This is a genomic window from Haloarcula amylolytica JCM 13557 (assembly GCF_000336615.1).
Taxonomy (GTDB): domain Archaea; phylum Halobacteriota; class Halobacteria; order Halobacteriales; family Haloarculaceae; genus Haloarcula; species Haloarcula amylolytica.
This window is the reverse complement of record NZ_AOLW01000006.1, coordinates 1-108,956: the sequence shown is the minus strand read 5'-3', so window position 1 is coordinate 108,956 and position 108,956 is coordinate 1. Positions and strand designations below refer to the sequence as shown.

122 protein-coding genes and 1 pseudogene (1 of these 123 running past the window's edge) are annotated in these 108,956 nt (G+C 65.6%); 60 read left to right on the top strand and 63 right to left on the bottom strand.

Going from position 1 to position 108,956, the window contains the following annotated elements; all coding sequences use genetic code 11:
* Positions 1-187: the 3' end of a MinD/ParA family ATP-binding protein gene (locus tag C442_RS00880; RefSeq protein WP_008307130.1), read on the top strand. 530 nt of this gene lie to the left of the window's left edge; the window shows 187 of its 717 coding nt (coding positions 531-717); its start codon lies off the left edge, out of view; the stop codon is at positions 185-187.
* On the opposite strand, the gene C442_RS00875 is transcribed toward C442_RS00880, so the two are convergent.
* Positions 166-1,026 carry a transcription initiation factor IIB gene (locus C442_RS00875; RefSeq protein WP_008307129.1) on the bottom strand — a complete coding sequence of 287 codons (861 nt, stop codon included), beginning with the start codon at positions 1,024-1,026 and terminating at the stop codon, positions 166-168. The genes C442_RS00880 and C442_RS00875 overlap by 22 nt on opposite strands.
* Positions 1,027-1,196: 170 nt before the next feature.
* Here C442_RS00875 and C442_RS00870 point away from each other — a divergent pair, with 170 nt between their 5' ends.
* Positions 1,197-1,691, top strand: a complete 495-nt coding sequence (locus C442_RS00870; RefSeq protein WP_008307127.1) for a DUF7858 family protein — start codon at positions 1,197-1,199, stop codon at positions 1,689-1,691.
* Between the two features lie 137 nt (positions 1,692-1,828).
* Positions 1,829-3,349, top strand: a complete 1,521-nt coding sequence (locus C442_RS00865; RefSeq protein ID WP_008307126.1) for a glutamate--cysteine ligase family protein — start codon at positions 1,829-1,831, stop codon at positions 3,347-3,349.
* 82 nt (positions 3,350-3,431) lie between these two features.
* Here the strand turns inward: C442_RS00865 and C442_RS00860 are convergent, their stop codons facing one another.
* Together C442_RS00860 and C442_RS00855 are read right to left on the bottom strand one after the other, a co-directional pair.
* Positions 3,432-4,016, bottom strand: coding sequence for an NADPH-dependent FMN reductase (locus C442_RS00860; protein ID WP_008307125.1), 585 nt, complete (start codon positions 4,014-4,016; stop codon positions 3,432-3,434).
* 262 nt (positions 4,017-4,278) lie between these two features.
* Positions 4,279-4,530, bottom strand: a complete 252-nt coding sequence (locus tag C442_RS00855) for a hypothetical protein (RefSeq protein WP_008307123.1) — start codon at positions 4,528-4,530, stop codon at positions 4,279-4,281.
* 97 nt (positions 4,531-4,627) lie between these two features.
* On the opposite strand from C442_RS00855, the gene C442_RS00850 reads away from it, so the two are divergent.
* Positions 4,628-5,191, top strand: coding sequence for a Rieske (2Fe-2S) protein (locus tag C442_RS00850; protein WP_008307122.1), 564 nt, complete (start codon positions 4,628-4,630; stop codon positions 5,189-5,191).
* 49 nt (positions 5,192-5,240) lie between these two features.
* On the opposite strand, the gene C442_RS00845 is transcribed toward C442_RS00850, so the two are convergent.
* The 3 genes from C442_RS00845 to lrp form a co-directional block, all read right to left on the bottom strand.
* On the bottom strand, positions 5,241-6,728 hold the full coding sequence (locus C442_RS00845) for an MATE family efflux transporter (protein WP_008307121.1): 1,488 nt from the start codon (positions 6,726-6,728) through the stop codon (positions 5,241-5,243).
* The gene (locus tag C442_RS00840) at positions 6,725-7,321 is read right to left on the bottom strand and encodes a TetR/AcrR family transcriptional regulator (protein WP_008307119.1); all 597 of its coding nucleotides are present in this window, start codon (positions 7,319-7,321) and stop codon (positions 6,725-6,727) included. Before C442_RS00840 ends, C442_RS00845 begins: the two co-directional genes overlap by 4 nt.
* 140 nt (positions 7,322-7,461) lie before the next feature.
* Entirely contained in the window at positions 7,462-7,920 is a 459-nt protein-coding gene (gene lrp, locus C442_RS00835) for an HTH-type transcriptional regulator Lrp (protein WP_005536716.1), read from the bottom strand.
* A gap of 126 nt (positions 7,921-8,046) precedes the next feature.
* Between lrp and glnA the strand changes: the two genes are divergently transcribed.
* A complete protein-coding gene (gene glnA / locus C442_RS00830; RefSeq protein WP_008307114.1) occupies positions 8,047-9,402 on the top strand; it encodes a type I glutamate--ammonia ligase in 1,356 nt (451 codons plus the stop codon).
* Positions 9,403-9,412: 10 nt separating this feature from the next.
* Here glnA and C442_RS00825 read toward each other — a convergent pair whose 3' ends face one another.
* The 3 genes from C442_RS00825 to C442_RS00815 form a co-directional block, all read right to left on the bottom strand.
* Positions 9,413-10,306 carry a phosphatase PAP2 family protein gene (locus tag C442_RS00825; RefSeq protein ID WP_008307113.1) on the bottom strand — a complete coding sequence of 298 codons (894 nt, stop codon included), beginning with the start codon at positions 10,304-10,306 and terminating at the stop codon, positions 9,413-9,415.
* Complete coding sequence (locus C442_RS00820) at positions 10,303-11,538, bottom strand: YihY/virulence factor BrkB family protein (protein WP_008307112.1); 1,236 nt, start codon at positions 11,536-11,538, stop codon at positions 10,303-10,305. The genes C442_RS00825 and C442_RS00820 overlap by 4 nt, the downstream gene beginning before the upstream one ends.
* A gap of 78 nt (positions 11,539-11,616) precedes the next feature.
* Positions 11,617-13,053: an MATE family efflux transporter gene (locus C442_RS00815; RefSeq protein WP_008307111.1), complete on the bottom strand. Its 1,437-nt coding sequence runs from the start codon at positions 13,051-13,053 to the stop codon at positions 11,617-11,619.
* Between the two features lie 371 nt (positions 13,054-13,424).
* Here C442_RS00815 and C442_RS00810 point away from each other — a divergent pair, with 371 nt between their 5' ends.
* Positions 13,425-13,841 carry a hypothetical protein gene (locus tag C442_RS00810; protein WP_008307110.1) on the top strand — a complete coding sequence of 139 codons (417 nt, stop codon included), beginning with the start codon at positions 13,425-13,427 and terminating at the stop codon, positions 13,839-13,841.
* Positions 13,842-13,874: 33 nt separating this feature from the next.
* On the opposite strand, the gene C442_RS00805 is transcribed toward C442_RS00810, so the two are convergent.
* A complete protein-coding gene (locus C442_RS00805; RefSeq protein ID WP_008307109.1) occupies positions 13,875-14,978 on the bottom strand; it encodes a tRNA (guanine(26)-N(2))-dimethyltransferase in 1,104 nt (367 codons plus the stop codon).
* Between the two features lie 350 nt (positions 14,979-15,328).
* Positions 15,329-17,011, bottom strand: a complete 1,683-nt coding sequence (locus C442_RS00800; protein ID WP_008307108.1) for a histidine kinase N-terminal 7TM domain-containing protein — start codon at positions 17,009-17,011, stop codon at positions 15,329-15,331.
* A gap of 133 nt (positions 17,012-17,144) precedes the next feature.
* Between C442_RS00800 and C442_RS00795 the strand changes: the two genes are divergently transcribed.
* A complete protein-coding gene (locus tag C442_RS00795; protein WP_008307107.1) occupies positions 17,145-17,498 on the top strand; it encodes a zinc finger SWIM domain-containing protein in 354 nt (117 codons plus the stop codon).
* Positions 17,499-17,708: 210 nt separating this feature from the next.
* On the opposite strand, the gene C442_RS00790 is transcribed toward C442_RS00795, so the two are convergent.
* The 3 genes from C442_RS00790 to hisH are packed head-to-tail and all read right to left on the bottom strand — an operon-like array spanning position 17,709 to position 19,957.
* Entirely contained in the window at positions 17,709-18,443 is a 735-nt protein-coding gene (locus C442_RS00790; RefSeq protein ID WP_008307106.1) for an acetoacetate decarboxylase family protein, read from the bottom strand.
* Positions 18,440-19,285 carry an SDR family oxidoreductase gene (locus C442_RS00785; protein ID WP_008307105.1) on the bottom strand — a complete coding sequence of 282 codons (846 nt, stop codon included), beginning with the start codon at positions 19,283-19,285 and terminating at the stop codon, positions 18,440-18,442. The genes C442_RS00790 and C442_RS00785 overlap by 4 nt, the downstream gene beginning before the upstream one ends.
* Before the next feature lie 24 nt (positions 19,286-19,309).
* On the bottom strand, positions 19,310-19,957 hold the full coding sequence (gene hisH, locus C442_RS00780; protein ID WP_008307104.1) for an imidazole glycerol phosphate synthase subunit HisH: 648 nt from the start codon (positions 19,955-19,957) through the stop codon (positions 19,310-19,312).
* Between the two features lie 171 nt (positions 19,958-20,128).
* Between hisH and C442_RS00775 the strand changes: the two genes are divergently transcribed.
* A complete protein-coding gene (locus C442_RS00775) occupies positions 20,129-20,494 on the top strand; it encodes a hypothetical protein (protein WP_008307103.1) in 366 nt (121 codons plus the stop codon).
* Between the two features lie 28 nt (positions 20,495-20,522).
* Here the strand turns inward: C442_RS00775 and C442_RS00770 are convergent, their stop codons facing one another.
* The 4 genes from C442_RS00770 to C442_RS00755 all read right to left on the bottom strand — a co-directional run bounded on the left by C442_RS00770 (position 20,523) and on the right by C442_RS00755 (position 22,624).
* Positions 20,523-21,110 (bottom strand): uracil-DNA glycosylase, encoded by a 588-nt coding sequence (locus tag C442_RS00770; RefSeq protein ID WP_008307102.1) that lies wholly within the window; start codon positions 21,108-21,110, stop codon positions 20,523-20,525.
* A 112-nt stretch (positions 21,111-21,222) separates the two neighbouring features.
* On the bottom strand, positions 21,223-21,666 hold the full coding sequence (locus tag C442_RS00765) for a RidA family protein (protein WP_008307101.1): 444 nt from the start codon (positions 21,664-21,666) through the stop codon (positions 21,223-21,225).
* Positions 21,667-21,890: 224 nt separating this feature from the next.
* Entirely contained in the window at positions 21,891-22,442 is a 552-nt protein-coding gene (locus tag C442_RS00760; RefSeq protein WP_008307100.1) for an endonuclease dU, read from the bottom strand.
* A complete protein-coding gene (locus C442_RS00755; protein WP_004515979.1) occupies positions 22,439-22,624 on the bottom strand; it encodes a DUF5786 family protein in 186 nt (61 codons plus the stop codon). The genes C442_RS00760 and C442_RS00755 overlap by 4 nt, the downstream gene beginning before the upstream one ends.
* A gap of 160 nt (positions 22,625-22,784) precedes the next feature.
* Here C442_RS00755 and C442_RS00750 point away from each other — a divergent pair, with 160 nt between their 5' ends.
* Positions 22,785-23,396: an MBL fold metallo-hydrolase gene (locus C442_RS00750; protein ID WP_008307099.1), complete on the top strand. Its 612-nt coding sequence runs from the start codon at positions 22,785-22,787 to the stop codon at positions 23,394-23,396.
* Positions 23,397-23,446: 50 nt separating this feature from the next.
* Positions 23,447-24,352 carry a hypothetical protein gene (locus tag C442_RS00745; RefSeq protein WP_008307098.1) on the top strand — a complete coding sequence of 302 codons (906 nt, stop codon included), beginning with the start codon at positions 23,447-23,449 and terminating at the stop codon, positions 24,350-24,352.
* A 50-nt stretch (positions 24,353-24,402) separates the two neighbouring features.
* On the opposite strand, the gene C442_RS20710 is transcribed toward C442_RS00745, so the two are convergent.
* On the bottom strand, positions 24,403-24,552 hold the full coding sequence (locus C442_RS20710; RefSeq protein WP_004960523.1) for a 50S ribosomal protein L40e: 150 nt from the start codon (positions 24,550-24,552) through the stop codon (positions 24,403-24,405).
* A gap of 141 nt (positions 24,553-24,693) precedes the next feature.
* Here C442_RS20710 and C442_RS00740 point away from each other — a divergent pair, with 141 nt between their 5' ends.
* A complete protein-coding gene (locus C442_RS00740; RefSeq protein WP_008307095.1) occupies positions 24,694-25,767 on the top strand; it encodes an enolase-like domain-containing protein in 1,074 nt (357 codons plus the stop codon).
* Between the two features lie 169 nt (positions 25,768-25,936).
* Here the strand turns inward: C442_RS00740 and C442_RS00735 are convergent, their stop codons facing one another.
* Entirely contained in the window at positions 25,937-26,452 is a 516-nt protein-coding gene (locus C442_RS00735) for a DUF367 family protein (protein ID WP_008307093.1), read from the bottom strand.
* A gap of 87 nt (positions 26,453-26,539) precedes the next feature.
* On the opposite strand from C442_RS00735, the gene C442_RS00730 reads away from it, so the two are divergent.
* Positions 26,540-28,219, top strand: coding sequence for a redoxin domain-containing protein (locus C442_RS00730; RefSeq protein WP_008307092.1), 1,680 nt, complete (start codon positions 26,540-26,542; stop codon positions 28,217-28,219).
* Positions 28,216-28,596: a nuclear transport factor 2 family protein gene (locus C442_RS00725; protein WP_008307091.1), complete on the top strand. Its 381-nt coding sequence runs from the start codon at positions 28,216-28,218 to the stop codon at positions 28,594-28,596. Before C442_RS00730 ends, C442_RS00725 begins: the two co-directional genes overlap by 4 nt.
* 27 nt (positions 28,597-28,623) lie before the next feature.
* On the opposite strand, the gene C442_RS00720 is transcribed toward C442_RS00725, so the two are convergent.
* From C442_RS00720 to C442_RS00710, 3 genes are all read right to left on the bottom strand, one after another.
* On the bottom strand, positions 28,624-29,334 hold the full coding sequence (locus tag C442_RS00720; protein ID WP_008307090.1) for a class I SAM-dependent methyltransferase: 711 nt from the start codon (positions 29,332-29,334) through the stop codon (positions 28,624-28,626).
* A gap of 111 nt (positions 29,335-29,445) precedes the next feature.
* Positions 29,446-30,828, bottom strand: coding sequence for a serine--tRNA ligase (gene serS / locus C442_RS00715; RefSeq protein ID WP_008307089.1), 1,383 nt, complete (start codon positions 30,826-30,828; stop codon positions 29,446-29,448).
* A gap of 84 nt (positions 30,829-30,912) precedes the next feature.
* Positions 30,913-31,356, bottom strand: coding sequence for a universal stress protein (locus C442_RS00710; RefSeq protein WP_008307088.1), 444 nt, complete (start codon positions 31,354-31,356; stop codon positions 30,913-30,915).
* A 107-nt stretch (positions 31,357-31,463) separates the two neighbouring features.
* On the opposite strand from C442_RS00710, the gene C442_RS00705 reads away from it, so the two are divergent.
* Together C442_RS00705 and C442_RS00700 are read left to right on the top strand one after the other, a co-directional pair.
* Positions 31,464-32,372 (top strand): MBL fold metallo-hydrolase, encoded by a 909-nt coding sequence (locus C442_RS00705; protein ID WP_008307087.1) that lies wholly within the window; start codon positions 31,464-31,466, stop codon positions 32,370-32,372.
* A 110-nt stretch (positions 32,373-32,482) separates the two neighbouring features.
* Complete coding sequence (locus C442_RS00700) at positions 32,483-34,387, top strand: cation:proton antiporter domain-containing protein (protein ID WP_008307086.1); 1,905 nt, start codon at positions 32,483-32,485, stop codon at positions 34,385-34,387.
* Here the strand turns inward: C442_RS00700 and C442_RS00695 are convergent.
* Together C442_RS00695 and C442_RS21980 are read right to left on the bottom strand one after the other, a co-directional pair.
* Entirely contained in the window at positions 34,384-34,836 is a 453-nt protein-coding gene (locus tag C442_RS00695; RefSeq protein WP_008307085.1) for a PaaI family thioesterase, read from the bottom strand. The two genes, C442_RS00700 and C442_RS00695, sit on opposite strands and share 4 nt — an antisense overlap.
* Positions 34,837-34,926: 90 nt before the next feature.
* The gene (locus C442_RS21980; protein ID WP_008307084.1) at positions 34,927-35,073 is read right to left on the bottom strand and encodes a hypothetical protein; all 147 of its coding nucleotides are present in this window, start codon (positions 35,071-35,073) and stop codon (positions 34,927-34,929) included.
* 259 nt (positions 35,074-35,332) lie between these two features.
* On the opposite strand from C442_RS21980, the gene C442_RS00690 reads away from it, so the two are divergent.
* Positions 35,333-35,800, top strand: coding sequence for an NUDIX hydrolase (locus C442_RS00690; protein ID WP_008307083.1), 468 nt, complete (start codon positions 35,333-35,335; stop codon positions 35,798-35,800).
* 131 nt (positions 35,801-35,931) lie between these two features.
* Here C442_RS00690 and C442_RS00685 read toward each other — a convergent pair whose 3' ends face one another.
* From C442_RS00685 to C442_RS00675, 3 genes are all read right to left on the bottom strand, one after another.
* Positions 35,932-37,065 carry a thiolase family protein gene (locus C442_RS00685; RefSeq protein ID WP_008307082.1) on the bottom strand — a complete coding sequence of 378 codons (1,134 nt, stop codon included), beginning with the start codon at positions 37,063-37,065 and terminating at the stop codon, positions 35,932-35,934.
* 109 nt (positions 37,066-37,174) lie between these two features.
* Positions 37,175-37,645, bottom strand: coding sequence for a pyridoxamine 5'-phosphate oxidase family protein (locus C442_RS00680; RefSeq protein ID WP_049942749.1), 471 nt, complete (start codon positions 37,643-37,645; stop codon positions 37,175-37,177).
* An 87-nt stretch (positions 37,646-37,732) separates the two neighbouring features.
* On the bottom strand, positions 37,733-39,313 hold the full coding sequence (locus C442_RS00675) for an HVO_2922 family protein (RefSeq protein WP_008307080.1): 1,581 nt from the start codon (positions 39,311-39,313) through the stop codon (positions 37,733-37,735).
* Positions 39,314-39,431: 118 nt separating this feature from the next.
* Here C442_RS00675 and C442_RS00670 point away from each other — a divergent pair, with 118 nt between their 5' ends.
* The 4 genes from C442_RS00670 to C442_RS00655 all read left to right on the top strand — a co-directional run bounded on the left by C442_RS00670 (position 39,432) and on the right by C442_RS00655 (position 42,420).
* The gene (locus C442_RS00670) at positions 39,432-40,781 is read left to right on the top strand and encodes an ATP-binding protein (protein WP_008307079.1); all 1,350 of its coding nucleotides are present in this window, start codon (positions 39,432-39,434) and stop codon (positions 40,779-40,781) included.
* A gap of 84 nt (positions 40,782-40,865) precedes the next feature.
* Positions 40,866-41,141: a hypothetical protein gene (locus C442_RS00665; protein WP_008307078.1), complete on the top strand. Its 276-nt coding sequence runs from the start codon at positions 40,866-40,868 to the stop codon at positions 41,139-41,141.
* A 44-nt stretch (positions 41,142-41,185) separates the two neighbouring features.
* A complete protein-coding gene (locus C442_RS00660) occupies positions 41,186-42,061 on the top strand; it encodes an MBL fold metallo-hydrolase (RefSeq protein ID WP_008307077.1) in 876 nt (291 codons plus the stop codon).
* A 62-nt stretch (positions 42,062-42,123) separates the two neighbouring features.
* Positions 42,124-42,420: a hypothetical protein gene (locus C442_RS00655; protein WP_008307076.1), complete on the top strand. Its 297-nt coding sequence runs from the start codon at positions 42,124-42,126 to the stop codon at positions 42,418-42,420.
* A 15-nt stretch (positions 42,421-42,435) separates the two neighbouring features.
* Here C442_RS00655 and C442_RS00650 read toward each other — a convergent pair whose 3' ends face one another.
* The 3 genes from C442_RS00650 to C442_RS00645 all read right to left on the bottom strand — a co-directional run bounded on the left by C442_RS00650 (position 42,436) and on the right by C442_RS00645 (position 44,644).
* The gene (locus C442_RS00650) at positions 42,436-43,386 is read right to left on the bottom strand and encodes a DUF5787 family protein (RefSeq protein WP_008307075.1); all 951 of its coding nucleotides are present in this window, start codon (positions 43,384-43,386) and stop codon (positions 42,436-42,438) included.
* A 42-nt stretch (positions 43,387-43,428) separates the two neighbouring features.
* Positions 43,429-43,605, bottom strand: coding sequence for a hypothetical protein (locus tag C442_RS21975; RefSeq protein ID WP_008307074.1), 177 nt, complete (start codon positions 43,603-43,605; stop codon positions 43,429-43,431).
* A 151-nt stretch (positions 43,606-43,756) separates the two neighbouring features.
* Positions 43,757-44,644, bottom strand: a complete 888-nt coding sequence (locus tag C442_RS00645) for a winged helix-turn-helix domain-containing protein (protein WP_008307072.1) — start codon at positions 44,642-44,644, stop codon at positions 43,757-43,759.
* A gap of 357 nt (positions 44,645-45,001) precedes the next feature.
* Here C442_RS00645 and C442_RS00640 point away from each other — a divergent pair, with 357 nt between their 5' ends.
* The 5 genes from C442_RS00640 to C442_RS00620 are packed head-to-tail and all read left to right on the top strand — an operon-like array spanning position 45,002 to position 47,928.
* Positions 45,002-46,231 carry a translation initiation factor IF-2 subunit gamma gene (locus C442_RS00640; protein ID WP_008307071.1) on the top strand — a complete coding sequence of 410 codons (1,230 nt, stop codon included), beginning with the start codon at positions 45,002-45,004 and terminating at the stop codon, positions 46,229-46,231.
* Positions 46,231-46,608, top strand: a complete 378-nt coding sequence (locus C442_RS00635; protein WP_008307069.1) for a DUF188 domain-containing protein — start codon at positions 46,231-46,233, stop codon at positions 46,606-46,608. Before C442_RS00640 ends, C442_RS00635 begins: the two co-directional genes overlap by 1 nt.
* Positions 46,609-46,611: 3 nt before the next feature.
* Positions 46,612-47,190: a DNA-directed RNA polymerase gene (locus tag C442_RS00630; protein ID WP_008307067.1), complete on the top strand. Its 579-nt coding sequence runs from the start codon at positions 46,612-46,614 to the stop codon at positions 47,188-47,190.
* A complete protein-coding gene (gene spt4 / locus C442_RS00625; protein ID WP_008307065.1) occupies positions 47,190-47,387 on the top strand; it encodes a transcription elongation factor subunit Spt4 in 198 nt (65 codons plus the stop codon). Before C442_RS00630 ends, spt4 begins: the two co-directional genes overlap by 1 nt.
* 1 nt (position 47,388) lies before the next feature.
* Positions 47,389-47,928, top strand: coding sequence for a GTP-dependent dephospho-CoA kinase family protein (locus tag C442_RS00620; RefSeq protein WP_008307064.1), 540 nt, complete (start codon positions 47,389-47,391; stop codon positions 47,926-47,928).
* Positions 47,929-47,956: 28 nt separating this feature from the next.
* On the opposite strand, the gene C442_RS21385 is transcribed toward C442_RS00620, so the two are convergent.
* Positions 47,957-48,112: a rubrerythrin-like domain-containing protein gene (locus tag C442_RS21385; protein WP_004960444.1), complete on the bottom strand. Its 156-nt coding sequence runs from the start codon at positions 48,110-48,112 to the stop codon at positions 47,957-47,959.
* Positions 48,113-48,201: 89 nt separating this feature from the next.
* Positions 48,202-49,233: an RNA methyltransferase gene (locus C442_RS00615; RefSeq protein WP_049942769.1), complete on the bottom strand. Its 1,032-nt coding sequence runs from the start codon at positions 49,231-49,233 to the stop codon at positions 48,202-48,204.
* 87 nt (positions 49,234-49,320) lie between these two features.
* On the opposite strand from C442_RS00615, the gene C442_RS00610 reads away from it, so the two are divergent.
* The gene (locus C442_RS00610) at positions 49,321-49,710 is read left to right on the top strand and encodes a DUF7473 family protein (RefSeq protein WP_008307062.1); all 390 of its coding nucleotides are present in this window, start codon (positions 49,321-49,323) and stop codon (positions 49,708-49,710) included.
* A gap of 115 nt (positions 49,711-49,825) precedes the next feature.
* Positions 49,826-50,095 carry a HalOD1 output domain-containing protein gene (locus tag C442_RS00605; protein WP_008307061.1) on the top strand — a complete coding sequence of 90 codons (270 nt, stop codon included), beginning with the start codon at positions 49,826-49,828 and terminating at the stop codon, positions 50,093-50,095.
* A gap of 302 nt (positions 50,096-50,397) precedes the next feature.
* Here the strand turns inward: C442_RS00605 and hisG are convergent, their stop codons facing one another.
* Positions 50,398-51,246: an ATP phosphoribosyltransferase gene (gene hisG / locus C442_RS00600; protein ID WP_008307054.1), complete on the bottom strand. Its 849-nt coding sequence runs from the start codon at positions 51,244-51,246 to the stop codon at positions 50,398-50,400.
* 66 nt (positions 51,247-51,312) lie between these two features.
* Positions 51,313-52,455: an MFS transporter gene (locus C442_RS00595; protein ID WP_049942768.1), complete on the bottom strand. Its 1,143-nt coding sequence runs from the start codon at positions 52,453-52,455 to the stop codon at positions 51,313-51,315.
* A gap of 214 nt (positions 52,456-52,669) precedes the next feature.
* Between C442_RS00595 and C442_RS00590 the strand changes: the two genes are divergently transcribed.
* From C442_RS00590 to C442_RS00575, 4 genes are all read left to right on the top strand, one after another.
* Positions 52,670-53,968 carry an amidohydrolase gene (locus tag C442_RS00590; protein ID WP_008307052.1) on the top strand — a complete coding sequence of 433 codons (1,299 nt, stop codon included), beginning with the start codon at positions 52,670-52,672 and terminating at the stop codon, positions 53,966-53,968.
* A gap of 139 nt (positions 53,969-54,107) precedes the next feature.
* On the top strand, positions 54,108-55,073 hold the full coding sequence (locus tag C442_RS00585) for a hypothetical protein (protein WP_008307051.1): 966 nt from the start codon (positions 54,108-54,110) through the stop codon (positions 55,071-55,073).
* A gap of 44 nt (positions 55,074-55,117) precedes the next feature.
* Complete coding sequence (locus C442_RS00580) at positions 55,118-56,395, top strand: adenosylhomocysteinase (protein WP_008307050.1); 1,278 nt, start codon at positions 55,118-55,120, stop codon at positions 56,393-56,395.
* Positions 56,396-56,755: 360 nt separating this feature from the next.
* Positions 56,756-57,211: an acyltransferase gene (locus tag C442_RS00575; protein ID WP_008307048.1), complete on the top strand. Its 456-nt coding sequence runs from the start codon at positions 56,756-56,758 to the stop codon at positions 57,209-57,211.
* Positions 57,212-57,505: 294 nt separating this feature from the next.
* Here the strand turns inward: C442_RS00575 and C442_RS00570 are convergent, their stop codons facing one another.
* Both C442_RS00570 and C442_RS21970 read right to left on the bottom strand, forming a co-directional pair.
* Entirely contained in the window at positions 57,506-59,026 is a 1,521-nt protein-coding gene (locus C442_RS00570) for an MATE family efflux transporter (RefSeq protein ID WP_008307042.1), read from the bottom strand.
* A 170-nt stretch (positions 59,027-59,196) separates the two neighbouring features.
* Positions 59,197-59,349 carry a hypothetical protein gene (locus C442_RS21970; protein ID WP_008307040.1) on the bottom strand — a complete coding sequence of 51 codons (153 nt, stop codon included), beginning with the start codon at positions 59,347-59,349 and terminating at the stop codon, positions 59,197-59,199.
* A 291-nt stretch (positions 59,350-59,640) separates the two neighbouring features.
* Between C442_RS21970 and priL the strand changes: the two genes are divergently transcribed.
* Entirely contained in the window at positions 59,641-60,717 is a 1,077-nt protein-coding gene (priL, locus tag C442_RS00565; RefSeq protein WP_008307039.1) for a DNA primase regulatory subunit PriL, read from the top strand.
* On the opposite strand, the gene C442_RS00560 is transcribed toward priL, so the two are convergent.
* Positions 60,714-60,923 carry a DUF7472 family protein gene (locus C442_RS00560; protein ID WP_008307037.1) on the bottom strand — a complete coding sequence of 70 codons (210 nt, stop codon included), beginning with the start codon at positions 60,921-60,923 and terminating at the stop codon, positions 60,714-60,716. The two genes, priL and C442_RS00560, sit on opposite strands and share 4 nt — an antisense overlap.
* A gap of 129 nt (positions 60,924-61,052) precedes the next feature.
* On the opposite strand from C442_RS00560, the gene C442_RS00555 reads away from it, so the two are divergent.
* Entirely contained in the window at positions 61,053-61,700 is a 648-nt protein-coding gene (locus C442_RS00555; RefSeq protein WP_008307035.1) for an SWIM zinc finger family protein, read from the top strand.
* Positions 61,701-61,718: 18 nt separating this feature from the next.
* On the opposite strand, the gene hjc is transcribed toward C442_RS00555, so the two are convergent.
* On the bottom strand, positions 61,719-62,237 hold the full coding sequence (gene hjc, locus C442_RS00550) for a Holliday junction resolvase Hjc (RefSeq protein ID WP_008307033.1): 519 nt from the start codon (positions 62,235-62,237) through the stop codon (positions 61,719-61,721).
* Positions 62,238-62,432: 195 nt separating this feature from the next.
* Between hjc and C442_RS00545 the strand changes: the two genes are divergently transcribed.
* Entirely contained in the window at positions 62,433-63,383 is a 951-nt protein-coding gene (locus tag C442_RS00545; protein ID WP_008307031.1) for a DUF4382 domain-containing protein, read from the top strand.
* Between the two features lie 13 nt (positions 63,384-63,396).
* Here C442_RS00545 and C442_RS00540 read toward each other — a convergent pair whose 3' ends face one another.
* The 4 genes from C442_RS00540 to nirK form a co-directional block, all read right to left on the bottom strand.
* Positions 63,397-64,008, bottom strand: coding sequence for a DUF7139 domain-containing protein (locus C442_RS00540; protein ID WP_008307029.1), 612 nt, complete (start codon positions 64,006-64,008; stop codon positions 63,397-63,399).
* A 36-nt stretch (positions 64,009-64,044) separates the two neighbouring features.
* The gene (locus C442_RS00535; protein WP_008307027.1) at positions 64,045-64,941 is read right to left on the bottom strand and encodes an alpha/beta fold hydrolase; all 897 of its coding nucleotides are present in this window, start codon (positions 64,939-64,941) and stop codon (positions 64,045-64,047) included.
* A 6-nt stretch (positions 64,942-64,947) separates the two neighbouring features.
* Positions 64,948-65,691, bottom strand: a complete 744-nt coding sequence (locus C442_RS00530; protein ID WP_004516027.1) for a DNA polymerase sliding clamp — start codon at positions 65,689-65,691, stop codon at positions 64,948-64,950.
* Positions 65,692-65,850: 159 nt separating this feature from the next.
* Positions 65,851-66,936 (bottom strand): copper-containing nitrite reductase, encoded by a 1,086-nt coding sequence (gene nirK / locus C442_RS00525; protein ID WP_008307023.1) that lies wholly within the window; start codon positions 66,934-66,936, stop codon positions 65,851-65,853.
* Between the two features lie 319 nt (positions 66,937-67,255).
* Between nirK and C442_RS00515 the strand changes: the two genes are divergently transcribed.
* Positions 67,256-68,047 (top strand): 23S rRNA (uridine(2552)-2'-O)-methyltransferase, encoded by a 792-nt coding sequence (locus C442_RS00515; RefSeq protein ID WP_008307020.1) that lies wholly within the window; start codon positions 67,256-67,258, stop codon positions 68,045-68,047.
* An 18-nt stretch (positions 68,048-68,065) separates the two neighbouring features.
* Here C442_RS00515 and C442_RS00510 read toward each other — a convergent pair whose 3' ends face one another.
* From C442_RS00510 to C442_RS00500, 3 genes are all read right to left on the bottom strand, one after another.
* Positions 68,066-68,764 (bottom strand): queuosine precursor transporter, encoded by a 699-nt coding sequence (locus C442_RS00510; protein ID WP_008307018.1) that lies wholly within the window; start codon positions 68,762-68,764, stop codon positions 68,066-68,068.
* On the bottom strand, positions 68,754-68,930 hold the full coding sequence (locus C442_RS00505; protein ID WP_008307016.1) for a ribbon-helix-helix domain-containing protein: 177 nt from the start codon (positions 68,928-68,930) through the stop codon (positions 68,754-68,756). The genes C442_RS00510 and C442_RS00505 overlap by 11 nt, the downstream gene beginning before the upstream one ends.
* Positions 68,931-69,233: 303 nt before the next feature.
* A complete protein-coding gene (locus tag C442_RS00500; RefSeq protein ID WP_008307015.1) occupies positions 69,234-71,426 on the bottom strand; it encodes a twin-arginine translocase subunit TatC in 2,193 nt (730 codons plus the stop codon).
* A 104-nt stretch (positions 71,427-71,530) separates the two neighbouring features.
* Between C442_RS00500 and C442_RS00495 the strand changes: the two genes are divergently transcribed.
* Together C442_RS00495 and C442_RS00490 are read left to right on the top strand one after the other, a co-directional pair.
* Positions 71,531-73,147: a twin-arginine translocase subunit TatC gene (locus C442_RS00495; RefSeq protein ID WP_008307013.1), complete on the top strand. Its 1,617-nt coding sequence runs from the start codon at positions 71,531-71,533 to the stop codon at positions 73,145-73,147.
* A 1-nt stretch (position 73,148) separates the two neighbouring features.
* Entirely contained in the window at positions 73,149-73,778 is a 630-nt protein-coding gene (locus C442_RS00490; RefSeq protein ID WP_008307011.1) for a histidine phosphatase family protein, read from the top strand.
* A gap of 605 nt (positions 73,779-74,383) precedes the next feature.
* Here C442_RS00490 and larE read toward each other — a convergent pair.
* A complete protein-coding gene (larE, locus tag C442_RS00480) occupies positions 74,384-75,265 on the bottom strand; it encodes an ATP-dependent sacrificial sulfur transferase LarE (protein WP_008307006.1) in 882 nt (293 codons plus the stop codon).
* Between the two features lie 142 nt (positions 75,266-75,407).
* On the opposite strand from larE, the gene C442_RS00475 reads away from it, so the two are divergent.
* Together C442_RS00475 and C442_RS00470 are read left to right on the top strand one after the other, a co-directional pair.
* Entirely contained in the window at positions 75,408-77,483 is a 2,076-nt protein-coding gene (locus tag C442_RS00475) for a helix-hairpin-helix domain-containing protein (protein WP_008307004.1), read from the top strand.
* A gap of 94 nt (positions 77,484-77,577) precedes the next feature.
* Positions 77,578-78,705 (top strand): ORC1-type DNA replication protein, encoded by a 1,128-nt coding sequence (locus tag C442_RS00470; RefSeq protein WP_008307001.1) that lies wholly within the window; start codon positions 77,578-77,580, stop codon positions 78,703-78,705.
* Positions 78,706-78,752: 47 nt separating this feature from the next.
* Here C442_RS00470 and C442_RS00465 read toward each other — a convergent pair whose 3' ends face one another.
* Positions 78,753-79,538, bottom strand: a complete 786-nt coding sequence (locus C442_RS00465) for a DUF7089 family protein (RefSeq protein ID WP_008306999.1) — start codon at positions 79,536-79,538, stop codon at positions 78,753-78,755.
* Entirely contained in the window at positions 79,539-79,634 is a 96-nt protein-coding gene (locus C442_RS23195; RefSeq protein ID WP_008306998.1) for a hypothetical protein, read from the bottom strand.
* 71 nt (positions 79,635-79,705) lie between these two features.
* Between C442_RS23195 and C442_RS00460 the strand changes: the two genes are divergently transcribed.
* Positions 79,706-80,092, top strand: coding sequence for a RidA family protein (locus C442_RS00460; protein ID WP_008306997.1), 387 nt, complete (start codon positions 79,706-79,708; stop codon positions 80,090-80,092).
* A gap of 41 nt (positions 80,093-80,133) precedes the next feature.
* Here C442_RS00460 and C442_RS00455 read toward each other — a convergent pair whose 3' ends face one another.
* Positions 80,134-81,603 carry an MATE family efflux transporter gene (locus C442_RS00455; RefSeq protein ID WP_008306996.1) on the bottom strand — a complete coding sequence of 490 codons (1,470 nt, stop codon included), beginning with the start codon at positions 81,601-81,603 and terminating at the stop codon, positions 80,134-80,136.
* 84 nt (positions 81,604-81,687) lie between these two features.
* Between C442_RS00455 and C442_RS00450 the strand changes: the two genes are divergently transcribed.
* Entirely contained in the window at positions 81,688-82,134 is a 447-nt protein-coding gene (locus C442_RS00450) for a hotdog family protein (RefSeq protein ID WP_008306995.1), read from the top strand.
* On the opposite strand, the gene C442_RS00445 is transcribed toward C442_RS00450, so the two are convergent.
* Entirely contained in the window at positions 82,124-82,369 is a 246-nt protein-coding gene (locus C442_RS00445) for a ferredoxin (protein ID WP_008306993.1), read from the bottom strand. The genes C442_RS00450 and C442_RS00445 overlap by 11 nt on opposite strands.
* Positions 82,370-82,484: 115 nt before the next feature.
* Between C442_RS00445 and C442_RS00440 the strand changes: the two genes are divergently transcribed.
* From C442_RS00440 to C442_RS00420, 5 genes are all read left to right on the top strand, one after another.
* Positions 82,485-84,887 carry an ATP-dependent DNA helicase gene (locus C442_RS00440; protein ID WP_008306991.1) on the top strand — a complete coding sequence of 801 codons (2,403 nt, stop codon included), beginning with the start codon at positions 82,485-82,487 and terminating at the stop codon, positions 84,885-84,887.
* Positions 84,887-85,414 (top strand): KEOPS complex subunit Cgi121, encoded by a 528-nt coding sequence (gene cgi121 / locus C442_RS00435; RefSeq protein WP_008306989.1) that lies wholly within the window; start codon positions 84,887-84,889, stop codon positions 85,412-85,414. The genes C442_RS00440 and cgi121 overlap by 1 nt, the downstream gene beginning before the upstream one ends.
* 37 nt (positions 85,415-85,451) lie before the next feature.
* Positions 85,452-85,739 carry a hypothetical protein gene (locus C442_RS00430; protein WP_008306984.1) on the top strand — a complete coding sequence of 96 codons (288 nt, stop codon included), beginning with the start codon at positions 85,452-85,454 and terminating at the stop codon, positions 85,737-85,739.
* Positions 85,736-87,040, top strand: coding sequence for an oxidoreductase (locus C442_RS00425; protein ID WP_008306982.1), 1,305 nt, complete (start codon positions 85,736-85,738; stop codon positions 87,038-87,040). The genes C442_RS00430 and C442_RS00425 overlap by 4 nt, the downstream gene beginning before the upstream one ends.
* A gap of 76 nt (positions 87,041-87,116) precedes the next feature.
* Positions 87,117-87,959: an alpha/beta fold hydrolase gene (locus C442_RS00420; protein ID WP_008306980.1), complete on the top strand. Its 843-nt coding sequence runs from the start codon at positions 87,117-87,119 to the stop codon at positions 87,957-87,959.
* A 1-nt stretch (position 87,960) separates the two neighbouring features.
* Here C442_RS00420 and C442_RS00415 read toward each other — a convergent pair whose 3' ends face one another.
* Positions 87,961-88,506: a MaoC family dehydratase gene (locus tag C442_RS00415; RefSeq protein WP_008306979.1), complete on the bottom strand. Its 546-nt coding sequence runs from the start codon at positions 88,504-88,506 to the stop codon at positions 87,961-87,963.
* 300 nt (positions 88,507-88,806) lie between these two features.
* Between C442_RS00415 and C442_RS00410 the strand changes: the two genes are divergently transcribed.
* From C442_RS00410 to C442_RS00390, 5 genes are read left to right on the top strand one after another with little or no spacing between them, the layout of a single operon-like run.
* Positions 88,807-89,109 carry an AbrB/MazE/SpoVT family DNA-binding domain-containing protein gene (locus C442_RS00410; RefSeq protein ID WP_008306977.1) on the top strand — a complete coding sequence of 101 codons (303 nt, stop codon included), beginning with the start codon at positions 88,807-88,809 and terminating at the stop codon, positions 89,107-89,109.
* 7 nt (positions 89,110-89,116) lie between these two features.
* Positions 89,117-89,674 carry a hypothetical protein gene (locus C442_RS00405; RefSeq protein WP_008306975.1) on the top strand — a complete coding sequence of 186 codons (558 nt, stop codon included), beginning with the start codon at positions 89,117-89,119 and terminating at the stop codon, positions 89,672-89,674.
* 45 nt (positions 89,675-89,719) lie between these two features.
* Positions 89,720-90,265: a poly(R)-hydroxyalkanoic acid synthase subunit PhaE gene (locus C442_RS00400; protein WP_049942747.1), complete on the top strand. Its 546-nt coding sequence runs from the start codon at positions 89,720-89,722 to the stop codon at positions 90,263-90,265.
* 3 nt (positions 90,266-90,268) lie between these two features.
* Positions 90,269-91,693, top strand: a complete 1,425-nt coding sequence (gene phaC / locus C442_RS00395; RefSeq protein ID WP_008306972.1) for a poly(3-hydroxyalkanoate) polymerase subunit PhaC — start codon at positions 90,269-90,271, stop codon at positions 91,691-91,693.
* Between the two features lie 40 nt (positions 91,694-91,733).
* A complete protein-coding gene (locus C442_RS00390) occupies positions 91,734-92,195 on the top strand; it encodes a TIGR00725 family protein (protein ID WP_008306971.1) in 462 nt (153 codons plus the stop codon).
* A 9-nt stretch (positions 92,196-92,204) separates the two neighbouring features.
* Here C442_RS00390 and C442_RS00385 read toward each other — a convergent pair whose 3' ends face one another.
* The 4 genes from C442_RS00385 to C442_RS00370 all read right to left on the bottom strand — a co-directional run bounded on the left by C442_RS00385 (position 92,205) and on the right by C442_RS00370 (position 96,657).
* The gene (locus tag C442_RS00385; RefSeq protein ID WP_008306970.1) at positions 92,205-92,429 is read right to left on the bottom strand and encodes a hypothetical protein; all 225 of its coding nucleotides are present in this window, start codon (positions 92,427-92,429) and stop codon (positions 92,205-92,207) included.
* Positions 92,430-92,715: 286 nt separating this feature from the next.
* On the bottom strand, positions 92,716-94,398 hold the full coding sequence (gene thsA / locus C442_RS00380) for a thermosome subunit alpha (protein WP_008306969.1): 1,683 nt from the start codon (positions 94,396-94,398) through the stop codon (positions 92,716-92,718).
* 146 nt (positions 94,399-94,544) lie between these two features.
* Positions 94,545-95,540 (bottom strand): ATP-binding protein, encoded by a 996-nt coding sequence (locus C442_RS00375; protein WP_008306968.1) that lies wholly within the window; start codon positions 95,538-95,540, stop codon positions 94,545-94,547.
* Positions 95,541-95,682: 142 nt separating this feature from the next.
* Positions 95,683-96,657: a DUF5784 family protein gene (locus C442_RS00370; RefSeq protein WP_008306967.1), complete on the bottom strand. Its 975-nt coding sequence runs from the start codon at positions 96,655-96,657 to the stop codon at positions 95,683-95,685.
* A gap of 154 nt (positions 96,658-96,811) precedes the next feature.
* Here C442_RS00370 and C442_RS21965 point away from each other — a divergent pair, with 154 nt between their 5' ends.
* Positions 96,812-96,985: a DUF5786 family protein gene (locus C442_RS21965; protein WP_004516474.1), complete on the top strand. Its 174-nt coding sequence runs from the start codon at positions 96,812-96,814 to the stop codon at positions 96,983-96,985.
* Here the strand turns inward: C442_RS21965 and C442_RS00365 are convergent.
* Genes C442_RS00365 through C442_RS00355 form a run of 3 tightly spaced genes read right to left on the bottom strand, consistent with a single transcriptional unit; the run spans position 96,972 to position 99,682 of the window.
* Positions 96,972-97,706: a DUF7530 family protein gene (locus C442_RS00365; RefSeq protein ID WP_008306953.1), complete on the bottom strand. Its 735-nt coding sequence runs from the start codon at positions 97,704-97,706 to the stop codon at positions 96,972-96,974. The two genes, C442_RS21965 and C442_RS00365, sit on opposite strands and share 14 nt — an antisense overlap.
* On the bottom strand, positions 97,703-98,641 hold the full coding sequence (locus C442_RS00360) for an NAD(P)H-binding protein (RefSeq protein WP_008306951.1): 939 nt from the start codon (positions 98,639-98,641) through the stop codon (positions 97,703-97,705). Before C442_RS00360 ends, C442_RS00365 begins: the two co-directional genes overlap by 4 nt.
* A 54-nt stretch (positions 98,642-98,695) precedes the next feature.
* Positions 98,696-99,682, bottom strand: coding sequence for an SDR family oxidoreductase (locus C442_RS00355; RefSeq protein ID WP_008306950.1), 987 nt, complete (start codon positions 99,680-99,682; stop codon positions 98,696-98,698).
* A 110-nt stretch (positions 99,683-99,792) separates the two neighbouring features.
* Here C442_RS00355 and C442_RS00350 point away from each other — a divergent pair, with 110 nt between their 5' ends.
* Positions 99,793-99,996: a DUF7561 family protein gene (locus tag C442_RS00350; RefSeq protein WP_008306949.1), complete on the top strand. Its 204-nt coding sequence runs from the start codon at positions 99,793-99,795 to the stop codon at positions 99,994-99,996.
* A 4-nt stretch (positions 99,997-100,000) separates the two neighbouring features.
* Here C442_RS00350 and C442_RS00345 read toward each other — a convergent pair whose 3' ends face one another.
* Positions 100,001-100,984: a CPBP family intramembrane glutamic endopeptidase gene (locus tag C442_RS00345; protein WP_008306948.1), complete on the bottom strand. Its 984-nt coding sequence runs from the start codon at positions 100,982-100,984 to the stop codon at positions 100,001-100,003.
* 101 nt (positions 100,985-101,085) lie between these two features.
* On the opposite strand from C442_RS00345, the gene C442_RS00340 reads away from it, so the two are divergent.
* Genes C442_RS00340 through C442_RS00330 form a run of 3 tightly spaced genes read left to right on the top strand, consistent with a single transcriptional unit; the run spans position 101,086 to position 102,051 of the window.
* Positions 101,086-101,430 (top strand): ArsR/SmtB family transcription factor, encoded by a 345-nt coding sequence (locus C442_RS00340; RefSeq protein WP_008306947.1) that lies wholly within the window; start codon positions 101,086-101,088, stop codon positions 101,428-101,430.
* 1 nt (position 101,431) lies between these two features.
* The gene (locus C442_RS00335) at positions 101,432-101,761 is read left to right on the top strand and encodes a hypothetical protein (protein WP_008306946.1); all 330 of its coding nucleotides are present in this window, start codon (positions 101,432-101,434) and stop codon (positions 101,759-101,761) included.
* Complete coding sequence (locus tag C442_RS00330; RefSeq protein WP_008306945.1) at positions 101,758-102,051, top strand: DUF7521 family protein; 294 nt, start codon at positions 101,758-101,760, stop codon at positions 102,049-102,051. Before C442_RS00335 ends, C442_RS00330 begins: the two co-directional genes overlap by 4 nt.
* A 56-nt stretch (positions 102,052-102,107) precedes the next feature.
* On the opposite strand, the gene C442_RS00325 is transcribed toward C442_RS00330, so the two are convergent.
* The gene (locus C442_RS00325; RefSeq protein ID WP_004516469.1) at positions 102,108-102,302 is read right to left on the bottom strand and encodes a cold-shock protein; all 195 of its coding nucleotides are present in this window, start codon (positions 102,300-102,302) and stop codon (positions 102,108-102,110) included.
* Between the two features lie 161 nt (positions 102,303-102,463).
* Between C442_RS00325 and C442_RS00320 the strand changes: the two genes are divergently transcribed.
* Positions 102,464-104,191 (top strand): ATP-dependent DNA helicase, encoded by a 1,728-nt coding sequence (locus tag C442_RS00320; protein WP_008306941.1) that lies wholly within the window; start codon positions 102,464-102,466, stop codon positions 104,189-104,191.
* Between the two features lie 178 nt (positions 104,192-104,369).
* Here the strand turns inward: C442_RS00320 and C442_RS00315 are convergent, their stop codons facing one another.
* Both C442_RS00315 and C442_RS00310 read right to left on the bottom strand, forming a co-directional pair.
* Entirely contained in the window at positions 104,370-105,470 is a 1,101-nt protein-coding gene (locus tag C442_RS00315; protein WP_008306939.1) for a class I SAM-dependent methyltransferase, read from the bottom strand.
* Positions 105,463-106,608 carry a 60S ribosomal export protein NMD3 gene (locus C442_RS00310; RefSeq protein WP_008306937.1) on the bottom strand — a complete coding sequence of 382 codons (1,146 nt, stop codon included), beginning with the start codon at positions 106,606-106,608 and terminating at the stop codon, positions 105,463-105,465. Before C442_RS00310 ends, C442_RS00315 begins: the two co-directional genes overlap by 8 nt.
* A 120-nt stretch (positions 106,609-106,728) precedes the next feature.
* Here C442_RS00310 and htpX point away from each other — a divergent pair, with 120 nt between their 5' ends.
* From htpX to C442_RS21780, 3 genes and pseudogenes are all read left to right on the top strand, one after another.
* The gene (gene htpX, locus C442_RS00305) at positions 106,729-107,607 is read left to right on the top strand and encodes a zinc metalloprotease HtpX (RefSeq protein WP_008306935.1); all 879 of its coding nucleotides are present in this window, start codon (positions 106,729-106,731) and stop codon (positions 107,605-107,607) included.
* Positions 107,608-108,142: 535 nt separating this feature from the next.
* Positions 108,143-108,760, top strand: a complete 618-nt coding sequence (pspAB, locus tag C442_RS00300; RefSeq protein WP_008306933.1) for a PspA-associated protein PspAB — start codon at positions 108,143-108,145, stop codon at positions 108,758-108,760.
* A 1-nt stretch (position 108,761) separates the two neighbouring features.
* Positions 108,762-108,956: pseudogene (locus tag C442_RS21780) on the top strand (hypothetical protein); the annotation flags it as partial.

Here is a 108,956-nt window from a genome sequence, read left to right as displayed (position 1 = left end):
TCCGAACCCCGCGACCGAGGCCGTCGCGGACCGGTTCGGTGCACCGACCGTCGCTGTCCCGGAGAGCGAGCCGCTGGCGACGGCGCAGGCGCACGGACAGCCGCTTCGAGAAACAGCGCCGGACACGCCGGCGCGGCGCTCGCTCGAATCGCTCGCTGACGCCGTCTACTCCTGTAGCTCGGTGTAGGTTCCCCGTAGCGTGACCGGCGTCACGTCCGCTGTCTCCGCCGCCTCGGCCTGCGTGAGCGCCACGTCCCGTTCCTGCGCCGCGGTGTAGAGACACGCCGCCGCGACGCCGGCCGGATTGCGGCCGCTGACCAGCCCACGGTCCTGTGCCTCGTCGACGAGCCGTTCCGCGCGCTGGCGGACCGCCGTCGGCAGGTCCAGTGTCGTCGCGAACCGAGGGACGTACTCGCGTGGGTCAATCGGACCGGTCGGCAGCCCGAGCTCCCTGTTCAGAGCGTCGTAGGCCGCGCGAAGCTCCGCCTGGGTCGCCTTGGCGACGGTACAGAGTTCATCGACGGTCCGGGCAACGCCTTCGGTTCGGCAGGTAGCGTAGACGGCCGCGGCCGCGAATCCTTCCAGCGTTCGCCCCTGCAGCAGGTCCTCGTTCTGTGCGGACTCGAACAGCACGCAGGCCCGGTCCCGAATCGCATCAGAGAGTGCCATCGAACTGATGATACGTCGGATCTCGGTGAAGGCGTACACCTTGTTTCGCTCGCGTTTCGAGCTGATCTGGGCGCGGTTGTGCTCGCGGCGGAGGCGGGCGAACTGCCGGCGCTTGCGCCCTTTTAGTCGCGTCGACCGGCCGATCTTCGTCGAGAGGCCGCGGTCGTGACGCGACCGCGTCAGCGGCGCGCCCGTGCGTGCCCGGTCAGTGTCATCGTCGTCGAACGACCGCCACTCCGGCCCGGGGTCGATGGCGTCCTCGCCGACGACCAGTCCACAGCTCCCACAGACCGATTCGACGCCCTGCTGTTTGACTGACCCGTTACACTCCGGACATTGCGTTACCGTCGCGCTCATATTCCCACCTACGGCTGGGTGTGGGGTTAAAAAACCGATGCAAAGGCGGGCTTCCGGGCGGTTTTCGATGCAACTGCCGACCGGTAACCGGTAGGTAGTTATCGGGATCGACGCCCGCGCCTATCGGGATACCGACAGCATTAAATTCCGGCACAAAGAACGAAATTTTAATGGCGCTGTCGGATATTGCTGCCGGTGTCGAGGTCACGACCCACCAGCGTGATCGCGGCGTCGCTGCCGTCGACGAGACGGACGCCCCGCTCCCGGAGCGATTGGCCCCGGTGGCCGACGACCTCCCGTGCTCGGCGGCGACAGCGGCGACCGTCGTCGAGGCCTACGCAGCCGGCAAGAGCGTCGGCGATGCGGGCCGCGCCGCCGGTGTTGCGCCTGTGATGGCCGCCAAGACGCTCCATCTCGTCGGTGAGCAAGTGTCACCGGTCGGCCCACAGGGCCGTGAGATAATCGCCGATTGGCTCGCCGGGGACCTCTCTCGCAGCGATGCCATCGCACTCGCTGACGTAACTGAACAGGAGTTTGCCCTGGCGGTGTACATCGAAACGCACGAGCCGTTGCCTGCGGCCCGCGATGCGGTAGAGGGGGCGCTTACGACCGAGGAGCGGGACCCGTTAGGGGAGACGATGAGCGACGTCGGCGAGCTGCTGTGAGGATGTGTGATCTGCTTTCTCGGCGAGGTCGGGAGTGAAAGTGTTACCAATCCGTTATGACGGTGTAGAAACCGTTTTCTCGCTCTTCGCGTACTGTCTGGGGCACGCTTAACACTCGTGACTGCAAACCCGGAGATATGTCGGCTTCGGAACTGGCAGACCGGGTGGCCGAGGTGCTTGCAGCGGACAGCGAGTCGTTCAACGAACAGGCCCGCGAGGAAGCCGAAGCGCTCAAATCCGCGGTCCGGAGCGGGACCTTCGACAACTCGGAGGCGATCGTCGGCATGGAACTGGAGCTGTATGCCGTCGATGAGCAGACCGACGCGCTCCAGCGGGTCCCGCGTCAGTTGCTCGAACTCATCGGGTTCGAAAAGGAACTCGGCCTGCACAACGCCGAGATGCAGACGAGTCCGCAGCCGCTGAACACCCACGGGCTGGCGGCCCAGCGCAACGAACTGAAGGCGTCGCTGATGCCGGCCCAGCAACGGGTGCGCAACGAAGGTATCCGCCTCGTCTCTGATGGCATGTGGACCGTTCCGCCCGCCGGCGAGACGGCCCGGGAGTACCTCTGTGACTGCGTCGAACAGAGCGGCGTCCGCATCGGGACGAACATGTCGGACTCCGTCCGCTATCATACGATGGCCAACACGGACTACCCCTCGGCGTTCGAGATCGATGCGCCACACGTCTCGCTACAGGCCGAGACGGTGATGCCGGAGTCGCTCATCACCTCGATTCAACCCCACTATCAGATTCCCCACGCCCCGGACCTGCCGGAGTATTTCACGTACGCGCTCCGCATCGCCGCGCCGCTACTGGCGCTTGGCGTCAACTCGCCGTTTTTCCCACCGGACCTCTACGACGACGCGCCCGACCCCGAAATCGTCGCCGGGGCGAACATGGAGAACCGCATCGGCGTCTTCGAGTCGGTACTCAATCCGCCCGACGGCGACTCGACGCCGCCGAAAGTCTGCTTCCCGCCGGATTTCGACTCCGTCGAGGAGGCCATCGACGATATCGTCGCCGACGACACCATCGTCCCGGTCGACCTGCAGGCCGGGACCCGCTTCGACGACGACTTCGTTCACTTCCGGCACAAGCACGGCTCGTACTGGCGGTGGGTCAGACCGGTGTTCGAGGGGGCCACGCGGTCGGCGGCCAACGCCCGCATCGAGTTCCGCCCGCTGGCCGCACAGCCGACCGTCGACGACGCAATCGGCTTTGCGGCCGTCTTCGCCGGCCTGATGGAGAGCCTGCCCCAGCTCGAACACCCTATCCGGTCGCTGGACTGGGAGACGGCGAAGCGGAACTTCTACACCGCTGCGCGGAACGGCCTGCGGGGGAAAATCGAGTGGATCACCGCCGACGGGGCGACGACGACCAGCACCGAGGAGATATACGGCGAACTGTTCGAACACGCACGCGAGGGCCTCGAACAGCGCGGCCTCTCGGCGGAGGAAGCCCACGGGTACATCCGGCCGTTACGCGAGCGCGTCGACCGCCGGCTCACGCCCGCGCGCTGGAAACACGACTACGTCCGCCGCCGCGTCGAGGAGAACGTCCCGCTGGCCGAAGCGATCTGGGGGATGCAGGCCACCTACATCCGGCATCAGGAGGAGACGCTGCTGGAGGGCAGTTTCGTCGACTGGTTCGAGTGAGTCATACTGTTGGCTGTACTCCCCTGACGAATATTGCCACCCCGAGCTGGCGACTGTCTTCACGAAGGGACAGTCAACAGTATCAGTCGCCGGTCGCCAGTTCCGACTGTTCTGTTTCTTCGCGTCGGTCCGCAACACCCGTGTACGCGACGACGTTTGAGCCCAGTTCCTCGACGCGCGCTGCGATGTCTTCGTCGGCGATGTGTCCGTCCTCGAAGGCGGCCCACGATTCGGGGATGGCAACGGCTTGCGGAAGCGGCCAGCCCTTCAACTCCAGTACAGAGGCGCGAAGATGCTGTAGCGTCGGCGTGGGGAACCCGCCGCCGGCCACTGCGAGGATACCGACGGTCGTCCCTTCGACGTCGTCAATACTGCAGTAGTCAAGCGCCGTCTTCAGCGGTGAGGCGATGGTGCCGTGATACACGGGAGTTCCGAGGACCAGGGCGTCGGCCTCGCGGACACGGGCGGCGAGTTCCGGACCCTCACCGGAGTCGGCCTCACCCGCGTCGGGGTCGAACAGCGGGAGGTCCCACTCCCGGAGGTCGATGTGCTCGATCGTTGCACCATCCCCCACTGCCGCGTCGAGAGCGCGCTGGACGGCGATTCTGGTTCCGCTGTCGTCGCGGAGGCTTCCGCTGATACCGATAACGTGTGGCGTGTCGTGCATCGTGTGCCTGTTCGTAGCCACCGCTAATTAGTAAGTACTCTGAGAAAAAAGTTTCAGTGCGTATTCTGACAGGAAGTCACGGGTCAGGCCGTAGTGACATCGTGAATCAGTCCCGACGGCTGATATCGATGAACATAGACCGAATTCTATCGGTCACACCGCTGCCGAGATTCACTGCTGAGGCCGATACGCACCTGTGATTTGACAGCAGTTCACCCGTGCTCCTGGGGGTGCCCTGCCCCACGTCCGTTGCTGCCCGCGACTACTCCTGGTCTTCGTCGCCGCCTTCTGTCTCGTCCACCTCGTCGCCGGTTTCGGAGGCCGCCGTCTCGTCTTCTGTCTCGTCCATCTCCTCGTGTTCGGCGAACTCGACTTCGGCCTCAAGTTCGATTTCGACGCCCTTGCCTTCCAGTTCGGCTTCGAACTCCGCCATGTCTTCGACTTCGGCTTCCAGTTCCGCTGTATCTACCGCTACCTCGACCTCCACTTCGACGGAAACGTCGTCTCGGTCCATACCGACCTTCCGAGGGGCTGACATAACTCAGTTTTGCAACCGGCACGTTGCGACCGACTTCGACATCGCTATGTGTGTCAATCGATGACCCATTGCTATGAGCGACCCCGTGGACGTGACCGTCGACACCGACGACGAGTCGGAATCGGTCCGTATCCACGACGACGGTGGCGAGGTCGAAGCCGGCGACGCAACCGTCCGATTCAGTTTTTCCGGCACTGGCGACGATGGGCAGGCGGTTGGCGGCGACGACGAGCAGTCGCCCGGCGGCAACGACGATCAGTCGCCTGACGACGGCAACGACGACCCGCGCCGCATCGCCGAACTCGACTCGGTGCCCACCGACAGTACGCTCGTGTTCGAGGCGCGCGACGGCCGGCGCGGCGTCAACTGCATCCTGCACCGCTCGGGTGACGCCGTCGCCGCCTGGCGAAACTCCTGTCCCCACCAGCCCGAAGTCCCGCTTGACCCGGGCCGTGGCGCGATTGTGCGGGGTGACCGTCTGGTGTGTCACAAGCACGGCGCGCAGTTCGAACGCGACGACGGCGTCTGCACGCACGGCCCCTGCGCCGGCGACGCCCTCGACAGTATCGAGGTCACGGTTCGGGACGGCGACGTGTACCTCACGGACGAACGCTTCGAGCGGGCCGAGCGGCGCTGACACGCGATTTTAGAACGCTTTTGCGGTTGTCTCTCAGTGACCAGTGCCATCAGTCGTCTGCAACGGCCGGTTCGCTGCCGGCCCGGGGGTCGGCCTCGCGCCACGTCCCGCGGAGGAACCAGGCCGCGGCGAGGCCGGCCGCGAGGACGTTCGAGACGGCGAAGGCCAGCCAGATGCCCTGTTCGGCCAGCGAGTACGCGAAGAGGTCGACAACCTGCGGGCCGAGCCACGCCGGCACCGTGACCGGGCGGGATGCGACCCAGGCGACCGGCAGGCGGATGATTCCCAGCATGGTAACCGCCAGCGCCGCTGCGGTGAGCGTCTTGCCGGCCCCGCGGAACCCGCCGGAGTAGGCCCGGACGACGCCGATGAAGCCGAAGGTCGGGGCGACCCACTGGAGGAACTCGGCCCCGATGCGGACGACCTCGGGGTCGTCGCTGAACACGCTGACGACGGCTGGTGCGGCGAATATCGTGACGATACCCAGCACAGAGAGGATGGCAAACGAGACTTTTGCGGCGAAGTGGTTGGCCGTCGCCGCGCGGTCCGGCCGCTCGGCCCCGAGGTTCTGGCCGGTCATCGTCTCGACACCCCGATCCATCGCGATAGCCGGCATGAACACCAGCGAGAACACGCGGATGCCGACGCCGAAGGCCGCGACAACGGTGACGGAGAACGTCCCGACGATGAACAGCATGGCGTTGACCGACACGGCGCGCCCGGTGCCTTCGATGGAGGCCGGGATGCCCAGTCTGAGCAGTTTCCGGAGGTACTCCAGGTCGGGGGCCATATCACTGAGGTGAATCCGCACGCCGCGCCTGCCCGACAGCAGGATACCGATGCCGACGACCAGCGCCACGGCACGCGAGAAGATGGTCGCGACGGCCGCGCCGACGACGCCCATCTCGGGGAACACCCACCAGCCGAAGATGAGGAACGGGTCGATGACGATGTTCAGCACGACAGTCCCGAACATCACGAGCATCGGCGTGATGGTGTCGCCGGCCCCGCGCATCAGCGAGATGAACACGAAGAAGCCGAACATCGCCGTCAGCCCGAGCGAGACGACCTGCAGGTAGCCCGTCGCGCCCGGCAGCACCTCGCTGGACGCGCCCAAAAGCGACAGGAAGTCCTCGACGAAGAAGTAGCCGGTCGCGCCGAGCAACACGGAGGCCAGCAGCGCGAACGTCACGGTCTGGGAGGCGGCGTACTCGGCCTCGCGGTGCTCCTCGGCCCCGGTGTGCTGGGCGACCAGCACGCTCCCGGCCACCGACAGCCCCATCCCGAGCGAGATGAGCAGGAAGATCATCGGGAAGGCAAAGGAGATGGCCGCAAGCGCCGTCGTGGAGTACTGGCCCAGCCAGAACGTATCCGCGAGGTTGTACGCCACCTGTAGCAGGTTCGTGATGACGATGGGGAAAGAAAGGAACAGCAGCGGCTTGCCGATGTCGCCGCTGGTCAGGTTCAGTTCCTCTTGCCCCTTGAACAGGTTCCCGAGCCGCGCACCCAGACGGCCCAGTTTCTGCCGGACGCTCACGCTGTGACCTCCTGCTGTCCGTCCAGGAGATGCGTCTCGACGTACTCGGCGAGCATCCGTCGGGTACACTCGACCGGGCGACCGGTCGTGACGCGCTCGGTCGCAGCCCCGGTCAGGACGGTGACGATGAACTGGGCGGTCTCCTCGGCGTCGAGGTCCGATTTGAACGTCCCGTCAGTGATACCGTCTTCGAGGATCACTTCGAGTTCGTCGACGAGGTAGTCGTCGAATTTGGTGAGTCGCTCGCGAAAGCCGGGTTCGTAGGGCGCGTGGGCACGGATTTCGAGAATCGCCGTCCCGAACTCCTCGCTCCCGTCGTCCGGTTTGTCCAGCACGGAATCGATGAGCGCCAGCAGGCGCTCGTGTGGGTTCTCGCCGTCGGGGTCTTCGATCCGGTCGACGAACCCGTCATAGAGGTATTCGAGGAACGCACAGAGGAGGTCGTGCTTGCTGTCGTAGTGGTAGTGGAGGGCAGCTTTGCTCTTGTCCGACTCGTCGGCGATGTCCTGCATCGTCAGATCCGCGTAGCCGTGCGTACACAGCGCACGGTAGGTCGCATCCATAATATCGTCGGCCGTGTCGCCGTCGTTCATTACGCGTAACTAACTGACTGGTCAGTCAAGAATGCGTCGGTACCATTTGAGGGTGGGGTCGCGTGCCATGCCACCCGGCGATCAGACTCGCGGGAGCTGTCGCTCTGAGAGCGTTCGGAACGATGGTAGAAGGACGGTCGCTACTCCTTCAGGTCGAGGTCGAACTGCTCGTGTTCGCTTGCGGCGTTGAGCACGACGGAGGTGTTCGACTCCCTGATGTCCGGGTCGGTGAGGAGTTCTTTGATCTGGGCGTTCATGCCGTCGGTGTCGGTGAACTTGCCGACCGCGATGACGTCGTAGTCGCCAGTGACCTCGTACACCGATATCATCTGCTTGTGCTCTTCGAGGTCCTCGGTGACTGCCGGGAGCGACGACCCTTCGACCTTGAGCTGGATGATGGCCGTCACGTCGTAGCCGAGCTTGTCGTAGTCGACTTTGGGGGTGTACCCGTTGATGATTCCCTCGTCCTCGAGATCGGAGAGGTGGTTTGAGACGGTCGTTACCGACACGTCGAGGTCTTCTCCGAGGCTTCGGAGGCTGGCGCGGCCATCCCCCAGAAGTGCATTCACTAGCTCACGGTCGAGATTTTCGTACGTCATTACATTGGTGGACGCCCCCCAGGGATTAGAATTTTACGAATGTCCAAATGTAAGCGAAAGCGTCGAAACCTTTGCGCAAATCAGCAGGGTTTTAGTAGTAGCACCGTTCCTATCGGGTGTCCAAAGATGACAAGCGAACTTTCAGAGGCGGCACAGGAGGTACTCGACGAGATCGAAGAGAAGAACGTCGACTTCCTCCGGCTCCAGTTTACCGACATCCTCGGCACCATCAAGAACGTCTCGATCACAGCCGATCAGGCGGAGAAAGCGTTCACAGAGGGGATCTACTTCGATGGCTCCTCGATCAACGGCTTCGTCCGGATTCAGGAGTCCGACATGCGTCTGGACCCGGACCCCTCGACGTTCTCGGTGCTTCCGTGGAGGGAAAACGTCGAAGGCGGTTCCAGTGCCCGCCTCATCTGTGACGTCATCGACACCTCGACCGGCGAGCCGTTCTCCGGCGACCCGCGCGGCGTCCTGAAGCGTGCGATCAAGCGCGCAAACGACATGGGCTATACGGTCAACGCCGCCCCCGAGCCCGAGTTCTTCCTGTTCGAGGAAGACGAAGAGGGCCGTGCGACGACCAAGACCAACGACGCCGGCGGCTACTTCGACCTCGCGCCAAAGGACCTCGCCTCCGACGTGCGCCGTGACATCATCTACGGCCTCGAAGACATGGGCTTCGACATCGAAGCCTCCCACCACGAGGTCGCCCAGGGCCAGCACGAGATCAACTTCACCTACGACGACGCGCTCTCGACGGCCGACAACGTCGCCACCTTCCGCTCCGTCGTTCGCGCCATCGCGGCCGAGCACGACCTGCACGCGACGTTCATGCCGAAGCCCATCCCGAAGATCAACGGCTCCGGGATGCACACGCACCTCTCGCTGTTCACCGAGGACGGCGAGAACGCGTTCCACGACGAGGACGACGAGTTCAACCTCTCCGAGACGGCAAAGAGCTTCACCGCCGGCATCCTCAAGCACGCGCCGGCTATCACGGCCGTCTCGAACCCGACGGTAAACTCCTATAAGCGTCTGGTCCCGGGCTACGAGGCACCTGTCTACGTCGCCTGGTCCGACCGTAACCGCTCGGCGCTCATCCGCAAGCCGGCCGCCCGAACGCCAGCTGCAAGCCGTATCGAGGCTCGCTTCCCCGACCCGTCGTGTAACCCGTACCTCGCCTTCGCCGCGCTCATCCACGCCGGGCTCGACGGCGTCGAGCAGGACCTCGATTGTGACGACCCTGTCCGCGAGAACATCTACGACTTCGACGAGGAGAAACGCGAGGAGTACGGCATCACCACGCTCCCGTCGAACCTCGGCGAAGCCGTCGAAGCGCTTGAAGACGACGAAGTGATTCAGGACGCTCTCGGCGAGCACGTCTACGAGAACTTCGTCGAGGCCAAGACCCAGGAGCACAAGGAGTATCTGGTCGACGTCTCCGACTGGGAACTCGACCGCTACCTCGAGAAGTTCTAACGGCTGCCACTCACACCTTTTTCGCGAGGCGCTCACCGGCCAGCGGCAGCGTCAGCAAGACGCCGGTCCCGACCGCCGCAAGCAGCGTGACGGCGACCGGCGACGGGTCTAGCCCGAACGTCACGCCGAGAAACGCTCCGACCGAGACAACGCCCAGCAACGCCGTGATGCCGACACCGTGCCGGCTCGGCTCCGGCATCGCATCACCCAGTAGCCACCAGACCACAGCGCCCGCGACGGCGACACCCAACGCCCCGGCCGAATTACGTGAGACACCAGTGACGAGTAACCCAGCCGTGGCGATGACGGCGGCGAAGCCGAACACCCGTTCGGGCGTTCTGAGCGCACCGAGGGCGAGTGCGAGGGCCGCACCGGCGATGGCAAAGCCCGCGAGGATATCGGCGAGGTAGTGGACGCCGAGCACCAGCCGGGAAAGCCCGATGAGGGCGATGATCGTCGCGGCGACGGCGGCCCGCTGCCGACGCGTGCCGACCCGGAGCGCCCACGCGATGCCGCCCCAGACGAGCAGCGAAAGGGTGGCGTGGCCGCTGGGGAAGCCGAACCCTTCGCCGGTCGCCATGGACTCGTAGACGCCCCGCAGCGCCGCCGGAAGCAGTTCGGCGTGCGTGGCCGTACCCGCTCCGGGCGGCCGCGGCAGCGCGAACACGCCTTTCAGTGAGACGACGAGCGCGACGGCGACAGCGAGCAGGGCGACCAGCATCGCCGTCCGGTCGCGAGTGAGGCCGCGACCGAGTTTCGGCGTCCACGGGCCGAGCCAGTACAGCAGGCCACAGGCCAGAAAGGTGAACCAGAAATCCCCGAGTTGGGTGATGAGGGCGAACAACACGACGACTGCGCCGGGCAGCGCTGACAGCACCTCGGTGACGCCGACAGCCCGTATCACTGTCGCCAGTCGCGCACGCGGTCGATGAGCCGTCCGGGCATGCCGGTGGCGGTAAGCGTCACACCGACTGTAATCATCACGGCGTAGAGGCCGAGCGTCGACAGCCAGATGACCAGCATCGCCAGGACGGCCCAGACGCCTTTCAGGTAGTAGAACGCGCCGAGAGTCATTATCGTGCCGTACAGCAAGACGATGTAGGGGCCCCACTGTCGGGCGTGGCCGCGGCGCATCCGGCGGCGGACGTACTGTTTGAGGTCCGACCGCACCTCGTCACGGTGGAGCGTCCGGCCCTCGATGTCCTCGCGGAACGACTCGAACTCCTCTCGGAGTTCCTTTAGCTCCTCGTCTGTCAGCGCATCAGTGTCTCGTCCGGTCGGCCCGGTTCCGGCTGGCGGGGGTGTGTCGGTCTCGTCAGCGTCCTCACTCATCGCTTTGCCGGACCGTCGGCGCGATACCTGTTGTAGTTGCCGGTCCGCGAGCGCCGCGTTGACCGCTGCGCCCACGAGTAGCACCTGTCCGGCGAAGTAGAACCACGTCACGAGCAGGAGGACCCCGCCGATGACGCCGTACACCTGGTAGGAGTCGGCCTGCGCCGCGTACACGTTGAACCCCGTCCCGAGCAGCGTCCACCCGGCACCGGCGAACACCGCGCCGGGGACGGCCTCCCGTATCGTCATCTCCTGGTCGGGGAACAGGTAGTACAGCGGGAGGAAGGCCACCGTCAGTACAGGGATGAGTGCGAGTCCGCCCAGCGCGACCTGGACGCCCAGCACCGTTCCGAGAGCGCCGATGACGCCGAGCCCGACCAGCGCCACGACGATGCCGCCCAGCGCGGCCAGCCCGTCGACGAGTTCGCCGACAATCGAATCGGGGCCATCGGTTCCGTAGACGCGGCTGAAGGCCGTATCCAGCCCGCGGAACACCTTGAGCGCGCTCCAGAGCGTGACGCCGACGCCGAGCACAGTCGCGCCCCCGCGGCCGGCCCCGCTGGTCAGCGCGTCTTCGAGCAGCGTCGATGCGGTCGGCGAGAGCACGTCCCCCGCAGCCGTCACGATTCGCTCGGCAAAGGCCCCCCCGCCCGCCAGCGTACCGACGACCAGCGTCAGCAACAACAGCGGCAGGAGCGAGACGAACATGTAGTAGGCGATGCCGGCCGCGAGAAAGGAGACCTCCTCCTCTTGGACAGTGCGGACGACATCCCGGGCGACGGAGACAGCGCGTGTGCGATCCACGCGAGCATGTCGGGGTGGAACCCCAAATATACTGTCGACTGGCTGACGACAGACCGTCGTTCAGGCCGTCGACACGCGTCAGTCGTCGAGCGCCGCGTCGGGCCGGTAGGACCGGCTCACGACCCGCCACGTCCCCGACCGGAAGCGATAGTAGGTCACTGCCGCGGGAACGGCCGTCTCGACCACCAGCGAGGCGTACAGCGCGAGTTCGTCGAGCGGCGTGACGTAGCCGAGATACGCCAGCGGGAGGGCGAACAGGTACATCCCCGCCAGTTGGGAGTAAAACGGCCAGCGCGTGTCGCCGCTGGCCCGGAGCGGCCCGGTCGAGCCGCCGTCGATGCCCCGGAACACGACGCTGGCACACGCGACGGCGACGAACACCGTCACCAGCGGGAGCACTGTGGGGTCCGAGACGAACAGGCGGGCGATGCCCCGCGAGAACGGGAGTAGCGTCGCTGCGACGACGATGTACACGCCGATACTCAGCCGGAGCACCGTCTGCGCCCAGACGGTCGCCTCGGCCTCGTCATCGTCGCCCAGGGCCTGTCCGACGAGGCTGCTCGACGCGAGGCTCAGCCCCCAGTTCGGCGTATCGAGCAGCGCCCGGACGCGGAGCGCCACGACGTAGGCCGACACGACGCCGGGCCCGAACAGGCCGACGATGAACAGCCGGGGGAACTGCGCCCCGGTCCGCGCGAGGTTGGCCCCAACCAGCGGCGTCCCGGTTTTCGCGAGGTCCCGCCCCAGTCCCCGGTCGAGGAACGGCCGCGACACCGGAACCTGGACCGGAAACGCGCCGATTATCGGGAGGCCGCCGCGAGCCAGCCCGACGGTGAACCCAGCCGTGACGAGCACGTTCGCAATGACCGTGCCCAGCGCCGCACCGACGACGCCGAGGCCGAACCCGAAGATGAAGACGGCGTTCAGCGCGATATTGACGACCGCGCCGCCGGCCCGCAACAGCATCGGCGTCCAGGCGTCGTCGGCTCCCACGAGCGTCCGACTGGCGATGAGGTTCAGTGCGGCGAAGGGGACTCCGAGGGCGACGACGCGCAGGTACTGGACCCCGTACCCGACGGCTTCGGACCCCGTTCCGACGAGGTCGACGAGCAGCCCGGGGACGACCCAGTACGCCGCCGTCAGCGGGAGTGTCAGCCCCAGCACGACGGCGGCGCTGGTCGTGACGGTGACCGCCAGTTCCTCGTCGGCATTGGCCCCGTAGCGCTGTGACACCATCCCGATTGTCCCCCCGGCGACGCCGCCGCCCAGCGCGAACACCAACTCCCAGAACGGCGCGGCGAAGCCGACGCCGGCGATGGCGGTCGGCCCGAGCGCCAGCCCGACCATCGCCACGTCGACCGTCGACTTCGACATCCGGGCGAGCCCGGTGACGATCCGGGGCCAGGACAGGTCCGTCGCTCGGCGGACCCGCTCGCGCTCGACGAGGCCGAACCGCGCGAGCAGGCCGCCGATGAATAGCAGGACGCCACGGACCGGGTTGTACGTGGAGGGCACGTGTTCGCCACTGCTTTGCGGTCGAGGCAAAAAGGGGTTTAGAATGTGGCCAGCGGGTGTAGTTGTTTCAGGAGACGTGACTGGTCCAGTCCAGAAATACCGGCCTGCTCGTTTCAGTCCCACAGAGACAGCACTGACAAACCGGCCGCGGGTGGGACTGAAAGGGGCGAGACGCTGGGCGTTCGAGAGGAAGCAAGCACTGGAGCGAATGAAATGAGCGAAGCGCGCAGCGAGTCGCAGGAGCCCAGCGTCTCGGGGCTTTCTGGCTCTTTGCGGCTGTCGCCAGTGAAACAATGCCGACTCTACCGCCACAGACTCGAACAGCTAGCCGCCCTCACAGGGTTTATACAGCGCCGCTGCAACGACCGGATATGGATACGGAAGCGGCCATCCGGCACGGGACGATGCAGGTGACCGTCCTGTTGCTCGTCGCGGCCGCACTGGCTATCGGTTTCGGCGTCGCCGGCGTCGGCGCGTCCCTGCCGATTGTCGTGGGCCTGCTGGTACTGACGGCTGTTCTATTCGCCGCCCGACCGGACGAGGACCGATTCGGTCCCGTCGCCGGTGTCGACATGGACGGCATCGTCAAGTCGCTGTGGCTCGCGCCGCTCATCACGGCCCTACCGCTGCTCGTCCGCCTGTCGGCCACACCCGGCGAGGTGCAGGCCATCGGCGGACTGCTCGGTCTCGCGGGGATGGCGAACTACTTCCTGCGCCCGGTGTATCTGCTGGGCTACGATCTCGTCTCCGCGGTTCGAGAGAGCGTTGGCCGGGCGAACGGTCGGTAGTACGAGTCGAGACGGAACTGAATTCCCGCCCTGCTACTCCGCCGTCGCCTCGCGGATTTCGACCACGTCGGCGTCCGTCTTGAACGTCGTGCCGCCGTAGTGCGTTCGGGAGGCCTCGTAGCCGGCATCGCGGAGTTTCTCGATGAACTCGTCCATGGCTTCCGCGCCGCGACCCCAGCGCTTGCAGAGGCGGTGCTGGTCGTAGTGGGTCGGCGTGTCGATCTCCTCGCTGAGCGTCGCCAGCAGTTCTCTCGCTTCGTCGGCGGTGCCCATCTCCTCGGTCACCTGTTCGGACACGGCGTCGGCGAACGCCGGGTCGCAGGTCCGGCCGAGCCAGATGGGGCCGGCCGTCTGGAGGTGCTCGTCACAGACCGGACAGGCCTCGGGCGGGTCGGCGATGAGGCCGTAGTCGTGGTCCCGCCAGAGGCAGTGCTGGCAGTGGTGGACGTAGCCCAGTTCGTCGATGCAGTCGTTGGCGACTTTCGCCCCGTGGTCGAACTCCAGGTAGGTCCGGGCGTAGTGTTTCGTCGCGTGGCTCAGGATGGGGCGGGCGGCGATGTCGTAGCGAGCGGCCGTCCGGACCATCGCCGACAGGAGGACGCGCATCCCCATCTCGGCGTGGAACTCGGTGTTGCGCGGGACCGCGCCGTAGGACCGGACGCCGCTCTCGAAGTGTGCGCCACACAGCGGCGCGGTGTCGGTGGCCGTCACACAGAGGAGGTGTTTGGTGCCCTGCACCGCCGCGTCGGCGAAGGGAATCGGCGTGCCGAAGGGGTCCACGTCGACCACGTCGAACGCCTCGGAGTGCATGAGCACGTTCGCGTCCGACCGCCGGACCGAGGCCGCGAGGTCGTTCCGTTCGAGGTTCTGCTCGCACAGCGCCGTCGCGTCGTCGTCGATGTCACACAGCGTCGTCTCCCAGTCGTTGGCCGCCGCGCGGACGCCCCGGATGCCGCTCGCGGCGGTGGCGTCCAGGTACGTCGACACGCGGGGGGTTCGCTCTCGGTAGGCCCGCAGCGCCGCCACGGTGATGTCGCGGTTCAGCTCCTGGACGGGGTTGAAGAACACGTCCGCGCCCTTCCCCGCATCAGGCTGTTCCGGCACCGTGACCGTCACCCGGCCCTCACTGACGCGCATACTCTCCGGTCCGTGCGTGCGCCGTTAAGTCGTTCGAACCTAGCTGTTGTATCTGTGGCTGAGTTGTCTCACACGAACGGCCAGAAAGCCCCCTCGCGGACGACTCGTCTGACTCCGTGCGCTCCTCGTCACTCCCGTCGGTCGTTCCTGCGGTGCTACAGCCGCCAGACTCGCCCTCCGTTCACGGGTCACTTCGTTCCCCGTTCACGCGATTCGAGGGCTCACTGTGTTCGCCCTCGCAGCGCTCGGCCCCTTTCAGTCCCACCCGTATCGGCTGTGTAATCGCACTGAGAATGCCGGCTGTGTAATCGCACTCAGCACGGTCAGCGGACCGTATCCCCGACTACCACTCACGCCGCTTCGGCGGTCGTCCGCTCTCGGGGCAGTCGAACGGTCACCGTCGTCCCGTCGCTCGTGTCGAAGTCGAGATCACCCTCCAGCGTCGTGGCCGTCCAGCGGACGAGCCAGAGACCGATGCCGCTGCCGTGGTTCAGGTCCGTCTCGCGGCCCCGCTCCAGCACGCCGAGTTCGTGTTCTGGAACGCCAGGGCCGTTGTCGCTGACGGTCAGTACGACATCGTCGCCATCGACCGCGGCGCTGACGGTGACGACGGGGTCCGGGACGTGCTGGAGGGCGTTCTCGACGAGGTTGGCGAGCAGAATCTCTAACAAGGCCGGCTGGGTTGTCAGTTGGAGAGAGCCGGGTATCTCGACCGCGACTGAACCGCTGTGTCCGTCGCGGGCAGACTCGACGACTCCGGTGGCGAGGTCGGCAAGTGCGACGGATTCCAGGCCCGCGTCGCCAGCACCCGCTTCGGCGAGCGTTCGAGCCTTCTCACCGGAATCGACGAGGCGACCGACCGACTGCTCGATGGTCGCGGCGTAGTCAGCCTGGTCGCCGTCGAGTTCTGCCGCCAGCAGTTCCGCCCGGGCCTGGATGACGACGCTCTCGTTGCGGACGTTGTGTCTGAGAAAGCGGTTGAGCACTTCGAGGCGGCGCTCGCGGCGGATCTCGTCGGTGATGTCCTGAAAGACGACCGTGTACCCCAGTTGTGTGCCCGCCTCGTCACGGAGCGCCGTCTGCCGGATTTTGAACTCGTGGCGTCGACCACCGGCCTCGATGGACGCCCGCGAACTCCCGCCGTCAGCTGTGATATCGTCGCCTACCAGGAAGCCGTTCAGTGGCTCTGTCAGACTCTCGCGCTTATCCGCGCCGAGCATCCGCTCGGCGGCGGGGTTGAGGTTCACGACCCGACCCTGTTCGTCGACGATGGCGACCGGCGTGGCGATGTCGTGGATGGCCGCCCGTTCGCCGGCCCGCCGGGTCGCCGGGTGGAACTCGAACATGTCGCTCCGGACGAACGCGTACAGGTCAAGGGCGACGTGGGGCAGGAACAGGAGCGTCGTCAGATTGATCGCCGGAACCGGCCCGATGCCGCCGGCCCACAGCAACACCGCGGCCCCGGGCGGTATCGGGCTCAGGCCCACCGCCAGCGCCTCGCGCCGGTACAGCGGGCCGTAGCTGACGACCGTATCGAACACCAGCAGGGTCCCGAAACTGACGAACAGCATCGCGACGATGATCGTGAGCAGTCCGGCCGGCAAGACGGCGTAGTCGGCCCCCGCGCTGCCGGCGGTCGGCACGACCCGGAATCCCTGCCAGACCACGGTATGCAGTGGGTTCGTGACGACGAGCGCCGTTCCGGCGAGCGGGAGCACCGCCACGGCCCGGTACCAGCCGCTCTTCAGAACGGTCGTCCGGCCGGTGTAGCCCAGCGCGAACGAGAGGAAACAGAAGCCGATCCAGATGATGCCAAGCCAGGACACCATCTCCAGGGCGAGACGCAGTGTCGGGTCGAACACCAGCAGCGCCGCGCCGTAGCTGAAACACCAGCCCGTCTGCGTGACGATGGTCGCCACGAACCACTGTGCGCCGGGCTTGCCCCAGTGTGTCCGGAGCTGGGCCAGCAGATACAGCGACCCGAATCCCGAGGCAAACGAGCCCAGTGCCAGCCACGGGAGGTCGAGGTTCATGCCGGAAGAAACCCGTATTCCGTGTTTATTCTTCCGGGCACAGTACAAGCACTGATAACTCCCTGCTGCGGCTGCGAGCCAGCCGGGACGTGGCTGCTGAAGCCGACGCCGTTTTGTCACCCCTTTCCGTAGCATGGATGTGACCGGAGTCGAGGAGTGGGTGGCCGACCTCGAAGCCGCCGGGGAGCTGACCCCCGACGCAGTGTCGGCTATCGTCGACGTCCACGATGACCGCGGCCACCAGGCTATCGAGGCTGTCGGCGAGAGCCGCGTCAAGCAGTACCGCGATTTCACTGTCGTCGTGGGCCACGACGACGAGTATATCGTCGAGGACGGCGGCTGTACCTGCGCCGACAGTGAGTACAACCTCGACGCTGAGGACCCCGACCAGCTCTGCTGGCACGCCATCGCCGTCCGCGTCGCCGAGGCTATCGACGCCGTCGACGAGCACGACATGTGGTACTCTGAGGTCCGGGAGTTCCTATAGTACCTTTTTACTTCGTCGCCCTTCCTCGCGGCGCGTAGCGCCGCTGCGGGAGGGCTCCTCGCAAAAATCTACGCTAAAAACGACCTTCTCGCTCCCGCTGGTCGCGAGAAGTGAAACCGCGCTCCGTCGGCGCGCGGTATGCTATGCGGTACGGCTTCCTCACCGCTCTGCTACTGCTACCGCACTGCTCCGCTCCTGCTACTGCCCCCGCTACCGCTCCACTGACCGCCCAGCGCCGTACGCAATCCGCCCCTCCAGCGAGAACCGAAGCACTGACCGGGAGCCGAGATCGAGCGAGCGGAGCGTGTTGGCTCGCTCGTGGTCGCCCAGGTCCACGTCGACGCGGTTGCTCAGCGGCGCGGCCCCCAGTTTCCCCTGGAACTCGATTGGCGTCCGTTCAAGCTGGCCCTCCCGGACCGCGTAGCTCTCGATGGATTCCCGGCGCTCCCAGGTCCGGGGCCAGTCGATGCCGACCGTCGCCACGCGGTCGCCGTCCTCGACGACCGTCGTCTCGCGGCGGGTCGCGTCGTCGTGGTGCGTGATGTCGGCGACCGTCTTCGGGTAGCCCCAGATCTCGTCGCCGAGGGCGCGCGCGGGTTCGGTCGTCACCGGGAGCGACCAGATGTAGCTGCCGGCCGCCCGAGTCAGCAGCGGGAGCAGCGGTGGCCGCCAGCCCACTGTAGTCGCTGGAATCATGGCGGCGAACTCGTCGTAGGGGGCCATCGCGTCGTCGCCGATGCGGTGGTACTCGACACAGAGGAGCACGACTGCGGCCCGGCGGGCCGTGGCCCGAACCGGCGTCAGTCCATCGGGTAGCAGCGACTCGGCAACCTCGTACCGCGCCGAAAGCACCGCACCGGCGACCGTCGCCTCGGTGACCAGCGGGAGCGTCACTTCGTGGCCGGTCGAGAGCCGAACTCTGTCGCCGTCGGTCAGCCGGGTCACAGCCACCGCCCCAGCAACGCACTTACTCGACCGAACCCGCGATGAATCGGGTCCTGCAGTCGCGCCGGCAGCCAGTGGGTCCAGCGGACGAACGTGGCGAACTTGCCGACGGGGTAGCGGGCCTTCGGTGGGTCGTCGGTCGCCGCGGCCAGCACCGTCGCGGCGACGGTCTCCGGCGTCGTCGCCAGCGGCCCACCGGTGAGCACCCAGCCGGTTTCGAGCGCGTCGTACGTCCGGTCGTAGGTCGGCGTCCGATCTTCGTCGTTCAGGCTTCCCAGCGCGCTGTCGGCGAAGCCGGTGTCTACCCACGCCGGTTCGACGAGCGAGACGTGGATATCGTCCTCGCCGGCGATCTCTATCCGGAGCGCGTCGGTCAGCGACTCGACGGCGGCCTTGCCGGCCGAATACGCGCCCAGGCCCGGCGACGCGGTGTGACCCAGCACGCTGGATACCGTGATGATGCGCCCGCCGTGTTCGCGCATCTCGGGGAGCACTGCCTGTGCGAGTCGGTGTGGGCCGTGGACCAGCACGTCGAACTGCTCGCGAACGTCGTCGCTGGCTATGTCTTCGACTGGCCCGGCGACTCCGTAACCGGCGTTGTTCACCAGACAGTCGAGTCGGCCTGTCTCCTCGATGACCTGGTCGACGACGGCTTCGATCTGTGCTTCGTCGGTCACGTCGAGTTCGAGACAGCGACAGCGCTCGCGGATGTCCGCAGGGAACTCCGCTCGAACGTCCGTCGCATACACTGTCCAGCCGTCGTCGACGAACGCCCGCGCCGTCGCCGCTCCGATACCCGACGCTGCACCAGTGAGCAGAACGACAGAATTACTTGTAGACATACGAACACATACCGAGTCCAGAACTCAGTGGTCGAGGCAGTAGTCGACGAAGTTCCGGAGGATGCGCAGCCCCGTCTCGCCCGATTTCTCCGGGTGGAACTGCGTGCCGAAGACGTTGCCGGCGTCGTTGGCGACGATGGAGGCGAAGTCGGCCCCGTAGTCAGTCGTCGCCACCGTCGCGTTCTCGTCGTCGGGGACGGCGTAGTAGGAGTGGACGAAGTAGGCGTGCTCGCCGTCGACGCCCTCGACGAGCGGATGGTCCCGCGTCACGTCGAGTTCGTTCCAGCCCATGTGTGGCACGGTCTGGTCGCGGCTGAACCGGACGTTCTTCCCGGGAATGAGGTCGAGCCCTTCGGCGTCGCCCTGGCCTTCGTGGTCGGCCTCTTCGCTCGTCGTCAGGAGCATCTGCATCCCGAGGCAGATCCCGAACAGGGGCTTGCCGGCCTCGGCCTGTTCGACCAGCGCCTCGCGGAACGGCCCGGCGTTGTCCATTCCTTCGGAGAACGCCCCGACGCCGGGCAGGACGATGCCGTCGGCCGCGTCGAACTCCGCAGGGTCCTCCGAAAGGGAGACCTCTGCGCCGGCGCGTTCGAGCCCGCGCGTGACGCTCCGGAGGTTCCCCAGTCCGTAATCGACGACGACCACGTCCGCGGTCGTCTGTCTGACACTCATACGGGACCGTAGGCGAACAGGGGCTAAGTGACTTCCTGTTCGAACAAGCCTTCGGCACGACCACTGTCTGGCGGGAGGTGTCGCTTACAGTCAGACACCCGGACCTGATAAGGATATCAACTATGAAAATAGGCCGGCCCAGTTTTATTCACCTACCGCATACGCCCGCTGATGGTTGATATTACAGACGTTCTGTACGTCGACGGTAACGTTCTCATCGCTGAGTTTCCCGAAGAGATGGAGATGACAGACGAGACGTTTGCGAAAGTCAATGAGCGGTTCGAGGAACTCGCCTCACAGCCGGCGGTCGATACGCATATCTCGAACCTCCAGATGGAGGCGTCACTGAACGACGACGTATTCACGCGAGCACAGGAGGCCGCTGAGGCGGGCAAGGAGTTCGGTATCACGGACTGGGTCATCGTCTCCGAGGGGATCAAGAAGATGGCGCTCAAGAGCCGGGTCGGCGAGATTTCTGGTGTCGACATTTCGCTGGTCGACACGAAGGCAGAGGCGATGGATATCGCAGCGAAGTAGCGGTTCCGGGCCGCACTACCCGACTATTTTAAAACTCGCCGAGTCGCGACTGTCCGCTCTGGGCGTCGGTGAACTCTGCGGCAGTCGTTATCGCGGCCTCAAACGTCTCCTGCTGGCTGGGGTCGTACAGCGTCGCCGCCGGGTGGACGGAGACGAGCACGCGGCGTGGCTGGCCGGCGATAGCCACGTCGAACACGTCGCCCGCTTCGCCGGTGACGGCGACGTCACACTCCAGCAGGTGCTCGGCCGGCACTTTCCCGAGCGTGACGACGACTTCGGGGTCGACGCGGTCGATTTCCGTCTCCAGATAGTCGCGGCAGTTCGCGAGTTCACCCGTTCGCGGGTCGCGGTTGTCCGGCGGGCGACAGCGCACACAGTTGGTGATGCGCACGTCGCCGCGGTCGAGGCCGGCCTCGCGCAGCGCCTCGTCGAGCACGTCGCCGCTCCGCCCAACGAACGGCTCGCCCTGTTCGTCCTCGTTCGCGCCGGGGGCCTCCCCGACGAACAGCAGGTCCGCGTCAGCCGGGCCGACGCCGTTGACGATTCGCGAGCGCGAGCGACAGAGCTCGTCACAGCGCTCACAGCCGACGACGTCGAGGCCGTCCATCTGCTCCATGCCCCGTCGTTTGCGCCGGGGGCTCTCAAACGCAGCGGTCCATCGCCACGCTTTCGGTCGGAATCCGGTTCCGCTGGCTTCAGCGACAACAACTGTCCAGATCTGGCAGCGATTACCGCTTTACACCCGTCGCTTCGATCTGTACCGCCGCGTCGTTCGGCAGGCGTGCCACGCCGACGACGGTCCGCGACGGTCGCTGCCCGTCGAAAAACGCCGCGTACGCTCGCTTGACCGCTGGTAGCTGGTCCATCTCCGCGAGGTACACCGTCGTCCGCATCAGGTCACGCGGTTCGAGACCGGATTCGGCAGCCATGGCACGAATCTGGTCGAGCGCGGCGAGCGTCTGTTCCTGAACGTCGCCGCTGCGAACCGTTTCCGCGTCGGGGAACTGGCCGTCGAAGAACACGAGTTGGCTGTCCTGCTGGCGCGTGCCGTACACGCTGTGCTCTGTCGGCTGGTCGCCCTCGGACCGGGTCACGCTACTGTTGATGTTCGTCTGTTCGCTCGTTTCTGCGGGCTCTACAGCATTCCTCGCCTGCGTTCTGCTTTCTGCCATTGTATCTCTACAAACACAGTGCCGGACAATCAGGCTATCTTTAGCTATTGCTAAATACAATCTACGATAGAATATTGCTACCGCGTTTGTCGTTCAAATCCTCATCTCTAACTTAGTAATAGCTAATAAGTCGTTGGGGTAGCTGAAGTAGGTGAATCCGGGCGGTCCATTGTTTCGATGGGCAATACGATACCGCATCCGGTCGGTCGCTCCCGCTGCGTGAGTCACTCCATCTCGACCAGTCCCCGCGCAGCCAGTCGGGCGACCCGGAGGGGTTCCGGACGGCCGCCCTCTGGTGTGAACGCGCGGACGACATCCGCGGCGGCGCTGTCGTCGAGGCCGACGCTCCGGACGTACACCGTCTCGTCGTTCACCGTCACCGGTCGGCGTTCCGGCTGGGCACGGTAGGTCGCCAGCCGGTCCTGCACGACATCGGGGTCGTCGAACGCCTCGCGGATGGCTCCCGCAAGCCCCGGGGAGGATTCGAAGGTGACCGAGACGACCGGCAGGTCGGTGTGGTCGTGAATCTGTTCGAGGTCAAGTATGTTGAACCACGCCGGCGCGATACCCGCCACCAACAGGTAACGAACGTCCTCGCGGTCCAGTCGGTCGACCATCGCACACACCGTCTCGGTCGCGTCGCTCCCGCCGACTGTGGCAGTACTGAAAACAAAGCCGTCGGCCACTCTGCTGGCGCGGACGACGGCGCCAGCGAACTGACTGGTTTCCGCCCGATACGACTCCGCGACGCCGAGGGCCCGTGCCCCTGATTTCACGTGTTCTGGTTGTCCTTGATGTCTTCCAGTCTATCGAGTAGTTCGTCGTTCGACGCGGTGAACTCGTACTCGATGTCGCCCTCGTGGGCGTTTTCTTCAGCATCGAGGCCGTCCTCGTCCTCGAAGTCTGTGTCGTACTCCTGATTGTCTTGTTCCGATTCGTCGTAGCTCCCGAACCCCATGGTACGTGTACAACTATGACGTTCTTAGTGAAAAATCACTCGGCGACACTATCGTGTTTGATACTCGATATTTTCTCGACACTGTGAGTCGAGATACCCAATTCCGGTCGGGTTGCCGGCGGACAGTACACTCAAGCGGGCCGCGCCACAGGCTTCGTGTATGGACGTTCACAACGTCACCGCCGAGGCCGAGACGTTCACCTGCAACGCCTATCTCGCGACCGGCGAGCAGACGACGCTGGTCGACGCCGGCGCGATGCGCGGCGTCGTCGACGTCATCCGCGAGCACGTCGATACGCTCGACGCCGTCGTCTTGACCCACCAGCACGGCGACCACGTCCAGCAGCTCGACGCCGTCCTCGACGCCTTCGACGTGCCGCTGTACGCCTACAGCTCCCACCCGCGTCGGGACCACGAACTCGCCGACGGCGACACGCTCACGGTCGGTGACGAGGACTGTGAGGTCGTCTACACGCCGGGCCACGCCGACGACCACGTCTCGCTCGTCTCCGAGTCGTCCCTGTTCTCCGGCGACGTGGTCGTCCACGACGACGGCGCGTTCGAGGGCGGCTCCTTCGGCCGCACTGACCGCCCCGGCCAGTCCCGCGAGCGCCTCATCGAGAGCATCGAGCGCATTCTCGACCGAATGCCGGCAGGCGTCGAACATATGTACTCTGGCCACGGGGGCGTCTTCCACGGCGACGTCCGCGAGGTCGTCGAGCGCGCCCTCGAACGAGCCCAGCGCCGCGAGCCGAAGTACCCCGACGAGTAACCCCTCGAAACCGGCGCAACGCTCTAGTGATAGGGCCGATATTCGACTCCATGAACCAGCGACTTCTGACGGGGGCGGCCCTGGCGCTCTCCGGCGTCGTACTGGCCGCTATGCAGGTGTTCCATGCGTTCCAGCAGACCCGGATTCCGGTGGCGGTCGCGGTCGATGCGCTCCCCTTTGCGGCGATGGGGCTGGCGATAGCGTACGCGGGCGTCTGGCTCGCTCGCGACACGGTGTTCGAGGGGGCCACGTCCCGAGTGGCCGCGTGGGCCGCCGGCGGGACCGTGGCGTTTGCCGCCATCGCGGCGCTCCTGTTGTTCAGCCAGCGCGTGACCTCCGGCTCACTCGCCCGAGCGTCGTACCTGACGGTGGACCTCGTCACCGTCGGCGCGCTGGCGGGCGTTCTGGTCGGGCTGTACGACGCCCGGAGCCGCAGTCGGCTCCGCGAACTGGCGGCCGAGCGCGACCGCATCGAGGCCTTCGCTGGCAAGGCGGCCGACGTGAACAACTACGGACGCGCCATCGCCAGCGCCCCCAGCGTCGACGGCGTCGCCGCCTTCGTCGTCGAGGCCTTCGGGACGATGACCGGCATGGAGGAGACGGCCGTCATCCGGCTCAGGGACGGCGATGCAGTGGCGCTCGCGAACACTATTCGAACCGTGCCGGTCGACGTCGTCGGCTCGCTCGCACAGGAAGTCCGGACACAGCAACAGGGTGAGGTCACCGTTCACGACCGGCCGTTTTCCACCGACGTCCCCGAGTCTGTCACCGATTGCGTATCGGCAGTGGTTCTGGACGATGAAGGCACGACGACGGTCGTCATATCGGTCACGACGGACGGGACGGCTGTCGGGGAAGAAGATCAAAAGCTGCTGGAGCTCATCGTCTCACACGCGTCGGTTCGCATGGCGACGCTCGACCGGCAATCAGCGGACAGAGAACCCACTGAGAAGTAGCTGATTGGCGACGAACCGCCACCGAATGCCGGCGGCAACTGACCCGAAAATCAGGCGCTGCGGGTCTCTTTCGCCTTCGGACGCAGGTTGCCGTAGCCGCACTTCCGGCACTGCTGTGCGCGCTGTGGGTTCCGAGCGTTACACCGCATGCAGATCTGCTTGTTGAGGAGTCGGTCGGACGCAGTCTCGAAGCTAGCCATGCGCGCTTCTTTCCGGTGCGCGCGTTTAAGCTTTGAGTTTCGGTCCGGGAAGAATTCCGTGAGGGCTTTCTGGCCGTTTGCGAATATCGCGACACTTCAGGCCGCCGCCGGCTTTAGATGCCCGAGCGGCGAAGCCGGAGTATGTACGATCAGGTCGCGGACCTGTCGGTCACCGTCGAGAGCTGTACGTTCGAGCGGCTGGAGCGGGCGACTTCCAGCGGGTTCGACCGAGTAACGACCGTTATCCGGCTCTCCGGTGCGGGCGAGACCGGCAGCGGCGAGGACGTGACGTACACGACTGAAGCCCACGACGCGCTGCAGGACAGCGATACGTTGCAAGGTGCGGACTCTCCGCTGGCCGGCGAGTACTCCGTCGACTCGTTTTCCGCGGTACTGGAAGCGGCCGACCTGTGGCCCGCCCCTCCCGACGAGGAGCGCTTTCGCCACTACCGCCGCTGGGGGTTCGAGAGTGCGGCGCTTGACCTGGCGCTGAAGCAGGCCGACACGGACCTCGGGACGGCGCTCGGCCGGCAGTACGACCCGGTGAACTTCGTCGTCTCGACGCGGCTCTCTGACCCGGACGACGACACACCACCGACGGCTGACAGACTGGCGATGCTGTGCGAACGTTACGGAGACCTGGCGTTCAAGCTCGACTCCACGCCGTCTTGGAGCGAGGCGCTCGTCGACGAACTGACGGACTACGACGTTCGCGTGCTGGACCTGAAAGGGCTGTACGAGGGGACTGATGTCGATGTCGAGGCCGACCCGGAGTTCTACCGCCGCGTCGTCACCGGCCTCCCGGACGCGCTGGTCGAGGACCCCGACCTGACCGAGACGACCCGACCGATTTTCGACGGGTGGGAAGCGCGCGTCACCTGGGACGTGCCCATCACCGGTGTCGAGAGCATCGAGGCGCTGCCGTTCGAACCGACGTGGCTCAACATGAAGCCGTCCCGCTGTGGCACTGTCGAGTCGGTGCTCGAAACCATCGACTACTGTGAGCAACACGGTATCGATCTGTACGGCGGCGGGCAGTTCGAACTCGGCGTCGGCCGCGACCACATCCAGGCGCTGGCGTCGCTGTGCTACCCCGACGGCCCGAACGACGTCGCGCCCGGCGGGTACAACGACCCCGACCCGGACGCGGACCTGCCGACGAGCCCGCTTACGCCACCCGACGCGCCGGCTGGAATCGGGGCCGGGTTCTGGTAAGTACCCTGAAAAATGAAGGCGAAGCTACATTATTGTCTGGATGCTAACTACTTTCATGCGGTGCCAAGCCTGCGGAGAACGCATCGAAGATGTACTGGAGGCACACGCACGGCGGGCCTGTCCACACTGTGATGCGCCGCTCCTCGAAAAGCCAGCAACGCCCAAATGACTACTCCTCGGCGAGGTAGTCGTCCTGCACGTCGATGACGTCGCTCGAATCCTCGCAGTTCGCGTACCGCTCCAGTGGTTCCTCGTTCAGTTCCAGAAACGTGTGGCCCCAAGAGAACGTCGAGAGAATCCGCTCGGCGTGGTCGTGCTCCCCGAGAATGGCGAGCGCACCCGCGAAGGCTTCGACCGTATTGAGCTGAAAGGCCGTGCCGTAGTTGACCGGATTGCCGGCGACGAGGAACGGGAGCGAGCGATGCACCCCTTCGAGGTCGAACGCCTCCCGTTCGGCGGTCTCCCAGGAACAGTCGAGTGCAACCAGACGGCTGTGGCGAGCGCCGTCGCCGGCGGTCGGTCGGTCCGCCGGAGACAGTGCCTGCTCGGCGAAGGGGTTGAGCACGATGCCGGGCGGCGTCGACCGCGTCGCGCGGTGGAGTTCGGCCTCGTCCAGCCGGGCCAGTTTCCGCGCGCTACATTTGTCGGGGTCGTCGTCACCCTCGTACCGGACGTGCAGTTCCACACAAGCGCTACTACGCTGGCGAATAAAAGCGACTCGTTCAGTGACACTGTGCAAACACTGTTATAGCCGGGCTTGGTTGTACAACGTGTGCTTTCAGAGGGGACGGCGGCACCACTGTTCGAACTACCGGCGCTCGTCGACGGCGACTGCCAGCGAGTCGGGCTGTCCGACTACCTCGGCGAGGATGTCGTCATTCTGGCCTTCTATCCGGCGGATTTCAACCCGGCCTGTGACGACACCGCCTGTGACCTGGACGAACTCGACCTCTTCACGATGCAGAAGGACGTGAGCATCCTGGGTATCAGCCCGGATTCGGTGTACAGCCACCGGGCCTTTGCCGACCGCTACGGCCTGAACATCCCGCTGCTGTCCGACACTGACCACGATGTCGCACGCGAGTACGGGCTCGATTTCGTGGACGACATCGGCCAGCAGCTCATCGAGCGCGCCGTCGTCGTCATCGACCACGACGGCGACGTGCAGTACGCCTGGAGTACCGACGACCTTCAGGAACTCCCCCGTGTCGGGGAGATCAAGGACGCCATCGCCGACACTGGCGGCGACGACACCGCGTTCGCCCGCTACCGCGTCGGCCACGCCCACTACACGGAGGGTCGGCGCGCGTTCACGTCGGCGATGGGGGCCTTCCGCGAGTCGGAGTGGATGGTCGCACAGGGCGACTTCCAGCAGGCCCGCGAGGAGTTCGAAGCCGCCGAGGACCACTTCGACACCGCTGTCCGGTTCGTCGACGACGAGTCCCTGAAACCGATCTACGAGGACGCAAAGACAAAGGCGAACTCGCTGTGGCAGGCCAGCGACTGGCTCACACAGGCCGCTCGCGCCTACTCTAGCGGGAACGGAGCCGAGGGCCAGCAACTCCGGGACGACGCCGAGGGGCCGCTGGAAACCGCCCGCGGCTACGAGGAACCGCCCGACCCCGACGGTCCGTGGCCGCCGGACCTGGAGACGCTGGAAAAGGAGGAGGACGACGACCGGCCGGCGTTCCTCACACAGGACGAGACAGCTGTGGACACCTCGCTCGACGTGGATATCGACGAGGAAGTCGAACGGACAGACAGCGAACTGTCGGAGACAGCATCGTCGGCTACCGAGTCGGCGCTGGATTCGATGCCATCACCCGAAGCCGCCGATGCGGCCGACGAAATGCGAGACGCAGCCGACGGACCGGCGGCAGAACCAGCCGAGGAGACGACACCAGCGGGGACAGCTGACCAGTCGACGAATCCGCCGCCTTCGACCGACGAATCGACTGCACCCGTAGACCAACCGTCAGCGCCGGAATCTGAGGCGACGTCGGCCGGCGGCGCGCCGCCGGAGTCAGTGTCGGTACCCGACGGAGAGGGTGATATCTCGGACGTCGATGACGCCGATATCGAGGAGATACAGGCCGAACTGGCCGCCAGTGAAGCCGACACCGAGCCGACGGACCCGCTGGAAGAGACTCCGACCACGATGGTTGAGGCGCCACCCGACACGGTCATCGATGGAAACAACGACTCCGCGGCACAGGACACGCCGGACGGCGAGCAGTCGACTGCCGGCCCGTCGCCGGACGCCGCCGCCTCCGAGACGGAGACCGACGACGCAGTCGAACTTGATCTGGCCGACCCGATGGCCGACGACGGCGACACGGGAGCAGCGGTCGACCCCGAGCCGGACGACGGTTCGGGCCCGGAAACAGACGGCGAGCCATCTGACACGGAGAGCGATAGAGACACCCCTGAGGAACCCGAATCAGGCCCGTGACGCGACCCGATCTCCGTCAGCGTACACGGGCCTATTACCACGCCATCGACGGCGACGACTACGACCAGTTGGCCTCGCTGCTCGCCCCGTCGTTCGTCCACGACCGCCCCGATCAGACTATCGAAGGCCGGGACCGGTTCGTACAGTTCATGCGTGAAGAGCGACCCCAGACAGACACCACGCACCCGCTGGACGGCCTCTACTGTCGCCAGAAAGACAGCGCGGGTGAGTCGACCGACGGCGACGACACGACGACAGCCGAGGTCGTCGCCCGCGGCCGCCTGCTCGATACGGACGGCGAGTGCATCGTCGGTTTCGTCGACGTGTTCACGTTTGCCGGGGACGATATCGAGCGCATCGAGACGTACACGCGCTGAGGCTCGACTGCTTTCGGATTTGCTGTGTCACTGTCCCGGCAGCGACAGCCGAACGCCGTACGCCGACCCGTCGGTTTCGGTCCCGACGAACGCGTCCACGGACCACGGCGTCTCGCTGACCGCGGTGCGGAACCTCGACGGTGTGAGCAGTAGCAAGTCCGTCCATGGGCCGGCCAGCCCGTCGTACTCGACGCGGAAGGTCCGGTAGGCGACACCGGGCTGGGTGCGGTGGGCCGCGCCAGTCTCCGGGTCCGCCCGGTCGAGCGCGTCCACGTCGGCGACGAGACGGCCACCGGGCCGTGTCACCGCCGCCAGTTCGCTGAGCGTCGTCCGGAGGTCGGCCAGCGAACTGCCGAGGCCGAGTTGCTTGCCCAGGGCGACGACGGTATCGAACCCATTGCCCGGCGGCCGCCGGAGGTCGCCGACCACTGCGTCCGTGACCCCGCGCTCGCGGGCGAGCGCGACGGCCCCCGGACTCCGGTCGACGGCCAGCACGTCGTGGCCACGCTCCTGCAGCGCGAGCGCGTGCCGGCCGACGCCACAGCCGGCGTCGAGGACCCGTCCCGTCACCGCCGAGAACAGGTCCCGCTCGATGGGATGCCAGTCCGATGGCTGCTCGAAGTAGCCCGCCAGATGCGCCTCGGTCAAATCGTCGTCGTCGCGGCGATAGCGGGGCCGCTCGGCGAGGTCGTCGCGGCGGAAGTCCAGTACCATCTGCCCGAAAGCGTCGTCCGGCATACCTCGACGGTGCTGACGGACGAATATAATGGTGTGTTGAAATATGGTGCCGTGTAACGCACCGCATACGGGAACGCGGAACGCTGGCCGAACACAGCGGACCGCGGCCGCCTACTCCTTTTCGCCGGCACCGACGGCGCTCTCGCCGATTTTCTCGGAGCCTTCGATGACTTCCTGGCCGCCCATGTACGGGCGAAGGGGTTCGGGAACGGTGATGGTGCCGTCGTCGTTCTGGTAGTACTCCATGATGGCGACGAGGACACGCGGGACTGCCAGACCAGAGCCATTCAGCGTGTGGAGGTAGTCGGCGGATTCGTGCCGTTCGGGACGGTAGCGAAGGCCGGCGCGGCGCGCCTGAAAGTCCTCGAAGTTCGACACCGAGGAGACTTCGAGCCAGCGGCCGCCGCGGTCGGGGCCGTCCGCCATGTCGTCGCCGGGGGCCCACACCTCGATGTCGTACTTCTTGGCCTGTGTAAAGCCCATGTCGCCGGTACACATGTCGAGCACGCGGTAGGGCAGTTCGAGGCGGTCGAGCACTTCTGCGGCCTCGTCCAGCAGGCTCTCCAGCCGGTCGTAGCTGTTCTCAGGCCGGACGAAGTTGACGAGTTCGACCTTGTGGAACTGGTGGACGCGGACGTAGCCCCGCGTTTCGGTCCCGTGTTCGCCGGCTTCGCGGCGGAAGTTCGGCGAGAACGCCTGGTGCTTGACCGGCAGGTCGTCGTCCAGCAGGATCTCGTCGCGGTACATATTGGTGACCGGCACCTCCGCCGTCGGCAGCAGCCAGAGGTCGTCACTGTCGTAGTCGTCGTCCTGTCTGGCCCCGACGCGGTAGGCGTCCTCGTCGAATTTCGGGAGCTGGCCGGTCCCTTCCATCGAATCGGAGTTGACGGGAATCGGCGGAAGCACGTCGACGTACTCCTGCTCGCGGTGGACATCGAGCATGAACTGGATGAGGGCGTGTTCCAGACGCGCGCCCTCGCCCTTGACGAACTGGTAGCCGCCGCCGGACACCTTCGCGCCGCGCTCGAAGTCGAGCAGGTCCAGGTCCTCGCCGAGGTCGTAGTGTGGAATAACCTCGTCGGGCAGGTCCCGGAGGTCGTCGAACCCCTCGCGGTAGCGCTCGACGTTATCGGCCTCGCCCTCGCCGGTCGGGACCGACTCGTGGGGGACGTTCGGCAGTTCCAGCAGGGCTTCTTCCAACCGGGACTCCAGTTCGTCGGCGCGCTCCTCGACCTCCTGCAGTTCGTCTTTGAGTTCCTGCGAGCGGTCGATGGCCTCCTGTGCCTCCTCGTCCTTGCCGTCCTGTTTGAGCTGGCCGATCTTGCTCGACACTTCGTTGCGTTCTTGCCGGAGGCCGTCGCCTTCGGCCTTCAGTTCCCGCCACTCTTCGTCGATTTCGAGGATTTCGTCGAGGTCCACGCCCGTGACGCCCTTCCGTTCGATAGCGTCACGGACCGTCTCGGGGTGCTCCCGGACGAACTGTCTCGATAACATGGACGACGGTTCTCGACGGCAGAAATTAGTCGTGTCGGTCCCGCGGTGGGGCTGGCCCGACTGTCGACTTGTGCGTCTCCTCCGTTACGTTTCGCCGCCGACCTTGACCGCCAGCACCGGCACCGGTGAGGCCCGAACCACCGACTCGGTGACGCTGCCGATGAGTTCCTTGGACGGCCCGGTCCGCCCCTCCGTCGCCATCACGACGACGTCGATGTCGTTGCGCTCGACGTAGTCTACGACTTCCTCGTGGGGGACGCCCTGCTCGACCGCCGTGGTCACCGTGTCGATGCCGGCGTCTTCGGCCTGCGCGCGAAGGTCGTCGACGGCCTGCTGGCCGGCGGCGGCGAGGCGGTCGAAGATGCTGCTGTCCTCGAAATCGGGAATCTGCTCGACTACCTGCTCGGTTTCGAGGACGTGCAGCGCGTGCAGACTCGCGTCGTGGCGCTGTGCGAGGTCGATGGCGTGTTCGGCCGCGGTTACGGACCCCTCGGAGCCGTCGGTCGGAACGAGTACGGCGTCGTACATACAGTGGTGTTTCTGATTCCGGGTAAATGGCTTTGCCCTTCTTGACTATTGGTTGTCAGGACAGCCGCAGCACAACGGTTTTGCCCCCGCCGGTCACGAGGAAGTGTATGGGAATCGGTGACGTTTACGAGGTGACGGTCGGGGACTGCACAGACGTCCACTACGTCGACACCGGGATGTACGACGTAGCCGAGTACGGCTCCGTCTACATCATCGACGCCGAGCGGCCGGCGCTGGTCGACACCGGCATCGGCGCGCGCCACGAGAACATCCTCTCGGCGATGGAGTCGGTCGGTATCGCGCCCGAGAACCTGGAGGTCATCGCGGCGACGCACGTCCATCTGGACCACGCCGGCGGGGCCGGCTACCTCGTCGAGGACTGTCCGAACGCGACGGTGTACGTCCACGAGTCCGGAAAGCGACACCTCGTCGACCCCCAGCGGCTCTGGGAGGGGACCAAACACGCCGTCGGCGACCAGATCGAGTACTACGGGAAGCCGATTCCAGTCCCCGAGGACCGCATCGAGACGCTGTCCGACGGCGACGTGATCGACCTGGGCGACCACTCGCTGGACGTCATGCACGCGCCGGGCCATGCCCCACACCAGGTCGTCTTCTACGACCCCGTCGTCGACGGTGTGTTCACCGCCGACGCCGCCGGTATCTACACGCCGTCGACCGACGAGATGCACGTCACGACGCCGCCGGTCAACTTCACGCTGGAGGGGGCCCTCGACGACGTGGCGATGTTACAGGACCTCGACCCCGAAATCCTCATGTTCGGCCACTACGGCCCGGCCGAGACCGGTGACAAACTGGAGACGTACGCCGAGATTCTGCCCGAGTGGGTCGCCGAAGTCGAGCGCAAGCGCGAGGAACTCGACGACGACGAGGCTGTCATCGATTACTTCCTCGAGCGGGCCGACACCGACCTCTGGGGCGAGCGGAAGGGTCGCGCCGAGATGCGCTTGAACGTCCGGGGCGTGCTCGTGGCCCTCGACAACCGCGAAGCATAGCCAGCGTCACATCGGCCGTGGACTGGGCTCCCGATAGAGTCCTCGTGTACCGCTGAGTGAGTGCGTTTATACGAGGGCGACGCGATAGGCCGGACAGATGGAGGCCAACTGTGGCTGGTAGTTCGGGGATACTGATTCCGCTCGTCGCCGGCATCATCGGACTTGGCGTCCTTGCACAGGTCCTCGCCGCGCGCCTGCGCGTCCCCAGTATCATCTTCTATTTACTGGTGGGAGTCATCATCGGCCAGCCCGGACTGAAAATCATCGGTGACGGTACCTTTGGCGGGGCGCTGTCCGCCATCGTCGGCTTAGCGGTCGCAATCATCGTCTTCGAGGGGGCCTACCACCTCCGGTTCGACCGCCTGCGGGAGGCCCCGGCCGCGACGTTCAGGCTTGTTACCGTCGGTGCGGCCATCGCACTGGTGGGCACCGCTATCGCCGTCAAGTTCGCGTTCAACTCTGCGGCCGTCTCCTGGAACCTCGCGTTCCTGATCGGTGCGCTGCTGGTCGCCACCGGGCCGACGGTCATCACGCCGATTCTCAACGTCGTTCCAGTTCGGGACCGCGTCGCTGCCGCACTGGAGACGGAGGGGATCGTCAACGACGTGACCGCGGCGATCATCGCCGTCGTCATCTTCGAGACGGTCAACCCTGCGGCGTCGAGCGAGGGGCTGTTGCGGGCGTTCGCACTTCGACTGGGGACGGGGCTGCTCGTCGGTCTCATCGTCGCCGGCATCGTGTACTACCTCCTCCAGTACGTCGACCTCTCGCCCGGTGACGCACCGCGGAACTCCCGACTGCTCGTGCTCGCCGGGGCGCTCATCGCCTACGCGGGCGCGAACACGATAGCGACCGAAGCCGGCGTCGCCGCCGCCGCAACGGCGGGGATGGCGCTCGGGAACGTCGACCACCCCTACGAGGAAGACATCGAGGAGTTCAAAGGCGACATCACGCTGCTGGTGCTGTCGTTCGTGTTCATCGCACTGGCGGCGCAACTGGAACTCGCCTCGCTCATCGATGTCGGGCTGGCGGGCATCATCGTCGTCCTCGCCGTCGCGCTAGTCATCCGCCCGCTGCTGGTGTTCGTCTCGGCCGTCGGCGACCGGTTTACGACCAACGAGAAACTGTTCGTCAGCTTCGTCGGCCCGCGCGGTATTATTCCGGCATCTGTCGCCACGCTGTTTGCCGTCGAACTGAACGCTGCAGCCGAAGAGGTCACCGGGGCACAGGCCGAACTACTGGGGACGCAGGCGGATATCCTGCTGGGCACTGTCTTCCTCGTCATCTTTGCGACCGCCCTGTTCGAGGGTGGACTGGCGCGATTCATCGCGGAAAAACTGGATGTGATACCAATGCGAGTCATCATCGTCGGCGGCGGACAGGTGGGCCGAGCGCTCGCCGCACGCCTCGAAGACCGGGGCGAGAACGTCGTCATCATCGAGCAGGACGAAGAGAGCGTCGAACGAGCCCGCAACGAAGGCTATGCCGTCGAAATCGGCGACGGCACCGACACCGACATGTTGCGGTCGGCCGGGGCTGAAAACGCCAAGACTGTCGTCGCGGCGACCGGCGACGACGACGCGAACCTGCTGGTGTCTCAGCTTGCGAGTTCGAAGTTCGGTGTCGAGCGCGTCATCGCCCGCGCGAACAACCCGGACAACGTCGAGGCCTTCGAGGACCTCGGCGTCCGGACCATCTCCTCGGCGATGGCGACGGCCTGGGCCATCGACAACCAGATCGAGCGCCCGGCCATCGCCCACTGGATGACCGATATCGGTCGCAGCGGGGACGTTCAGGAGGTCGAGGTCAAGAACCCGGACCTCATCGGCAAGCCGATCAGCGAGGTCGGACCGATGCTGCCCGACGCCTGTCTGGTCGCGCTCGTCAGTGGCGAACTCCACGATAACGCCGAAGTACCCACGGCCGACTACGTCCTCGAAGAAGGCGACATGGTGACGCTGCTGGGCCGTCGGGAGTCCGTCCGCGACGGGATGAAAATGGTCAGTGGCGACTAGTCGTCGGTAAGCCGTGTAACGTCTGACTCGTCGACGCCTTCTGTCCACGGCGACTCGCCGCGGTCGCCGTCCGTCTTGTACGTGCCGCGAGCGCTCGCGATGTGATGGCCATCGGTGTCGTACACTTCTGCGTCGACGACGGAGACGCTCCCGCCGCTCCGGATTACCTCCGCCTCAGTCCGCAAATCGGCGGTTGCGGGCGCGAGGTAATCGATCCGCATGTCGACCGTCGGCGAGACGGTGCCGGATTGCGAGACGACGGCCGCCCCGCCGACGGTGTCGACGAGCGAGTACGTGACGCCACCGTGTGCGATTATCGACTCGGGGTTCGAGGAATGACCGTCTTCCAACGGGAGTTCGCCTGCTGCATAGCCGTCATCGACGGCCGTGATTTCCATCCCTAGCTGCTTGACAAACGGGATGTCATTGAACATCGACTGAAGACTCATGGCTATCTCAACGGAAGCGAGTCTGATAAGTCTCCGAGAACGAACAACAACGGGTCAGGTGTGGTCGGTTCTGCAGAACACGGCTTCCTGTCAGTCGCCCGCGACCGCTCCGTCCACGCTCTCTTCGTCCTCCGTGGCTTCTTCGGGGAGTAGATGCTCCGGGCGGCGCAGGTAGCTCGGTTTCTGTGCGAACGCTTCGATTCGCTCCCACTCCTCGGGTGTGATGTGACCGTCCATACACAGTACTCCTGGTTGACACTACTTTAATCCTTTTAATATCACCTAAAATTAATATTTAGAGAGGATCATCTACTGCCGGAACTGCCACCATCACAGTGCGTATCCGCTACCGAGAATGACGGCGTCAGTGTACTGGGGTGCCCCGCTACCGGCGTACTGCGCCCGCTCACTCCTCCTCTCAGCCATCCGGTGTCCTAATATGATTTTAGGCAGATATGTGGATAGTACTATATGTCTGCTGTCGCTACCGCATAGTATGCAACCAGAGCAGGCGACGTACGTGAAGAAAGCCTGCGCCTACATCACCAGAAACGGATCGGAACTCCTGGTGTTCGACGGGCCGGGCCACGACGGGCTACAGATACCGAAGGGAACCGTCGAACCGGGCGAAAAACCGAGGGCCGCCGTCCAACGGGAAGCCGTCGAGGAGAGCGGTCTCGCCTCCTTCGAGCGCCTGCAACACATCGCCACCGACGTCTGGACGCGTCGCGAATCGCCCCCGAAGCGGTACGTCCGGTCGTTCTACCACCTTCCCGTCCACGAGTCCCGGGACCACTGGGTGCACACTGTCACCGGGACGGGTGAGGAGCGCGGCGCGGAGTTCGAATTCTCGTGGGTCGACCTCCCGACCGACGCCACTTTCGCGCTCGACCTCGACGACTACATCCACTCACTGACGAGTCCTGCTGAGGCGACGGCGGCCGGCGATATGGCTGCCGATTAGCGACTGTCTTTTCTCTCATATCGTTCGCGCGAGCGCCTCACCGTTCGCAAACAACGGACTCGAAAACGATGGAACGCACTCGAAAACGACGGCCCGCGGTAGAGTACTGAAACTGCGCCGACCGCGACTGCTCAGGGCAGTCGGAACTCGATTGCCGCACCCTGGCCGAAGCCGACACACTCCGTCGCCAGGCCAAGTTCGGCGTCGCGGCGGTTCATCTCGTGGACGAGCGTCACCGGAAGGCGCGCGCCGGAGGCCCCGAGCGGGTGGCCGATGGCGATTGCGCCGCCGTTGACGTTGTAGATGTCGTCGTCGAAGCCGAGTTCGCGCTGGCAGTACAGGCACTGGGAGGCGAAGGCCTCGTTGAGTTCCACGAGGTCGTAGTCGTCCGTCTCACGGTCGGTGCGCTCGGTGAGTTTCCGGACGGCGGGGACCGGACCGATACCCATCACGGTCGGGTCGACGCCGGCGACTTCGTGGGAACCGATCTCCGCCAGGATGTCGAGCCCGCGGTCCTCCGCGAACTCGCGTGACGTGACCATCAGTCCCGCCGCGCCGTCGGAAACCTGCGAGGCGTTGCCGGGCGTGACTGACCCGTCCGACTTGAACACTGTCGGTAGCTGGGACAGCTTTTCGAGCGTGGTGTCGGGACGGATACCCTCGTCCGCTTTGAACTGCCCGTCATCGGTGTCGATGGGGACGATCTCGTCGTCGAACCGACCCGACTCCGTCGCGTCGGCGGCGCGCTGATGGCTCCGGAGCGCGTACTCGTCCTGTTCCTGCCGACTGACCGCCATCTCGCTGGCGACTTTCTCGGCGGTCATTCCCATCTGAAGCTCGCCGATGTTGTAGTGCTCGGCCAGCCGCGGGTGGACGTTGTGGGTGTTCTCGTCCATCTGCACGCGAGACATCGACTCCACGCCGCCGGCGATGAGCACGTCGCGCTGGCCGGCCGCGATGGCGTCGGCGGCCCGCATCAGCGCTTCGGCGGAGGACGCACACCAGCGGTTGATCGTCGACGCGGGGACGCTCTCGCCGAGGTCCGACAACAACGCGATGACCCGAGCCATGTTGTTGCCCTGTTCCCCGCGCTGCTGGGCACACCCCCACAGCAGGTCGTCGACGTCGTCGGCCTCGACGCCAGTCGACGCGAGCAACTGGTTGATAAGCGGCACCGAGAGGTCTTCGCTCCGGACGCCGGCGAGTGCGCCGTCCTCCTTTCCCTGTGGCGTTCTGACTGCATCCACGATGACAGGTGTGGGCATGGACAACGGAACGTCTCGGCCTGTGTTAAAACCTGACAAACTCTACACAGTGGGGGAACCGTTGTCTCCGACCGGGCCACCCGCTTCCCGCAACAGTCGAACAGTGGGCTCACTCCTGTTCGAACCCCGGCGGCAGGCCGGCGTGTCTGAGCCCTTCCTTTTCGTCGATGCGGAACCGGTAGACTGTGATGTCGCCGTCCTCGATGGCGTCCTCGAACAGCTCCGGCCGCCACGCCGTATCGAGCACGTCCGCGAGTTCGTCCCACTCGGACTCGGGGACGGCTTCGATACCGCCCTGTAGCAGGACGCTCTCCCAGTGGAACATCGACTCGACCTTGTACACGAGCACGGCCGCGTTCGCTGCCGCCTCGGTCAACTGTTGTTTGCGACTCGCCGACCCACCGATGAAGGTGAAATACAGCGAGCGGTCACCGTCGTACCCGAACGACAGGGGAATCATGTACGGTCCGTTCTCGGTCGGCAGGCCCAGCACGCCGACCCGCTGGTTCGACAGAAACGCCGCGATGTTGCTGTCGTCCATGCGCGTGAGTCCGGCCGCTTCGAGGGCATCTATTGTCATATAGGTGTAACTTCGACCGAACCCTGTTTAATTAATTCGGCTATTCCTCGCTACGGGGAATTGCCCGCCGGGGCGTCTCGGTCGCCGCTACTCTTCCTGTGTTGCACCGGGGGCGTGGCGCTTGATCCGCTCGATGGCGGCGACGGCTTTGTTGCGCTCGGCGTACCCCTCGCCGGAGTCAGCGATGATCTCGCCGTTCCGGTGGCGGAGCCGCCAGCGCCACTCGTTGCCCTTGTCCTCGTACACTTCGAACGCTGCGCTCCCGATATCCAGCAGGTCGGCGTCGGCGGCGTATGACTGGACCCGCTCGACGGCATCCATGGCTTTCGACCGGTTCGCGTAGCCTTCGCCGCTGTCGGCGACAAGTTCGCCGTTGGCCGCACGCAACCGCCAGCGCCACTCCTCGGCGTTGTCCTGATACACCTCGAAGCCGTCGTCGACCTCGGAGTCGGGCGCGAGTTCGCTCACCCGTCGGGCCGCCCGCCGGGCGTTCGACCGGGAGCTGTACCCCTCGCCACTGTCGGCGAGGATGTTGCCGTTGCGGTGGAGCAAGCGCCAGCGGAACTGGCCGGCGGCGTCGGCGTACACCTCGTAGGCGACGGGGTCGACCCTGAGATACGCCGCGCCGGGGACGTACGCGCGAACGCTCTGCAGCGCCCGTCGGACGTTCGACTTCGAGGCGTACCCCTCGCCGCTGTCGGCGAGGATGTTGCCGTTGTCGTGGCGCAAGCGCCAGCGGAACTCTCCGGCCGAATCCTCGAACAGTTCGAACGTCGCGTCGCTTTCGGGAGCCGGCACGACCGGCACGTCCTCGGCGGTGTCGTCCTCGGTCGCGTCTTCGAAGAAGACGACGGTCCCGCCGGCGGCGTTGGACTGGACGCTGCGGAGCCCCTGCATCGCCTTCTGGCGCGACGAATAGCCCTGTGCGCTGTCGGCGATGATATTGGAGTTCCGGTGGCGGAGCCGCCAGCGGTACTTGCCCGCCGAGTCCTCGTACAGTTCGAACGTCGCCTTGCTGTCCATCGCGGCCGCGATGGTGGCGTGGGCCGCGGCGAGTTCCGCCTCTGTCGCCTCGGTGACGGTCGCGAGTTCCTCGCGGGCGGCCTCGCTGGTCGCCAACTCCTCTGCCAGCCTGTTGCGCTTGCGGGTCGCTCGGTCGGCAACTTCAGACTGCTGTGTCGCTTCCCGGGACGCCTGGTCGGCGTCCTGTGTGGCTTGCTCGGCCACTTCGGTTGCTTCCTGCGCTGTCTGAACCGCCTCGTCGTAGGCTTCCTTCCGCCCGGTCAGCAGCGGGGAAACGACCGCACCGACTGCCATCAGCCCGAGGCCGACGATGTACAGCGTCACTGCCGGGTTCCCCTCGGGACCGGTCCAGTTCGACGGATAAAACGTGGTGAACCACACCATCGCGACCAGTCCGATTACGGCACCGAGATAGGTGAGTATCAGCCCACGCCGTGTCAGCGGCAGTCTGATCGTCGGTCCCGCAAACAGCAGTATGAGCCCGATAGCTCCCAGCAGATAGCCGAACTGCCGGGGCGTGCTCCGCGATGCTGTCAGGTAAAACAGAAGGAGGCCGACGATACCGAGTACGATGCCGATGACGAACAGCCAGTAGCCGTAGGCCTCGTCGTCGGTCGTCGGCTCGCCGATGCGGTTCCGATACACGCTGATTAATGTGTTATCAGTTGCCACGTTGGGAGTACACAGAGGGGGTATATTACCTTGGTGTCGGTCACCGGGGCTTCGAGTGACTTATACCGGTTGCGTGGTAACATCAGTGGGAATGAGCAATCCGGAACTGGATGTCGTTGAGTTTCTGCTGACGGCCACTATCTACAGCGAGCGGCGGGACCTCGAACCGGACGACCTCCCGGCCTCGTACCGGTCCGTCTTCTGGAGCGACGGCGAGATCGAACGGCCGCTGTCGGTCACCAACACGACCGCGAGCGAGGCCACCGGCGTCGAGCGGCCTTGGGCGGCCATCTCCGGCCTGATGTTCACCGACCGCGACGACTTCTCGGGGAGCATCTCCATGACGGACCGCGACCTCGCCGAGGAGTGGTTCCTCGAACGGGTCGACGCCGCGGCCCTCGAAGACAACCCGGTTCTGGCGAAAGCCTTCGAGGACCAGGTCGAGGGTGCGGATTACGAGCGGGCCCGCGAGCAGAACCGACCGTCGCGCGCCGACCGCGCGTTCATCGACGCCAAACTGGAGGAGGCGTTCGACACCGACGACGAGGACGACGAGGAGATGCTGGACCTGGTCGACGTGCGCGCCCCCGAAGAGGTGGAGATGACCCTGGCCGACCTGGTGTTGACGACCGACCAGGAAGACGAGATTCAGAAAATCGTCAAAGCCATCGAGCACCGCGACTACCTCGCCCGTATCGGCCTGCGAGAGATCGGCAAACTCCTCTTTGTTGGTCCGCCGGGGACCGGCAAGACGAGCGTCGCCCGGGCGCTGGCCCACGACCTCGACCTCCCGTTCGTCGAGGTGAAGCTGTCGATGATCACCAGCCAGTACCTCGGCGAGACGGCCAAGAACGTCGAGAAGGTGTTCGAGGTCGCAAAGCGGCTCTCGCCGTGTATCCTGTTCATGGACGAGTTCGACTTCGTCGCCAAGACCCGGTCCTCCGACGAACACGCCGCCATCAAGCGCGCCGTCAACACCCTGCTGAAGAGCATCGACGAGATATCCCTGATTCAGGACGAGGTGCTGCTCATCGGCGCGACGAACCACCCGGACCAGCTCGACGCCGCCGCCTGGCGGCGCTTCGACGAGATTGTCAACTTCCCCAAGCCAGACCACGGGATGCGCGCGGACATCCTTCGTATCGTCACCCAGCAGATGGAGATCGACGACTTCGACCCCGAGACGCTGGCGGAGCTAACCGAGGGGCTGACCGGCAGCGACCTCCGACTCGTGCTCCGTGAGGCCGTCCTCAACGCCCTGACCGAGGAACGGACCACGCTCACGCAACAGGATCTCGAAGACGCCATCATCGACTTCGAGGAGCGGGACAACCTCAAGAACATGGACATGATGGACGGCGACGCCGACGCGCTCGTGGCCGGGAGCGGCGGCTTCTCCGGTGACGGCGGCAGCGATCACGACCACGATCACGACCACTGAGCGGCGTCTCACTTGTTTAAGCGTCCGTTTTGGCCGTCGGTACCAGCGATTTACTTATCAATACAGGGGACATTCCCTGTAGCCATGGCTGACGACGACGTGTTCACCGAGACAGACGACCCCGCGGAGTCGTGGGTCGACGTTCGCATGACCGACCCCGACGAAGGCGAGTGGGACGTAGACGTGGTTATCGCCGGGAAACAGGTCGAGTACGTCGACCTGCGCATCCGACCGGCGCTGCTCGAAGGGTTTTTCGACTGCCTGTTCGACGACCTCTCCGACGAGCGCGCACAGTCCCTGCTGGCGGCGACGATGGAACGACAGGGCGTCGATCCGGAGGACATCGCCGACACCCAGTAACGAAAGCGAGGGGCTTAGGCGGGTCGCCCTCCGAAGGGACGGTAATGGAGGTCACGCTGCTTGGGACCGGCGACACGACGGGGACGCCGACTGTCCAGTGCGACTGCGAGACGTGTGAACGGGCGCGCGACCCCGACCAGGAACTCCGGGCCCGCGTCCGCGAGCGCGGCATCGACCCGACCGGGGGCGTTGAGCGGTCGCGGTTCTCCGTGGCCGTGGCGAACGACGAAACCGGGGAGTCGCTGCTCATCGACCTGAGCCCGGACTTCCGCCACCAGTTCCTCCGCGAGTCGGTCCCGCTGCCGGACGCGGCTATCGTCACGCACGTCCACTTCGACCACCTCGACGGCCTCGGCAACGCCTATCGCCTGTTCGACGAACTTCCGGTCCACGCCGCCGACGAGACAGACCCGGTGACCGGCGAGAGCGTCGCCGAGGGCGTCCGGAGCCGCTATGACTACCTCGATACGGTGTCGGTCCACGCACAGACCCCCTTCGAGCCGTTCACCGTCGCTGGCTTCGAAGTGACGCTCGTCCCGGTCACCCACCCGCCGCTTTTGTGCTACGGCCTGCGAATCGAGGAACCACAGACCGGCGCGGTGCTGTCGATTTCAGGCGACACCTGCTACGACGTGCCCGACCGCTCGAAATCCGTGCTGACCGGGGCCGACCTCGCGCTCGTCGAGGGCATCGTCCATCCGGCAGCCTGCGAGTATCACCCGAAAGGCGGTACGCACCACGACGAGGACGGCGTTCCGCGGACCTTCGGGACGAAACACATGACCCTGACCGGTGCACGGGACTTCGCCGCCGACATCGGGGCCGACGACTACCGCATCGTCCACACCGCGCACTACGTCCCCGCGGACAGGGCCTTCGCCGACGACATCGGACTCGACGGCGAGCGGTTCACGCTCTAATGGCCCGTTCGGCTCCGTGAAACAGGCCGTAGCTTATAGGTACTGGCGGATAATGCCGCCGTATGGACAGGCGCGGCATCGCGGAGGTCGGTGGGCTGTCGCTGGGTGGCGGCGTCTTCGCAGTCGCCGCCCAACAGGGCATCGTGGGCAGCATCGACTGGGTGCTCGTCGTCGGACTGGTGGCCTGCATCGGGCTCGCGGCCGCGGCGAACTATCAGGCCAGAAGGAAGCACGCGGCGCAGGTCGCAACCGAGGCTCCGACGGTGACCGAAGACAACTACGAACAGCACGGCCGTCCGACCGCTGGCGATGGCGGCGTCCCGCCCGATAACGCGTCGTCAAGCGACGACGACCGGTAGCGTTGACGACTTTTCCTAGCCGAACCGATCCAGTCCCGACTGGCGACGCCTGCGCCCGTCGGGGTCCGCCCGCCACGGCGTCCGCTCGGCCCGGAGCGAGTCGCCGTCGACGGCCGGCGGGTCGGCCGCCTCGTAGCCCCCGCAGTCCGGGCCGCATTCGTCGCTCTCGCGGACAGCTCGATCCTTCCACTGGCAGTACGGACTCCCGTCGCTGTCGGGCGAACAGTGGTCACACGCTGGGTAGTCGAAACTCCGCCATCCCTTGCCGTAGGCTCGCTCGGCCAGTTTTCGACGCGCGCGGGCCTTTTCAGCGGAATCGACGATCCGCACGTCCGTCCGGACCGGCCCCTCCTCCAGCAGTTCGACGCCGGTATCGTCGGTCGGCAGTGGTGTCGCCTTCCGACGGACGTCTATCGTTCCGCTGTCGGCGTCGAACCGCCAGACGCCGACTTCGTCGGGGATCCGGTTGAGGTGGGCTCCAGTGACGTAGGAGGCCGTCGCCAGCACGACGCGGTCGGCGAGCGCGAGCGACACGTCGGTCCGCAGTTGCGATTCGAGGTCGCCGGGCCGGCCCAGGTCCGGCTTGTTCTCGATGGCGACGATTTCGCCGACCCAGTCGGGGTATCGCGTCGTCTGGCGGACGTACGTCCGACCGCCGCGACGCTCGCGCTCGAAGAACCCTCGCTCGACCGCCAGTTCGACGGCCCGTTCGGCGCGGTCGGGGTGGCAGTCGAAGGCGTCCTTCCAGTACCGCGCCCGACCCGGACCGACGTCGCTCTCGATGGCGGCTGTCGGGAGCCGCTCGGCGGTGATGGCCGCCCGCTCCTCGAACTCCGGTCCCGGCTCGACGACGACGGTATCGAGCACTCGCCGGCCGTGGACCGCGCCGCCGAGCTGGCGGCTCACCAGGTGGCCCTCGCGTTCGAGGTGGGCACACAGCGCCAGTTCGAAGTCAAACTCCCGCACGGCCGGACGGAGGGCTGGGACGGGCAAAAGCCCCGCGCCCGGTTACCGCATAGCGACGAAGAGACAGGCCAGCGCCGCCAGCACAAGGACCGGACTCAGTGAGAGTATCGCCAGGAAGCCGAGATACACAGTCAGCACTCCGAGGAGGGAACGAACGGTCAGCGGCGGATACGTCGGTCTGTACAGTTCGGGGTCGGCGTAGGGCGCAGGCTGGTACATTACAGTGAAACGATGGTCCCGAAACGCGATAAGTATAATCTGAATGATATTTCTGCGGGAGATGCGTACCGGCCCTCTCCTGAAGACGATTTCAGTCAGCGGGAAAATAGCTCGCTGGGCACAGCCCCAACCGTATATCCGGCGGGTCGGCTCAGTGCCCGCAGGCCTGCCGCTCGAACTCGACTGGCTGGAGGTCCCTGTCCAGATAGGCGGTCAGTTCCGCCTCGGCCAGCGGAATCCGGACCGCGAGTCGCCACGGGTCGGTGCCTTCGACGGTCGTGTACTGGTCGTCGACACACCAGGGGAGCGTCCAGTAGGGGCGACTCGACAGGTCGACGCCGTGGTCGTCGTAGAACGCCGTGACGCGGGAGTCGTCCAGTAGTGTCAGCCCGACGGGCGAACAGAGTTCGTGCCGACACTGTTCACAGACGAACTCGGCGCGGACCGACACGTCGAGACAGCAGTCGCCATCACGAGATATATCTGTCCGCATTCGGCCGGCGCAGTCCGGGCAGACGCCGTCAGCGGCCAGACAGTGGAGGTGTCGCACCCGCTCGGCGAAGGCCGTCGCGACTTCCGCCGGTGTCCGGTCGACCAGGCCGCCCGGCGGGAACGGATACTCGCCATGGGCCTTCCCGCAGTCTTCGCAGTCGATAGCGAACTGTTCGTCGGCGTACTCGGCCAGCAGGCCGCCGCCACACCGCGTACAAGCGCCGGTCACCCGGAACGGGTCGATGTCGGGCGTCCGTGTGAACGTTCCCGCCCGCACCGCACGGATGACCTGCGCCCCGGCGTGTCGGAGGTCGTACCCGTCCGCTCCCTGGCTGACGAACTGGCCGGTGAGCTCCTGCAGGTGATAGTTGAACTGCCCGCTGTCGGACAGATCCACGGCATCAAACAGTTCCGAGAAGCGAACCGGGCGGTCCTCAGCGCGCCACAGCGCCTCGAGGATGTCCAGGCGCGTCTCGCTCGCGATGACCGAAAACGCCGTCGCCGGGTCCATGTTGGCGTCCGTTTCGGGGGACTCATCGACTCGCATCGTGCGTGGACTTGTTCCCCTGGGAACAAAAGCGTTCACAGAAACACAGTTACGTAACACTTCTGACGGGAGCGGGCTGTAGCCACGCTCGCCTCAGCGGCGGACTCTCACTCACCAAACCGGAGCTATCGGAACGGCGACTGCCGGCGTGACATCCGACTCGTACAGCTTGTCGCTCGCACCAACCGACAGGGGTCGCGTCGCTATATCGAGGGCGATACCGAGCAATATGGTGACGTTGCCGCCGTCAGCAGAGACCAAACCGGCGATTGAACCGGGTTCGGCGGGGGTGCTCCGGGCGCAAACAGTAGGTTTATCAGTTGCACGCGGCGAAACTCCACCAAGATTACTCTCGAAATGACATCGAACAAACAACCGGAGGTGAACATCGGACTCGTCGGGCACGTCGACCACGGAAAGACGACGCTCGTACAGGCGCTGTCCGGCGAATGGACCGACCAGCACTCCGAGGAGATGAAGCGCGGTATCTCTATCCGACTCGGCTACGCCGACGCGACGTTCCGTCGCTGTCCGGAGGCCGAGGAGCCGGAGGCGTTTACCGTCGACGAGCACTGCGACGACCACGACGTCGACACCGACCACCTCCGGACGGTGTCGTTCGTGGACGCGCCCGGTCACGAGACGCTGATGGCCACGATGCTGTCCGGCGCGGCTATCATGGACGGGGCCGTCCTCGTCATCTCGGCAACGGAGCCCGTCCCGCAGGCCCAGACCGAGGAGCACCTGAGCGCGCTCGACATCATCGGCATCGACAACATCGTCATCGCCCAGAACAAGGTCGACCTCGTCGACGAGGACCGGGCGATGCAGAACTACGAGCAGATTCAGGAGTTCGTCGAGGGAACCGTCGCGGAGGGGGCACCGATTGTCCCCATCAGCGCGGGTCAGGAGGCCAACATCGACCTGCTCATCGAGGCCATCCAGTCCGAGATTCCGACGCCGGAACGGGACCCGGACGAGGACGCCCGCATGATGGTCGCGCGCTCGTTCGACATCAACCGCCCCGGGACGACCTGGGACGACCTGATGGGCGGCGTGCTCGGCGGCTCGCTCGTAGGCGGGCAACTGGAAGTCGACGACGAAATCGAACTCCGGCCCGGCCGCGAGGTCGAGGAAGGCGGCAAGACTGAGTGGCAGCCCGTGACGACGACGGTCCGCTCGCTGCAGTCCGGCGGTGACTTCGTGGACACGGTCACGCCGGGCGGCCTGCTCGGCGTCGGGACCGGTCTCGACCCCGCAATCACGAAAGGCGACGCGCTTGCCGGCCAGGTCGCCGGCCCGCCCGGCAGCCTCCCGCCGGTCCACGAGACGTTCACGATGGACGTGGACCTGCTCGAACGCATCGTCGGCGACGACGGCGGCGAGGTCGACGAAATCTCGACCGGCGAACCGCTCATGCTGACTATCGGTACCGCTACCACGGTCGGTTCGGTCACGAGCGCGCGCGACGACGAATGTGAAGTCGCGCTCAAGCGCCCGGTCTGTGCGGCCTCGGGCTCGAAAATCGCCATCAACCGCCGTGTCGGCGCTCGGTGGCGGCTCATCGGCGTCGGCACGCTGCGGTGATGATCGTGCTGGACACGAACGCGCTGATGATGCCGGTCGAATGCAACGTGCGGCTGTTCGAGGAACTCGACAGGGTCCTGCCGGACACGACGGAGTACGTCGCGCCCGCCGCCGTTCGCGAGGAACTGGCGAAACTGGCCGACGGGGCCGGCGCGGAAGCGACCGCCGCCTCGGTCGGGCAGGACCTGCTCGACCGGTGTACGGTTCGGGAGACCGCGGCGGACTACGCGGACGACGCCGTCCTCGAACTGGCACAGGCAGACGATGCGACACACGCGGTCACGAACGACACCCCCCTCAAACGACGCCTGCTGGACGCGGGCGTTCCAGTAATTAGTTTAAGGGGCCGGAACAAACTGGGTATCACTCAACCATAACACATGTATAAACGGGTACGCCTACGCGATACGGTCGAAGTCCCGCCACGCTTTCTGGCGGAGGTCAGTCCGGGGCTGGTCAAACGGCTCCTGCAAGAGAAGCTCGAAGGTCGAATGGACGAGGACGTCGGCAGCGTCGTCTCCGTCATCGAGGTCCACGACATCGGTACCGGTGCCGTGCTGCCGAACAAGCCCGGCGTCTACTACGAGGCCGAGTTCGACGCCCTCACGTTCGACCCACAGATGCAGGAAGTGGTCGACGGCGAGGTCGTCGAGGTCGTCAACTTCGGGGCCTTCATCGGCATCGGGCCGGTCGACGGCCTGCTCCACGTCTCCCAGATCTCCGACGAGTATCTGGCCTACGACGAGGAGAACCAGCAACTCGCCTCACGGGAGTCCAACCGGACGCTCACCGTCGGCGACGCCGTCCGGGCGCGCATCGTCACCAAGAGCATCGACGAGCGCAATCCCCGCGACTCCAAGATCGGCCTGACGGCCAAACAGGTCGGCCTGGGCAAGCACGGCTGGCTCCAGGAGGAGCGCGAGCGCCGCGAAGGGACGGCGGAAGTCGGTGATAGCTGATGGCGGACCGACTCGTCTGCCGCGACTGTCACCGCGTCCAGGGCGCGGAAATCGAAAGCCAGTGTGAGGCCTGTGGCGGCACCGCACTGACCGAGGACTGGGCCGGCTACGTCGTCATCGCGCATCCGGAGCGCTCCGACATCGCCGCGGAGATGGAAGTGACTGAGCCGGGCAAGTACGCGCTGAAAGTCCGCTAACGTGTCCGACGTCGTTCTCGAACTCCCGAGTGACCTGCGACACGAACTCAAAGAGCCGCTCGGACGTATTTATACCGACACAGCGGCGCTACTGGCCGACGCTGGGGACCCGATCATCGCCGTCGGCGACATGGTCACCTACCACCTCATCGAGGCCGGACGGGTGCCCGACCTCGCGCTGGTCGACGAACGGACCAAACGCTCGGCCGTCGACGCGGACGTGTTGGCGGCTATCGACGGGTTTGACCGGAAGCGAGACGTGTCAAACCCGGCCGCGACACTCACCGCCGAACTGCTTGCTGCGCTCAGGGACGGTATCGACAGCGGCGACACGACGCTTCTCGATGTCGACGGCGAGGAGGACCTCGCGACGCTCCCCGCAGTGCTTGCCGCGCCTGCTGGTGCCAGCGTGGTGTACGGCCAACCGGACGAAGGGATGGTGCTGGCAGACTGTGACGCCGAAGCCCGGGACCGGGTCCGGTCGCTGCTGGAGCGGATGGACGGTGACGCCGAGCGGGCGATTGCGCTCGTGTCGGAGTAACCGGCGAGAAAACGGGACGCGACTGGTTTTATTCCGGCCGTGGCACGCTGAGGTTCTGCATTTCTGTCTCACAGCGGCCACAGGAGACCGTCGAGCGCTCGCTACAGAGGCGCTTTCCGCAGTCCGGGCATTCGAATAACTGTTCGTCGTCGTCGCACGGGGCGGGGTCTGACCACGTCGGCATACTTGGTACTAATTAGCATTTGTCATGGCATAAATCTTGCTCATACCGCAATAAATCACAACACCTGTCCAGAGAAAGTGTACGTATGTTCACCCAAGAACGTGGACGTGCCTGACAAGTGAACGGTGCACTCGCCGCTGGAAGTAGTCGGTGACGGTCCAGCCTGCATCGCTCCCCGCCTCGCGCCAGTCGCGGTCGGCGACCAGCACGCACCGCCCTGCGACGCGGCTGGCTTCGCCGAGCGCACCGGAAACGAGGGGAGCCAGTTCGCCCTCGATACGGGACTGACGGCCGTAGGGGGCATCGAAGACGACGGCGTCGACGGCGTCGTCGGCCACCGGCAGGGCGGACGCATCGGAGCGGAACACCCCCCAGCTGCCCGGTTCGGGATAGGCGTCCCTGTTGGGATGGCCATCGCCGTCGAGCGCGTACCGGAGGTTCTCGCGCGTCCCCGAGACCATCTTCGGCTGTGCGTCGCCGCCGACCACGTCGGCCCCGACGAGGCCCGCCTCCAGCAGGAGGCCGCCGGTGCCACACATCGGGTCCAGTATCGTGGCTTCCGGGCCTGCTCCGGCGATGTTGACCAGCGCGCGGGCCTCCAGCGGGTCCATGCTGCCGGGCTGGAAGAACGGGCGGTCCGTCGGCTGACGCCCCCCGAAGTCCCGCACGCTCTCGGCGGCGAGCCAGCCCAGCGCACAGCAGGCCTCGCCGGTCCCGTCCTCCTCGTCGCCGTCGGGATCCGAGAGATAGGCATAGAGGACGTGGTCGGGGTCGTCGAGGTCGACGGGAAAGCCGCGGTCGGTGAGCACGCCGCCCAGCGTCCGCTCGGCCTGTTGTGTGTCGATGCCAGTGCTCGCTCGCACGTCGACCGCGCGCACGGCGACGCTCCCCTCGCGGTCGATGGTCGCGGCCGACAGCAGCGCGGCGGCGCTTTCGATGTCGGGGTCCGCGGTTCCGATCAGGTCACAGGCCCGGTGGGTGAACGCGAGGTGGCGAACGCGGTCGCTGGTGCCCCGTGCCGTCGCCAGTCCGGGCGCGAGGGTGTCGACGGCGCTCGCGGCGCTTGCTGCCTCCCGCCGCGCGAACGCGTCGTCCTGCCCGCCGAGTTCGAGGACGTACACGCCCGAGCGGTGTGGCCGAGCGGCTATGAGCGTGCCGGTCGCGCCCGGGAACAAAACGCACAAGCGAGCGGCCGCCGAACCTCGGGTATGCTCCAGTCCGGGTTCTCCAGCCTGACCGGTGGCGGTATCCTCGCCGTCCTCGTTACCGTTCTCGTCACCTGGCTCTTCTACGCTGTCACGCTCCACCTGGCCGCGACGTTTTTCATCGGCGACGTGCCCAGCCAGCTCGCGGCCAAAGCCGCCACCGCACCGGCGGTCGTTTCCCTGATTCTCCAGCGCTGGGGTGTCGAGTCCGGGATCGTCTCGGCGGATCTGGGTGTGCTGGTCGTCCTCGTGCTCACGATGGTGGCCGACGGTATCGCAATTAGTACCACGTACCGGCTCTCGACCCGCTCGACAGCCCCGCTCGTGGCGCTGCACCTGGCCTTCGCAGCCGTCCTCGGGTTCGCGCTGAACAACATCTTCAACCTGGTGTGACCGCATCTCGGCGGGGCTTCCCACCCGCTGGCGTTCGATTCACCCGGATAATAAAAACCATAGCGAACGTGAAAACCACAACCAATTACTTAACCTGAATTATAGGATAAATGTAATGAAGCGCGAAGTGCAGCCCACTGAATCCGTGAGCGAGGCAGTCGTCCGTGCCGTGAGTACCGTCGAGGACCGTCACCCGCGGACGCTCCCGTCCCTGTACGACGTGGTCAACCCCGAAGCACTGAACGACCTATTCAGAGGCGACAGCGGGCCCGACAGTCGTCAGCGGGACCTGGTATCGTTCCAGTTCAGCGACTCCGTCGTCACGGTCGGCGCGGACGAGTGTATCAGGATCGAGCGGTCACAGACGTTTGCAGAGACGAGCTAACCCATCTGCGGCCTTCTATCGGTGATTTTTCTCCCTTCAGCATCTCTGATTTCGGACTTCTGGGGTAACCAGGTGTCCAGCCTTACTTCTGGTCTGCCCATCAAGGATGCTATTAGCCACCGTATCGGTGCGAAAGCGGTTGTAGCCGTACCGGTGTCGTGAGCATACGGCGGCCGCAGGCCGCCGTTTCACGCCGAGCGCGGCCGTGGCCGCGACTCGGCGGTCGTTTTTAGCGTAGATTTTTGCAAGCGGGGGTTCCCACAGCGCCGTAGGCGCGAGGAAACCCCCGCAGTAAAAAGGTACTATTCAACCAGCCGCTCTATCTCTGTCACCAGTATGTCACTTGCGCCCACGTCTTTGAGCGAGCTAATCGTCTCGAAGACGGCGCGCTCCTCGACGACGGCGTGAACGGCGAGCTGCTCGGAGCCGGCGATGTCCATCACCGTGGGGCCGCCCATGCCCGGAAGCACGTCCTCCACGTCGTCGAGGGCGTCCTCGGGGGCGTTCATCATCAGATAGCGTTTGTCTTCGGCGGCGAGGACGGAGCCGAGCGCGGTGTCGACCTGCTGGACCTTTTCGTCATCAGCGGTGTCTTCGCGGGCGAACAGGCGGACAGAGCTTTCGAGGACTTCGTCGACGACGGCCAGCCGGTTCATCCGGAGTGTGGTCCCGGTCGAGGTGATGTCGACGATGCCGTCGGCGATGTCGACGTGAGGGGTCAGTTCCGTCGCGCCGGACACCTCGGTCACGTCCACGTCGACGTCGACCTGGTCGAAGTACCGCCGGGTGATTCTGGGGAACTCCGTGGCGATGCGGCCGCCCTCGAAGTCGTACACGGTCTCGATGTCGCTGTCCTCCGGCGCGGCGAGGACGAGGCGACAGCGGCCGAACTCCAGGTCGCGGAGTTCCACGAGGTCGTCGGTGTCGGACTCCCGGACCTGGTCGAGGCCGGTGATACCTACGTCGGCAGCGCCGTCCGCGACGTATTCGGGAATATCGGCGGCACGGGCGTACAGAACGGTCACGTCCGGGTCGACGGTGTCGGCGTGCAGTTGGCGGTCGGCCCCGTCGACCAGGTGGAGGCCGGCCCGTTCGAGCAGTTCCTCGCTTGGTTCGTGCAGGCGGCCCTTGTTGGGGACGGCGATTCGCATACGCCTACTGGCAGGCCGCGGGGCAACTGTCTTTCCCCTTGGACTGACCGGCTGTGGACGGAGCCGTTACAGGCGGTCCCGGCGTGGGAGGACGACGAAGGTAGCCGCAGCCAGGAGCGTCAGACCGGCGAGACCGTAGAACGCGACCGAAAACAGGTTCTGGTCGGCGAGCAGGCCGACAGCGGTCGAGCCCAGCGAACTAATCCCGAAAAAGCCGGTCCGGAGCAGGCCCCAGCCGGTGCCTTCGGCGGCGTCAGGCAGCGTATCGACGATGTAGGCGTTTGCCAGTGGGCCGACGCTCATCCGAACCCCGATGACACCGGAGACGATGGCCAGCGGCACGACGCCGTGGACGGACGGAATGAGTACGAGCGGAACGGTACTGACGAGCGCGACACCGGTCAGGACACTGGGCGTTCCGTACCGGTCGGCGAGCCGGCCGGTGACGGTCTGTGAGAGCGCGCCACCGACGAACAGCACCGAGAGGAGCGCCCCGGCGGTCCCCTGTGAGAGGTCCCGGACCGTAACCAGATACGTGGTGAGAAACGCTGTCACGGCCTGGAACGCGAACAGCATCAGTGTCTTGCCGGAGACCGACAGCACGAGCCGGCGGTTGCGAAAGCCGACGAGGACCGTTCGGAGGTCCCGTCGGAGGCTCCGTTCGGACTCGACGGTCGGACGGTCCGAGACCGAGAGCCAGAGCGCGCCGGCGACAAGCATGAACAGGGGGGCGGCGCTGGCAAGCGCCAGCCGCCAGCCGTACCGGGTCGTGACGAACGCGGCGACGGCGGGCAGTGCGGCCGCTCCGAGAGAGCCGGCGGCCATCACGACACCGAAGGCGGTCCCCTCGCGGGCGTCGAACGTCCGCGAGAGGGCGGTCCCGCGGGTGGGGCCGTACAGTCCCGTCCCGAGCCCGAACGCGCCCGTCGCGATGAGGAACAGCGAGAACACCGGCGCGAAAAAGTAGCCCAGCAACCCGACGCCGGACAGCAACGCCGCGGCCACCAACAGCGTCCGCTCCCCGATCCGGTCGATCAGAACTCCGGCCGGAAACTGTACCGCCGCGTACGTGAGCCAGAGCACCGTGACCGCGAGCCCCGCCTGTGTGTTCGAGATGACGAACTCCTCGCGTATCGTCGGCAGAACCGCAGGCACGACGAACCGCATCCCGAGGACGAGGAACCAGCCGGCAGCGACGGCAAGCAGCATTCGGACCGGGCTTCCGTGCCGCATCGCGCTGACCCGCTGTCGGATGCGCTCTGCCGTCGCCATGCTCTTGGCCTTCCGAACGCGCCGGAGGGGAAAGACCCCTACGGAACAGGCACCGTCTCGGCGGTCAGCCTGTTCCAGGGATGTGGCAACACGACACACAGCGGCGCTGTGGACCCGGCGAACTAAGACCCGCGGTTGCGAAGCCACCGCCATGAGTGAACTCCTCGTCACCGGCGGGCAGGTCCTCCGGCCGGACCTGACCGTCGAGCGTGCGGACGTACTGGTTTCACAGGACAGCGGCGATATCGTGGCGGTCGACGAACCGGGCACACTGGACGGCGACGACGAACTCGACGCCAGCGACGGCCTGGTCATTCCCGGGCTGGTCAACGCCCACACCCACGTCGCCATGACGCTGCTGCGCGGCCTCGCGGACGACAAGCCTCTCGACGCCTGGCTGCAGGAAGACGTCTGGCCCGTCGAGGCGGAACTGACCGCCGAGGACATCCGCGCCGGCGCGGAACTCGGGCTGGTCGAGATGATCCGGTCGGGGACGACAGCACTATCGGACATGTACTTCGAGGTCGAGGAAATCGCGGACGCAGTCGACCAGGCCGGGATGCGGGCCGTTCTGGGCTTTACCGCAGTCACCGTCGGCAAGGACGACGAGGCCGCGCGATCTGACCTCCAGGAGAGCCTCGACGTGGCTCGGAAACTCGACGGGGCGGCCGATGGCCGGATTCGGACGACGTTCCAACCGCACTCGCTGACGACCGTCGGCGAGGAGTATCTGCGCGAGTACGTCCCGAAGGCCCTCGACGACGACCGTTCGATTCACCTGCACGCCAACGAGACGCGCGACGAGGTGACACCCATCGTCGACGAGCACAAACAGCGCCCGCTCGCCTACGCCGACGACATCGGCCTGCTGGACGGCGACACCTACGTGGCCCACGGCGTCCACGTCGACGACAGCGAGATCGACCTGCTGGCCGAGACCGGCACCGGCGTCGCCCACTGCCCGGCCTCGAACATGAAGCTCGCCAGCGGGATGGCTCCGGTACAGGACCTACTGGACGCCGGCGTCACCGTCGGCATCGGAACCGACGGCGCGGCCTCGAACAACGACCTCGACATGTTCGACGAGATGCGCGATGCGGCGATGATAGGTAAACTCGCGGCCGACGACGCCAGCGCGGTCGACGCTGGCACTGTCGTCGAAATGGCGACCGAAAACGGCGCTGCCCTGCTGGGCTTCGACAGCGGCCGCATCGAAGTCGGCGCGAACGCCGACCTGGCCGTCATCGACCTCGACGCCCCGCATCTGACGCCGGCCCACGACCTCGTCTCGCATCTGGCCTACGCCGTCCACGGGAGCGACGTTCGCCACACGGTCTGTGACGGCGAAGTGCTCATGCGCGACCGCACTGTCGAGGTGTTCGACGAGCAGGCCGTCCGGGAACGAGCGAGCGACCACGCGTCCGCGCTGGTCGAACGAGCCGGTGACTGAGTTGGTCTGATTAAACGCTGAGAACGGGTTTTAAACGGTATAAATATATTTCAGGCGGTGTTGTCGATGCTGCGAACGGCGTGAACGAGTTGAACGGGAGGGGGTGTTTATCGCTCTCTCGGCGAACGTATCGGGTACGATGCGCACCAAACTCTTCGCACTGTACGCCGCTGTCGGACTGGCCCTGCTGGCCGTCGGTCCGGGTCTGGCGGCCGCTGCGGACTCGGCCGGCAACACCGGCGCGGGGAACACCCTCGCGGTCGGTGTCTCACAGGCTGACGCCGGCAGCGCGACGGTATCGGTCACACAGAACGAGACGGGCGTCGAGAACGCCTCTGTCGCCGTGGAGTCGGCTGATAACGCTTCCTACGCCGGAACTGGCAACTACACGACCGACAGTGACGGGACGGTCGGACTGCCAGCGCCCGAGCAGAACGTCACGGTCGACGTGACCGCGACGGCCGACAACCACACCGCGACGACGACGGCGGACCTGACCGTCGTGCCCGAGAACGTCACCGAATTCGACACCTTCGGACTCGAAGTGTCGGCCTACGTGAGCGACCTGTTGAGCGACGAGAACCGGACCGGCGGCATCGGCCCGGCCGTCGCCAGCTTCGTGACCGCGAACAACCCCGGCAACGCGCCGGACCACGCCGGCCCGCCCGCACACGTCACCGGTGCAAACGAGTCCGACGACAACGAGACCCACCCGAGTGAGCGACAGGGTCCGCCGGCGGACATCTTCGGTGACGACGAGAACGAGACCGAAAACGAGACGGACGACCGACGCGGCCCGCCCGAGGACGCCGGACCGCCCGAGGTCCGCGGCCCGGACAGCGATGACGACGAGAACGAAACTGAGAACGAAACCGAGGACGACCGCCGTGGCCCTCCGGAAGACGCCGGGCCGCCCGAGGACCGCGATGACGACGACACGGAGAACGAAACCGAAGACGACGAGAACGAAACCGAAGCACCGGACGACGAGACTGAGGAGCCAGACGACGCTGACGAGGACGACGATGACGGCGGCAACGGCAACAACGGCGGCAATGGTGGCCCACCGGACGACGCCGGCCCGCCGGACGAGCGCGGTAACTGAGCGGCTTCGGTAGCGTTTTAGGAACTCTCTCCCTCTGTCGTGACATGACGACGCCTATTTCCGAGCGACTTGACGACCTCGACGAGGCTCGCGATTCCGGCCGCCGAAAGATGGACTGGGCCATCCAGCACATGCCCATCTGCGGCGTGCTCCGCGAGCAGTTCGAGGCCGACCAGCCCTTCGACGGCGAGCGAATCGGCATGGCGATGCACGTCGAAGCCAAGACCGCCGTCCTCGCGGAAATCCTCGCAATCGGTGGCGCGGAAGTCGCCATCACCGGCTGTAACCCGCTTTCGACGCACGACGACGTAAGCGCCGCACTGGACGCCGTCGACGGTATCACCTCCTACGCCGAGCGCGGCGTCGACGACGAGGAGTACTACGCGGCTATCGAGGCCGTCATCGACCACGAGCCGACCATCACTGTCGACGACGGAATGGACCTCGTCGCGGCTATCCACGAGGACTACCCGGAACTCATCGACACCATCGTCGGTGGTGCAGAGGAGACGACCACCGGCGTCCACCGACTGCGCGCGATGGACGAGGACGGCGAACTCGACTACCCCGTGTTCGCGGTCAACGACACGCCGATGAAGCGCCTGTTCGACAACGTTCACGGTACCGGCGAGTCCTCGCTGGCCTCCATCGCCATGACGACGAACCTCTCGTGGGCCGGCAAGACCGTCGTCGTCTCCGGCTACGGCGACTGTGGCAAGGGTGTTGCGATGAAAGCCAGCGGCCAGAACGCCGACGTGATTGTCACCGAGGTCGAGCCCCGCCGCGCGCTCGAAGCCCACATGGAGGGCTACGAAGTGAAGCCGATGGCCGAAGCCGCCGCCGAGGGTGACGTGTTCATCACGACCACCGGCAACCGTGACGTCATCGTCGAGGAGCACTTCGAGGCGATGCAGGACGGCGTCCTGCTCGCCAACGCCGGCCACTTCGACGTGGAGGTCGACCTCGACGCGCTGTCGGACCTCGCCGCAGACACCTACGAGGCCCGCGACGGCGTCCAGACCTACGAGATGGCCGACGGCCGCCGCCTGAACGTGCTGGCCGAGGGCCGGCTGGTCAATCTCGCGACCCCCATCGCACTGGGCCATCCCGTCGAGGTGATGGACCAGAGTTTCGGCGTGCAGGCCGTCTGTGTCCGCGAACTGGTCGAGAACGGCGACGACTACGAGGCCGGTGTCCACGCCGTCCCGGACCGACTCGACAAGGAGGTCGCGGAAATCAAGCTCGACGCTGAGGGCGTCGACTTCGACTCGCTGACTGACACCCAGGTCGAGTATATGGATTCCTGGCAGCACGGGACGTAGGTTCTCGCGCCAAGCGCGAGAACCGAACAGTCGAACGGGGAGCGATGCGACCCGTGAGACGTAGGGCGGGGCGCGACCGTAAGGAGCGGCCCGCCGGAACGCGCAGCGGGGAACGCAGCGACCCGCGAGACATAGCGAGGCCGACCAGCGGGAGGCCTCGAATACCCGTGCGGGGAGCGATGCGACCCGTGAGACGTAGGACGCTCCGAACGAAGCGAAGACCGCCTTTCAGTCGAGCGGCGGCATTCCTCCCAGAGCGCCGACCACTGGCGACTTTTTTCGAGCCGCGCTACGACTCCCATATCCAGTTCCGACACTGGCCGCCGCCACGATGATTACGGTCGGCGCTGACATCCGCATATGGCTGTTCACGAGACCGTCCAGGTCGAGAACGCGACGCTGGGCAACGTCGAGATTCGGGAATACGTGACGATCCACGACGCCGACATCGGTGACGGCGTCCAGATTTACGAGGGGGCATCAATCAAGAAGGCGACCATCCACGGACCGACCGATATCAACGCGAACGCCTACGTCGAGAACGCGACGCTTGGCGAGTCCGTCCAGGTCGGGCCCAACGCCTCCATCGTCGGCGTAACCCACGACCTCACCGACGCGGGCATGGAGTTTCAGAACGACACGTTCGACGAGATAACCATCGAGAACGGGGCTTTCGTCGGTGCTGGCGCGGTGGTTCTCCCGGGCGTCACGGTCGGCGAAAACGCCGTCGTCGGTGCCGGAACCACCGTCACCGAAGACGTCCCAGCCGAGACCGTGGTCCGGAGCGCCACGGAGACGGTACAGCGCTCCCTCTGATACTGTTGGCTGTAACTATTTTAAGATATTCGCCACCCCGGGTGGCGAAATTCTTTACAGACTTACAGCCGACAGTATGAGCGTTGGCACAGCATCCCGGTTTCAACGTCCCAGCGGACCGTCCCGGGAGATGGACAGCAAAACCACGCTGCGGCAGTGGCATGACCGGAAATGATATTTCGGCATTGTTCCGACCGAATCGGGGTTTGCGGTCCGGTTCCGGACACAGGCTACGATACTCAGACGATTTCTCGCCAGCGGACCGCCCACCGTGACTGATTGAACGAGCGGACGTTACGTCGCTGTCCCGTCGTCCTCGGCCGGTGATTCGGCGTCCGATGCTGCGTCGGTCGCGGTGGCCGGCTCGTCGTCCTCGGTCGCCAGCGAGTTGCCCAGCCAGCCGCCGTGCAGGAAGCAGACGGTCGCAGCTAGCGTCGAGACGACGTTCGAGGCGGCGATGCCGTACCACGCGCCGACTGCGCCGAGGCCGACGACGGTGATGAGGACCCCTGCCAGCGCGGCGCGGAAGCCCCACAGCGTCGTCAGGCCCAGAATCATGGAGAGCCGGGTCGCGCCAGCGCCGTGGAACGCGCCGTTCATCATGTGGAAGCCGGCCATCACGGCGTAGGTGGGCGCGACGATGTGAATGAACGTCACTACGTGGTCGGCCACGGGACCGCTGCTCGTGCCGGCAAACAGGCCGACGATGGGGCGGGCATACAGCGTCGCGACGACGCTGACGACCAGGAACGCCGCCACGAGGATGGCGCTGGCGTGGTAGACGACCCGCTTGGCGCGGTCACGCCGGCCAGCGCCGAGGTTCTGGCCGACGACGGTTTCGACGGCCATGCTCATGCCGACCATCGGGAGCCAGACGATGGTGGTAAAGCGGCTCCCGACGCCGTAGGCAGCAACGGCGTTGTCGCCGACGAGCGCGATCAGTACGGTCATCAGTGTGACCGACAGGGCCTGCGTGCTCTGCTCGACGCTGACCGGCGCGCCGATGCGGACGATCTTCCGCACGGGTGCCATCTGTGGTCGCAGTGCCGACAGCGACGGCGTGATGCCGACCCGACCGCTGAACAGGAGCCAGAAGCCCGCCACCGCGGCGAGCCCGCGGGAGCCAACCGTCGCAATCGCCGCCCCGGCGACGCCCATTCCCTCGAAGCCGGTGTGGGCGTAGAGCCACGCCGCCAGCGGTTCCAGACCGAGCCAGCCGAACAGGGGGTTGTCGGTGAACCCGAGGATAAACACCGGGTCGATGACGACATTGAGGGCCACGCTGCCGGTCATCAGGTACATCGGCGTCTTCGTGTCGCCCCAGCCACGCAGCAGCGCCTGGAAGACGAAGAAGCCGAACATGAACCACAGGCCGAGGAAGACGATGCGGGTGTACGACACCGCCATGGTGTGCACGGCACTCCCGGGCTGGCTGCCCAGCAGCGAGAGGAGCGTCGGTGTCAGCAGATAGCCGGCTATCGAGAGGGCGAGCGACAGCAGGGTCACGAAGCCCAGCGTCTGTCCGGCGACGAAGTTCACGCGGCCTTCGTTCTCTGCGCCGGTGTTCTGCGAGACGAGGATGGTCCCCGCTGCGGTCATGCCCCCGCCGACGCTGATGAGCAGGAACACGACGGGCCAGGAGTACGACAGCGCGGCCATCGCGTCGGTGCCCAGCCGGAGGACCCAGAACGTGTCCGTGAGGTTGTACACCGTCTGCAGGAGCTGGGTCGCCACCAGCGGCGCGGCAAGCGTCAGGAGGGGCCACAGCAGCGCGCCCTCGGTGAACCGCTCGGACTGGGCGGCGGCGTCACTCATCGCGCAGGCACCTCCACACTGGGACCATACCGACACGGTCGCTCCCCGTGGCGTAAATGCTATCGCTGGTTTGACAGAAACTCACATGCCCGTAGCAGGCAGGGCTCTCGCTTCACACAGATACAGAACCGCTCGCTCCGCTGGTGTCGCCGATAGACCGTCGCCCAGCCCTACTCGGTTACGTCGACGAAGACCGTCGACTGAATCCACGCGGACGGGTTTTCGGGGTCGCCGATGTGGGCGACCGTGTCCACGCCGACGTCGTACTCTTCGAATGTCGCTCTGATGCTCTCTTGTGAATCAGTATCGTGCTCGTGCGTCATCGATGTGCTCCGTGTCTCGTCTGACAGTTCCCTCGTCGGGCATGACTGCACTGGTCCGGTTCCCCGACCGAACCGTGTGCAGTCGCCGACCCGCGTCCTTACCACATCTTATCACTGGAGAGTGGCGGGCATCCGTTTGTCTACTAGCTGTATTCACCCGTCGCCGGCCTGGGACTATATGTATAGCCTCGCGATATCGCCGCACTGACTCTCGAACCGGCTGTCGGGAATCCGACACCGACCGTCCCGGTGACGGCAATTTTATTCGCTCCCATCCGAAAGGTGGTGGCAATGGAACCGCTCCACGCACGCTACCCGTTTCTGGCGCGGTCGCGGGAGGCCGTCGAAGCCGCGGCGGTGGACTTGGGCGAAATCGTCGCCACGGACGAGACGGTCACGGCGCGCGCGCTGGAGCGGGTCGAATCGGCAATCACGGACGGTACTGTCGGGGAGCCACACCGGCGGACACGCGTCGAACTGTTGTCGTACCCGGTGGCCCGCGTGCTGGTGTCGCTCGTCGACGTCCACATCTGCACCCGGAAGTACGCGCAGGCGGAAGCCGAGGCGGCCTACGACCGGTTTACCGAGGAGTTCGAAACGACGACGGAGTTGAAATCGACTCAGCGCGAGACGCTGGACCGCACGGAACTCCTCGCGGAGTTCGACCTCGCAAGTGCCGTCAGCGACACTGGTGACGGCTACCGCATCGAGGTCGGCGCGTATCTCGACCTGGCGGCCGACCAGCGGGGCGATTCCTGGCGGCTGGTCAATCGGCCACTGGCCGACGGCGAGGTCAGGGTCACCGCCGAGGAACTGAACGTCCTGCTGAAGCAGGCAATACGTCACCGAGTCACCGACGGCTTGCCGTTCGACGTGCCTGACGCTATCGCGGACGAACTGACCGAGGAAGTCGACCGCCTCGAAGAAGTCCTCTCGGAACTGGAACTCACCCGCGAGATCGACACTGTCGTCCCCGAGCTGTTCCCGCCCTGTATGAAGTCCCTGCTCGACCAGGTGCAGAAGGGTGAGCATCTCGAACACCACTCCCGGTTTGCCATCGCGACCTTCCTCATCGGCATCGGGATGACGACGGACGAAATCGTCGACCTGTTCCAGGTCAACCCCGGCTTTGGCGAGGAGGCGACCCGGTATCAGGTCGACCACATCCGCGGGGATACCAGCCCGACGGAGTACTCGACGCCGGCGTGTTCGACCATGCAGTCCTACGGCGACTGTGTCAACATGGACGACCTCTGTGAGACGATTTCCCACCCGATGGGCTACTACGAGCAGAAGATAGACGACACCGACGAGGAGGAACTGGTCGACTGGCGCGAGGACGGGGACGACGAAGAGGCCGACGCCTAGAACTGCTGGCGTTCGAGCCAGAGGCCGGCAGCGGTCATAAACACGACGAAGAGGCCGATTGCGCCGATAAGCGCGTAGCCGCCCGTCGCCTCTACGCTTGACCCGTCCAGATACATCTGTGAGGCGGTGATAGTTGCGCCGACGAACAGCACGACGGCGACCGCCGAGATGACGATTTGCAGGAGCGTCTCCCGCTCGATATCCATGCTCTGCGGTTTCACAGGGCCGGCAAAAAGGGTATCGAAGCGCCGGAGCCCGACCGCCGAGCCATTTAGGGCCGTGTAGCACCTACGTTTCAACTGGACGCATTGGAAAATACAGCCGCGTCCGTACCTATGACGTTCATCGAGCCAACAGCCGACCGGCAGCATACCGCACTTGCACCGGACCTCCGTTCCCTCCCGGACCGGGCCGCCCGCGCCTGGACCGAGCGCATGGCCGTGCGCCCGCGAGCGGGCAGTACGTACGCTGTGACGACGGAGAGCGAAAGCACGTACCTCGTCGACATCGGACAGCACGCCTGTACCTGCCCCGACAACCGCATCCGCGGCGAGCACTGCAAACACCTCCGGCGCGTCGCCATCGAAATCACCGCCAAGCGGGTCGCACCGCCCGGCAAGGAACGGGCGACCTGCGACGCCTGTGGCACTGTCACCTTTGTCGCCCCGGACGAACAGACGCCGCACCTCTGTGGGCACTGCCGATTGGAGACCGGCGACATCGTGCGGGACCGCGAGACGGGCGACAGACTCGTCGTTACGGCTGTCACCGATACGCCGGCCGACGACTGGGCAATCGAGGCGACAGACGAGACAGTTGCAGACTACGACACCAACGACGGCTATCCGCCCGACGACCTCGTGGTGCTGGCGACGTATCTCTCCGACGCCGTCAGCGCGACCGACCCGCGAGAGTACGCCTTTCCCCTGTCGCGACTTCGCCGCGTCGAGGACGCCGAACTCGTCGGCGGTGGGACCCAGTAACCAACGGCCTGCGACCCGCTATTCTAGCATCGCCGCGGCTTCTTCCTTGTCGAGGTCACCGCGCTCGAAGGCCGACAGCACGTCCAGCACGCTCTGGTCGGGGCCGTCGTCGCCCACCTCGTCCAGCGTGACCTTCTCGGAGTTACCCACGAACTCATCGAAGTCAGTTCCGTCGGAGAGTGCCTTCTCCTTCTTGACGCGGTAGTTGCCGCCGTCGGTCGTGTGGAGGTCCGCCGGGTGGAAGAAGTACCAGTCCTCGCGGTCGAACCGGACACCGATACGCGGCTTCGCGCCGAAGTTCCGGGCGAAAAACAGTAGCGCCTCGACCTCCTTACCGGTGAGATAGATGGGGTCGCCGGCGCTGGATTTCGCCTCGATAGCGTAGAACGTCTCGCCGTCGCCCGAGAGCACGTCCGGCAGTTCCCGCTCGGTCGCGCTGCCGCTGGCCGGCGCGCGCATCACCGCAAAGCCCGCCTCGTCGAGTGCGTTGACCAGTTCGCGCTCGCGGCGGTCGCCCTTCGCGTTCGAGTTTGCCATTATCAGGACGTGGAGCGACGGGGGTAAAACCGTTCAGATACGGCCAGACCGTTCATTCCGTTCAGAGAGGTACAGTTCTATTTGACCTATCGCGGGGCATATACGCGCCAGTCCCATCCCACGCTATGGAATGAATACGTTCGCAACAGCAGCGATAGAATCGACAGCGACGACAGCGCAGACGGGACGTGGCCGATGAGACGACGACGGTTCATCGCCACGGGCGCGGGCGTCGGGGTCGGTCTTCTCGCCGGCTGTTCCGGGTCGAGCGACTCCGGCGGGTCTGACGGGACCAGCGGTGACGGAACCAGTGACGGCGGCTCCACCGACGAGGACGCGATGACGGACGACGGTGGAACTGTCGGGACGTTCCGGCTGCTGATCAGCGACCAGCCCGCGGCTATCGACGACTTCGACTCGCTCGACGTGTCGTTCTCCAGGGCTCGTATCTTCCGGGCGAAAGACGACGAGGCGACGGAGGAAAGCGCAGACGCGACCGAGACTGACGCGACGGAAACGGCGACGGCCGAGGCAACTGAAACGGCCACGGCCGACTCAACTGAGACGGAGACGGCCGCGTCGACCGAGACAGAAACGGTAGATGACGCCGAGGACGAGGCCGAAGACGGCGAGGACACGGATGAGGAAGCTGACGAGAGTGAGGGCGGCTTCGTCGTCCGCGAACTCGACGGCGTGACCGTCGACCTCACCGAGGTCGTCGGGGACAAGGCCATCGGCGTCCTCGACGGCGAACTCGAAGCGGGCCGCTACAACAAGATCGAACTGTACGCCGAATCCGTCGACGGGGTCGTCGACGGCGCGTCGGTCGATGTGAAGATCCCGAGCGAGAAGCTCCAGCTCACCAAGCCGTTCGAAGTCGTCGCCGGCGAATCGGTCGACTTCGTCTTCGACATCAACGTCGTCAAGAAGGGCAACGGCGGCTACAACCTCCTGCCGGTCATCTCGGAGAGCGGCGTCGCTGGCAAGGATGTCGAAGTCGAGGAAGTCGGCGAAGGTGCAGATGCCGACGACAATGACGATGACGACGAGGAGACCGAAGTCGAGACGACGGAGATCGACGAGACAGACCGCGACTCGATGACGGAGTCGGACCGGAGCGGCAACGAAACGACGGCCGCCGAGTAACGCTCAGCTACGCTTAGTCTTCGATTCGGGACTCCAGTTCCTGAATGACCTCGTCGGTCGTGCCGCCGTCGCCACGAACCGCCTGCGTGTAGCGCTTGTACTCCTGTGGGGACACCTGCACAGTCTTGGTTTCGCCTTTGTGCGAAATTTCCAGTTTCACGGTGCCGTGTGGGTTGTTCCGACGCCGGAAGCTCGCCATCGCGGTAAAGACGAACCAGAACGCCACACACGTCCCGATGAAGTACGCCATCGTCGTTTCGAACGCCAGCGTCTGCTCGCCGACCGTCCAGTTGTAGGGATATGCTACCTGAAACAGCCCGACGCCGACTAGACAGAGGAATGCGCCGACGGTGACACCGCTCTGTTCCCGGCGGCTCGAGGGGAGCACGGCGACGACGCTCAGGAACATTGCGGGGATTCCCAGCCCACCCAGCGTCCCGCCGAGTTTCTCGGCAGCGTGGGGTTCGGTTGCGCCGACGACTGCCGACAGCGGCGTCGTCACCAGAAGTATCGCCACGACCACCGCCAGCGCGCCGACGAACCCCAGGGTCGCACCGGCAACGACGCGGCGGGGATCGCGTCCCTCCCAGCGCCGGTCGTTGTACGCGTCCCCGAGGTTCTCCATACCGGCCCGTTGGCACCCGACCCACAAAACGGTACGTCAGACGCGTGTGCGACGCTGTACGGCGGCCAGCGCGCCGTCGCCAGCAGCTGTCAACGTACCGAGATGGTCGCTGTCGACGAGGGCGAGCGAGGCGTCCGGAAGCCGCTGGGCGAGGGCTTTCCCAGTCGACGGGGCGACGTTGGCGTCGTCTCGCCCCTGAAACACGGTGACCGGCACCGAAATGTCTTCGAGGGCAAACGGCCACGGCTGCGAGAGGAGTCGCTGCTCGCGGATGATTCCGCTCGGACCGCGTGCCATCGAAGTGAGCATATCCGCACGGACGATCCGGGCCACCTCGTCGGCTGTCAGGGCATCCGTTTCAGGCGTCTCCTCGGCGACGAACCCGACGGCGTAGGACGGGTCCCGGCGGAGGGCGAACCATCGTTGCAGGCGAAAGAGCCGGCCGAGCGCCCACGGTGCGTGGCGGGACAGCGCCCCCACGAACTGCTGGACGCGCCCCGTCGCGCCGATCGACGGGGGGCCGCTGCTGCCGATGAGGGCAATCCGCTCTATCTCGGGCAGTCGGTGACAGGCCAGCGCGAACGGGCCGCCGCCGGAGAAGCCGACGGCACCAGCCGCGTCAATGTCGAGATGGGACAGGAGATGTGCGGCGTCGTCCGGCCAGTCCTCGAGCGTGACAGAAGCGTCTTCGGAGTTCCCGATGCCCGGCCGGTCCGGGGTGACGAGGCGGACGCCGCGCTCGCGGGCCGGTGCGGCGAGTAGCCGTGCGACGACGTGTGACCCGGGCGTCCCGTGACAGAAGAGGACCGGATAGCCGTCGGCGTCGCCGTACGTGGCGTAAGCCAGCCGCCGGCCGTCTGGCAGCGAGAGCGACCCCGTCTCGGAATTGTCCGGCAGCCAGTCGGTGGCCGGAATCGGCGGCGCGGACGCCATCCGTCGTTATTCGCTCTGGATGCGCGGCGCGAGCATGTAGGTGACCCGGCCCTGCCCCTCTGCGAAGCTGAAGTGCATCTTGACCGGGAACTCCTCGCCGAGTTCCATCTCGACCTCGGCGTCTTTCGGGATGGCCTTGTTCATGTTCTTCAGGTAATCCAGCGAGAACAGCGAGTGGGCGTCCCCGGGGGTGAGGTCGATGAGGTCGTCGCGGGTGAGTTCGAGGTGGACGTCGTCGGTGTCGCCCTCGGCGTCGACGTAGAACAGTTCCTCTGTCGCGTCGACACCCAGCGCGATGTGGTCGCTGACCATGTCCGCGGCGGTCACCGAGCGGTCGATGTCTTTCCCCTCGATGACGATGTTCGCCGAGAGGTCCAGGTCCGGGAGGTCTGGCTCCTGGCGGATGGAGTCGGGGTCGATCAGCGCGAGGGTGTATTCGAGGCCGTCGATAGAGATGTGGAGCTTTCGGGTCTCCTCGTCCAGGTCGAGGTGGACGAGCTGGCCGGCGTCGGCCATGCCGGCGATGTCTTCGAGCCGGGAGAGATTGACGCCGATGAGCCCACCGTCAGTCTCGTAGGACTCGAACGCCGCCGCGTCGAGCCGCAGGTCGACCATTCCAACGTTTGCCGGGTCGACTGCCCGGATTTCCAGCCCGTCTTCTTCGAGGTGGATCTTGCACTCGTCCACCAGCACGCTCACAGAGTCGAGAGTCGCCTGGAGCGTGTCTGCGCTCACGATGGCGTTGAACATCTTGAACCGGACTATGCCCCCATCCATTAAAAAGTCCCTCATTGAAACCGCGTGCGCGCGAGCGACCGCGGACGGGGCCGCGGTTACGAGCGATACCGGCTATCGAGTAATCGGGCCGAACGTGAAGCGGCAGTGCGGAGCGTTCCTCCGGCGAAGCGGTCAGACCTCCGGTTCGAACACGTCGGGGTTTGCCGCCCCTTCACGGTTGATGACGGCCATCATGCCCTTGCGGGCGACTCGCGAGAGCGCGTGATCGACCAGTTTGATGGGGCCGGGCACCTCGGCGTGGAGGGTCGCGATGGCACAGGACCCCGGCTTGACCGGCGTGGTCTGGACGAACTTGTTCGGCGGCCCGGCGATAGAGCCCTGTTGCCAGACCTCGTCCCAGACGGAGCCGATGGGGTGGAAACTGGAGTCGAGGTTCGGGCCGCCGGTCACGAAGTACACGCGAGCGGTGTCGCCGACCGACATACTCGGCGAGCCGTATCGGTCCGGCGTGATGGCGTACTTCTCGCCGTTCATCAGGACGTACGTCGGCTCTTCGGCCGCCATCGCCTCCATGTCGAAGTCGTGGTGCCCCTTCTCGCCGGTGTCGCCGGTGGTGTACAGCTCGTGCTGGCCGAAGTAGAGCTCGTGGTCGACTTCGGGGAGCCCGTCTTTCGGCTCGACGAGTATCATCCCGAACATCCCCGAGGAGATGTGCATATCGAGGTTCGGGACGGCGCAGTGGTAGATGAACGCGCCGGGGTAAGTGGCCTTGAACCGGAACGTCTTGGTCTGGCCCGGCGTGACCATTGACGCTTCGGCACCGCCACCGGGGCCGCGGACGGCGTGGAGGTCGATGTTGTGTGGCATCGAGTTCCCCTCCTCGTTCGTGATGGTGAGTTCGACGGTGTCACCCCGGCGGACCCGGATCATCGGGCCGGGGATCTGGTCGCCGAAGGTCATGTACGTGTAGGTGACGCCGGGCTCGATCTCTGCGACCTGCTCTTTGGTGGTCATCTCGACCGACACGGTCTTTGGCTCCGACCGGTCGATGGGGTCCGGGATCGCGGTCGGGTCCGCGGCGATACGGTCGACGTCAGTCTGTTGTGCGGCGTTCATAGCTGGCTCCTGTGGGGTCGTTTCCGCTTCGGTCGATTGCTTTTTTGCGCCCGGTGCGCTGGCACAGCCCGCAAGCGCGGCCGTGCCGACGCCCAGGGCTTTTAACACCCGCCTCCGCGTCGTCGTCGGAATGGTTGACATTGGGAGGTCACTTCCTACAGATAGGACTCAGCGCGTGACCTGTATATATGGAGACGGCAAATCTCAGCCGCTGAGACGTGTTCTTGCTCGGTAAGAACAGTACTGAACGTGTTCGGCTTGATGGTAAAGCACGTAGTCACGTCCTTGGCGCTTGCCCTGATTGTCGGTGCGGCGATCGACTGGCGACTGTCGTGCCGTGGCTCGGCCGGAAACTTCGAGTCGGCATCCATTTCAGCGCTGACCGCCTTCCCACTACTATGACTGCGATTTCGCCGCATTTCGGCGCTCAAAACGTGTCACAGCGCGGTGTGAGGTAACTATGTCGGGCAAAGACGACTACTACAACAGAGCGAAGCAGGAGGGGTACCGCGCGCGGTCGGCCTACAAGCTCCAGCAGCTAGACGACACGGCCGGCTTGCTGGGCGAGGGGCGGACCGTCGTCGACCTCGGGGCTGCCCCCGGCGGCTGGATGCAGGTCGCGGCCGAGCGCATCGGCGAGCGCGGGACGCTGGTCGGCGTCGACCGCCAGACCATCGACGAGCTGGAGGACCCCGAACCGACCGTCGAGTACGTCCGCGGCGACATGACCGAGGACAGTACGAAAGACGAGATCCGCGAGATCGTTGGCGAGGGAGACGGCAGCGGCGGCCCGGTCGACGTGGTCATCTCAGACATGGCCCCGAACATGACTGGCCAGTACGACCTCGACCACGCCCGGTCGGTCCACCTGGTCCGGCAGGCCTTCGAAGTGGCGACGGACCTGCTCGACGCGGGCGGGGACTTCTGTGCGAAGGTGTTCGACGGGCAGGACCTCGACGACCTCATCGCCGATATCGAACCGGAGTTCGAGTACGTCCGTGAGGTCCGTCCCGACGCCTCCCGTGACTCCTCCTCGGAGCTGTATCTGGTGGCGAAACACCGCCTGACCGGGCCGGTCCGCGAGGGTGACATCGTCGAAGTCACTATCGACGACATCGGCGAGGAGGGTGACGGTATCGCTAAAGTCGAGAATTTCACTGTGTTCGTCAGCGGCGTCGAAGCGGGTGAAACCGTCGAGGTCCGCATCGACGACGTGAAGCCCCGGTACGCGTTCGCCGAACCGGTCGAGTGAGCCGCTGGCAGTCGTTTTTCAGTCGGCCCGTGCCGGGGTCGGTGCGACGTCGTTTCGCCGGGCGAAGCCCACGACAGCGTAGACGAACGGCGTGTCGAGGACGGCGATAGCGAGCTTCAGCAAGTACTGGCCGACGATGAGCGCCAGTGCCTCGGCCGGCGGGACGCCCTGAAACAGGATGAAGCCGACGCCGACGAAGATGACCGTATCCAGTAGCTGGCTGGTGGCCGTCGAACCGATGTTACGGAGCCAGAGTTTCTCGCCGTCGGTTCGGTCCCGAAGCCAGTGGAAGACGAACACGTCCCAGTTCTGGCTCACGACGTAGGCCGACAGGCTGGCGACGACGATGGCCGTGCTGGCCCCCAGAACGTTCCGGAAGGCCGCGAGATCCACCGGCTGGGCCGCCTGCGGGAGCCCGGGGGCGAAGATGGTACTCCAGACCAGCGCCAGCAGGACGAAGTTCATGGCGAAGCCGACGTTGACGACGACCGTCGCGGCCCGCCGGCCGTACAGTTCGGCGTAGCAGTCGGAGGCGAAGAACGTCAGCGCGTACGCCAGCGCGGCCCCGGGCAGGACGAGCGTCGACCCGGCGAGCGGGAGCGAGAACGGCAGCGAGAACGCGAGCAGCTTCGAAGCGGTCACCTGTGAAGTGACCAGCGCCGTCACGAACAGCGCGACGAGGCCGACGCGCACCGCCTCCGACCGCTCACTGGTCATCGTCGAGTCGTCCCTGACGTTCATCGATGTCGTCAAGCACGTCGAGCGTTTTCCGCACCGAGGCCCGAATGGCTTCGCTTCGGTTGACGAACTTCCCGTCTTCGCCGACGTGCTTGTCGATGTCGTTCAGCAGTTCGGCCGGGACCTCCACGCTTATCTTGGGCATATCTGAGGAATATATCAGGGGTGAGCATATGTACTGTGGTTCGACGACCGTCTGTCTCTACGTAGACGGCATGCGCCGGGATGACTATCTGACTCGTTTTGTTTTGCAGTTACTGTTGTGGAATATACCCGCAGATTGAAGCGGCAAGCAACGCTCGGATGTCTACCGCTGGCGGTGGGGGCTCGTCGCTGTATTCGTGGTGATAGCGCTGCTACCGACCGCTACGAGTATCTTCGTACGTTCCATGACAGCGACGACGGCGTAATCATCGTCGAATACGATTCCAAGCGTCCGTGGCTGCGGTCAGTCAGCCGGTTCGCTGCGGCGGTTCGTCGTCCGCCGGCCGCCGAGCGTGTACACCCAGAGGATGCCGAGACCGAGCATATACGCCAGCGCGGTCGGAATGCCGACGATGAACATCGTGAAGATGCCGCTGGGCGAGAGAATCGCCGAGAGGGCGACGATGGCGATGACGACCTCCCGCCAGCGCTCGTACATCAGGTGGAACGGGATGATGCCGCCCTTGTGGAACAGGAACATCGTCACCGGGATCTCCGCCAGCAGGCCGATGCCGATGGTGAGGAAGAACACGAGCCAACCGAACTTGCTCACGCGGTAGGCGATGACCATGTTCGAGTTCAGCTGGTCGTAGGCGATCCAGGAGATGGTCATCGGGGCCACGTAGAGGAACCCGAGCAGGCTCCCGCCGATGAGCGCGGCGAACAGCGTCCCGCCCCAGATGCCCAGGATGTTGCGGTTGCCGATGACGAGGCCGCGCTCGCGCATCGCCGGCCACGCGAAGTACAGCACCACGGGGATGACAGAGACGGCCCCGAGTATCGTCGAGAACTTGACGATGAACACCAGGTGCTCGACGGGGTGGAGCGTGACGATGCTCACGTCGGCGGCCATCTCCGGCGGGAGTCGGCTGACGAACGTCCGCTGTATCGACCCGATGCCGCCCTGGTAGAGGAACAGGAACGCGGCGGCGAGCACTGCCCCGAAAATGCCCAGAATCACGAACGCCCGGGAGGCCAGCGCGCTGAGGATGAACTGGATGTCGTAGTAGTAGCCGCCGATCTCGTCTTCGGTGGTCTCGTCCTCGGTGAAGGCGTCGACCATGCCGGCGGTCGTCGAGGTGAACACGCCCGCCTCTTCCTCGTCCGCTTCGGTGGTCCCGTCCGCGCCGTCGCCACCTTCACCCTCCGAGTCGTCCTCGTGGGCCATGTCCCACCGGTCGAGGACGGCCTGGGCTTTCTCCTTGTTGTCGTCCGCGAGGGCGCCGTCGGCGTGGGCGAGCGCCTCGTCCTCGGTCATCTCCTCGAACACTTCCGGCGGCGCGACCTCGACGGCCGAGGCGTTGAGTTCGTCGATGTCGATGGCCGTCGGGTCGCCGACCTGACCGGGGCCGGCCTTCTCCGAGAGGGCGGTCAGGACGTGGTAGTAGAGGACGACGACAGCACCGATGACACCGAACACGGCGGCGAGAAGCAGTGCCGTGCTCTCGACGGGGAGTCCGAACAGCGCCGGCGGCTGGATGTCGCCGGTGATCCGTTCGGAGGGGAACACCTCGGCGAACCGCTGAATGTACTGAAAGGCCGGCGTCGCCAGGATGTAGTACACCACGCCGCCGCCCAGCACTGCACCGCCGAGAATCGTGTTCCAGTGCCCGCGGGCGACGGCACTGGTACTGACGAGGTCACCGGAGCGACGGACCAGCATCGCGAGCTTCGCCAGCGCGAGGCTGATACCGTAGAGGCCACACAGCGGCGCGGCCCACATAATCTGGGTGAAGGGGTCCGGCGGCGAGAACAGCGCGCCGAAGGCGAAAATGCCCATGATCGCGTAGCGCCACTTGTCCCGGAACGTCTCGTAGGGGACGATCTCGGTGTAGGAAAGCACCGTCATCACGAGGGGCAACTGGGCGGCGAGTCCGAAGGAGACGGCCAGCAGGAAGACGAACTGGAACCACTTGACGATGGAGTACTGCGGCGTGAAGCCGGCCTTGAACGCGTCCCCGGCGAGGAAGTTGAACATCAGCGGGAAGAACAGCTCGTAGGCGTAAGCCACGCCACCGAAAAACAGACCTAAGCTAATCGTGACGAACAGCGCGCCCTTCCAGGTCGGGATGTGTTCTGCCGGCCACCAGCCGCGCTGGCGGAGCCCGTCGCGGCCGAAATAGATCAACAGCGGCAGCGACATGAGAATCCCGATGACGGCCCCGATTTTCACCTGCAAGAGGATGACGTCGAACGGCGTGACCGCGACGATGCTCGTAGCCTCCTTGGTGGTGAGGTCCATCTGCGAGTACAGGAGATCCTGGCGGAGCGTGTCCCAGACGCCGTACTGCAGTCCCATGATCGTGCCGATCATCCCGATGACGAAGACGATGAACACCTTCTGGAGGTGCACCTGCGCCGAGCGGAGCATCGCGCCGAGCGTGGCGCGCCCGCTCTGGACCGTCTGGACGGTGTCTTCGTCGATAGCACTCGCCATCTTCTCTGTGCCTAGCCCAGTGGGCGTTATCAATTTATTCATCCCGGTGACAGCCACTGCTCGAAAAGAAAGTTTACAACACCCACCGTCTAAGCCCGGGACAGATGGAGGACGGTGACGCAGACGACGAGCGGCGCGGGTCCGAAGAGCCGCCACTACCGTCCGACGACGAATCCGACGAGTCGTCGATCCCCACCGACCCCGTGGCCGAGGCCGATGCCGATCGGGAGACGGACGAAGTAACGAGCCCCGGTCCCGCACCGGCCGGCGGCAATGAGGATACCGTTGGCTCTCACGCCACGCCGACTGAATCCGAATCCAGCGCCGGGCTGTTTGACCGGGACGCGTCGGACATTGCTGCCGCTGTCCCGGCAGATGTCCCGACCGACTGGGGCAAGTCGACGCCGTCACCGGCTGGTGGCAGTGCCACACCGACCCACGGCGGCGGGAACGCACCCACCTACGACCCGGATGAGGACATCGTCGACGAGGGCGCGCCCGACGACGAGGAGATGCCCCTCGCCGACCACGTCGAGGAGATGGCGATGCGGCTGTTCGTCGTCGTCGGCGTGATGGCCGTCGTCGCCGTCATCGCCCTGCCGTACTCCGACGAACTCATCAATTTCCTGTGGTACTCCTTCCTCGATGGCCCGGCAAGCCAATGCGGTCAGGTCGCGACGAATGCCGAGGGCAGTGTCGTCGAAGGGGCGGACTGTCCGAACGTGTACAACCCGCTTGCGCTGATTCTCGCGCGGCTGAAAGTGTCCTCGCTAGTCGGCTTTATCGCCGCCTTGCCGGTGTTCGTCTACCAGACGTACCTGTTCATGCGGCCGGGACTGTACCCCCGCGAGCGTCGCTACTACCTCGCGGCAGTCCCGACCAGTCTGGTCCTCGCAGCCGTCGGCGTCGGCTTCGCGTACTTCGCCGTGCTGCGGGCGATGTTCGACTACTTCATCACCTACTCCGACCGCGCGGCCGACCTGGCCTTCGGCCTGAGCGAGACGTTCAACCTCATCATCCTGATGCTCGGGCTGTTCGCGCTCATCTTCCAGATCCCGCTGTTCGTGATGCTCGCGGTGATGATGGGCGTGACGACGCGCCAGTGGCTTCAGGACCGGCGGCTGTACTTCTGGGGTGGCTTCGCCGCCGTGGCGTTCCTGTTCAGCCCGGACCCGACCGGGATGGCCCCGCTCATGGTCGCCGTGACGATGATCGGGCTGTTCGAGGGGACCCTGCTGCTCCTCCGCTGGACCGGCAGCACGTCGCCGGTCCCGACGGCGGACGACCTCGCCGCGCGCCGCCCCGCCGCGTGGCTGGTCTTCGGTATCGCCGGCTACGTGCTCAGCCCCGCGCCAGTACCGACGGGCTACTACGAGCAATTACCGGCCACGGTTACTGAGACGCTCGCAGCCGTTGGCCTCGGCAACGCCACACCGATGCTCGTCGGCGGTGGGATGATCGTCCTGTTCGAGGCGCTGGCGTACGTGAACAAGAACTACTACGGCTCGGTCAGGCTCTGGCGCGGGTTCCGGGCCGCCCGCCTGCCGGTGTGGGCCGTCGCCATCGTCGTCGGCTACCTCGGCAGCCCCGACCCGACGCTGTTCCGCCTCGTGAACCAGTTCAGCCTCCCGCGAAACGCCGCTATCGCCGTCGCCGCCGGCCTCATCCTCCTCTACGAGGGGACCATCGCCGTCGCGCGCTGGCGAAGCGGGGAGGCATAATATGGAGACGCTGCTCGTGGCCCGGCACGGCCAGACGACGTGGAACCGTGACGGGCGCATCCAGGGATGGGCACCGAGCAAACTGACCGACCAGGGACAGACGCAGGCCAGGGCGCTCGGCGCGTGGCTCGACGACCGCTACGACGTGGACCGCGTTTTCGCCTCGGACCTCCGGCGCACCCGCGAGACGGCCGCTGCGGTCGGGAACGGCTACGGCAGCCTGCCCGACCCCGAATTCGATACCGACTGGCGCGAGCGCGGCTTCGGAATCGTGCAGGGCCTGTACGCCGAGGAACTGCTCGGCGAGTACCCCGACCACGACCGGGACGCGAGCGTCATCTCGCTCGATGCGGCCCCGGAGGGCGGCGAGGGCATTCCGACCTTCCGCGGGCGGGTCGAGTCGGCGTGGGACCGAGCGATTACGACCACCGACACCGGCGAGACGACGCTGGTGGTCACCCACGGCGGCGTCATCAAAGTCCTGCTGGCGAAACTCACGGACAAAGATCCGGACGCGGCGCTGGCCAAGGACTCGCAGCCGAACTGCGCCGTCAACGAGATTCGGCTCGATGGGGACGGCCCTGAACTGGTCGGCGAAGAACTGACTGGCTGGCGGACGTTGCTTGACTGACTGCGTGGCGTCGCCGTTTCTCGGTGCTATCCCGACCAGAAGTATCATTCTGTGCTCCCACCGGTGAACCCTGAAGTACGAGCGACTGCGGGTGGTCGATACGCCGTGGCTCTGATTATCTTATTAACAGAAGATAGAGGGCAAAGAGTGCCAGTACTACTGCCCCGATAGCACTGTCAACGGCCGGTGTCACCGTAACGAATCGTCCTGGAACGAGTTTCGAGAGCACGTACGCAATAACAATCAATAGTGGTGCGACACGTTCTAACTTGGACTCGGCTTCCGTGTTTTCGGTCGATTGCGCGAGAACTACCGGAATGGCCAACAACGAGAAGACACCGAGTACGAGAAGCGCCGAATCGAGTACCAGATCAAATTCCATACATAGCGTGGGGTTCCTGCCGTGTTTCGAAGGCTGGCCGCGCAGATCACTGAACCTAGCCTCGACCGCGGTCCACTGCGGTCTATATTTGTACCGACTGTACCGTCACAGTTATGCTTTATCTTACACTTCCTATCACAACGAAAGCGCTACTTTGCGTGCCTGATCGTCCAGCGAAGAAGCGATGGCTGACGTGACGTACTGGTTTGAGAAGGTGACGCCGTCAGTCGACGGACGGGTAGTCGGCGTCGAAGACGTTACTGACCACATCCTCAGTCTCCGCTTCGGCTGGCTCCTCCGTTTCGGGGCTCACACTGCCGGTTTCGTATCCGTGGAGGTCCAGCGTTACGTGGTCGAAGCCGCAGTCCTCGATGTGGTCGCGGGCGGTGCGGACGAAGTCGGGGTCGAGCGCGGTTTCGAGCTCTTCCTCGCCGACCTCGATGCGGGCGAGGCCGTCGTGATCGCGCACGCGGAACTGTTCGAAGCCCCACGTTCGCAGGAGGCGCTCGGCTTTCTCGACACGGGAGAGGCGCTCTTCGGTGACTTCGAGGCCGGTCGGAATCCGCGAGGAGAGACAGGCCATGGAGGGCTTGTCGGCTACGGAGAGGTCGTATTCGCGGGCGATTTCGCGGACTTCGGACTTCTCGATGTCATGTTCCAGCAGCGGGGAGTAGGCGTCGAGTTCCTCGACGGCGCGCAGGCCGGGGCGGTGGCCCTCGCCCACGTCGGAGGCGTTCGTCCCGTCACACACCACGTCGATGCCGAGCTCGCGGGCGCGGTCGTACATCGCGCCCAGCCGCATCGACCGGCAGTGGTAACACCGCATGTCGTCGTTCTGGATGAACTCGTCGCTGTCGAGTTCGGAGAACTCCACAATCTCGTGACGGATGCCGATTTCCTCTGCGACGCGGGTGGCGTCCGTCAGCTCGGCGGCGGGGAGCGTCTCAGATTTGGCGGTACAGGCGATGGCGTCGTCGCCGAGGGCGTCGTGAGCCAGTGCGGCGACGACACTCGAATCGACACCACCGGAGAAGGCGATCAGCACGCCGTCTCGCGATTCGAGGTCTTCGCGGGCGGCCGCTAGCTTCTCCGAAACAGCAGACATGGGATTCCCTTCTCGGTGGAGCGCAAAAACGCCTTCGCGTTCGGTGTTCAGCTGACGTGGTCGAAGCGGTGTCGGACGCCCACTCCGTCGCCGGAGCCGCTGGCGACGGGTTTTTTCTCGCTGGCGTCGAATGGACGGGCAGATGGAGCTCGAATCGGTTCCGGGCGTCGGGGCGAAGACAGCCGCGGCGCTCCGGGAACTAGACGACCCGGAGGCGGCGCTCCGGGACGGCGACGTGGCGTCGCTCGCACGCGCACCGGGCATCAGCGAGGGTCGGGCCGCCCGCATCGCTCGCGGCGCGATCCGGGCCGAACACGACGACCCCGGCGGGTTCACCGCGACGAAACGCGCCAGAGAGATCCACGAGGACGCACTGGCGCTGCTGACCGACCGGACGGTGACCGACTACGCCGCGAAGCGACTGGAGACAGTTTACCCCAGCGGCGTCCGCAGTCGCATCGAGGAAGTCCGGGCGTTCGCCGAGTCGGCGATGGCTCGCGAGCCCGACCCGGCAGTTCTCGACGCCCTGTCGGCCGTCGAACCGCTTTCTGAACCCGGCGACGTGCGGGTCCGGGACCGCTGTCTGGCGACCCGCGACGCCGAACGGTACGCCGACGCGCAGGCCGCGATTCCGGAGGTCAGCGTCGAGGTCGTCGACGACGCCCGCCAATTGGCCGAGCTCGCCCGCTCGTACTCGACGGTCGTCGCGCTGGATGAAGCATTCGCCGGCGTCGACATCGAGGGCGACGTGCGGGTGGAACCGAACGCGCTCGAAGAGCCCGAATCCGTCGTGCCCGAGCGAGTCCTCACCTTCTTTGCCAGCAACCGCGACCGGATACGGGCCGCTGCCGAGGTCCACCGCGTCGCCGACCTCGACGCCTCGTGTGACCTGGAGACGCTCCTGTCGGCGCTCGACCAGCTCGACGAGGACGGGAGCGTCAGCGGCGACGAGGAACTCGACCGGCTCGCCACCGCCGTCGACGACCTCGACGCGGCGGTCTCGACCGCCGAGAGCGTCGCCAACGACCATCTCCGGGAGGCCATCGAGGAGCAGGACGTGACCATCGAGGGGACGGACCTGCTGTCGCTGGTCGAGCGCGGCGCGGGCGTCGACTCGCTGCTCCAGCGGGAACTGGCCGACGAGTACGCCGCCGCCGTCGAGAAAGCCCGCGACCACCTCGTCGACGCGCTGGCGCTCCGAGACATGGAGGCGACGGCGCGCCGGGCGTTCCCCGACGAGCCGGCCTACCCGGTCGAACACAGCGAGGATGTCGTCGCCCGCCTCCGCGAGGAACTGACTGCCGCACGCGACCAGCGCGCGACCCGCCGCAAGCGAGAGCTGGCCGACGACCTCGCCGAGATGCGCGACGATGCTGCCGCGCTGGTCGACGCGGCGCTGGAACTCGACGTGGAGCTGGCGATAGCCCGCTTCGCCGCGGACTTCGACTGCACGATGCCGGAACTGACCGAGTCCGAAGGCGTCGCCATCGAGGGCGGACGATCACCACTGCTCGACGTGCCCTTCGAAGACGTCGAGCCCGTCGACTACGCCGTCGAGGGCGTCACCGTCCTCTCGGGGGTCAACAGCGGTGGCAAGACCTCGACGCTGGACCTCGTAGCGCTGGTGACGACGCTGGCGCACATGGGCCTGCCCGTCCCGGCGGAGTCGGCCCGCGTCGGCCGGGTGTCAGAACTCCACTACCACGCCAAGACTCAGGGCACGCTCGACGCCGGCGCGTTCGAGGCCACGCTCCGGGAGTTCGGCGACCTGGTCGCGGACGTGGACCACCGGTCGACGGAAGCGGACGGGAACGGAGCGGAAGCTGACGGCGATGCGACAACGGACAGCGACGACCCGGCGGCCGGGACCGACGACCGCCCGGTGATGGTGTTGGTCGACGAACTCGAATCGATCACCGAGCCCGGTGCCAGCGCGAAGATCATGGCCGGTATCCTCGAAGCGCTGGGCGAGCGGCAGGCCACGGCGATTTTCGTCTCCCACCTCGCACGCGATATCCGCGAGGCCGCCGAGACCGACATCAGCATCGACGGCATCGAAGCCAAGGGGCTGGAAGACGGCGAACTGCGCGTCGAGCGCTCGCCGGTGAAGGGAAAGCTCGCCCGTTCGACGCCGGAGCTCATCGTCGAGAAGCTCGCCGACGACGGTGCCGACGATGCCGATGGGTTCTACAGCGATTTGCTCGGGAAGTTCGAGTAGCGACGGCCAGCGAAACCGCGGTCCCTCGTGTACCTGTCACTGACCGCGAATCTGTGGCAAATGGTTAAGTGGGCCGCGAAGCTCGGTGAAAGTGATGAGCGACGACCCCGAGGACCGGATGCTCGGCTGGGACGAGTCCGTCTTTCGGGACGAACACGTCTTCGAAATCGACTGGCTCCCGGAGACGTTCAAACACCGGGACACACAGATGGAGACGTTGAAGTACGCGCTCCGGCCGGCCGTCCGCGGGTCGCGCCCGCTCAACGTCATCGCCCGCGGGCCGCCGGGCACGGGGAAGACGACGGCCGTCCAGATACTGTTCGACGAACTCACCGCCCAGACGGACGTGAAAACCGTCCGGGTGAACTGCCAGATGGACTCGACGCGCTATGCCGTCTTCTCGCGGCTGTTCGCCGAGATATTCGACTACGAGCCGCCGTCCTCGGGCATCTCCTTCAAGAAACTGTTCTCCCAGATTACCGACAAGCTGGTCGAGGAAGACGAGGTACTCGTCGTCGCCCTCGACGACGTGAACTACCTGTTCTACGAGAGCGAGGCCAGCGACACGCTGTACTCGCTGTTGCGCGCCCACGAAGCCCACTCCGGCGCGAAAATCGGCGTCATCTGTGTCTCCTCTGACCTCGAACTGGACGTCATCGACGCACTCGATACGCGTGTCCAGTCCGTGTTCCGTCCGGAGGAGGTGTATTTCAATCCCTACGGACAGGCCGAAATCGCGGATATCCTGGGCGAGCGCGCCGACCGGGGGTTCAACGAAGGTGTCGTCGGCCCCACGGTGCTGGACCGCGTCGCCGAACTGACCGAGGAGCAGGGCGGCGACCTCCGGGTTGGCATCGACCTCCTGCGCCGGGCCGGCATGAACGCCGAGATGCGTGCCTCCCGCTCGGTCGAAACCGAGGACGTCGAGGAGGCCTACGACAAGTCCAAATACGTCCACCTCTCCCGCCGGTTGCGGGAGCTGTCGGACTCGGAAACCGCGCTCGTGGAAGTCATCGCCGCCCACGACGGCCAGCAGGCCGGCGACATCTACGACGCCTTCTCCGAGCAGACGGACCTGGGTTACACCCGGTACTCCGAGATCATCAACAAGCTCGACCAGCTCGACATCATCGACGCCGACTACACCAACGTCGAGGGTCGCGGTCGGTCGCGGGAGCTGACGCTCAACTACGACGCCGACGCGGTGCTGGAGCGGCTGTAGTACAACGTAGTAAATCGTATTTACTGGAGCACCGACACGGCACTCCGTTACTCCATCTTCTCGAAGGTCGTCTCGGCCCACTGGACAGCGTAGTCAGCGCCGTACTCCAGATAGGCGTCGGTGTCGAGCGCGGCAAACGGCGCGGGCAGGTCAAGTCCGTGCTTGACGCCGCTACAGGCGAGTTCGGCCGCCGCGGCGAACTCTGTCTGGCCCTGGGCGATTTCGCTGGGGAGGTCTTCGAGGCGGGGCTGCAGACGCTCGCCGGCGTCGTCCCACGCCGCGTGTAGCTCTGGGTAGCTGTCGGCCCAGTCGGCGAACTCCGAGCGAGTCTGAAGGCCAAGGTATGCCGTGTACACCGCTGCTGCGAGCTGGTACCGGGCGTTGGCGTCGAGGTGGTCCTCGGTGGCGGCCACGAACTCCGGGTAGCGCTCGCCGAAGAAGCCAAGGAAATGCTCAGGTTCGTCGAGACTGACCTCGACGAGCGCCTCGGCGATGAGAAACGAGACGAAGTCATCGGGCGATGTCTCCAGCCGGGGCTTGACGAACACGCAGGGGGGAACCGTCTGGTGTGTCCAGGCGACGCCGCCGTCGCCCGGCATCCCGATAGTGAGGCTGCTGCCGATGTACTCCTGTAGCACCTCTGGCGCTGTGGTCGGCAGCCACGCGCCGTCGTAGGAAATCTGATCTAAACTGTCGGTCACCAGCAGGAGTTCCTCGGCGACTGCGGGGTCCAGCGTCTCGAAGTCACGGTCGCAGTTCAGTACGAGCGTCTCCGGGGCGTAGGCCTCACGTACTGCCGGCAGATCGCCGGTCAGTGAACGCTCGGTGAACATCTACGCCGAGAACAGGACGAGGTTGATGACGATGCCGATGGATAGCAGTGCTGACACGCCGATTGTTCCGAGGACGATTTTCGTGGCCTTGCTCATGCCAATGAGTATCTCGGGCCGGACATTAAAACTTGAGAAACGATTTTGGGGGCCCACAGCGTCTATTGGGTATGGGTCGCGAACGATCTTCCACGGGCACAGACTGGGAAGAGCAAGTCGGCTACTCGCGGGCGATACGTGCGGGTGATACCGTCCGCGTTGCCGGGACCATCGCTACGGACGACGACGGCGAGGTCGTCGCGCCGGGAGACCCGTACGAACAGGCGAAACACGCCTTCGGTATCGTCGAGGACGCGCTCGCGGATCACGACACCGCTATCGAGGACGTGGTCCAGACCCGGATGTACGTCACCGATATCGACGACCAGGAGCGGGTCGGCGAGGCCCACAGCGAGTTCTTCGGCGACGTGCGCCCCGTGGCGACGATGGTCGAGGTGAGCGGTCTGGCAACACCCGAGGCCGTCGTCGAGGTCGAAGCCGTCGCACAGGTCGAGTGACGCGGTCGACAGCGGGCCGGTGTGGACGATAGCGTTCGCCGTCAGTCGTCGGCCGTACCGACACCGGACCGTCTGGCTACGTCGCGCCACCCGCCGGACCAGAACCGGCCCGCGTTGACTGCGGCTTTCAGGTAGAAATCGCCGACGAGCGCAGCGAAGATGGCCGGCAGGCCGAGCCCAAGCCCCGGCGAGACGGCGATGTCGAGAACGGGAATTGTCACGACGAACGACGACGGGAGCGCGAGGGCAGCCACCGGGAGCCGGTAGCAGTAGCCGCCCAGAAACGTCCCGTACAGCGGCCAGCGGGTGTCGCCGGCGCCACGCAGGCTGCCCCGCATCGTCCGGGAGATGGAGAACCCGGCAACGAGCAGGCCGAAGACGCGGACGAACGCGGCCGCCAGTTCGGGGTAGGCGGTCCCGAACAGGGCGACGATGGGGCGGGCAAACACCACGAGCAGGAGCGCCACGACGAGCTGGACGGCGAGCGCTACGCGGAGCGTCTGCCAGCCGTAGGCGGTCGCCTCCCCCTCGTCACCGGCCCCCAGCGACTGCCCGACCAGCGTCGACGCGGCGGTGGCGTACCCCCACGCCGGCATCAGCGCCAGCAGCATGACCCGGCGGCCGATGGCGTAGGCCGCGAGCGTCGGCGTCCCCAGCACGCCCAGGATGAACAGGAACGGGAAGCGGGCGAACGTCTGGAGCAAGCGCATCCCGGACAGCGGGAGCGCGACGCGGACGATTTCGCGCATAAGCCCCGCGCTGAACTGCGTCCCGCCGGGCCGGAGCGTGACGACGTAGCGCCCGGACAGCAACAGTCCAAGGAAAATCACCGCTGCAAGCGTGTTCGCGATGGTCGTCCCCCACGCCGCACCGGCGATGCCGAGTTCGGGGAACGGGCCGACGCCGAAGATGAGGACAGCGTTGAGTGCGACGTTCGTCGGTAGCGTGAGCAGGCGGACGTACATCGGCGTCTTCGTGTCCGCGCTGCCGGCCAGTGCCCGGGCGGCGACCATGCTCCAGAACCGCGGGGCCAGCGACAGCATTACGATGGCGAGATACGTTGCACCGAACCGGATAGTCGCCGCGTCGTCGGTGAGAACCCCCACCAGAAGCTCCGGATAGCGCCAGCAGAGCGCCGACAGCGGCAGGGAGACGAGCAGTGCGATCCACAGCGACTGTTTTACCGCGAGGTTCGCCCGCTCGGGTTGATCGGCTCCCTGTAGCCGCGAGACGACGCTGATCGTCCCGGAAGAGACCGCAAGCGAGAGCCCGAACCCGACGAAGTAGTACTGGAAGCCGAGTTCGAGACCGGCGATAGCCGCGTCACCGAGCGCCAGCCCGACCATCAGGAAGTCGGCGAGGCGCAGCAGGATCCGGAGGCCGCCCGTGACCATCACCGGCGCGGCGAGGTCCGTCGCGGCGGTCGCCTTCTCCCGGTCGACGAGCCCTGCACTGGCCAGCAACGCGGGGAACGCAGTCAGAAGGCGGCGGAGGGGACCACCAGTCGACATCGCTCTGATCTGAGGAGCCCAGCCCCCTGTGGGTTTCGGGACGAGGCCGTAGATTTTTCTCCCGTAGCGCCGACAGGCCAGCACATGCCTCCCGTCGAAGCCGGCGAGACATTCACTGAGACGCGGACGTTCCGGCCCGAAGACGTCGACCAGTTCGCCGCCCTCTCCGGAGACGACCAGGCCCGCCATACTGAGCCTGATGGGGACGGGCGGCGGATGGTCCAGGGGCTGCTCACCGCGTCACTGCTGACCAGCATCGGCGGCGACCTCGAAGTGCTCGCCTCGCAGATGGACCTGCGGTTCCAGCGCCCGGTGTACACCGGCGAGCGGCTGGTTTGTGAACTTACCGTGGCGAGCGTCGACCCGCGGGCGGACGGCGGTGTGAACCTCGTCGGTGACGTGACTGTCTGGCGCGTCAGCCGCGGCGACGAACCCAGTCAGGCCGACCCAGCTGTCGTGGACTCGGTCGATGAAGATATCGCTGGAAGCGTCGTGCTCGAAGCGACTGTCGAGGGAATAATCAGGGAATGAGCTGTTCGCCGTCGTCGTCGTAGATCGTGATTGCGTCGACCGGACAGGACCGGGCCGCGAACTTCGCGTCCAGTTCGGCGTCGTCGGGGACCTCCCGGACAAACACGTCCTCTCCGTGTTCCTCACTGTCTGCCAGCACCGCTTTGCCGGCGTCCTCGTCGCGCTCGAAGGCGTCCCACTCCGCGACACACTGGAACATCCCGATACAGGTGTCGTAGTCGTACTCGACTCGCATACCTCGTGTTAGCCGCTCGCGGGCAAAGGCGTTCCCCTCGGCGGTCGACACGCCGGCGAGTCGATGCGGTTGCAGTGCGACAGTTTAAATCACGGCAGGGCCCAAACGGGGTGTAATGGACGTTGCGGACCTGCCGGGCGTGCCCGAGTGGCTCCCGGACCACCTGCGCGACGACGGCATCGAGGAGCTGTATCCGCCCCAGGCCGAGGCCGTCGAGGCCGGCGTTACGGAGGGGGAGAACCTGGTCGCGTCGATTCCGACGGCGAGCGGGAAGACGCTCATCGCCGAGCTAGCGATGCTCTCCTCGGTCGCCCGCGGCGGCAAGGCGCTGTACATCGTCCCGCTGCGGGCGCTGGCCAGCGAGAAGCAGGCCGACTTCGAGGAGTTCGAACAGTACGGCCTCGACATCGGCGTCTCGACGGGGAACTACGAATCCGAGGGCGGGTGGCTCGCGGACAAGGACATCGTCGTCGCCACCAGCGAGAAGGTGGACTCGCTGGTCCGCAACGACGCCCCGTGGATCGAGGACCTCACCTGCGTTGTCACCGACGAGGTCCACCTGGTCGACGACGGTGAGCGGGGGCCGACCCTGGAGGTAACGCTGGCGAAGCTCCGCCGGCTCAACCCCGACCTCCAGACCGTCGCGCTGTCGGCGACCATCGGCAACGCCGAGGCGCTGGCGACGTGGCTCGACGCGGGGCTCGTCGACTCGGACTGGCGGCCCATCGACCTCCAGAAGGGGGTCCACTACGGGCAGGCGCTGCATCTCGAAGACGGGAGCCAGCAGCGGCTCTCGGTGCAGAACAACGAGAAGCAGACGGCGGCTATCGTCCGCAATACGCTGGAAGACGACGGGTCGACGCTGGTGTTCGTCAACTCCCGGCGCAACGCTGAGGCGGCCGCGGGCCGGCTGGCGAACACGGTTCGGCCCCACCTCACCGACGAGGAGCGGGCCCAACTGGCCGACATCGCCGAGGAAATCCGTGACGTGAGCGACACGGAGACGAGCGACGACCTCGCGGACGCCGTCGCGGACGGGGCGGCGTTTCACCACGCCGGCCTCTCGCGCGGCCACCGCGAACTCGTCGAGGACGCCTTCCGCGACCGGTTGGTGAAGGTCGTCTGTGCGACGCCGACGCTCGCGGCCGGGGTCAACACGCCCTCCCGGCGCGTCGTCGTCCGCGACTGGCGGCGCTACGACGGCTCGGCGGGCGGGATGGCCCCGCTGTCGGTGCTCGAAGTGCACCAGATGATGGGGCGGGCCGGCCGCCCGGGACTCGACCCATACGGCGAGGCGGTTCTCATCGCCTCAAGTCACGACGAAGTGGACGAGTTGTTCGAACGGTACGTCTGGGCCGACCCGGAGCCGGTCCGGTCGAAGCTCGCGGCCGAACCGGCCCTGCGGACCCACATCCTCGCCACTGTCGCCTCCGGCTTCGCCCGCTCGCGCGAGGGGCTGCTCGAGTTCCTCGAACAGACGCTGTACGCGAGCCAGACCGACGACAGCGGCCAGCTCGAACGGGTCGTCGATGACGTGCTCACGTACCTCCAGCGCAATGACTTTCTGGAAATCGAAAGCGGGGAGCTGGATGCCACGTCGCTGGGCCACACTGTCTCGCGGCTCTATCTCGACCCGATGAGCGCCGCCGAAATCGTCGACGGCCTCCGGGACTGGGAGCGGGGCGTCAGCGATAGCACCTCGGCCAGCGGGTCGCCGGCTGACGCACCCGCTGAACCGCCGGCTGACAGCGGTTTCACGACCGCCAGCGAACTGGCCGGGGACGGCGACGAAAGCAATAACGCCGACCGGGACCCGGACGACATCTCCGCGCTGGGCCTGTACCATCTCGTCTCGCGGACGCCGGACATGTACCAGCTGTACCTTCGTTCGGGCGACCGCGAGGAGTACGAAATGGAGCTGTTCGAGCGCGAGAAGGAGTTGCTCGGCCCCACGCCCTCGGAGTTCGAGGAGGGCCGTTTCGAAGACTGGCTCTCGGCGCTGAAGACCGCCCGCCTGCTCGAAGACTGGGCCACGGAGGTCGACGAGGCGACCATCACGGAACGGTACGGCGTCGGCCCGGGCGACATCCGCGGGAAGGTCGAGACGGCCCAGTGGCTGCTCGGAGCCGCCGAATCGCTGGCCAGCGAGGTCGATCTGGACGCCGCCCGAGCTATCAGCGAGGCCCGCATCCGCGTCGAACACGGTGTGCGCGAGGAACTGGTCGACCTGGCCGGCGTTCGCGGCGTCGGCCGCAAGCGCGCCCGCCGGCTGTTCCAGGCCGGCATCACCGACCGCGCACAGCTCCGGGACGCGGACAAAGCCGTCGTGCTGGCAGCGCTCCGGGGCCGCCGGAAGACGGCCGAGAACGTACTGGAGAACGCCGGCCACCGGGACCCGTCGATGGAGGGCGTCGAGCCCGCGCCCGACGTGGAGGTCGACCTCGACGACGGTTCGGATAGCGACACGAACGCTGAAACGACAGCCAACGAAGATCAGTCGAGCCTGGGTGATTTCTGATGCAGGTCGTCGAGGGCACTGCCGATATTGATGACGTGGGATCGTTCGTAGAGACGCTCAGTGCAATCGGTGACCGCCACGGCGTCACGGTGCAGGCGTTCGACGCCCGCTACGTCGTGGACCGCGCTCACCTCGAACTGGCCGTCGACCTCGCAACTCGGGCACATGGGCGGGGTGACACCATCGCCGAGGACTTCGGCGTCGAGATTCTGTTGTATGCGGCCGGCCGTCGCCAGATCAACCGCGCGCTGACGATGGGCGTCAGCGAGGGGGCCTGTCCCGTCGTCACGGTCATCGTCGACCACGAACGGAAAGATCCTCACGTAGGAAAAAGCGAACAGAACGGTATCGAGGCAGCCGCTGACGACGTTCGCGAGCAGCTTACGGCTGCGTCCACCCTGGGAGAGTACGATGAGGGCCGCGTCCGGTCGTTCTTCGACGTGACTGACACCGAACTCGCCGCGACGGCCGGCGGGCTTCCCGACGCCGTCCGGGAGCGCGTTGCGCTGTTGCCGGTCGAGAAGTAGCGATAGAATTTTGACGATAACTGTGCTATTCTCACACATGGACCCACAGCGGACGGCACGGCAGCGGGCCAGCGAGCGCGCCCGCCGGGTCGAGGCGACGGTCGACCGCACCACCGGCGGGGCCGCGTACCCGGTCCGCGTGGCGGAACTGGCAGACGAATACGGCAGCGCCGACCCGCCCGCAGCGGACCTCTCGGACGCGCTTGCGGGCAGTACCGACGGCGAGTTCGATTCGCCGACGGAAGTCCGGGCGGCCATCCAGCAGGTGACACCACAGGACGGCGTCCGTACCGAGGCGACCTTCGACGAACGCGAGCAGTCGTGACCGCGCTGGAGACGCCGCTGCAGATCGGCGGCGTCGAGATCCCCAACCGGCTGTACCGCGCACCGGTACTGGAGTGTGCGGGCAACGGCGAGGGGGCCGTCGACACGCTCATCGACGAACTCGAACCGACGGCCGCCTCGGGTGTCGGCCTCCTCTTTCAGGGGGCGAGCATCGTCACCGACCGCGGCGGCTGTGCCGCGCCGAACATGACGCGGGTCCATGACCCGGCCTTTGTCGAGCGCCTCGAACGGCTCACCGGGACTATCCACGACCACGGTGGCCGTATCTTCCTGCAACTGGCCCACGGTGGCCTCCGGAGCATGGCGACGTGGCACGCCGAGTATCGCCGACAGCATCCGGACCAGCGCCAGCTCGCTGTCAGCCGCCCGCCGTGGCAGCTCCGGGCGCTTGACCGGGCGGGCCTGATTTCGTTGCAGCCGGACGTGCTCTCGACGAGCGAGGTGTGGGACCTGGCCGAGCAGTTCGGACGGTGTGCCGGCTACGCCGTCGACGCGGGCTACGACGGCATCCACCTCTCGGCGGCGAACATGAGCCTGATACAGCAGTTCCTCTCGCCGTTCTACAACCGCCGGGACGACGAGTTCAGGGACGGCGTTCGGTTCCTCGAAGCCGTCCACGACGCCGTGCGCGACCACGCCGGAGACGTGCCACTGGTCACGAAAGTCCCAGCCGAGACCGTTGCGCCGAGTTTCGTTCGACGGCATCTCACTCGGAGGGATGGCGTGGGTATCGCCGAGCGGGCGGCGGCCATCGGCTACGACGGGCTCGTTCCGGTCGAGGTCTCGCCGTTCTGGGACATGAGCATCGTCCGCGGCGCGTTCCCGGATCGGGCCTGGGACGCGAGCGACCTGCAGGACGACTACGCGGCGGTCTTCGGCGGCCGACTGCGAGCGCGTGCCGTCCGGCTGCTCAATCGACTGCAGGCACGCCGGTTCGGCCGCGATCCGGGCTGGAATGCCGACTTCTGCCGGGCGGTCCGCGAGCGCGTGGACGTACCGGTCCTACTGGAAGGCGGCCTCCGGACGCGCGACGACTGTGACCGGTACCTCGGTGCGACTGGGGCCGTCCCCGCAGCCGACGCGGTCGGGATGGCCCGCCCCTTCTATGCCGAGCCACGCCTCGGCGCTCGCTTGCTCGACGGTTCAGACGCGCTGTGTGAGAGCTGTAACAACTGCACCGTCCCGCAGGTCACCGGCGAACCGGGCCGCTGTCGGACACCAGCTATCGTCCGCGAGCAAGCCCGACTCCAGCGAGACGGTGCGTACGAGCGATCAGAGTGACCGATTTCGGACGCCCCCGCCGTCATAACTGGGCGGATACAAAGGCTCATACGCCCTCGGTCCCGAACGAACGCCGATGACGACAGGGATTTCGTCCGAGCGCGTCGAACTGTCCGTCGACGGCGAGGACGTCGATATTCACTACCGGACCGGCGGCGAGGGGCCGCCTTTGGTGTTTCTCCACGGCATCGGGCTGGACGCCGCGACAGTTTCGTGGCGTCACGCACTCCCCGCACTCGCGCCGGAGCGAACGGTGTACGCGCTCGATTTGCCGGGCCACGGCGACAGCGACAAGCCAGACCGCGCGTACACGACCGACTATTACCTTGAGACCGTGGCCGAGTTCATCGACGCGCTCGGTATCGAGGAACCCGCGCTGGCGGGCCTCTCGATGGGCGGTGCAATCGCGCTCGGCCACGCGCTCGATGGTGGCCCGGTCGAGCGGCTGGTACTGGTCGATAGCTACGGGCTGGGAGCCGACGCCTACTGGCGCACAGCGGCCAGCAGCGTCTTGCAGACGCCGATACTCGGAAATATGCTCTGGCAGGGCGTGGGATCGTCCCAGTCGGCGATCAGAAACAGTCTCCGAAGCATGGGTCCCGGGGAGCCACCCCAGCAACTGGTCGACGACGTCGACAGCGCCGTCGACCGCCAGACCGTCCGGGCGATGCGGCGCTGGCAGCGCAGCGAGTTCCAGTGGTGCGGTTTCCGGACCGACTACTCCGACCGGCTGGACGAGATAGACGTGCCGACGATGTTGATTCACGGGGCCGTCGACCCACTGCTCCCCCGTCGGTGGTCCGAGCAGGCGGCTGGAACGGTCACTGATAGTACGCTGAAAATCTTCGAGAACTGCGGGCACTGTCCGCCGCGGGAACACCCCGACCGTTTCAACCGGGCCGTTCGAGCGTTCTGCTGAGTTATTCCGGCAGGTCGTCGATGAGGACGACCGCTTCGCCGTCGATGACGACTTCGTCGTCTGCGAGGACGCGCGTTGTCAGCCGGTACTGTTCGTCGCCGAGGTCCTCGACGATTTCACACTCGGCAGTGAGTCGGTCGCCGATACGGACCGGGTTGTGGAACTCCAGGTCCTGCGAGAGATAGATCGTCAGCCCCGGGAGGCGTGCTAAGGCCGCGCTGATGAGGCTGCCGACGAGCGTCCCGTGGGCGATGCGGCCGCGGAAGCGCGTCTGCTCTGCGAACTCGTCGTCCAGGTGAAGCGGGTTCGTGTCGCCGCTCGCGGCGGCGAACTGTTGCACGTCGTTCTCCGAGATCGTCTTCGTGAAATCGACGTGGTCGCCGACGCCGAGGCGGCCCGGGTGGTCTTCGGAGATCGAGACGTGCCATTCTGGGAGATCTTCGTCCGGCTCGATACGGTCTGCGGGCGTGACGCCGTTCTCGTCCTCCTGCTGGACGCCGAACGCAGCGAACGCTGCCCGGTTAGCTGCAACGACGCTGTTGAACATATGTGACGATGTTTCAGTCCATGTGTCTAACAGCGGGTTTCGTGGCGATTCAGAACTCATCTGTTCTGCTAATTTATTGGTCGGAGTATTAAACCTTGGTGTTGGTTTCGCCTCAGCTGTCGGTAAATGCCGTCTAACGGGCGTCAGACGCGTATTTGGGGTTGCCGTTATCGGTGCTACAGAGCGTAGCACGTCCCTCGACGCTCCTCAACCGGTAATACCATTCTCTACCACTCAATGGTGCCCAATGGTTTTCAGCGGAAGGTTTATATTGTTGAGGAGAGTACATGTAGTTGACCGATGGCCGACGAGGATGATGGCCTGATGTGGCCTCCGATGTTCAAGGGGATGCAACAGGCGAGCGAGAACGCGATGGAACAGCAACAGCAGCTGATGAAACAGATGTTCGCCAGCGGTGGCATGCCGAGTTTCGATATGAATCAGCTCGGTGCCATGAGTCAGATGGCGACGTTCAAGACCCGCGTGCAAAGCGGGGGTCGGATCAGCATCCCCGATGCGGAGCGAGAGGCGCTGGGCATCGACGAAGGCGATATCGTTCAAGCCGTCGTCCTCCCGGTCACTAACAACAACAACAGCGAGTAATCCAACAATGGTAGACTACACAACCCCCGTCACGACAGCGTTCGAGATGCAGCGTACCACGATCGAGCAGAGCCAGAAGGCGCTCGAACAGAGCGTTTCCTTCCAGAAGAACGTCAACAGCGCGGTCATCGACAGCCTCGACACGCAGGAGTCGGCACAGCGCCGCGGCGTCGAGCTCCAGCAGACCGCGTTCCACAGCTACCTCGACGCGATGGCGTCGACGATGCCCGGCATGACCGAAACCGTCGAACAGATCCGCGAGACCGTCGACGAGCAGTTCGACTTCCTGCTCGAGAACCACGCCGAGGTCTTCGACAACATGGAAACGGAGCTCACAGAGGGCGCTGACACCTACGACGAGATGACCGACGAGTACGTCACCGCCGTCAACGATCAGGTCGATATGCTCGTCGAGGCCCACGAGGAACTCGAAGCGCAGTCTGTCGAGGCCGCCGAGCAGTTCGGCGAGCAACTCGAAGAAGTGCAGGAGCAGGTCGAGGAGATTCAGGAGCAGGTCGAGGAAGTGCAGGCCGAAGCCGCCGACGCTGTCGACGTCGAAGCGTAAATACGACAGTCGGTTTTTTTGTGCGCCCGCCGCCGAGGTACTATTATGAGTAATACAAACGACATTCAGGAGGAATGGACGGAGATGGTTGAGGAGATGAACAGCGCGGTCGCTGACTCGATGGAGCAGAACATGAAGGCCCAGGCGGCCTTCGTGGAGTCGTGGGCCGACGCCGTCGAGGACACGATTCCCAAAGAAGAGGACCTTGCTGACGGGATGGACGGCTACAACCGCGCCTACGAGGAGTGGATCGACGCCGCCGAGCAGATGGTCGAGCGCTCGACCGACGCCGCACAGGGCGAGGACGTCGACCCCGCCGAATTCCGTGATATCTGGCTGCAGTCCGCCAACGAGGCGTTCAAACACGTCATGGGCACCTCGGCCTTCGCGGCCGCCAACGGCCAGCTCGTCGAGTCGATGATGGAGATGCAACAGGAAGCGGACGACCTGAGTCAGGACGCTCTGGAGCAAATGGGCTTCCCAACGCGCAACGATGTCGACGAAGTTGCTGAGCGGCTCGTCGAGCTTGAGCGCCGCCAGCACGCGGTCGAACAGAAGCTCGACCGCATTCTCGAACACATGGAAGAGTAACTCATGTCCAGTAACCCGTTCAATCCGTTCGAGGCCGCGCTCAACTGGCAGCGCAAGACGCTGGAGAACATGACCGACGCCGCCGAGACCAGTCAGATCGCCGACGAGCGACTGGAGCTGATGGAGTCCGTCGAAGTCGGCCAGACGCCAAGCGACGTCGTCTACGAGGAGAACAAGCTCGAACTCCTCCACTACGACGCCGAAGCCGCCGGTATCGAGGTGCCCGAAGAGGAGAAGGAGGACGTTCCGATCCTCATCGTCTACGCCCTCATCAATCGGCCGTACATCCTCGACCTGCAGGAGGAGCGGTCGGTCGTCCGACGCCTGCTCGAGGCGGGCCACGACGTGTACCTCATCGACTGGAACGAGCCGTCGCGGCTCGACCAGCACCTCACGCTCGATGACTACGTCAACCGCTACATGGACAACTGCGTCGACGTGGTCCGCGAGCGCTCCGGCCAGGACGCCATCAACATCCTCGGCTACTGTATGGGCGGCACGATGTCGGTGATGTACACCGCCCTCCACAAGGAGAAGGTCAACACCCTGGGCCTGATGGCCGCCGGGCTCTGTTTCGACCACACGGGCGGCGTCCTCGAAGAGTGGGGCTCCGAGGAGTACTATTCCCCGCAGGACGTCGTCGATACGTTCGGCAACGTCCCCTCGGACATGCTCGACATCGGCTTCGCGCTGATGGACCCCGTCGAGAACTACGTCACGAAGTACATCCGGTTCGCGGAGAACATGGAGAACGAGGGCTTCGTCGAGAACTTCGGCCGCATGGAGCAGTGGCTCGGTGACGGCATCGACGTGGCCGGCGAGGCCTACGTTCAGTTCCTCGAAGACGTGTACCAGGACAACAAACTCTACAAGAACGAGCTTGAGCTCAACGGCAAGCACGTCGATCTGGACAACATCGACATGCCTGTCCTCCAGCTCATGGGTGAGTACGACCACCTCATCCCGCCGGAGGCCTCCAAGCCGTTCAACGACGTCATCGCCAGCGACGACACCCGAACCATCGAGTTCTCGACGGGCCACATCGGCCTCTCCGTCTCGTCGTCGACCCACGCCGACCTCTGGCCCGAGGTCGCCGAGTGGTACTCCGAGCGCAGCACGGGGAGCGAGGAAGTCGATATCGAGGTCGAGTCCCCCGAAGCGGCTGAAGACGACGCGGTAGACCAGTCGGAACTCACCGATATCGACGTGGACGCGACTGACGATGTCGATGCCACTGAGGACGACGCCGACGCGGCCGACGATGTCGACGTCGATAGCGTCTCCGGTATCGGCCCGACCTACGCCGAACGGCTGCACGACGCCGGCATCGAGACGGTTGCGGACCTGGCCGAGTACGACGCGGCCGAACTGGCCGACATCACCGAGACCAACGAGTCCCGCGCGCAAGACTGGCTCGACCAACTGTAATCCGGGACGGTTTTTCTAGTCTCCCGCTGAACGACCAGCCATGCGCGTCTCGGTCATCGGCGGCTCGACAGTTACCGACGAACAGTACCAACAGGCACGCGAGGTCGGGAAACAGCTCGGTGAGCACGGCCACGATGTCGTCTGTGGCGGCCTCACGGGTGTGATGGAAGCCGTCTGTCGCGGTGCGAGCGAGGCCGGCGGCCACACTATCGGTATTTTGCCGGGCGAGCGCCGTGCCGCCGCGAACGACTACGTCCAGACAGCCATTGCGACGGGGCTGGGCAACGCCCGGAACGTCCTCGTCGTGCTGAACGGCGCGGCCGTCATCGCCGTCGACGGCGGCACCGGGACGCTCTCGGAACTCGGCCACGCGCTCGACATGGGGCGGCCCGTCGCCGGCCTGGGAACCCACCGCCTCGACAGCGCGGCTGGCTGCGACGCCATCGAACACGTCGAGACGCCCGCCGACGCCGTCGACTACGTCGAGTCCACCGTGCAGTAACCGAACTTTTTAGCCGAATACCCGCTTGAGAACCGCCGCCGTTGCGAGAAATGCGACGCCGAGCAGCCTGACCCGGCGACGGGACCGTTCCTGTGGTCTGAACTCCACTGCCAGCACCCAGCGATAGCCCAGCCGCGCTAGCGACAGCAACGTGCCGGGAACGAGCAGATGGAGCACACCTGCTAGCGCCGTTCCGGTCCACAGCAGCCGCCGTTCGGTCCCTGTCAGGTCCATACCGTGTTAAGGGGGCGCGCTGGTTTGACCGTGGCGTCTGCTTGCGAAGTGTGTACTGTCCGATATCTTCGATAATCGAAACAGCGTCGTCACTCACTCAGACTAAAGACAGAAAATGTAGAACCGCAACGATTCTTTGCGAGATCGACGGGCGAGGCAGGCATCCGCGGCCGAAGGCCGCGGTTCTCGGAATCGCCGCATCGCGGCGATTCCGCCTTTTTCGCCCACGTTTTTGCGCGGGGGTTGAGGGCGCGAAGCGCCCGAGGCCCCTGCGCAAAAAGGTGGCTTACATCATGCCGCCCATACCGCCGCCCATGCCGCCCATGCCGCCGCCCATTCCGCCGGGCGCGCCGCCTGGGCCGCCGGGTCCGCCTTCGTCCTCGTCGTCGTCGCCCTGGCCACCCTTGAGGTCGCCAGCAGCGATGACGTCGTCGATGCGGAGGATCATGACGGCTGCTTCGGTTGCGCTTTCGACGGCCTGGGTCTTGACACGGAGCGGCTCGACGACGCCGTCCTCTTCCATGTCGACGACCTCACCGGTGTACGCGTCAAGCCCGGAGGTGACTGCGCCACCGTCGTGCTTGCTGCGGAGGTCGACCAGCGAGTCGATCGGGTCGAGACCGGCGTTCTCCGCGAGAGTGCGCGGGATGACGTCGATGGCGTCGGCGAAGGCCTCAACGGCGAGCTGCTCGCGGCCGCCGACGGAGTCGGCGTGGTCTCGGAGACCGAGGGCGAGCTGGGTCTCGGGGGCACCGCCGCCGGGCAGGACCTTGCCGTCCTCCAGCGTAGCGGCGACGACGCCGAGCGAGTCCTCGATGGCGCGCTCGACTTCGTCGACGACGTGTTCGGTGCCGCCGCGGAGGATCATCGTGACAGCGCGGGCGTCCTCGACGTCCTCGACGAAGATGCGCTCGTCGCCAGCGATGTCCTTCTGGGCGACGGAGCCAGCGAAGCCGAGATCGTCGGCTTCGATGTCGTCGATGTTCGAGATGATGCGCGCGCCGGTCGAGCGCGAGAGGGCCTCGATGTCGGACTTCTTGGCGCGGCGCACGGCCAGGATACCTTCCTGAGCGAGGTAGTGCTGGGCCATGTCGTCGATGCCCTTCTGGCAGAAGACGACGTCAGCACCGGCTTCTTTGAGCTGATCGACCATCTCCTTGAGCTGTTCCTCTTCCTGGTCGAGGAACTGCTGGAGCTGGTCGGGGTCGGTGACGTTGACTTCGGTGTCGAGTTCCGTTTCCGGAACCTCGATGGCCGTGTCCAGCAGGGCAACGTCGGCGTCCTCGACGGCGAACGGCATGTTGTCGTGGACGCGCTCCTTGTCGACGATGACGCCTTCGACGAGTTCGGACTCGTCGGTTGCGCCGCCGACGACGGTTTCGATCTGGATGTTGTCGGTGTCGACGCTGCCGTCGTCGTCGACGACGGACTGTGCGGCGCGAACGACGAGTTCGGCGAGGATGTCCTTGGAGGACTCCGCGCCCTTGCCGGTCATCGCCGTCGCGGCGACCTTTTCGAGGGTCTCCGTGTCGTCGGCGTCGACGTCGATGGCGTTGTCCTCGAGAATCTCCTTGGCCTTCTCTGCGGCCTGGCGGTACCCCTGAGCCAGGATGCTGGCGTGGATGTCCTGGTCGAGGAGTTCCTCGGCCTTCGAGAGGAGTTCGCCGGCCATGACGACCGCCGTGGTCGTGCCGTCGCCCACTTCGTCTTCCTGGGTCTGGGCGACCTCGACAATCATGTTGGCGGCGGGGTGCTCGATGTCCATCTCGTCGAGGATGGTGACGCCGTCGTTCGTGACGACGACCGAGCCCGAGTTGTCGACGAGCATCTTGTCCATGCCCTTCGGACCCAGTGTCGTCCGAACGGCCTCGGCGACGGCCGTCCCGGCCGTGATGTTCATCGACTGCGCGTCCTTTCCGGATGTCCGCTGGGACTCCTCGGAAAGTACAATCATGGGCTGGTTGCCCATCTGCTGTTGAGCCATAGTCAAACGATGATTGAATGTGATTCTATATAAATGCTACGGTGGGCGTTGGTGTATCGCCCTATTACACGCCACACTCGACGGTGTGATACCGAATAACGTGGGTGGTTTATATACCCATTCAGGGCCGCTCAGCGGCCCATTCCGAACCGACGGTGGCGCAGCTCGGGGGTGATCTGGATGCGGGAGATGTCCTGCCCGGTTCGGTACCAGACGAACGCCGCCCTGGTGAACAGTTCGCGACACTCGATACGGACCTCACGGGGGTTGCCCTCGGTCCGCTCGTGGATGTCCTCGATTGCGGCCCGTGTGAACAGGTCCGGGGCCTGCCCCTCGTAGGGTTCGCCCCGGAAGTACGAAAGCGAGCGGGCGGCGTACTCGGCCACGTCGTCCGGCGAGAACGGGTCGATGCCCTCGTAGTAGCGAAGCCGTGAGTCGAGCGTTCCCCGGATCTCCGCGACGCGGCGCTTCCCCTCCGGCGTCCCGGTGAGGAACAGGCGGACGCCGGCGTCGCCGGCCACCTGCAGCGGCGACAGCAGGTCCGCCTCCAGCACCTCGATCTCGTCGACGACCAGCAGTAGCGTCTTGTCGTCCTCGCGCACGCGACGGACGATTTCGTGGACAGCGTCTTTCGCTTCGGCGGTCGCCCACGGAATCCCGTCGCGGACCTGCGAGTAGTTTCGCTGGTCGATGGAGTAGCCCGCGGCGTAGGCGGCCGTCAGAACCGTCTGGTACAGTTTTCGCGGCGTCGTCTCGCGTGGGTTGTCCAGATGCGTGATGACAAAACCCTCGTGTTTCGAGAGGTCACGGAGGACGATTTCCCGGAAGGCCGTCTTTCCGGTGCCGTAGGGACTCACTAACCCGATGTGCTGGTCCTGAAGCAGCCAGGACGTGACCTGGTTCAGCATCTCGGTGTCGTGGCGGACGTACAGCGGCTCGGGCATGTGGTCCAGCCCGGCTTCCTCGGTAAACGGGAGGTCCGTCACGGTGTCGGCGGTGTCGCCCAGCGCCTCGCCGAAGGCAAGTAGCCGCTGTTCGACCTCCTGCAACTGGTCCAGTAGCACGCCGGCGGTAGCGCTCTCGGAACGTTCTTCTTCCTCGGACCGGAGCGATTCGAGCCGGTCCATTACCTCGGAAACCGACTGTCCCGCGCCGCTGGTCCCCGGTTGCTCTGTGTCGTCCACCACGGCTATCTCTCTCAGTGTTGCCCGTCCGGCGCGTTATATGTTACGCCCCGAATTTCGGGGAAGATAACGCGGCGTACCTGCATTAAAACGGGAGCGGGAACGGAACCGAGCCGTAGGCGTACCCTTCCATGCTGCCGTCCGGTCGGGCGCGGAAGACGATGGTCGGCGAGTAGCCGACATCGGGCTGTTCGCCGTAGACCCGCCGCCAGTCGTCGTCCGGGAAGGAACTGCAGTCGACGACGAGGACGGCTCCGGGGTGGGCCGCTAGCTGGTCGCGGGTCTTGGCGTCACCGGACGCTTTGACCGCGGCGATACCGGTGTTGACCTGTCGTCGGGACGGCGGCCGTGGGCGGGTGACCTCCACGAGCGTGTCCTCGACCCGGAAATCGACGGAGTGGCCCGAGTTCAGTTCGACCTCGGGTCTGATGTCGTTGCCCGCGTCGACGAGCAGTTTGGCGACGTTGAACTCGCCCATCGTCGCTCGCATCCGCGAGAGGTCAAAACCCTCGCTGGTCCCGAGTTTGCTCGCCATCGTGTAGCGGTAGTCGTCGAGTTCGCCGGTCGCGAGGAAGTCGTCGTAAAACGCCAGCCCGTCCGCCCGGTCGGCGTCCGGGAAGCCGCCGGCGTGGTCCCGGAAGAACGTCCGTGTCGACACCCGGCCGTCCTTCGAGAGAAACACGGGCAGGAAGAAGTGCGCCAGCGTCTCGTACTCGGTGAGCCACGGGTCCTCCACCTCTAACTGGGCGAACAGCTCCCGCTGGACCCACTCGCTAATCTCGTCGGGCACCTCGTCGAACGTGTACTTCTCCGTTCGCCACAGCGTCTCCGGGGTCTCGGTGTTCCCGACCCAGTACGCGCGCTGGCCGTTCCAGCAAAACAGCGCGAGGTCGCCGTTGTCCATCTCTAGTCGGCGCGCGGCCCACCCCTCCGGCGGGGCGAACCACGGACCGTTCATCGTCGCACCGAAGGTGTTCTGCAGCGGCGTCAGCAGGTCTGTCCGGACCCGCTTCTCGCTCCATCGCTCGTTCGACCGTCGCAGACGTAAGGGACCAGCCACGGGTGCGTGTAGACGGTCAGTGGTCTTGGGCGTTCCGCCCTATCGAGACACCCCGATTCGGACTGTTCGACCCCTCTGTAGGTCGTGTGGTACGGTTTCTGGGACCACCGTTACATTGATAGTCACTACCAGCCAAGTTTCACTGTGGTAACCTATGTCGATGGGAGCGTACGACGACGACGAACACGAACGCCGTGAACGCAAGAACAGCGAGGTCGACCTGTCGGAAGACGACGACCGGAGCACGTACCACGGGAGTGTCGACTACGACGGTGACGAGTCGACAGAAGAGCTGCTCGACCAGTTCAAGCAGATCAACTCTGACTGACGGCGGCCGTTCTCGACCGGTAGCGCAATAGCCCGACAGAGGCGGCCGTCACGACTGTGACGGCTATCACATGGCCGACCAGCGCCGCGAGCAGTACCGGCTGGTCGAGCACGAACGGAACGAGCACGAGCTGGAGAACCCCAAAGCCCCATATCTCCAGATCCGCACGGATGAACACCCGTGCCGTCTCGGGGTCGAACCGGTAGCGTGCTGACCGCCAGAGCCCGGTGACGCTGGCCCACCAGCCCGTGCCGATGCGGTAGCTCACGTCCCAGAGGATGAGTAGGGTCAGATACACCACCAGTACCGGCGGCTCCGACCCGAACAGCTGGCCCAGAAGTGGCGTCGAGCTGACCTGCGGGTCGAAGACGAATAGGTGGGTGAGCAGGGCGACGTACGCGAGGACGGACAACACGACCTCGACGTTCGAGGCGAACAGCAGCGCGCGGTAGGTCGGCGGCACGTCGATACGGCGGATGAGCGTGCTGATACGGAGCATCTCGGCGCTCCCGATGGTGGCGACGAACACGACGACCGTTCCGGCGATTGCGGCGCTCCAGACCTCGTAGTACCACGACAGAGCGACGATGGCGACCTCGAAGATGAGGAGCTGTATCGCCATCGCTGCCCACGTCGGTAGCCGAATCCCCGGCAGCGCGCCGATGATGCTCTCGTACACCCACGTCTCGCCGTACTCCGGGCGGGCGCTGTCGCCGCTCATCTGCCTGCACCACCCGTGGCCGCGGCCGCCTGCGCCGTTTCGCGACTCCGCGGCTCGCTGAGGGCCAGCCAGACCGCGTCTGCGAACGGCGTCAGGTCGACCGTGAACTGTGCCTGAGCGGCCTCGGTGTCCGCGACCACTGGCGTCTTCAGCCCGTGGATGAGCGGCCGGGCGACGCTCGATGGCACGTCGGTCAGTAGACCGACCCAGTACGCAGACAGCTTCGGCGTCAGCACCGGTATCGGCACGATTTTCGGCTCGCCCGTGCCCATGATTCGCCCTGTCCGCCGCAGTATCTCCGCGTAGGTCAACACCTCCGGGCCGCCAATCTCGTAGGTCTCGCCGGCCGTCTCCGGCGTGTCGAGCACGTCGACCAGGTACGCGATGACGTCGTCGATAGCGATTGGGTGGCAGTCGGTCCGGACCCAACGCGGCGTCACCAGCACTGGTAGCCGTGTCGTCAGTTCGCGTATCATCCGAAAGCTCGCTGAGCCCGCGCCGATGATGATGGCCGCCCGGAACGTCGTCAGGTCGTACTCGCCCTCCTTGAGGAGGAACTCGACTTCGCGGCGCGACCGGAGGTGCTCGGACAGCGTCTCGTCGTCCTCGCCGAGGCCGCCGAGGTAGACGACTCGGTCGACGCCGGCCGCGTCGGCCGCCCGACGGAAGTTCCGCGCCGCGCGCCGGTCCCGCTCGGCGTAGTCGGTCCCGGCACGCATCGAATGGACGAGGTAGTACGCGACGTCGATTCCGGCGAGGGCGGCATCGAAACTGCCCGCGTCGAGCAGGTCGCCTGTCGCCACGTCGACGCCGTCGGGCGGGGCGTACTCGCTCGGGTCGCGAACGAGCGCGCGGACGCTGTGGCCGGCCGCGAGGAGCGCCGGGGCGAGGTGGCCCCCGACGAACCCCGTTGCACCGGTCACGAGGACGTGCATACCCTTCCTGCAGGACGGGACGCGGTTAAAACCGTGGCCTGTTCGTGTCGCCCGTCAGGACTGTCGAACGAGCGGCTCGTACCAGTCGCGGTTGTCGCGGTACCAGTCGATGAACTTCGCGACGCCCTCCCGGATGGTGTGGTCCGGGTCGTAGCCGAGCAGTTCCTCGGCGCGGTCGGTCGCGGCGTGGGTGTGCTCGGCGTCGGCGTCGTGGCGTTCCTCGTAGACCAAATCGAGGTCCGGGTCGATCTGGTCGCGGATCTCCGTCGCGAGCGTCTTGATTTCGATGTTGTCCGTCGACCCAATGTTGATTGCCTGGCCGTCGGCGGCGTCCTCGTGCAACAGCGTCATGTTCGCGTCGATGACGTCCTCGATGTAGGTGAAATCGCGCGTCTGCGTGCCGTCGCCGTAGATGACCGGCGGCTCGCCGTTGTGACACCGGGAGACGAAATTCGAGATGGCCATGTTCGGGCGCATCCGCGGGCCGTAGACGGTGAAATATCGCAACGCGACGGCGGGCAGGTCGTACACCTCGCTGTAGGCGCAGGCGTAGCGCTCGGCGGCGAGCTTCGACGCGCCGTAGGGCGAGACGGGGGTCGTGGGATGTTGCTCGTCGTAGGGCAGGTACTCTGGCTTGCCATAAACGGAGGAGGAGGAGGCCATCACGAACCGCTCGATGCCCTCGTCGCGGCAGGCGTCGAGGAGGTTCAGCGTGCCGTCGACGTTGACCTCGTCGTATTTTCGGGGGTTCTTGACGCTCGGGCGGACGCCGGCCTGGGCGGCCTGGTGGTAGACGTAGTCGGCGTCGGCGACGAGGTCCGTCACTAGCTCCGCGTCACGCACGTCGCCCTCGATGAACTCGTAGCTGCCGTCGCTGTTCCGGGCGGCCGCCTGTCCAGCTTCGATGTTGTGTTGCTTGATATCCAGATCGTAGAACGGGTCGCGGTTGTCCAATACGACCACGTCGTGGCTGTCGGCGGCGAACCGCTGTGCCAGGTGGCCGCCGATGAACCCGGCACCCCCTGTGACCAGTATTTGCATTATCTGGACGGTGCCCATCGGACGACAAAAGTATGTCGAGAGTTAACTGCACTGAACTGTGCGAAGGGGCCAGCTACCTTGAAGTGTATACAGCGCATAAAAACTCGCTAATGGCCTCTAGAGCCTGCGACGGGTGCGATACGAACGTTTCGATAGCCGGCGGCATCGCCAACATCTGGTCGCAGGAGTCCAGGCCGACCGAGGGAATCGTCCTCGAACTCGGCGACGACACCGAACACTTCCTCTGTTACGACTGCATCGACCAGCTTCCCGACGACCGCGAGGTGACGGCGGCGGACGTGGCCGCCCTTTAAGTCGTCACGTCTCCCGTTCGAATCCGGGCGTCCACCGCGTCACGCGCTCGTCGATTCCAAGACGGCCGTCGCGCCAGCGGAGAAACGCCAGTAGCAGGAGGCCGCCGACGACCACGAAGAGCGAGTAGACGATCCCTTCTTCGCCCATCCAGCGCGCGGGGCCGACGATATCGACTGCGATCAGTTCGGGCGTCCGTTGTGAGTGGCCGAGACCGAACACCGCGCTCTGGGTGAAGTTGTACCAGGCGTGAAAGCCGATCGGGAGGGCGAGGTCGCCGGTGAGGACGTACGCGCCGCTCAGGACCAGTCCGGCGAGCAGGTAATAGCCGTACTGGCTCGGGTGGTCGACCTTCCCGCCGTGCAGGAAGGCGAAGACGAGCGAACTCGCGAGCACCGCCACGCCGACCGCGGCCCACCGCGGGACGGGCCCGTCGGCCCCTTCGGCGAGGTTCTTCAGCATCGCCCCACGGAAGACGATCTCCTCCCACGCCGACGCGAGGGCGACGTAGCTGAAGACGACGGCCATCGCCGGCAGAAACGGGAGATCGCCGGCTCCCTCCGCGACGCCGACGACAGTGGCCCAGCCCGCGCCGACTGCGACGGCGAGCGCGCCGGCATTGATGACGGTCGCTATCGCGCCGCCGACGGCGAACGACCGCCACCAGTGACGGTCGAGCGACAGGCCGTACTCGCCGACGGGTCGGCGGTCGAGGACCCGCGCGCTGACGAACACCGTGGCGACGAGGACCACCCCGATCCCGGCCGCTTCGAGCGGTTCTCGGATGGGGTGCGTGAATCGGGCCCGAACGACGCTCTGTAGCGCCGCGAGGGCGAGAAACGACAGCACCGCCGGGAGAACCGCCCGAAGCGGCGCTCTGAGCCTGTCGTCCATGCTGTTCCAGATCGGCCAGGCGAGGCGAGAGACAGTCCGCTCGACGACGCTCGGGGTCGTCCGGCTGTCTCTTTGCTCCGGTGACTTGGGTGGCATGTCCGGACGACCGGCCGGGACCGACGTATCACCGCGGGCACTGCTTCTGATTCGGAAGCCAGTGGACCGTTTTTATTGCGTCTCGCTCGCTGGAAGCGAACATGGACGCGGTCGGCGACGACGAACTGCTCGCGCTGCTCGAAGACGAGTACGCGCGGGCCATCATCGCCGAACTCACCACCGGACCGATGTCCGTCTCCGAACTCTGTACGGCCTGCGAGATGTCCGACCCGACGGCGTACCGCCGCCTCGACCGACTGGAAGCCGCCGACCTCGTCGCCGAACGGCAGGCCGTCGACCCCGACGGACACCACTACAAGCGCTACGTCGCGACCGTCGACGAAGTGACCGTCACGTTCGCCGACGGGTCGTACGACGTGGCTGTCACGCGGTCCTCGTCGGACCCGGCGGATCGATTCACCGACCTGTTCGAGGGGCTGTCCTGAGATGTTCGCGACGCTACTGCAGATACGCACGGGTGGAACCGATCCGGAAACTGCGCTGGCCGTCGTCGCGCTGTCGATACTCTCCGTCTTGCTCTCGGCCGCCATCGCCGTCGTCCTCGTCCGCGGCTATCGTCGCGGGCCGGGCCGGACGGGCATGCTGACGCTCGCCGTCGGGCTTCTCCTGCTCACGACTGTACCGGAGATCCTCCGCATCGCGCTCCCCACGGCCACCGGCGTCGGCGTCGTCCGGCGCTCGCTCCTCGTGAGTGCCTGCGAACTGCTCGGGCTCGGAACGATCCTGTGGACCGTCTACGGGGGTGAGTCGTCGTGACGGTCCCCTTCGACCTGCTCGCGCCGGACGCCGTCGCGGAACTCTCGCGAGCCCTGACGGCCGTCGTCGGACTGTTCGTCGCGTCGCTGGCCTACCGGGGCTATCGGCGCAACGACGCGCCGAAGATGCGGTGGCTCGCCGTCGGAATCGGGTCGCTGACCGCCGGCGTCTACGCCGCCGTCACCGTCGCTGTCTGGGCGGGCGCTGGGGCTGGCATTGTGTTGCTCGTCAGGGGTCTCGTGACCGTCGCAGGGCTCTGTGCCGTGCTGTACGCGCTGCTCGTCGAGTGACTTCAGATAAGAACAAGTGTCAGATGTGGTCGCCCGAAGGCGACCGGAAATCTGCCTTAGTTGCGGACGACGTTCGTCGCGCGGGGGCCCTTGTCGGCCTGTTCGATGTCGAATTCGATCTCCTCGCCTTCTTCGAGGTCAGGGCCGCCAACGTCTTCCATGTGGAAGAAAACGTCATCGTCCGCGTCCTCAGTCGAGATGAAACCGTAACCGCCTGTGTCGTTGAAGAAATCAACCTTACCGTTTGCCATTGCAAATATACGTACAGGGGGTATATGTATAAGACTTCCGAGAGTACCAGTGCCACGACCGTGTGTCTGTGAACACGACTCACACCCGTCATCTCGGCTAGCCGCCGACGCTCATCCGACGACAGGAAAGGTTTAGGCCGCCTCGTCCGTTGCTTTCTCGCGTGTACCCCGCGCGGATTACCGACGAGTTCCCGGCCCCGTCCTACCGGGGCAACCAGAAGCAGGCCCTGGCTGACATCCGTGCGGCCTTCGAGCGCGGCAAGGACGTGGTCCTCGTTCGCGCCCCGACCGGTAGCGGCAAATCGCTGCTCGCTCGGGCTATCGCCGGGTGTGCCCGGACCGCCGGCGAGGCCGCCGCCGAGCAGGTCATCGACGCCTACTACACCACGCCGCAGGTCTCCCAGCTAGACGACGTGGCCGAAGACGCCCTGCTCGAGGACCTCTGTGTCATCCGCGGGAAGAACAACTACGACTGCATCCTCCCCGGCGAGACGGACACACCGGTGAACCAGGCCCCGTGCGTGCGCGAACGGAAGTTCGATTGCCAGGTCAAGCACCGCTGTCCGTACTTCTCCGACCGCGCCATCGCCTCGAACCGGCGCATCGCCGCGATGACACTCGCGTACTTCATGCAGACCGCCGGCAGCGACGTGTTCGGCAAGCGCGACGTGGTCGTCATCGACGAGGCCCACGGTTTGGGCGAGTGGGCTGAGATGTACGCCACCATCGACCTCTCGCCGCAGTCCATCCCGATGTGGAACGACATCGACGTGCCGGACATCGACGGGCTGGACGAGGCCGTCGCCTTCACCGAACGCGTCGAGCACCTCGCCGAGCGCCGCGTCAAGGAACTGCGGAACAAGACGGAACTGACCGGTGAGGAAGTCGCTGAGCGGGACTCGTTGAACACGCTCCGTCAGGACCTGGGGTGGTTCCGCGAGGACTACACCGACACCGAGAGCGCGACCACCTGGGTCGTCGACCAGGCCGACGGCGAGAACGCCCCGGTGACAATCAAGCCGATGAACCCCGAGCGGTACCTCAAACACACCGTCTGGGACCGCGGCAACCGCTTCGCTCTGCTGTCGGCGACCATCCTCAACAAGGAGGCGTTCTGTGCCAACGTCGGCCTCGACCCCAACAACGTCGCGCTCGTGGAGGTCGGCCACACCTTCCCCGTCGAGAACCGGCCGCTGTACGACGTGGCCCAGGGGAAGATGACCTACGAGCACCGCGACGACACGCTGCCCGACATCGCCCGGACCGTCGTTCGCATCATGGCACAGCACACGGACGAGAAGGGGCTCATTCACTGCCATTCCTACGCTATTCAGGAGCAACTGAAGGACCTCCTCGACGACTTCGGCGTCGGCGCACGCGTCCGGACTCACGATAAAGAGGGACGCGATGGGGCGCTGTCCGCCTGGAAGCGCAGCGACAACCCCGACGTGTTCCTCTCGGTGAAGATGGAGGAGGCGCTGGACCTTGAGGGCGACCTCTGTCGCTGGCAAGTGCTGTGCAAGGCTCCCTATCCAAACACCCGCGACTCCCGCGTCGCCCGGCGGCTCGAAGACGACCAGTGGGGCTGGTACTACCGGACGGCACTGCGGACGGTCATCCAGGCCTGTGGTCGCGTCGTTCGTGCACCCGACGACTACGGGGCGACCTACCTCGCGGACTCGTCGCTGCTGGACCTGTTTGAGCGCGCCGAGCACGATATGCCGGACTGGTTTCGCGCCCAGGTCGACCGCCTCTCACAGCCCGATTTGCCGCGGTTCGCGCCGGACCAGGCGCTTTCGGCGCTCAGTTCGGGGACCAAACGCCGGCACGACCGCTCTCGGTCGCGGTCCGGGAACGGAAGTCACCCGCTTTCGGACGTGTGGGACTAAAAGAGGAAGCTCGCGCCGTAGACGAACGACGAACCGACCATCAGAATGACCAGAATAATTGCGAGTATCTGCTGTCTGTCCATGCCGTGTTCTTGATTACTGGCCTAGTTATGCGTTACGACCGTCTGTTCTGGGGCGTTATTCGTTCTCTAACCTTGGTTGCTTGCGTAAACCCGTCCTACTGGATCCGGGCGTCGACGACAACGTGGGCGACGCCCTCGCTGTACTCCTTGACTCGCCGAGTGTCCAGAATCTCGACATCCCGGTCGGCCTCGGCGACGGCCGCCTCCAGGCGCTCGATGGGGCGGTCGAAGACGAGGGCGTCCGGCGTCGCCTCGTGCATGTGGAGGACGCCGCCGGGCGCGAGGGCGTCCAGTGCGCTGTCGAGATACTCGTGGGAAGCGCCGGGCGGAGCCCGACTGTCCTCCGCGCGCGGCGCGGAGGCCTCGTAGTATCCCATCACTACCCGGTCGGCGCGCGCCTCCTCAGCGAAGCCCGGCACAACGTCTCGACAGTCGGCCCGATACGGGTGAACGCGCTCGTCCACGTCGTTGAGCATGACGTTCTCGACGAGGAAGCGAAACGCGGTAGGGTTGCGTTCGATGGCGGTGACGTGCGCACCGGCACGGGCCATCGGGAGGGTAAAGTAGCCGATGCCGGCGAACATGTCGAGGACGCGTTCCTCGGCGGAAACGGTATCGCCCATCCGCGCCCGCTCGGCTTTGTTCCCGGGCGAGAACATCACCTCGGCAAGGTCCATCGCGTAGCGCGTGCCGTGTTCGGTGTGGACCGTCTCGGTGTCGCCGGCGCCGGCGATGACCTCGACGCTGGGTTCGCGGTGCTCGCCGGAGATGCCGTGGCGGGCCAGCACCGTCTCGGCCTCGCCGTGGAGCGCCAGCAGCGCCTCGCCGACCTCCGCCGGTCTGGGGCTGTTGCCGATGTCGACCAGCACGACGGAGCCCAGCACGGCCCAAGAACTCGGAGCGGCATCGATTTCCTCGTCGGTCCAGCCGCGCTCCCGGAGGTGGTCGTCGAGGGTCTTGAGCCGGCGCTCGCCGACCTGCCGGACGACCTCCCGGAACTGCGTCTCCTGTGGCGGGGCGGTCACCGGAACCGCGACGCTGTCTGCGGTCCACTGGGTAACGCTTCTGGTGTCATCGTAGACGCCTTCGGCTCGCAGGGACTCGATAGCGACCTGCGAGCGAGGTTTGGCGACGACGGCAGCAAGGCGCTGGCCGTCCGTCTCGCCCGGCTCGCGGCTGGCACCCTCGTCACTCATCGGTATCCGTTTCGTCTCCCTCGACTGGGAGAATATGCAACCCGGCGTGGCTCTTCAGCACCGGAACTTCGTCGGTGTCGGTGTCGAGGTAGCCCGGCCGCGGGACGGTCTTGCTCTCGAACGTTTCGGGGTCAAGCACCTGAACAGCGTTGTCGTCCTCGACAGCGACCAAGGTCGTCTGCTGGCTGTCTTCACGGAAGCCCAGCCGGCGGGCGTCGGGTGCTTCGCCGGCCTCGAAACTGGCCTCGTAGTCCTCGCCGGTCGCCAGGCGAACCCCTTTGAGGTTCCCCTGGACCGAGCGGACCAGCACCGGCCCGTCGCCGTCCTCCGGGTCGATGACCTCGCCCTGTCGGTAGCGGGGCAGCCGGACGGCGTAGGTCATCCGGTACAGTTCCTGTCCGTCCTCGTCCTCGGAGATGAGACGCCGCGAGTCGGAGTACGAACCCCCAAGCTGGGCGGTGATGCGCTTGGCGATGCCCAGCCCCATCTGATTGGTCGAGATTTTCATGTCCAGCCCGTCGTCGACGGACTTCGTCTCGGTGATGAAGGCGTTGCGGTCGCCGGTCGCTTCACGGGCGGCGATGTACTCTTCTGCGATTTCTTCGGCCCGCTCGCGCTCGTCGTCGGTCGGGTCGCGCCCGTCGGCCCGTACCTGAACGATGCTGGCGAAGGAGCCGCCGGCGATTTTCCCGCAGCGCTTGCACGTCTGCCGGGAGATGCGGACGGGGACGGTCACTTCCTCGGTGACTGGCGTCCCGCGGATGACGCCGGAGAACTCCGCGTGCATCCGGATGTTGTTCTTGTCGAGTTGCTCGGGGGCGACCTGCCAGGCGACCGACTGGGCGTCGACGTGGATGCCGAGCGCCTCGCTGACCTGCTCGACGGCGATGTCGGTGTAGTCCTCCGCACCGATGTCGACCCAGCGGTTCCCCTTGTGGACCGCACCACATCGCGAACAGACCCGCACTTGGATGGTGTCGGGGGCATCCACCAGGTCGAACTCCTCGAAGTAGCAGGCGTCACAGAGGACGTGCTCGGAGTTGCGCTGGCCGCCAGCACCCGAAAGCTCCGGGCGCTCGTCGGTGCCCTCCGGTATCTCGTCACCGCAGCGTGGACAGAACTCTCCCGACCGGCTCATTACCGGTCCTACTGTACTGAACCGTTTAAGCCGTGTGTTCCGCCTGTCGAGGCACCACCCGCCGTGTGGCGCTTTCCCACGATAGCGAGGTTTTAGAGTGTCGACCGTCTATCGGGGGGCATGGAGTGGCAAACAGACTGGGGGCTCCGCGGCCGGATGGCCCTGACGATGTTCCTGCTGTTCGCGCTGTACATCGTCTTCCTCGGAGTGCTCGTTGTGGCTTTCGAGAACCTCGCGCTCATCGTGGTCGTCATGGGACTGTTCCTCGGTGCGCAGTTCTTCTTCAGCGACAAGCTCGCCCTGTACTCGATGGGAGCCCGGACGGTCGAACCGGAAGAGTACCCCGAACTCCACCGGACTGTCGACCGCCTGGCTCAGCAGGCCGACCTCCCGAAGCCGAAGGTCGCCGTCGCCGATTCTCGGGTGCCCAACGCCTTCGCCACCGGCCGGTCGAAAGACAGTTCGGCCGTCTGCGTGACGACGGGCATCATGGACACGCTCGATCAGGACGAACTGGAGGGCGTACTGGCCCACGAGCTGGCCCACATCAAGAACCGCGACGTGATGGTGATGACCATCGCGTCGTTCCTCTCGACGATTGCCTTCCTCATCGTCCGCTGGGGCTGGCTGTTCAGCGGCGGTCGAGAGCGCGGCGGCCAGCAGGTACCGGTCATCGTCGCCATCCTCATCTCGCTGGTCGTCTGGGTCATCTCGTTCCTCCTGATCCGGACTCTCAGCCGCTACCGCGAGTACGCCGCCGACCGCGGCGGCGCGATGATTACCGGCAAGCCCGCCGCCCTCGCGAACGCGCTGATGAAAATCGACGGCCAGATGGACAAAGTGCCGAAGGAGGACATGCGCGACCAGGCGGAGATGAACGCCTTCTTCATCATCCCCATCGACGTCGGCTGGATCGGCCGCCTGGCCAGTACCCACCCGTCGACGGAGAAACGTATCGACCGCCTGCAAGACCTCGAACGCGAACTCGAAAGTCGGTAACGTCTGTTTATTATCTGATTTGCCGTCAGTCGTCTACGCGATAGTGTGGATTCTCACCGTGACAGCTATACAGAGCCAGAAAGCCCCGGCTGTCTGAACTCGGGGGTGGTTCGAAAGACGCTACGCGTCTTTCGTCATCACGAGAGAGCTTCGCTCTCTCGGACGAACTCGCTGCGCGCTTCACTCACTCCGTTCGTTCCAGTGCTTACGTCGTCCGCCGTCGTTCAGCCAGCCGCCCCTTTCAGTCCCTCCTGTGGCTGATTGAGCAGCCGAAACGGGTGGGACTGAAAGGGGCGAGTCGCTGGGCGTACGAGGCGACGTAAGCACCGCAACGTAGTGAGTAGCGAGGGACCACAGGTCCCTCGGACCATGCGAACGGCGCAGAGCGCCGTGAGCAGAGAGCGCAGCGAGTCGCAGTAGCCCAGCGACTCGGGGCTTTCTGGCTGTTAGAACAGTTGTCCCTGTCTTCGTACGCAACCACAGCAACTAGTCGAGACGCAAACCACCTTGGGCTCCGGCCCATAGAGGCACACATATGGGATTGCTCGACGGACTCAAGAGCGTCCTCGGGGTGAAAGCCGAGGCAGACGCGACACGCGACGCCGACCCCGACGACCTGTTCGGGATGAGCACCGCCTACGTCACGATGGAGGCCGACCTGGGGTACGAGCCGACCGGCGAGGCGGCACTGTGTTTCGCCGACGTCGACAGCACGGACTTCCAGGACGCCGTCGACGAGGTCGAATCCATCCTCGACGCTGGGATGGTCGAGACGGGAACGCGCGCGACTTTCGAGACCGACGACCATGGCTACCAGTGGGTCGTCCTGCACGATGACGACTTCGAGGACCTGCTCACGTCGATCCACTTCGCCGCGGACACGCTCGTCGAGCGCCGCTACGGGTCGCGCCTGCTCGCGGCGCTGTTCTCGTTCGAGGACGCGCGGGAGAACCAGACTGTCTACTGGGTGTACTCGTTCCGTCGGGGCGCATACTACCCGTTCGCGCCGGACCCCCACGACAGCCACGAGCGCAACACCTCCGCGGAGTTCAAACTGGACAGTAACCTCAGCGACGAAATCACCGTCGAGGACGACAAGGAGTACTGGTACCCGCTGTGGCCGGACCGCCCCGGCTACCATCCCTGGGAGTGAAATGATCGACGGCGGCGTCGCTATCGGTGACCATGTCCGGCCGGTCAAGCCCAGCCGCGACGGCCACACTGGCGAAATCGCGACGGGCGCTCGCGCCGATCTCGACGCGTTCGAGTCCGCCGAGAAACCGGAAACGAACAGCTCGCTGGCCACACTATCTATCACACGGCTCACCCTGTCTCTTATACACATCTCT

What these genes read in the sequence shown, in the direction of transcription:
- C442_RS00875 (WP_008307129.1), bottom strand. Translation starts at nt 1,026, where the DNA reads ATGAGCGCGACGGTAACGCAATGTCCGGAGTGTAACGGGTCAGTCAAA.
- C442_RS00870 (WP_008307127.1), top strand. Translation starts at nt 1,197, where the DNA reads ATGGCGCTGTCGGATATTGCTGCCGGTGTCGAGGTCACGACCCACCAG.
- C442_RS00865 (WP_008307126.1), top strand. Translation starts at nt 1,829, where the DNA reads ATGTCGGCTTCGGAACTGGCAGACCGGGTGGCCGAGGTGCTTGCAGCG.
- C442_RS00860 (WP_008307125.1), bottom strand. Translation starts at nt 4,016, where the DNA reads ATGCACGACACGCCACACGTTATCGGTATCAGCGGAAGCCTCCGCGAC.
- C442_RS00855 (WP_008307123.1), bottom strand. Translation starts at nt 4,530, where the DNA reads ATGGACCGAGACGACGTTTCCGTCGAAGTGGAGGTCGAGGTAGCGGTA.
- C442_RS00850 (WP_008307122.1), top strand. Translation starts at nt 4,628, where the DNA reads ATGAGCGACCCCGTGGACGTGACCGTCGACACCGACGACGAGTCGGAA.
- C442_RS00840 (WP_008307119.1), bottom strand. Translation starts at nt 7,321, where the DNA reads ATGAACGACGGCGACACGGCCGACGATATTATGGATGCGACCTACCGT.
- lrp (WP_005536716.1), bottom strand. Translation starts at nt 7,920, where the DNA reads ATGACGTACGAAAATCTCGACCGTGAGCTAGTGAATGCACTTCTGGGG.
- glnA (WP_008307114.1), top strand. Translation starts at nt 8,047, where the DNA reads ATGACAAGCGAACTTTCAGAGGCGGCACAGGAGGTACTCGACGAGATC.
- C442_RS00810 (WP_008307110.1), top strand. Translation starts at nt 13,425, where the DNA reads ATGGATACGGAAGCGGCCATCCGGCACGGGACGATGCAGGTGACCGTC.
- C442_RS00805 (WP_008307109.1), bottom strand. Translation starts at nt 14,978, where the DNA reads ATGCGCGTCAGTGAGGGCCGGGTGACGGTCACGGTGCCGGAACAGCCT.
- C442_RS00800 (WP_008307108.1), bottom strand. Translation starts at nt 17,011, where the DNA reads ATGAACCTCGACCTCCCGTGGCTGGCACTGGGCTCGTTTGCCTCGGGA.
- C442_RS00795 (WP_008307107.1), top strand. Translation starts at nt 17,145, where the DNA reads ATGGATGTGACCGGAGTCGAGGAGTGGGTGGCCGACCTCGAAGCCGCC.
- C442_RS00785 (WP_008307105.1), bottom strand. Translation starts at nt 19,285, where the DNA reads ATGTCTACAAGTAATTCTGTCGTTCTGCTCACTGGTGCAGCGTCGGGT.
- hisH (WP_008307104.1), bottom strand. Translation starts at nt 19,957, where the DNA reads ATGAGTGTCAGACAGACGACCGCGGACGTGGTCGTCGTCGATTACGGA.
- C442_RS00775 (WP_008307103.1), top strand. Translation starts at nt 20,129, where the DNA reads ATGGTTGATATTACAGACGTTCTGTACGTCGACGGTAACGTTCTCATC.
- C442_RS00770 (WP_008307102.1), bottom strand. Translation starts at nt 21,110, where the DNA reads ATGGAGCAGATGGACGGCCTCGACGTCGTCGGCTGTGAGCGCTGTGAC.
- C442_RS00765 (WP_008307101.1), bottom strand. Translation starts at nt 21,666, where the DNA reads ATGGCAGAAAGCAGAACGCAGGCGAGGAATGCTGTAGAGCCCGCAGAA.
- C442_RS00755 (WP_004515979.1), bottom strand. Translation starts at nt 22,624, where the DNA reads ATGGGGTTCGGGAGCTACGACGAATCGGAACAAGACAATCAGGAGTAC.
- C442_RS00750 (WP_008307099.1), top strand. Translation starts at nt 22,785, where the DNA reads ATGGACGTTCACAACGTCACCGCCGAGGCCGAGACGTTCACCTGCAAC.
- C442_RS00745 (WP_008307098.1), top strand. Translation starts at nt 23,447, where the DNA reads ATGAACCAGCGACTTCTGACGGGGGCGGCCCTGGCGCTCTCCGGCGTC.
- C442_RS20710 (WP_004960523.1), bottom strand. Translation starts at nt 24,552, where the DNA reads ATGGCTAGCTTCGAGACTGCGTCCGACCGACTCCTCAACAAGCAGATC.
- C442_RS00740 (WP_008307095.1), top strand. Translation starts at nt 24,694, where the DNA reads ATGTACGATCAGGTCGCGGACCTGTCGGTCACCGTCGAGAGCTGTACG.
- C442_RS00720 (WP_008307090.1), bottom strand. Translation starts at nt 29,334, where the DNA reads ATGCCGGACGACGCTTTCGGGCAGATGGTACTGGACTTCCGCCGCGAC.
- serS (WP_008307089.1), bottom strand. Translation starts at nt 30,828, where the DNA reads ATGTTATCGAGACAGTTCGTCCGGGAGCACCCCGAGACGGTCCGTGAC.
- C442_RS00710 (WP_008307088.1), bottom strand. Translation starts at nt 31,356, where the DNA reads ATGTACGACGCCGTACTCGTTCCGACCGACGGCTCCGAGGGGTCCGTA.
- C442_RS00705 (WP_008307087.1), top strand. Translation starts at nt 31,464, where the DNA reads ATGGGAATCGGTGACGTTTACGAGGTGACGGTCGGGGACTGCACAGAC.
- C442_RS00695 (WP_008307085.1), bottom strand. Translation starts at nt 34,836, where the DNA reads ATGAGTCTTCAGTCGATGTTCAATGACATCCCGTTTGTCAAGCAGCTA.
- C442_RS21980 (WP_008307084.1), bottom strand. Translation starts at nt 35,073, where the DNA reads ATGGACGGTCACATCACACCCGAGGAGTGGGAGCGAATCGAAGCGTTC.
- C442_RS00690 (WP_008307083.1), top strand. Translation starts at nt 35,333, where the DNA reads ATGCAACCAGAGCAGGCGACGTACGTGAAGAAAGCCTGCGCCTACATC.
- C442_RS00685 (WP_008307082.1), bottom strand. Translation starts at nt 37,065, where the DNA reads ATGCCCACACCTGTCATCGTGGATGCAGTCAGAACGCCACAGGGAAAG.
- C442_RS00680 (WP_049942749.1), bottom strand. Translation starts at nt 37,645, where the DNA reads ATGACAATAGATGCCCTCGAAGCGGCCGGACTCACGCGCATGGACGAC.
- C442_RS00670 (WP_008307079.1), top strand. Translation starts at nt 39,432, where the DNA reads ATGAGCAATCCGGAACTGGATGTCGTTGAGTTTCTGCTGACGGCCACT.
- C442_RS00665 (WP_008307078.1), top strand. Translation starts at nt 40,866, where the DNA reads ATGGCTGACGACGACGTGTTCACCGAGACAGACGACCCCGCGGAGTCG.
- C442_RS00660 (WP_008307077.1), top strand. Translation starts at nt 41,186, where the DNA reads ATGGAGGTCACGCTGCTTGGGACCGGCGACACGACGGGGACGCCGACT.
- C442_RS00655 (WP_008307076.1), top strand. Translation starts at nt 42,124, where the DNA reads ATGGACAGGCGCGGCATCGCGGAGGTCGGTGGGCTGTCGCTGGGTGGC.
- C442_RS21975 (WP_008307074.1), bottom strand. Translation starts at nt 43,605, where the DNA reads ATGTACCAGCCTGCGCCCTACGCCGACCCCGAACTGTACAGACCGACG.
- C442_RS00645 (WP_008307072.1), bottom strand. Translation starts at nt 44,644, where the DNA reads ATGCGAGTCGATGAGTCCCCCGAAACGGACGCCAACATGGACCCGGCG.
- C442_RS00640 (WP_008307071.1), top strand. Translation starts at nt 45,002, where the DNA reads ATGACATCGAACAAACAACCGGAGGTGAACATCGGACTCGTCGGGCAC.
- C442_RS00635 (WP_008307069.1), top strand. Translation starts at nt 46,231, where the DNA reads ATGATCGTGCTGGACACGAACGCGCTGATGATGCCGGTCGAATGCAAC.
- C442_RS00630 (WP_008307067.1), top strand. Translation starts at nt 46,612, where the DNA reads ATGTATAAACGGGTACGCCTACGCGATACGGTCGAAGTCCCGCCACGC.
- spt4 (WP_008307065.1), top strand. Translation starts at nt 47,190, where the DNA reads ATGGCGGACCGACTCGTCTGCCGCGACTGTCACCGCGTCCAGGGCGCG.
- C442_RS21385 (WP_004960444.1), bottom strand. Translation starts at nt 48,112, where the DNA reads ATGCCGACGTGGTCAGACCCCGCCCCGTGCGACGACGACGAACAGTTA.
- C442_RS00610 (WP_008307062.1), top strand. Translation starts at nt 49,321, where the DNA reads ATGCTCCAGTCCGGGTTCTCCAGCCTGACCGGTGGCGGTATCCTCGCC.
- C442_RS00605 (WP_008307061.1), top strand. Translation starts at nt 49,826, where the DNA reads ATGAAGCGCGAAGTGCAGCCCACTGAATCCGTGAGCGAGGCAGTCGTC.
- hisG (WP_008307054.1), bottom strand. Translation starts at nt 51,246, where the DNA reads ATGCGAATCGCCGTCCCCAACAAGGGCCGCCTGCACGAACCAAGCGAG.
- C442_RS00595 (WP_049942768.1), bottom strand. Translation starts at nt 52,455, where the DNA reads ATGCTGCTTGCCGTCGCTGCCGGCTGGTTCCTCGTCCTCGGGATGCGG.
- C442_RS00590 (WP_008307052.1), top strand. Translation starts at nt 52,670, where the DNA reads ATGAGTGAACTCCTCGTCACCGGCGGGCAGGTCCTCCGGCCGGACCTG.
- C442_RS00585 (WP_008307051.1), top strand. Translation starts at nt 54,108, where the DNA reads ATGCGCACCAAACTCTTCGCACTGTACGCCGCTGTCGGACTGGCCCTG.
- C442_RS00580 (WP_008307050.1), top strand. Translation starts at nt 55,118, where the DNA reads ATGACGACGCCTATTTCCGAGCGACTTGACGACCTCGACGAGGCTCGC.
- C442_RS00575 (WP_008307048.1), top strand. Translation starts at nt 56,756, where the DNA reads ATGGCTGTTCACGAGACCGTCCAGGTCGAGAACGCGACGCTGGGCAAC.
- C442_RS00570 (WP_008307042.1), bottom strand. Translation starts at nt 59,026, where the DNA reads ATGAGTGACGCCGCCGCCCAGTCCGAGCGGTTCACCGAGGGCGCGCTG.
- C442_RS21970 (WP_008307040.1), bottom strand. Translation starts at nt 59,349, where the DNA reads ATGACGCACGAGCACGATACTGATTCACAAGAGAGCATCAGAGCGACA.
- priL (WP_008307039.1), top strand. Translation starts at nt 59,641, where the DNA reads ATGGAACCGCTCCACGCACGCTACCCGTTTCTGGCGCGGTCGCGGGAG.
- C442_RS00560 (WP_008307037.1), bottom strand. Translation starts at nt 60,923, where the DNA reads ATGGATATCGAGCGGGAGACGCTCCTGCAAATCGTCATCTCGGCGGTC.
- C442_RS00555 (WP_008307035.1), top strand. Translation starts at nt 61,053, where the DNA reads ATGACGTTCATCGAGCCAACAGCCGACCGGCAGCATACCGCACTTGCA.
- hjc (WP_008307033.1), bottom strand. Translation starts at nt 62,237, where the DNA reads ATGGCAAACTCGAACGCGAAGGGCGACCGCCGCGAGCGCGAACTGGTC.
- C442_RS00545 (WP_008307031.1), top strand. Translation starts at nt 62,433, where the DNA reads ATGAGACGACGACGGTTCATCGCCACGGGCGCGGGCGTCGGGGTCGGT.
- C442_RS00540 (WP_008307029.1), bottom strand. Translation starts at nt 64,008, where the DNA reads ATGGAGAACCTCGGGGACGCGTACAACGACCGGCGCTGGGAGGGACGC.
- C442_RS00535 (WP_008307027.1), bottom strand. Translation starts at nt 64,941, where the DNA reads ATGGCGTCCGCGCCGCCGATTCCGGCCACCGACTGGCTGCCGGACAAT.
- C442_RS00530 (WP_004516027.1), bottom strand. Translation starts at nt 65,691, where the DNA reads ATGTTCAACGCCATCGTGAGCGCAGACACGCTCCAGGCGACTCTCGAC.
- nirK (WP_008307023.1), bottom strand. Translation starts at nt 66,936, where the DNA reads ATGTCAACCATTCCGACGACGACGCGGAGGCGGGTGTTAAAAGCCCTG.
- C442_RS00515 (WP_008307020.1), top strand. Translation starts at nt 67,256, where the DNA reads ATGTCGGGCAAAGACGACTACTACAACAGAGCGAAGCAGGAGGGGTAC.
- C442_RS00510 (WP_008307018.1), bottom strand. Translation starts at nt 68,764, where the DNA reads ATGACCAGTGAGCGGTCGGAGGCGGTGCGCGTCGGCCTCGTCGCGCTG.
- C442_RS00505 (WP_008307016.1), bottom strand. Translation starts at nt 68,930, where the DNA reads ATGCCCAAGATAAGCGTGGAGGTCCCGGCCGAACTGCTGAACGACATC.
- C442_RS00500 (WP_008307015.1), bottom strand. Translation starts at nt 71,426, where the DNA reads ATGGCGAGTGCTATCGACGAAGACACCGTCCAGACGGTCCAGAGCGGG.
- C442_RS00495 (WP_008307013.1), top strand. Translation starts at nt 71,531, where the DNA reads ATGGAGGACGGTGACGCAGACGACGAGCGGCGCGGGTCCGAAGAGCCG.
- C442_RS00490 (WP_008307011.1), top strand. Translation starts at nt 73,149, where the DNA reads ATGGAGACGCTGCTCGTGGCCCGGCACGGCCAGACGACGTGGAACCGT.
- larE (WP_008307006.1), bottom strand. Translation starts at nt 75,265, where the DNA reads ATGTCTGCTGTTTCGGAGAAGCTAGCGGCCGCCCGCGAAGACCTCGAA.
- C442_RS00475 (WP_008307004.1), top strand. Translation starts at nt 75,408, where the DNA reads ATGGAGCTCGAATCGGTTCCGGGCGTCGGGGCGAAGACAGCCGCGGCG.
- C442_RS00470 (WP_008307001.1), top strand. Translation starts at nt 77,578, where the DNA reads ATGAGCGACGACCCCGAGGACCGGATGCTCGGCTGGGACGAGTCCGTC.
- C442_RS00465 (WP_008306999.1), bottom strand. Translation starts at nt 79,538, where the DNA reads ATGTTCACCGAGCGTTCACTGACCGGCGATCTGCCGGCAGTACGTGAG.
- C442_RS23195 (WP_008306998.1), bottom strand. Translation starts at nt 79,634, where the DNA reads ATGAGCAAGGCCACGAAAATCGTCCTCGGAACAATCGGCGTGTCAGCA.
- C442_RS00460 (WP_008306997.1), top strand. Translation starts at nt 79,706, where the DNA reads ATGGGTCGCGAACGATCTTCCACGGGCACAGACTGGGAAGAGCAAGTC.
- C442_RS00455 (WP_008306996.1), bottom strand. Translation starts at nt 81,603, where the DNA reads ATGTCGACTGGTGGTCCCCTCCGCCGCCTTCTGACTGCGTTCCCCGCG.
- C442_RS00450 (WP_008306995.1), top strand. Translation starts at nt 81,688, where the DNA reads ATGCCTCCCGTCGAAGCCGGCGAGACATTCACTGAGACGCGGACGTTC.
- C442_RS00445 (WP_008306993.1), bottom strand. Translation starts at nt 82,369, where the DNA reads ATGCGAGTCGAGTACGACTACGACACCTGTATCGGGATGTTCCAGTGT.
- C442_RS00440 (WP_008306991.1), top strand. Translation starts at nt 82,485, where the DNA reads ATGGACGTTGCGGACCTGCCGGGCGTGCCCGAGTGGCTCCCGGACCAC.
- cgi121 (WP_008306989.1), top strand. Translation starts at nt 84,887, where the DNA reads ATGCAGGTCGTCGAGGGCACTGCCGATATTGATGACGTGGGATCGTTC.
- C442_RS00430 (WP_008306984.1), top strand. Translation starts at nt 85,452, where the DNA reads ATGGACCCACAGCGGACGGCACGGCAGCGGGCCAGCGAGCGCGCCCGC.
- C442_RS00420 (WP_008306980.1), top strand. Translation starts at nt 87,117, where the DNA reads ATGACGACAGGGATTTCGTCCGAGCGCGTCGAACTGTCCGTCGACGGC.
- C442_RS00415 (WP_008306979.1), bottom strand. Translation starts at nt 88,506, where the DNA reads ATGTTCAACAGCGTCGTTGCAGCTAACCGGGCAGCGTTCGCTGCGTTC.
- C442_RS00410 (WP_008306977.1), top strand. Translation starts at nt 88,807, where the DNA reads ATGGCCGACGAGGATGATGGCCTGATGTGGCCTCCGATGTTCAAGGGG.
- C442_RS00405 (WP_008306975.1), top strand. Translation starts at nt 89,117, where the DNA reads ATGGTAGACTACACAACCCCCGTCACGACAGCGTTCGAGATGCAGCGT.
- C442_RS00400 (WP_049942747.1), top strand. Translation starts at nt 89,720, where the DNA reads ATGAGTAATACAAACGACATTCAGGAGGAATGGACGGAGATGGTTGAG.
- phaC (WP_008306972.1), top strand. Translation starts at nt 90,269, where the DNA reads ATGTCCAGTAACCCGTTCAATCCGTTCGAGGCCGCGCTCAACTGGCAG.
- C442_RS00390 (WP_008306971.1), top strand. Translation starts at nt 91,734, where the DNA reads ATGCGCGTCTCGGTCATCGGCGGCTCGACAGTTACCGACGAACAGTAC.
- C442_RS00385 (WP_008306970.1), bottom strand. Translation starts at nt 92,429, where the DNA reads ATGGACCTGACAGGGACCGAACGGCGGCTGCTGTGGACCGGAACGGCG.
- thsA (WP_008306969.1), bottom strand. Translation starts at nt 94,398, where the DNA reads ATGGGCAACCAGCCCATGATTGTACTTTCCGAGGAGTCCCAGCGGACA.
- C442_RS00375 (WP_008306968.1), bottom strand. Translation starts at nt 95,540, where the DNA reads ATGGACCGGCTCGAATCGCTCCGGTCCGAGGAAGAAGAACGTTCCGAG.
- C442_RS21965 (WP_004516474.1), top strand. Translation starts at nt 96,812, where the DNA reads ATGTCGATGGGAGCGTACGACGACGACGAACACGAACGCCGTGAACGC.
- C442_RS00365 (WP_008306953.1), bottom strand. Translation starts at nt 97,706, where the DNA reads ATGAGCGGCGACAGCGCCCGCCCGGAGTACGGCGAGACGTGGGTGTAC.
- C442_RS00360 (WP_008306951.1), bottom strand. Translation starts at nt 98,641, where the DNA reads ATGCACGTCCTCGTGACCGGTGCAACGGGGTTCGTCGGGGGCCACCTC.
- C442_RS00355 (WP_008306950.1), bottom strand. Translation starts at nt 99,682, where the DNA reads ATGCAAATACTGGTCACAGGGGGTGCCGGGTTCATCGGCGGCCACCTG.
- C442_RS00350 (WP_008306949.1), top strand. Translation starts at nt 99,793, where the DNA reads ATGGCCTCTAGAGCCTGCGACGGGTGCGATACGAACGTTTCGATAGCC.
- C442_RS00345 (WP_008306948.1), bottom strand. Translation starts at nt 100,984, where the DNA reads ATGCCACCCAAGTCACCGGAGCAAAGAGACAGCCGGACGACCCCGAGC.
- C442_RS00340 (WP_008306947.1), top strand. Translation starts at nt 101,086, where the DNA reads ATGGACGCGGTCGGCGACGACGAACTGCTCGCGCTGCTCGAAGACGAG.
- C442_RS00335 (WP_008306946.1), top strand. Translation starts at nt 101,432, where the DNA reads ATGTTCGCGACGCTACTGCAGATACGCACGGGTGGAACCGATCCGGAA.
- C442_RS00325 (WP_004516469.1), bottom strand. Translation starts at nt 102,302, where the DNA reads ATGGCAAACGGTAAGGTTGATTTCTTCAACGACACAGGCGGTTACGGT.
- C442_RS00315 (WP_008306939.1), bottom strand. Translation starts at nt 105,470, where the DNA reads ATGAGTGACGAGGGTGCCAGCCGCGAGCCGGGCGAGACGGACGGCCAG.
- C442_RS00310 (WP_008306937.1), bottom strand. Translation starts at nt 106,608, where the DNA reads ATGAGCCGGTCGGGAGAGTTCTGTCCACGCTGCGGTGACGAGATACCG.
- htpX (WP_008306935.1), top strand. Translation starts at nt 106,729, where the DNA reads ATGGAGTGGCAAACAGACTGGGGGCTCCGCGGCCGGATGGCCCTGACG.
- pspAB (WP_008306933.1), top strand. Translation starts at nt 108,143, where the DNA reads ATGGGATTGCTCGACGGACTCAAGAGCGTCCTCGGGGTGAAAGCCGAG.